The sequence below is a fragment of the Acinetobacter sp. YH12251 genome, from assembly GCF_013417465.1.
In the GTDB taxonomy this organism is placed as follows: Bacteria; Pseudomonadota; Gammaproteobacteria; order Pseudomonadales; family Moraxellaceae; genus Acinetobacter; species Acinetobacter amyesii.
The window spans coordinates 1-115,343 of the sequence record NZ_VPDZ01000001.1; the positions used below are offsets into that span (position 1 = coordinate 1).

Sequence of the window (115,343 nt, forward strand, 5' to 3'; positions counted from 1 at the left end):
TTGTTCCATTTTAGAGATTTGTTTAAGATAAGATATAACTCATTGAGATGTGTCATAGTATTCGTCGTTAGAAAACAATTATTGTGACATTATTTCAATGAGTTATCTATTTTTGTCGTGTACAGAGAAATATTTCAGTCTATTTTCAGTGATGGATTCAGCGTTTTTGCTTTTTGCTTTCAAGTATTTCGTTTTTGGGGGCTACAAGTTGGGGCTTTAATGCGACTAAAGCACGGATATGCAGCTTTAAATTTGTCCGCTCAAATAGCTGAATAACAAAGCACCCGGATTTAGGGTATACAACAATGACAGGACAATAGAGAGCTTAGGATGAAAACTCAAACTGTATTCCACCCAATGAAAACCCTTGTTGTTGCCATGAGTTTGGCAACGGTATCAATGGCTCATGCAGGCAGCAATACTTCTGAAATTGAACAATTACGTGCAGAAGTTGCAGAACTGAAAAGTTTGATTAAAGCGCAGCAGCAAGTTCAACAACAGCAACAAACAGAGATTCAGCAAGTTAAAGCGCGTCCTGTTGCACCACCGCCACCAGCTACTCCAGCGGCAAGCTTGAAATCTAAAGCAGGTGCAGATGTAAATCTTTACGGTTTTGTTCGTGGTGATGCGAACTACATCATTGAAGGTGCGGATAATGACTTCAACAGCGTACATACATCAACTGGTGCGACAAAAGACAAATTGCGCGCGACTGCTAAAACAACGCGTTTTGGTTTAGATTTTACCGCACCAGTGGGTGGCGATAATAAAGTCGGCGGTAAAATTGAAGTCGACTTTGCAGATACAAATGGTTCAAATGATGGACTTCGCTTACGTCACGGTTATTTAACCTTTAATAACTGGTTATTTGGTCAAACGACATCAAACTTCTTGTCTAGTCATGCGCCAGAAATGATTGACTTTAATACAAACGTCGGTGGTGGTACTACACGTATTCCTCAAGTTCGTTATAACTACAAGTTAGCTCCAGATACTCAATTATTTGTTTCTGCGGAAGAAGGGGATAGTAAAGGGACTGTTGCTGCAGATCCGACGTATCGCCTTCCAAACTTAACTGCCAAAGTGACTCAAGGTTTTGCTGCAGGCAAAGGTACCGCTTCAGCTCGTGCATTGGTTGAAAACTACAAATCTAAAACTGCGGATGATACAGAAACAGCTTGGGGTGTAGCAGCGGGTGCATCTTATGCAGTGACTGATCAATTGAAATTGAATGGTGATGTCTCGTATACAGAAGGCAACAGCAACTATTTATATGGTTCTAACTCGGCTTACTCTGTGGTAGATGGCAACATCGAGCAAAACAAATTCACTGCTGTACAAGTGGGTGCAACTTATAAGTTTAATGAAAAACTACGTTCGACTTTAGCTTACGGCGCGCTATTTGCGGATGATGGCAGCGCGTATGCGAAAGATGCATCTAACTCAAATGCGAATGAAGAAGCACAGCAAGCTTGGATTAACTTTATTTACGCACCTGTAAAACCAGTTGAACTTGGCTTGGAATATGTAAACGGTAAACGCAAAAACTTTGCGGGTGAATCTTATAACGATGACCGCGTGGGCTTAATGGCTAAATATAGCTTCTAAGCACAAACTACTGATCTAATCGATCAAAAAAGCCTGACTCAGTTCAGGCTTTTTTTGTTGAAACAGGAGATTTTTCAACGCAAATTAACCCATAGCACTAAGCAGATGGAACCACTAAATCGCCTGAGTCATGATGTCGTACTGGTTAAAGCATTCATTTAACCACGTCCTACATGGGCAGCATGTTCAAATCTTTAATATTTTATATAGATAAAAAATGCGAATACATTTTAGTAAAAACAAACAGATATAACTTTAAATTATAGCAAATAAAACTTTTTGTAATTAAAATTAATGAAATTTCTCTGTTCTCCACGCATAATGTGCGACTTTTCTAATCAGCATTTGATTTTATGTATTTCATCTATGATGTGAATATTGTAGTAAGTGTTGGTTTAGTAAGCATGAACTGCTTTTATGGATTTGTTTTGTCGAATTGAGTTTTCACTTCTTTTAACTCAGGCATACATATTTGAATCAGATGATGAATATTTATGATTGGCAATGAATAGCTGGTAGCCTGATTTATTAGTTAAATTTACAAATTGGAATTGTATTTTAATTAATAAACGCTACTAATTTCTATTAATTGGACTAATAAATATTCTAACCATTTTGGACAAATTATTATGGAATTTAGCTTTAACGCATTTTATACCTTAATTGCGGCGGTGATCGTTCTTTTATTAGGACGTTTTCTGGTAAATAAAATCAGTTTTTTGAGGCGTTACAATATTCCTGAGCCCGTAGCTGGTGGTTTGGTTGCTGCAATAATTTCATTGGTTGTACATAGCATTTGGGGTTATAGCATTACTACGAGTAGTGAATTACAAACCAGTTTTATGCTAATTTTCTTCGCATCCATTGGTTTAAGCGCAAACTTTGCCAAATTGAAAGAAGGAGGAATTGGTCTTGTTATTTTTCTGGTAGCCGTTGCTTCTTTCATTGTTGTGCAGGATGTCGTTGGTATCAGTCTTGCCACTTTATTGGGTATTGATCCACTGATTGGTTTGATTGCAGGTTCAATTACGTTGACAGGTGGTCATGGTACAGCTGGTGCATGGGGTGAAATTCTTGAAGTTGAACACGGTATACAAGGTGCATTAGCTTTAGGTATGGCAAGTGCAACTTTTGGTTTAATCATTGGTGGTATTATTGGTGGACCATTAGCTAAGTTGCTAATTAATCGTTATCACCTAGCAACTCCGCGCACGAATGAGCAAATTGAGCGTAGTGATAACACACCACTAGCTGATATTAATTCAACAGAATATGTACCTTTTGAATATCCACATCGTGTTCGTTTAATTACCGCAGATAATGCAATTACGACTTTGGGCTTATTTGCTGGCTGTTTAGCATTTGCTGATTTTATGACGGCTTTCAGTAAAGGTACGATGTTTGAATTACCGACATTTGTATGGGCTTTAGCTGGTGGTGTCATTTTACGTAATGTATTAGAAGGTATTTTCCGCGTACAAATATTTGATCGTGCAATTGATGTATTTGGTAATGCTTCATTATCACTGTACTTAGCAATGGCACTATTATCGTTGAAACTATGGCAGCTATCAGATCTTGCAGGACCATTAGTTGTGATTTTGGGAGCCCAAACATTAACAATGGCACTATATGCTGCGTTTATCACTTTCCGTGTAATGGGCAAAAATTATGATGCTGCGGTTTTAGCGGCGGGTCATTGTGGTTTTGGTATGGGGGCAACACCTACCGCAGTCGCAAATATGCAAGCCATTACCAATATGTATGGTCCATCTCATAAGGCTTTCTTAATCGTTCCTTTATGTGGCGCATTTTTTGTTGATTTGATTAACGCAACAGTTATTCAATTAATTCTTAAATTCTTTGCTTAATTTAGAAAGGCTCTTCAAAAAAGAGCCTTTTATACTTTTGACCATTTAAAACTAGGGTTGAATATGAATGAACAATTAAACGAAACCCTGATGAGCTGGGTCAAAGTTTTTAATGATCCGCTTTGGGATTTCTTAGTCGTATTTTTAGTGGCGGTTGGTATTTTTTATACCTTAATCACTGGTGCAGTTCAGATTCGTCTATTTTTTCATAGTATTAAAGTGATGAAATCTAGCCGTAAAGAAGGCGATGATGAGCATGGGATTACACCATTCCAAGCCTTTGTGACTGGACTGGCAAGTCGTGTCGGTGTGGGTAATGTCGCAGGTGTTGCAATTGCGATTGCAATTGGTGGGCCGGGTGCAGTGTTCTGGATGTGGTTTACCGCATTTTTAGGCATGAGTTCTGCATTTGTGGAGTCTTCACTTGCACAGCTCTTTAAAGTGCGTGATACGCAAAATCAGCAATTCCGTGGTGGTCCAGCGTATTACATCACGCAAGGCTTAAAGCAAAAGTGGTTGGGCGTGGTTTTTGCCATCGCGCTGATTTCAACCTACGGTTTTGTCTTTAATGCGGTGCAAGCCAATGCGATTACAGGTGCGACCTCACATGCGTGGGGCTGGGATAAAGCCAATATCATTTTAGACTTAGGTGGTTTTGGTTTCGAAATCTCTTGGGTAGGTTTGTTCTTGGTGTTCATTACCGCGCTGATTATTTTTGGTGGTATTAAGCGTATTGCAAAAGTGGCAGAACGTTTTGTTCCATTTATGGCATTACTTTATTTGGCAGTCGCGCTCTATATCGCTTTTGCTAACTTTGCAATCTTGCCTGATATCTTCCAGTTAATATTCAGCAAAGCATTTGAGTTTGATGCTGCGGCTGGTGGTTTCTTCGGTGCTATGGTTTCTATGGCGATGATGCAAGGCATTAAGCGTGGATTATTCTCAAACGAAGCGGGTATGGGTTCTGCTCCGAATGCTGCGGCAGCATCAGATGTTAAACACCCGGTCAATCAAGGCCTGGTTCAGATGCTCGGTGTCTTTGTTGATACATTTGTGGTGTGTACCTGTACGGCGATCATTATTTTGGCATCTGGCTTGTATGAAAATGCAGGCTTTGAGGGTGTTGCTTTGACGCAAATGGCGCTTGAAAGCCAGATTGGCGCATGGGGAGATGACTTCCTTGCCATAATCTTGTTCTTATTCGCTTATTCTTCAGTAATCGGTAACTATGCTTATGCTGAAGGTAATGTGCAGTTTATCAATAACAATCCTAAGGTCATGTTTATATTCCGCGTAGTCGTCCTCATGATGGTGTACTTTGGCTCAATCATGAGTGTGCCACTGATTTGGAACTTAGCGGATCTCTTCATGGGCGTGATGGCGAGTATTAACCTCTTTGCGATTTTATTGCTGACGCCATTCTTATTGATGCTGATGAAAGACTACACCTCACAGTTAAAACGGGGTGTAAAAGAGCCAGTATTTAAAATGGATGAACATCCAAAATATAAGGATCGCGTTAATTCCGATATTTGGTAAAGTCAAAAATTAACTTTAAAAAGCTCCGTTATCGGGGCTTTTTTTGCTAGTAAAGGGCTTGAATCCTGATGTGGAAATTCTGCTAGACATTGAAACTTTGACAGCCAATGACTTTCTAGGTTGTATGTCAATATAATGTGCATCGATCAGAGGCATTAACGAATAATAACAGTGACGTGAATGTGGACTGATTAGACTACTTTTTCTCTTCAAATCTCGAGTTGCATTTGGAATATCTCTCAATGAAAAGCATAACTGTTTTGATGACTGCATTCGCAATCAGCCTTGTAGGTTGTCAAAGTGTGGGCTCAAAAAAGGTCAGCGCTGAAACAACATCACAAATTCGAACTTATACAGCAGCACCTGCTCAAGTGGCGAATAACCGCATTGACTTTAAAAAAGTGAAAAAGCAGGAAAAGCGTCCGATTGTTGCTTTGGTTTTAGGGAGTGGTGGGGCACGTGGTTATGCACACATTGGCGCCATTCAGATACTTGAACAGCAGGGAATACACCCAGATTTTATTGTTGGAACCAGTGCGGGTAGCATTGTGGGTTCAATCTATGCTTCAGGTAAAAGTGCCAATGAGTTAAGAGATATCGCCTTAAATATGAAAGCCAATGATGTTCGAGAAATACGTTTGGACAAAAAAGGCTTTTTTGACGGTAAAAAAGTTGAAGATTATATCAATGAGCAAGTTGATGATGTGCCTTTAGAGTTGCTAAAAACCCCAATGTATGTGGTGGCAACCGAGTTAAAAGATGGCAAAAAAGTCGTGTTCAATTATGGCAATACGGGGCAGGCTGTTCGTGCTTCGGTGTCAATTCCGAGTATGTTTATTCCAACGATTATTGAAGATACAGAATATGTCGATGGTGGCTTGGTCAGTCCTGTTCCTGTGGACGTTGCACGCGATTTAGGGGCAGATATTATTATTGCGGTGGATATTTTGGCACGACCGATTCATACCGAAACGTCGAATGTTTGGGGCTTGTTTAACCAAAATATCAATATTATGCAAAATCGTTTAGCTCAAGAAGAGCTCAAGCGAGCAGACATTGTGATTCAACCTGATTTACGTGAAAAAGCACATATATTTGATGTGAAAGGGCGTGAAGCGACGATGCTTGCAGGTGAAGAGGCAACCTTGGAAAAACTTGGAGAGATTTCTCGGGTTTATGCTGAACACCAATATAGCAAGGGACATCATATTCCTTATTTGGCAGCCAAAGACTAGGCTGATACGATTCGCAAATTTAAACGCATCCTGTTCACCTCTCAGGGTGCATTTTTATTTCAGCAAAGCATTTTAATTTTTGCTCTCAGCTTTTCCCATGCTCAATAGTATCTAGTAATCATTAATATCTTGGATGTTGATTGGTTTTAGGTCTTAATCAAAAGATTTGCCAAATATAAAAATCTTAATAATACGAAAATATACAGTTAATTATTTGAAATTAATTAAAAAAATCATATTAATTGGTTTTACGTAGATTTTAAGAGTATATACCTATATTAGCGTTTTTATTCATGTGCTTACATTTACCAATACTGTTGAAGTGTTTAGAATATCATCAGGTTATTAATACTTAAAACCAATAAATATTTTAAAGGTAGCTGTAGATGAAAACGCTTGATGTAGGACAAAAAGTAAAGCTTGCGATGATGGAAGAGAGGGTATTTATTGTCACTCATGTACATGTAGATAATTCTTACACGCTAGAAAGTACCAATGATTTTGGGCAAAAAACCAGCTATGACAATGTATCTTTCGAGATGTTAAAAGTCTTAGAAGATTAAGTTTAATGCCGTGCTATGTTGAATCGATGAACAACGCGTTTTAATGAATATGTTTTAAATATAAAACACAGCATAGCTTTGATCAAAAAACTGATAGATAGCGTGATAAATACTTGTTTATCGGGTGTATATCGTTATCGATATATATTTTACTGAATGATGGTGTGATCACTATAAATAATAATGATGGTTTTTTTGCCGATTTGAACATTTAATTTTGATTAAAATCTATATAATAATCACATTAATCATTGTTATATCACGAGTCTAGAGAAACAAGATGTCCCCATTAGATCAAATTGCGAATGCACTAGACGACCAGTCAGAATTATCGATGTCAGTTTTAATGACTCCTGACATGGCGAATTTTTCGGGTAATGTGCATGGTGGAACGATTCTAAAATTGTTAGACCAAGTCGCGTATGCTTGTGCAAGTCGCTATTCTGGTAGCTACGTGGTGACACTATCAGTCGATAAAGTGAATTTTAAAGAACCAATTCACGTGGGTGAGTTAGTGACTTTCCTTGCAAGTGTGAACCATGTTGGTCGTACTTCAATGGAAATTGGTATTCGTGTTGAAGCGCAGAACATTCAAAAACGTACAGTACGTCATACCAATAGTTGCTATTTCACAATGGTCGCTGTTGATGATCAAGGTAAGCCGAAACAAATTCCAGCATTGAATCTAGATAATGACTGGAAACGTTGTCGTTTCGAAGCTGCGGAACAACGTAAAGTGGCACGTTTACAGGAAAATCATCATCCTTCTTGCAGTATTTATAAAAAGTCGACACAAAGCTAATCACTTTGGTGGCTGAATATTTGAAAAGATCGCTTAGGCGATCTTTTTTTGTATTCTGAAATTCGTCTGGAGAGTGCAGTTGAGATTTGAGTTCCGAGTGTGCGACTAAAGTTTATTCTTCGAAGCTCAGTTAAAGATAGTCATTCAGTCCAATACTGTTTAATATAAAACGATACGTAGCGTTTCGTTTTTAAATTATGAGTGAAACTGAAAAAACTTCTCGGCGTAAGCAATGTATCTTACAGGCAGTCACAGATGCTTTAGCGGAAAGTGATTATCGAAGCATGACCATTGAAGATATTGCGGCTCGTGCAGGCGTGGGAAAATCGACGATTTACCGTTGGTGGAAGCATAAGTCCGATCTGGTTTTCGATGCTTTTAAAGCGCACACCGCGTCGGTGTTTGAACTCGATTTATCACAAAGTTTAGAGTTCAATCTAAATCAACAATTGCTCAAACTATCACGGGCTTTAAATCAGCACGTGGGTCGAGCATTGCTGGTTGTATTGGCGGAGCATCGTGAAGCAGCGGGTGAGTTTTTTAAACAGTATTTATTACCTCGACGAGAAGCCACACGTGAGCTGATCCAATTGGCCATTCAACGAGGCGAAATTCGCGCGAATTATCCTTTCGAACTCATGTTGGATATGTTGTACGGCCCGATTCATTATCAGATCATTTTCTTTAACACTCAGCCAGATGAAGACTATATCAAGCGACTGGTGCAGTTGGCGCTAAACCCGATTTTTACGCAGTCCCAAGCCACGCCTAGCAGCGAGGAAATGACCTCATGACTACTCAACATCAGGCATCGTTATGGAACAAGTCTTTTGTTTTTTGTCTGTGTAATAACTTGTTTTTATTTAGCTATTACTTTGCGCTGCTGACCATATTGCCCATTTATATTATGAAAGAATTGGGTGGTTCGATTCAGCAAGCGGGTATGGCTTTGACGCTATTTTTGGTTTCATCCATTGCGATTCGTCCCTTTTCCGGCATGATCATTGAGCGTTTTGGTAAAGCCAATTCTGTACGTATTTCAGGCTTTATTTTTGTCGTTTTTGCGCTGAGTTATTTGTGGATTGACAGCATGTGGTCGTTGCTAGTCATTCGTTTTTTACATGGTTTTTGGTTCAGTATATTAACCACGGTCAATGTTCCCATCGTAAATGATTACATCCCAGATCATCGAAAGGGCGAAGGCATGGGCTACTTTGTCATGTCGACCAACTTAGGCGTGGTGATCGGGCCATTTTTAGCGCTGAGTATGATTCAATTCAGCAGTTTTAGTACCTTATTTGCAGTATTAGCCTTATTGGTTGCAGTGGGCTATATTTTTACGTGGTTAGTTCAAATACAAGAACACGTACAGCATAAATCAAGTGATCAAGCGAGCCAATCCGCAGCCATCCAATGGCGTGATGTGATAGAAACACGGGTACTTGCCATCAGTTTTGTGGCATTGCTGACCGCATTTGCATATTCGAGTGTGATGAGTTTTATCACCGCTTATGCAGAGTTGAAGCATTTACTCGCTTATACCAGTATCTTTTTTATTGTCTTTGCTGTGTCGATGTTGCTCGTCCGTCCTTGGGTTGGCAAAGTCTATGATCGTAAAGGCCCGAGTGCAGTCATCTATCCATCATTTATTTGCTTTGCCATTGGTTTGGTGGTTGTGAGTTTTCTCACGAATCAATGGGTGCTTTGGATATCGGCAGTTTTTATGGGCATCGGCTACGGTTCAGTGTTCCCATGCCTGCAAACGGTCGCGATTCAAACGGTAGAAAAAGCCCGAATGGGACATGCGATATCCACCTTTTTTGCCTTGTTTGATATTGGCCTTGCTGTCGGTTCGGTCATTATGGGTGTGCTGATTGCATACTTTGGATTTCAGGCAACCTATTTATTTTGTGCGGTGATGGTACTGTTCACTACGTGGATGTATCGTCTATTCGTGGCAAACCAATTCAAACGCAGTGCTTTAGGAGCTGAATAATGGAATTACGACATCTACGATATTTTGTTGCGGTTGCCGAAGAGCTAAATTTTACCAAGGCTGCGCAGCGAATGTGTACTGTGCAACCTTCTTTAAGTCAGCAAATTAAAGACCTAGAACAGGAAGTTGGGGTGCAATTATTGATGCGAACCAACCGAAAAGTTGAACTGACTGCAGAAGGTCAGGCCTTTTTAAAAGAAGCGCGTTTGAGTTTAGAGCATGCTGAAAAAGCCATGATAGATGCGCGTCAAATTGCGAAGCTCAGTAAAGAACAACTGAATATCGGCTTTGTTCCTGTGGCTGAAATGAAGGTCTTTCCTTATATCATGCCAAATATTCGAGCTCAGTTTCCTGAGTTAAAAATTCATTTTCATAGTTTAATGGATGTCGATCAAATCAGTGCAGTGCGTAAAGGAGAGATTGATATTGCCTTTACCCGTTATGTCGAAGAAAGCCCTGATATAGAATCTGTTCAGATTTTTACTGAGCCTTTGGCGCTGATTGTACCGAAAAATTCGCCTGTTGCAGAACAGCGGTATATCAGCATTAAAAACATGAATAATCAGGATTTTATTATTAGCGATGAACACTCATCACCTGAGCTATACCGAATTATTCAAGATTTCTTTAAGCAAAATAAACTGAATGTGAACTTGGTACAGCACTCGACCAATATTTTGTTAAATGTCAATTTGGTCGGTATGGGCGTGGGATGGAGTTTGGTGCCGTCTTATGTCATTCCATTGCTCGGTGATAAAATATTGGTTAAAAGTACAGTTGAACCCTTGCCGACCATTGGTCTGTATGCGAGCTATCGAAAAGATCGTAAAAATGATGCGATCGAGTTGATTTTAAAAGTATTAAAAGAGCAGTTCTATATGGGCTTTTTCTAAGCCTTTAAATATTGCCCTAAGATTTAAATGAAAAAATCCCGAATTAAGCGCTTCGGGATTTTTTTATTTATCGTATTTTTAATCATAGATTAAATGAAGAATGGAGCTTGTTCAGCTCATTCATTTAAACCATTTTTGTAAATAGGGTTTCATCACACGGTAGGCAATCAAACCGATAATAATAATCAGATAGAGTGGCCAAATCGTAATGAGAATAACCAGCAGGCTCAACACAAATTGCCAACCTTTTTGAATACCGTACCACGCTCTTTGCCAGAAACTATCGCCATTTAACTGCGCAATAGCATCAAGGTTAATATCGATATGTTCACGGACAGTGGCAGGTTGAGTAAAGCCAATCAAAATCGTGCTATAGCGGACACGATCTTGAACTTCTAAGCGAGTCAGGCGTGAGATTTCATTGATTTGTGCTGCTGCAACATGGTCGGGCACGACCTGTGTTTGCGACATTTTTTCTTCGAGTAGTTTTAGCTCATAGCGTTTTGCCGAATATTGCTGACGGTTCAAAAAATGCATAAGGGGCAACAGTTGATTAACGAAATGTGCAGCTTTTTCACTTGGCACACGAATGATCATTTCCGCTTGCGGATTTACTTTTTCAAAGATTTTAATTTTGCCGTCAGCAATCGGGTAGGATTGACTCTCTTGCACCACAAAGTCGATATTTTTCTGTTCAATAAAGCCACCTAAACTTAGCGTGAGTTTTTCAATTTCTAAGGCCGTTTTAACCACATCTTTCGACTCAAAACTGACATTGGCTTCTCGAACCATTTTACGAGAGGCTTCGGCTGGGTTGACCTGCTCATTTAAAATAGTTTCAGGTTTTTGTGTTGTTGCAGGCGTGGTAGACGGCTCATTGGATGTGCTTTCCGCTGCTTGATCTTGCTGTGTACTGACTTGAGCAGGTTGTGCATCTGCGCTGGCTTCAGTTGCCATTTCTTCGGTTTTCTTGGAACAGCCTGAAATTAAAATCACCGTAAACATGGCAATTAAATATTTATTTTTCATCGATGTAGAGCTCAATTATTTGATTATCAGAAAGTCGGAGTAAATACTTTTTGCTTTAAATATAAATTCAAATTTAGCGTAATTATTAGTCGGGCGTATTGTATCGGAAAGTGTTTAAAGCACGGATGAACGCAACATAATTCTACATAAAACCGCGTATAGTCATAGATAGAACAATAAGGATGAAAATAAGGATATCTACAATGAACCCAGCAATGAAACTCTACAGCAATCCACGCTCACGCAGTAATACTATTCTGCCTTTATTGAAAGAATTAGACATCGAGTCAGAAGTTGAGATTATTGAAGTGCCATATGAAGAGATGCACCAAGCGGCATATCTCAAGATTAATCCCATGGGCAAAGTTCCCTGCTTGGTCGATGGTATTGTCGTGATTAGTGAGACCGCAGCCATCTTTAGTTATTTAGCCGATAAATTCAGTGACAAAGGTTTGGCACCCGCATTGGATGATCCCAAACGTGGTGAATATTTGAAATGGATGTTTTTCTGTCATGGTCCGCTGACTGAATACATGGACATGAAAAATGTCGGCATTAGCACAGAGTTGATGGATGAGAAACGTGGCAGTTTGAGTTTTGGTAATGAAAAAATACTTTTAGATTTTATTAAAACAGGGCTTGCGCAGGCCCAGCCATATCTGTTGGGGGATAAAATTAGCGCAGCAGATTTGTATTTAGCTTATTGGATGGTGTATGCCATTTCATTCAAAATATTGCCATATTTAGAGGAATTTAAACCTTTTATTCAGCAGATTCAGCAACGTGAATCGGTAAAAGATGTGCATTGGTTTCAGTCGGTTTAACTTGGATACTTATTTGATTAATGACTGAACGTAGTGTTGCTATATGTCTATTCATATAACTCTTTCTTTGAGAACTAAAAAGAAAGAGTTTTAAAAATCAATCACGAAGATGCTAAAGCGATTTTAATTATTGCCTAGATAATGTATGGCATATATTGCGCTAAATTAAATAGACTCAATCGTTGTTGGTTCTATTTAAAAAATCATGGGCTTCATCATCAGATAGAGGTGGGCCTAAATCTCTTTCAAGTTTGGCATATATTTCAAGCAGTCTTTTTTGTTGTGGATCCATATCTAAGGCACGATGCTGCTGATATGTTAATTGATCATTAATCCAATAATAATGCTGAACCGCAGCCCCTGCGAAACTGGTTTTCAAATGGAGTTTGTAATAACCAGAAAATTTATGTTTCTTGGTATCTAGACAGAGATACGCGAAGGTAGACCAACCACTTTCGGGAAATTTAAGGCGAGCTCGGCAGGGCTTCTTTTCTAGTGTAAATGTAGGTGAATAGACGTGGCCTTTTAGAATGATATTTTTATCTTGACCAAAATATTGAGTTTGTAATGCAAATAAAGCAAGAATCACTGTGGTGAGAAAAAAGCTGGCAATGACTGAATAAAAAAATGAAATGTATAAATGGAAGGACAAAAAATTAGATTCTTCGTTTTTGTTCACATCTTTTTCTAAGCGTAATAAATAGCAATTCAAAGAAATAAGAAAACAGAGGCAAAAAACGAAAATAGGTAACCAACTATTGGCATGAAAATGATGTATCTCTACGAAAATGAGTGAACAGATAAAAATAAAACCTAACAAACTATAAATGAATAATTTCTGAAATCTTTTTTGCATTTTGCGAAGCTTATAATTATGTATTGAACGATTATAGCATCTGATGTTTATAGTGATTATAGAAAAAAATCACCATGCTTTATGCATGGTAATTTTTAATTCTTGCAGATCTATTTGGATTATTAAGCATGCAATTTTGCAAACAATTGTTGGCTCACGCTGTCTAAAGTTTGTGGAATTGCAATCGCTGCAACAAAACGGTCTGGTCGAAGAATCGTAATAGATTCAGTGGTTTTACCAAACCAACCACGAATATCGGTACCAATATCACCAATCGTGATCACATTGTCGTACTTGGTGCGATTTTCATTGCTAAGCTGAACAGCAGGCAATACTTGGATAAATTTAACGCCCAATTTTTGCCATTTTTTCATGGTCGCATCTGACAGACCCCATTTTGGATCGACGCCCCAAGCAATGATTGCAAAGTCGTTACCGATGACTTCATCAAGTAGGACTTTTTCACCAGATTCAAGTTGAACATATGGTTGAATGAACATTTTACCCACAGGTGAATCTTTAACACCGTTATTGATCAATGCACCATCGTTGTACTTCGGCATTGGCTTGAAGCGCATTTCCAATAGATATTGTTTGATCGGTTTGATGTAATTGAGCGCATACGCGATACCATCACGCACGAAACCTTGCCATTTTTTTGGTGGCGCAAGGACATGACCCGCCATTACAGAAAGATCAATCATCGCTTTGGCATGATCTTTACGTTCAACTTGGTACGTATCTAAAAGCGCAGGGCCAGCTTTGCCTTGTACAACCATTGCAACTTTCCACGCAAGGTTGAACGCATCGCGCATACCACTGTTATAGCCTTGACCTTGCCAAACTGGCATGATGTGCGCAGCATCGCCTGCAAGTAAAATACGGTCTACACGGAATTTATCTGCAATACGGGCATTGTGGGTATAAACACGCTGACGAATCACTTCAATACCATCGGTCGTTGGAAGCACTTTCGACAATAATTTGGCAATGTTTTCAGGTTTGCTTAATTCTTCTTGAGTCTCCCCAGGCATCACCATAAATTCGAAACGACGAATACCGTGTGGAAGAGCAGCAGATACATAAGGACGCACAGGGTCACAGCATAGGTAAATGTGTGGCGTTGCAAGTGGGTCATTATTGATGTCGATCACGATCCATTGGTTCGGTGCAGTTTTACCATCGAAGCCGATGTTGAGGGTACGACGTACCACTGAGTTACCACCATCACAAGCAATCAAATACTGCGCTTGAATTTTTTCAGCTTCACCGTCTTTATTTTGAATATTGAGCGTTACACCATTGGCATCTTGGCTAAAATCAGACAATTGACGAGAGAATAAAACATTTGTGGTTTCGTACTGTTTTAAACCTTGTAGCAGTACATTATCGACTTGCGGTTGAATAAAGGCATTACGACGTGAGAAACCAAATTCACGAGTGAGCGGTTGAATGTCTGCGAAACAACGGCCTTTAGGGGTTAAGAAACGCATCGCGTGGTTCGGTGTCGTATGCGGTAACACTTGATCCACTAAACCTAATGATTGGATGGTACGTAATGATTCATCATCAATACCAATCGCACGTGGGTAGTCAATCAGGCTGTCCAGTTGTTCAATCACAGTGACTTTGACACCTTGCTTACTTAAGTAGTTTGCAATGGTTAAGCCGACAGGACCTGCGCCCAGAATGGCAACTTCCGTTGTGTAATTTGCTTTATTGCTCATGCGTAAACATCCAATCACTTCACATATGCCACTATTAAGTTCTAAAGCTAGGCTTTCAACAAGCTAGGCATAAGTCGAAACGATGAATCGAATTATCGTGTTTTTTGCAGGGTTTTATTTTAAGTGAATGATATATATTTATTTATATGAAAATCATCAATCATTTTGAATGATTTATCGATCATTAAAATCTATCAATCAGTGGCTTTGAGCATAAAAAAGCCGAACCATTTTTCAATGATCCGGCGACTTTAATTCATTTAGCACAACATTTTATTAGTGAGGGATAAATGTTGAGCAGCAGACTAAATGAATTTAGCGTGTGGAGTACGCTATTCGTCTATTACTGAGCAGGTTGGGCTGGTGCAGAACCTTCAGCATTTGCTTCTGAAGCAGGTTGAGCAGCAGTACCTTCAGCAGCAGTTGTTTCAGTCGCTGGCTGTTCTTGAGTGCTAACCACTACTTTTTCTTGTTCAGGCGCTTCTTGTTTATCTTTGCTCGCAGCAAAACTTGTTGCAGCTGCAGCAGCTAGAGTAGAAGCAAGTAAAATTTGAGTTAATTTCATTTTGAGCATCCTTATATATTTTAGTAAGTCCTGAAAAGATCATCACGTCCATCAGGAGAGAACTCATGCTAAATCGAGAAAACCGAGTGATCAATGCGAGCAACAAAGTGAAACAGACTGGTTAACTGGATGAATACATAACCGTCCATCCTGTGTTTTAAATGTAAAAAAATATCGGAATCTTCATTTAACTTTGCAAGAAAAAATGACCAAATCGACTTCATGATTCATTCATTGTTTACATGATGATTACATCGATGTCTTAAATAAGCAGAATCCAAAAATTTCGCTAAAATCCAAATGTAAGGATTCTTTTCGATATGACCATTTTTTTAAATATAAGAGTTAACTATGCCAATAAAGTGTGACCAGATATGTCATGCATTCATGCAAATGGAATAAACAGGCTGTTTAACAGCCAGATCATCATTCAATGCCTCGGATACTAGGCTGATCTATGCTTTAGAAAAATGAAGACAGAGAAATGAACACTAAGCTTGCAGCATTTTTTTGAAATCATTATGGTAAAGGCCATCAATCATTGGCTATTTATTTGAGTGACTCACTTTTGAAATTAGTTTCTACCCACGGTGCGATTCCGGTTCATATTATTTCTGGCTTTTTAGGTGCGGGTAAAACTACAGTTTTACAGCAGTTATTAAAGCAAAAGCCAGCGGGCGAAACTTGGGCCGTACTGATGAATGAGTTTGGGCAAATCGGGGTCGATCAACAGATGTTGCCGCAAGATCAGGGCTTTGCGGTGAAGGAATTATTGGGTGGATGTCTATGTTGTAGCAGCCAACTGCCGATGCAAATTGCGTTGTCACGGTTATTGTCAGAGGTGAAACCCGACCGACTGTTTATCGAGCCGACAGGTTTGGGGCATCCGGGACAGCTTTTGGAGCAATTGACTGAGCCACATTGGCATCCGCATTTAGCCATGCGAGCATTGGTGACCGTGGTCGATGGCTCACGCTTACACGATCAAGATTGGACGTCGCAAAACCTGTATGCCGATCAACTCAAAGTGGCACAAATCGTTGTGGTGTCGCATGTTGATTGTATGAGTGATGCCGATCAAGCTGGTTTGGAACGACTCAAACAAACGTATTTACCGTATCAGCAGCAATGGATCAATGTCGTCAAAGGTGATTTAAAACTGACAAATATTGATCTCGCCTATGTGGGAAGTCCGCGTAAAATTCAGCCTTTATTGGCCATACAAAAGCAAACGTTGGTCGATGTACCCACAGAAATTAAACAGTTGCCTTATCATTATGTTGAATCCGCTCAGGGCTATAGTGTCGCAGGTTGGAAACTCCCAAAACGATGGACCTTTGATTTTTTTGAGTTGTTAGATTTACTCTGTGAGCAGCAAGATTGGCTACGGATCAAAGGTATTTTTCAGACAGACCAAGGGTGGAAAACCTTTAACTTTAATCCCGATCAGTTTAATTATCAGTCGAGCGAGGAAAGTATCGATAATCGTGTCGAAATTATTTACCAGACTGAACGTGAATGGCTCGAATTTGAAGATCGTTTAATGCAGTGCCGTATCGATGCCGATAAAGCTGAGAAATAAGTAAATCAACGCAGCAAAAGCTTGCTAAATCTTATATGCTAAGCGCCAAATTTGAGGACTTTACCATGGCGCTAAAAGCTACAATTTATAAAGCAGATTTGAACATTGCCAATATGGATGTACACCAATATGGTGATTATCAATTGACGATGGCTTTGCATCCTTCTGAAACGATTGAACGTTTGATGGTGCGTGTCTTGGCATATGCACGCTATGCAGATGAAGCCTTAGAATTTACCAAAGATCTTTTCGAAACTGACGAACCAGCGCTGTGGGAAAAAGATTTAACAGGTCAATTGGTGAAATGGATTGAAGTCGGTTGCCCTGACGAAGATAAAGTCAAAAAAGCCAGCGCACGTTGCCCACACGTTGCTGTGATTACCTATGGTTCTTCAGTAGACGAATGGTATAAACGCAACAGCAAACTGAAAACCCTGAAGAATGTTGAAATTTGGCAATTATCTGAAGCGAGTACAGCTGCCATTCAAGAGTTATGCGAACGAACCATGTCTTTACAATTAAACGTAATGGATGGCGAATGGACTTTGATTGGTGATAAAGCTCAAGCGGTGATTGAATGGACACAATTGCAATAAGCGCATGATTTGATTTAATTCATCACGATGGATGTGAGTTCAGGCTTGCATCCTTGTTGCTATAACTATTTTTCAGCTAATACAATTCTGTTAATTTAAAAGTTGATTTGAAACTCAGTCAATCTAAAACCAAAATAAAAATTTAATTCGGGAAAATTTCTAGCCCTCAATTTATGTAATGCCTATGGATGAATCCTCTTTATTAGCTATGTAAATAGCGTTGTTCTTACCGCATAAACGTCTTCATTCAATGAACGTTCAAACTTTTAGAGCGCTTTAAATTTTTTATTCGTTTCTTCCCAATGCATCTTAGTGATAACGGAATACTCCTAAATGTTTCAAGACATGTGAGCTTTACTAGTAAATGTTTATTTGCATGCTGATCTAAATCATTGTGTTCTCAACTTTGAGTCGGTAAGTTCTAGCGCATTCAAGGGCATCATGTTCAGACTGATTCTGTTTATAATAGGGCTTTATTTAGATTGCGGCATTTGAGGTTGAGAGCATGAGCACGGAATTAGAAATTATTGACTTAGTGGTAGGTGAAGGTAAAGAAGCGGTTAAAGGCGCTTTGATTACAACTCACTATACAGGCTGGTTAGAAGACGGTACAAAATTTGATTCATCACTGGATCGTGGTAATTATTTTGAAACAGTGATTGGTACTGGCCGTGTGATTAAAGGTTGGGATCAGGGCATCATGGGTATGAAAGTCGGTGGTAAACGTAAGTTAATCGTGCCATCACATTTGGCTTATGGTGAACGTAAAATGGGTAATGTAATTCCTGCCAATTCAAATCTTATTTTTGAGATTGAATTGTATGATGTAAAAACTCGCGATTAATACAGCGACTGTTTTAGATCAGTGACATGGAAGTTATTGATCAATTTGATAAAATAGTAGTTGTTATTTTTGTCTTTTACCGTAGATTAGAATAATTGCTCGAGTATAAACGCAGGAATCAAAGCCGTTGTCTTTACAGTTGCCTTGCACCAGATTGTTCTGGGTTCTTACCTTTATTATTTTTACATTGGCACTCACTGTATCGACTGCTCAAGCACAGTATGAAACTGCTCCTAAATCGTTTTATTTAAAACATCAAAACGAAGTTAACCAAATCTACTTCACGGAAGACACCAGTAGCCTCTTACAAGGCAAATGGTTGTTTTATCCAAATCAATTTTTAACGTCTCCGAGTTCAGTTCTAGTCGGTCAAACGGTCTATCTGCCTGCTTCATTTAAAGATATTACAGGGGACAATAAAGGTTTTGGGACATACACTGGGCATTTCCAAATTCCCAAACAATTTATTGGCCGACGTATCGCGGTATTGATTCCAAATCAGTACGGTGCATATAGGGTATTTTTAAATGGTGATGTGATCGTTCGTTTGGGAGAAGTTGGGCGTACTGAAGCAGAACAAAAAACGGAGAATGCGCCGCGAATTGCCTATTTTGTGGCACAAGATGAATATTTCACTTTAACCATTCAGGCTTCAAGTTTTAACAGTATGCATGGCGGGTTTGAAAACCCAATGCGTATTGGTATCGCCAAGACAGTAAACCGCCAATTCCAACAACAAATGATGAGTATTGGAATGGTGTCTGGCGCCGTCTTGGGTGTGGGACTATTTACGATCCTATTTTCTGTTTTCCGAGGTTTACGCGGTCGCAATAGCCGAAGTAATTTGGTGTTTGGCTTATTTATTGTCTTTTTAGCACTCCATAATTTATTTTCAGCACCTTATGCCTATACAACTTTTACCGATATTAATTGGTTGTGGGGTACGCGATTAGAATACTTATTTACCTATTTGGCATCGATTTTCTTTTTAAGTTATATCCACTTGCTCAGTCGTCGCTATTTATTTACCTTAAATTATCAGATCGCGATGTTGCTGTTGTCGTTGAATATTTCAGTGACTTTTGTTTCGACGCCTGAAATTTTTCAGCCTTTGGCAACCTACAGCTTTGCCTATGTGATCGTTGTTCTAAGTAATTTTGCTTATGGTTTTTACCTAACACTGAAAAAGAAAGAGCCGTATTCAAAATTAAATTTAATCGCGGTTATTTTCCTGTGCATTACTTTTTTAAACGACTTTTTGCTGATGATGAATTTGATTGATTCAGTCAATTTATCGTTCATTTCAACCAGTTTGTATGCCTTGTTGATCATGTTTCAGCAATCGCACCATTATGCACAGCAGTCGATGCATACCGAGCAGTTAAATAATAGTCTGCTTGAGCTAAACAGTTCACTCGATCAGAAAGTTAAAGAACGCACCTTACAGCTTCACGAGCTGAATACAAAATTAGAGCTACAAATTCGTATTGATGCCTTAACGGGGGCATTTAACCGTCGTGCATTGAATGCTGAAATTCAACGTTTATATTCAGAAGTCCGTTTTCATAGCCATCGAACACTGGTCTTTGCCATGTTAGATGTTGATTATTTTAAAAATTATAATGACCACTATGGGCATCTCAAAGGCGATGAGGTGTTACAGCAGATCGTGAAAACCATGCAAAATACCCTGCCAAGTTCAGCCTATGTGGCTCGCTATGGGGGAGAAGAGTTTGCCATATTGATGCATGATGTTCCGTATGCGATTGCCCAAGAGCAATTACAATTGGTACTCGAAGCCATGCGTAATGAACAACTTGAACATGTTAATCGGGGTGATGAAAAAAATTATGTCACACTGAGTTTGGGCATGGCATGGATGGATAAGCAGAATGACTTCGACAGTATCGAAGCCTTAATGAAGCATGCAGACCATTATTTATATATGGCTAAACAGGCAGGACGCGATCAACTTAAGCCTTGATACCTAGTTATAAACGGTGAAAACTTTGCGGTGCTATCGCTAGTATCCTTTGCCAATACTTATTTAGATTAATCTCTTTTTAAATTCACCTATCATAATCATCCTATTTGAAAATCTATCTTTTTATGAGGTTTGCCTCTCTACTAACAGAGCTGTTTGACCAATTTGAGCGGAACTTCGGCAGGCTCAAAATCCTGATGTGCGACAAAGCCATATTTTTGGTAAAAGGCGAGTGCCGTATGAGTACTTTCTAGACTGATCTCGGTAATATTCTTTTTCCTGACACAGTGAATCATGTTTAACAATAATGCCTTACCAATGCCTTGGTACTGACGTTCTGGGCAGATATAGTTCAGTAAAATTTGTCCTTGATCACTGACTAAAATAAAGCCGACCACTCGATTATCACTGACGTAGACCCAACTGTCGTTGTAAAGCATCCACATTAGAATATTTGATTGATTTGCCTCCTCAAGCCAAGTTTGAATCACACTTTCATTACGTTGATGGTCCTGGATACATGAACGAATGCTGTTGTGAATCACGTGAATAATTTCGGGTATATCCTGAATTTGTGCTTCGCGTATCATAATTTTTTCTTTTTATAGAAAACTCCAACAGCCTGTCATTTCAGAAGATATCGCCTTGTGCTTAAAGAGGCTTCTTGTTGCGTTTTATGTTTTTTTGCAGCCATTGCGCCGTTGGGTTGGGTTTTTATTTCAAAATTGTTGCAAAATTTACAAATGTATATTTATAAATTAATCGTTAAATACGGATAAATAACGACATAAATGCATCTAACTATACTGTTTTTAAAGTAATAATAGATTTTTTAGAAATGTATATATACTCAATGATTTCAACAGGTGTAATAGTTTGAAATAAATTAGCAAAGAAAATTGGCCAAATTTCAGCTTTAAAATAATTTTGTATGAATTTTAAACGTTATTGTGCGTTATATTAGTGCATAAAAATATTCGATGATTCAAGATGTGCATGCGCGTCATCGGCAGTAGGTTGTTATTATGGTTATTTTTCTCATTGTGATGTGTATTCTGATTGCGTTGTCTGCAGCAGGAATCGTGGTCAAAAAAATAATAAAAACAGAAAAATATCGTCAAAAATATAAGCGTTACCAAGCACCAAAAAAATCGAACAGTATCTCTTTAGCATCGAATGATGATGCTATTCGTGACGTCGATCAAGTCATTGAAGTAGATGAATATGAACAGCAACTTTTTGATGATATTGCGGAAATTTTCTTTCAACAACAATACAAATTAGATTCGCTACAGGCAGCCGAACAGTTACAAGAAGTTTTTTTACGTCGCATGCCAGTCAATTGTAAAACTCAAATTCGCCAATTAGATCTGAATGAATGGTCGATTTATTGGAGTTTTTACAATCAATCGCTCGAGTATTATTTAGGCCGATATGGTGAGTTTTATACACATGTCGACCGTTTTGGCGAAGAACATAAAATTGAATATCGCTATCAAGACTCCGCAAGTTGAAGCAAAATGCGATCTTGGACTAAATCGAGATAACTCAAATCATCGGTTATTCGGGCCATTAAAATCGCGCCTTCATAATCCGCCAAGCTGACTTTGGCAAGTTGAGCGGCATGTTCGATGCTCATGCATCGCTGAAAAAACACTTCAAAGGCCAGTTGCCACTCCTGAAAGATGGACTGTAATTTTGCAAAAATCTCGGTAGGCAAATGTTGACGTTCCATACTTAATATCCCGACTAAACAACCTAATCCACCTTGGCTAAAAAACTGGATGGCCAGTTGATGGATGTGCGGGTAAGTCTGTTGAGGTGATGCAGTGGATCGCTGTAATTGCTGAAAAATACTGTGCTTTAACTTCACGTGTGTCAGGTTTAAAATTTCCATCAGCAAAGCGTCTTTATTTGGATAGTCATAATAAAACGCAGCTTTTGAAAGTCCACAGGCTTCAGCCAATTTCCCCATGCTGCAGCCCATATAGCCATAGCGTTTAAAGGCGTGTGCTGACTGTAACAATAGATGTTCAGAGGTGTTTTTCCGTGGACGCATGTATCTCTCTATCCGAATAATTCAATGTGCTATGTATGAAGTAAATTGGTCTAGGCGACTAATAGTTCATCAAACCTTCCAATCACTTCCTGCCATAAGAGTTCAGCACCTTTGCGGAAATATCCCATATGACCAATCTGTTTTAGGCCATAATCTTGCGCTTCAATATTGATATAGTGCATTGATGCTTGCGCATAATGTTGCATAAAAGCATGTCGTGAATTGGGTAATGCCCAGTCATCATCGAGCGCAGCGACCGCATAAATCGGCGTTTGAACTGCAGCATATTGTTGAGATAACTCACTCAGCTCAGGGTCGGCAAAGAAATAGGTTGGGTTTTTACACCAACGACGCCATTGTTTATAGACATCGACAGGAAGGTCAGCGCCCATATTGAGTTTGCTCCAAGGCAAATACCCTTTGACAGCAACCATCGGTGGAAAAACGATATTCCACATCACGTGCACTTTCATTTTTTCCTTAAATGGCATATAGCCATGCCAACCTGCGCCAGTGCCAAAACAATACATGGCACGTATCTGATCATGATTTGAGGTGAGGCCTAGTGCTTGACCGCCATAGGAGTGTCCCACTAGAAAAGTTTCCTGACCGTGTTGTTGCATATAAGCTATGGCACCAGAAAGGTCATAACGTCCCCAGTCAAGATAAGACATCTTAAAGCCTTTAAGTTTTGACGGTGCAGAACGTCCTATACCACGATAATCAAAAGTCAGTACTTGATAACCGAGTCCTGCGGCATACTCGGCAAAACGACGGTAAAATTGTTGAGGTACACCTGTCGCACTTGAAATAATAATATTGGCCTTAGCGGCAGTATTAGGCCGATATTCAACGCCTGAAAGCGTATAACCATCGGTTGCAGGGAAACTCACGGGTGTACTATGTATCTTTTGCGTTGCTGGTTTTAAATCCGTTGACATAATTTTTCTCTGAATAGGCAGGACGTAAAGGGTTTACTCAGTTTAAATAAATGGTTATTTGCCCTGAAAATTGGCTGAGCGACGTTGTAGCATGGCCATCACACCTTCTTGTACATCTTGTGTTTTTAGTAGTGGTTGTAAGTGCTGATCCAATTGAGCAAAGGCAGCATCGGCTCCCAAATGCACCCCTTGCTGTGCTGCAGCGAGTGTTGCCTGAACTGCCAGTGGTGCAGCCTGTGCAATCTTTTCTGCAAGTTCAATGGCACGAGATAAGGGCGCTTGCTCAGTGATTTCAGTCACCAAGTTCATGTCATATGCTGTTTGCGCATTGAAACGTTCACCCGTGAGTAAGTAACGCATGGCTTTATTCCAACCCGCTGCTTGCACAAAGCGAACAGTTGCGCCACCAAAGGGAAGAATGCCACGTTGCACTTCCATTTGAGCAAACTCCGTCTGACGCTGTGCGATCACAACATCGGCATTCAGCATGAGTTCAATACCCGCTGTAAAACAGAACCCTTGTACCGCGACCACAACTGGTTTTTTTCGTTGTCGTGAGTTGGTTCCCCACGGATTAATCTGCTGATCAGGAAAATTAAACAGCCCGCTGCCAAGTTTGGGTTGTAGTTCGACCAGATCTAGACCCGCAGTAAAATGATCGCCATGAGCAAAAATCACGGCACAGCGTAAATTTGGATCATCTTCATATTCAGTGAGCGCCAGTGAAAGGTCATGAATTAAATGACTGTCAAACGCATTTCGTTTATCTGCACGGTCCAAACCGATCAAATAAAGATGACCACGAATTTCTCGACTTACACGACCTTGTAGTTCTGACATTTTGATGATTCCTTCTGATTATTCTTTAGGTATAGCTAAGTTTTTAAACGATTGTTAGAAAACTGTCAAAACTGATGCGTTCAAAACATCAAAATCATCGTCTGGTGGATGAGTGTTTTGATTTAAAATTTACAGAGTTGATATGAAATAGTGCAGGATATAGCTTGCCTTTGGGCTGATTTTTTCCATAATAGCTGCAGCTTTTTTAAGGCCCAATCAACCATGTCGAACTTAGAAATATTTGCAGTTATTATTAGCTTAATCGGGGTGAGTTTAACCATTAAGCGAAATATGTGGTGTTGGTGGTTTAACTTTGCAGCTTTTTTGCTGTATGCCTACTTGTTTTATACCTACAAACTTTATGGCGAAACCATTTTGCAGTTTTTCTTTGTAGTGGTGAACTTCTACGGTTTTTATCATTGGTTGAAGGGCAAACAACAAGACCACGACATTCGTATTGAACCGATTGCGACCAAACTCGTGATCTTTCAAATGCTCTTAGCAGCGGTGGGTGGTTTGATTTTTGGTTTAAGTTTGCACTATTTTACCGATGCAGCCGTGCCAATTTTGGATGCACAATTGGCCGCGTTTAGCTTACTCGCAACGTATTGGACCAGTCGGAAACATATTGCTACTTGGGTGCTTTGGGTATTTGTCGATATTATCTATGTGGGTATGTTTATATACAAAGACCTGTATCTCACTGCGGCGTTGTATGCAGGTTTTGTGGGCTTGGCGGCATTTGGTTGGTGGCAATGGACACAAGTCAAAAATAAACAGCAGCAACAGGCGATGAAAGCTTTATCCATTTAGCCCACAGATGTTTTTTTCATTCCCAATTTGACAATTTATAAAAATATATTTACTTTGTAACCATAAAGGGCATTTCATAATCGGGCTTCACCCCGATGAGAAGTGCCTTTTTTATGCCTTAAGAAATGTGGCTGTGTTCATTTGAGTCTAAGACATGTCATAAAATCCTCTGTGAATTTATAAGCAAAATTGGGTGTCTGCGAAGCTTGATTTTAATAGCCGATGATCCGATCCCGATGAATAAGTAAAGAGCGTGCAGAGTCATGATTATCGACTTTCAACTTGAGCAGCAACTGCGTTTTGACCGACAAGCTACGGTTCTACTGCAGCAAAAGGCGAGCTTTTTTCAGTTTGAGCAAATAGCAGATGTGTATAACGCTGAATGGCTCAAGGCATTTCCACAAGGGACGCAATGTAGCATCAGCGGTTTGGATGATGGTGCAGATGAATACGGCATCCAAATCAGTTATAAACACCAAAGCATCTTGATCGATTATTCACAACCGATCAAATTGGTACACCGTGATCGGGATGGGGTGGTGCATAGCATGCTGTTAAATTAACTAAAATTTTTAAAAAAAGTATCACAAAGACTTGTTTTAAAAAAGAAAAAAATAAGCGTAAGAAGAAATGAAAAGATATGGAACGTTATTAAAGCAATGACGCAACTTGACCCAAAAGATTCAACATTTAAAATTTTTAATCAGCTATGTTTCGAACTTTTTCATGATTATGGCTCGCACTGCACGTCTTTTGAACCAAGCGCTTTGATACATGCAAAACCAATGCAACAGCTTCCTGAACAAGCCCGCTTTGATATTGTAAGCCTCGACTTTGGTCATTGGTACGCAAAGTTGTCCTATGCAGGGATGTATTTAAAAATTGATGCGGGCTGGGAATTTCAGCTCGAGTTGAAAAATCAGCATGGGCAAATATTTCAAAAAAGCCTTTAAGGCAGAGTCCCTCTGAGTTGCAGTATGGCAATTCTGTTTTTCTAGCTTGGTTTCAGGTCAATGACAGCCATAACGCTTTTCGATTTAATTCAAAGCACAGTTTTAGCAACTGTAAACTGGGCGAAATAAAACAATAAAACCAATATTGACCTTAAGGATTACGAGAATGGCACATCAATTTACCGTCAATGCCACAATTCATGGCGTTTCACTTGAAGATTTTAAACGACTAGCCGCAGATATCAGCTTGCATGAAGCGGTGTGCAAACGCATACCGGGTGAAAATCTAGAAATTTTAGAATCAAAAAAAACAGGTGATATGTATACCTTAAAACGTGCCTATAACTTGGATGTAAATATTCCAGATATTGCCAAGAAGTTTTTAAAAGATGCGTTTCGTCTGAAACGTACGGATATTAGTAATTTGGCGGCATTAACCTCTGACGTCAAACTAGATCCGAACCTACCGCTCGAAGCCAGTTGTAAACGAAGTGTCAGTGGTGATGCAACACAAGTGAGTTTCAATTTGGACTGGACGGTGAAAGTCAAAGTTCCACTGATTGGTGGATTACTTGAAAAACATGCAGAAGGTGAAATTCGTCGTTTTAGTCAGCTTGAGATTGAAATTGTAGAAGATGAATTGCGTAAAAATTTAAAAGCCTGAATTGATTTGAAAGTGATTTAAAAAAAGCGGTCATTGACCGCTTTTTTTATTATTTTAATGAGATGTTTTTTCAAAACGTTGACGATAAAGCATCGCAGTAAAGAAGGTCACCAAACAGACAGTCCATATATAATACATAGCGCCAATGTTGCTGTATAAACTCAACCATTGAACCAATGGCAAAGTGATACTACCCGCGATGGCATAGGCCAAATTGTATGAAAATGAAATGCCCGAGAAACGAATCTGTGCAGGGAACATTTTCACCATACTATAAGACACCATACCAACTGTACCTGATGCCAAACCGAGCAACATATAGAGCGCAAACACGGTCGATGCTGCCACATGGCCCAAGCTGTTATAGAACACGCCCGCAATTATCGCGACAAGGAGGGAACCGAACAGCATCACTTTGCCCGCACTGAAGCGATCTGCCAAAAGACCTGCCAAGATACAACCGACCATTTGCATCACAATAGCGGCACTTTGCATTTTAAAGGCATCGGCCCGTTCAAAACCAAAGGCGCCCGTGAGTAAATTTGGCATCGCTAAAATCAGCACAACCACACAGCCGGTTAAGAACCATGTAAACAGCATACCAATCACAACGCCTGTTTTGTGCTGTTGCAGTACTTGTTTCACAGGAAGCTCTTTAGCCAATTGTTTCTTTTCTTGCATAGCTTTAAATACAGGCGTTTCTTTTAAATAACTGCGGAGATAGAGCGCTACAAAACCAAAGATTCCGCCTAGAATAAATGGAATCCGCCATGCCCAATCATGGATTTCTGCCTCTGTAAATTGTAATGAAATAAACAAAGACATCAGTGCGCCCAATAGGATACCTAAAGATAAGCCAGCAGTGAGTAAGCCATTGGCGATACCAATTTTTTGCTCAGGCACATGCTCTGAAACAAAAGTCCATGCAGCAGGGATTTCACCACCAATCGCGATGCCTTGAATCACACGCATCAGTAGGAGCAAAAGTGGTGCTGCATAGCCAATACTTTCAAAAGTTGGCATCACACCAATCATCAGTGTAGGCAGAGCCATGAGTAAAATAGACAAACTAAATAAACGCTTACGACCAATCAAATCGCCAAAATGCGCCATTACGACACCACCCAATGGGCGGAAAAAATATCCTGCTGCAAAAATACCGTAGGTATTCAACATCGCCCAAAATGGACTGAGGCCAGTGGGGAAAAACAGTTCCGAAATAATTTTGGCGTAAAACACATAAATGACAAAGTCATAAAACTCAAGTGCGCCACCGAGGGATGACAGTCCGAGGGTGCGTTTATCTTGACGAGTCAGGCGTGGCTGAGCTTCCATGCAAATATTTTCCAGCAGCAAATAGCATTTGAGGATTTTAGTGATTCAAATTTTTATTGAATAATCAAACTTTTTTGCCTTATTAAAAACTTATAGTTATGAAAATATTATTAATTAAGAACAAAATAATATAGATAAAGTCGCATTAACTTAAAGAATGATTGGTAATAGATAATGGCGTACTTTGATGTATAAATGATAAATATCAATAGCATAGGGTGGTGTGATCTGTCATTTTACTTTGTGCTCTATATAAACCACAAAAGATTCAAAGCCATAGCATGCTGTTGTTTTATACTCAGAACCGATAATAATGCATATTGCATGGTTGTTTTTTTTTAAATAACTGATATTACGCAGTAACATCAGAAGCGTTATTTGATTCAAATGAAAGAATGATACGCGGTAACGTCATCAGCAAGTGTTTGATACAGGACTCCTTCTAATCAAAAATGTTTTTGCGATACTTTGAATAATTTGATACTAGTGAACGAGTTTTGCGGTGAGGAGCATTGCTCCGCAAGATAGTTTCCTTGCGAAGCTTCGCTTCTCATTTTGCCGAAACAAAAGTACCTCCAGCCGAAGGCTAATCCCTTTATTTAAATCCTAGATGTAAGACTCCGTCGAATAAACTTAAATATCATTTTAAAAATGCGTAATTACTTTTACGTGCGTAACATCAGTTAAATAATTTAAGCTTGCTAGACTTAAAAAAAGGATAAATACATGAGTTATGTTGCTGCTGTTGCACAGCGTGGTGAAGCAATTTTGACGCTAACTGCCGCAGAGGTACAAGCATCTGAAATAGGTTCTGCATGGTTAACTGCACTAAGTGAAACACTGCATGCCACTATGCTTGAGTGTCAAGGCGTAGGCATTGCCGCGCCGCAAATTTATGTTTCAAAGCGGGTGATTATCGTGGCTTCACGTGCAAATTTACGCTATCCCGATGCGCCTGAAATGGAGGCGATCGTGATGGTCAATCCAGTGATTACATCACGATCGACAAAGACTGTATTGGGTGAAGAAAGCTGCTTAAGTGTGCCGAATGCACGAGGACAAGTCCCGAGAGCCGAGCAAATTCACGTGCGATATTTGACCCTTCAAGGTGAAGTCAAAGAGAAAACCCTGAATGGCTTTCCTGCACGGATCGTACAACATGAGGTCGATCATCTGAACGGGATCTTATTCACCGAGCGTTTAGAATAATAAACTGTACTATTTCAAAAAGATAAAAGTGACCAATTGAGCTAAAAAAAATAGCGGAAAAGTAATTTGAATAGTGGTGTAAGTGAAGTTTAAAGGCTTCAAAGGTTGCACTTTTAACTGTGAAAATAGGCTTTCTTTTTGAAGTTAAAACCTTGTATAACTAGCGAAATAATAAAATAAAAAAGAAGATTAATGGGGAAAAATTGGGGCAATGCTGTCTGTACGAAATGGGGCGTACAATGGCGTAAATTGAAGCATCTTTTGTTTGAGTCAGACTATCTCATCATCAATTGGTCTGACTACGATAAAGGGCGTTTACTTCTCATCTTTGGCATGCTGAGTCAAGTTAGCGTGTTGAAGTGGTGCATCATGAATTTTTATTATTCGACCAATCGGATTTGGTTTAATCCGAGTGAACTCAAGTTCAGGATCATGGTCGCTTGTATAGTCCTACTCAGTTATGGCGTATTGGCAGTACTCAGTCTTTATTTCAAAAAATATTTAAATTTTAGACTGTTTTTTAGCTATTTTGCGCCCGTCCTGTTTGGGATCGGCATGATCTATGGTGGCTATATGATCGGGATCTATAGTCCTGCCACTATGGCGGGGACGGTCAATCTGCTGATGGTCGGTTTGGTTTTTTATCGTCCTGCAATTATGCTCAGTATTACATTTCCGATCACACTGTTTATTGGCTACATTTGCTATCAAACTTCGATTGACCATCTAGAATATGCACCGATTTTCAGCCCAGCTTTAAAACAGAGTGAGTTTTACGACAATGCCTTTTGGCTGATGAGTATGGCGGAGTTGTATTTACCTATATTGATCGTCAGTGCAGTATTTTTTCAGATTTTGCTTTTACAGTGGCGACACCGTGAACAAAAGATGGAAGTCCTCAGCCGTGTCGATGGGCTGACCAATGTGTTTAACCGACGTTATGTTAGTCATGAACTTGATACACTCAGCAAACAGACACAGCCTGAATTTGCAGTGGTTTTACTTGATCTCGACCATTTTAAACTGATCAATGACCAATATGGACATGATGCAGGAGATGCCGTTTTACAACGTGTTGCTCAAATTTTAAATGATAATACCCGTGTACAAGATGTGGTTGGACGTTATGGCGGTGAAGAATTTATTTTAATTTTAAAAAATCAGAGTTTAGAGCAGGCGATAGAGGTCGCTGAACGCTGTCGATTGGCCATTTCTGAAGCTGAAACTATGATAGCCAACCATCAAATGTTGAAGATTAGTGCAAGTTTCGGTGTAGCAACTGCGATTGAGGGGACACCGTCTGCTGTGGTCACGCGTATGGCCGATCAAGCGCTGTATATGGCAAAGCAACAAGGTCGTAACCAAGTGCGTAGCTTTCGTGAGTTAAACTTTGCAGAAGATTAAATAATTTAAACGATAGTTATGCAGCAATTACAATTTCAGCTCGGATTAGCGCAGCTCGACTTTCAGACCGAGCAAAAGAATATTCATTTTGATCATGGCTTAGCGGCTTTGGTGCAAAAATGTGTCCGACATCAGCGCTTCGATGCTTTAGCGATTGAATATTTGATCTATGAAATTGAAGAAATTTTAGAACGATTACAGCTTGATTATCAGACGCAGCGCTATGCTCAGTCGAATGACACGATGCTACATATATTGGCGCAGACCTTTTTTGAACATGCGTCCTGCATTGACCGACAAAGCTTAGAACATGGCTTTAATGAAATGATTGAACATACCGAATATTATCAAAATCTATTTGGTGAGCAGGCAATCATTCAACTCAGTTATTTCGTTTTTATTCGAGAAATGATGCACCATTTGAATATACAGCACATACAGGTTTTAGCTCAGAACACGGCTTCACCATAAGGACTTATACAGAGGCAGCTCAATTTGTTATAAATAGAAAAGCACACAACAAAAAATAGCCCTTATGAAAACGCCTGTTCCAGATTATTTACAGCATGTCCTCAATGCCTGCGATGCCAATCAGCACGGAGCTTTGGCAGATTATATTCCTGAGTTAGCTAACGCCAATCCAAATAGACTGGCTTTGGCACTGTCTACCGTAGATGGCACGATTTATTCCACGGGTGATGACGAAGTCGAGTTCACCATACAGTCGATGTCTAAACCTTTTGCTTATGCCTTAGCGATTCGTCATCTTGGCTTAGACAGCGTTTTACAAAAAGTTGGTGTCGAGCCATCGGGAGAGGCATTCAATCAAATTGCGCTCGATCCACAAAGCAATACCCCGAAAAACCCGATGATCAATTCGGGGGCAATCACCACACATTCACTATTACCGCATGACGAACACAGCACTCGAGCTGAAATGCTCCGTGAATTTTTAAGTGAACTGGCAGGGCGTGAGCTGAGTTTTGATGAAGCGGTTTACCAGTCTGAAGTGAAGACAGCTTTTCGAAATTTGTCGATCGGTTACATGCTGCGGACAGTCGGTGTCCTTGAAGAAGACCCTGAAAATGTGGTGAATGGTTACATTCGTCAGTGTGCAATATTAGTGATGGTTAAAGATTTGGCAAAAATGGCCAGTGTGCTTGCCAATGGTGGCGTGCAAGCAGCCACAGGTAAACGGTTGCTATCACGTTCGGTGGTGCGCCAAGTGTTGAGTGTGATGATGACTTGTGGCATGTATGATGCTGCGGGTGATTGGCTGACAACGGTCGGTATTCCTGCCAAAAGCGGTGTGGCCGGTGGCATCATGGGGGCTTTGCCAGGGCAGGTTGGGCTAGCGGTCTTTAGTCCGAAACTCGATACACATGGGAATAGTGTTCGAGGCGTCGAAATATTTGAACGACTGTCTAAGGACATGGGACTACATGTGATGGAGGGAACACCTTCAGCGCAAACGATCGTCCAAAGTCGCTATAGCTGCGGCCGTGATCATTCGGTGATGGTGTATGAACTGCGCGGCGTATTGCAATTTACAGAGTCGGAAATGTTGCTGCGAATATTAGAGGATGAACCTGTTGAGAATAACCATATCGTTTTAGATCTGACCAATATTTCTTTGATACACGATGTTGGTGTCCGAATGCTCTTTGAAGGTGTAGATCGTTTATTTGCGGATGGTCGTCGCGTGGCAGTGATCGACTCTGAGCATCTCTTGGAACAAAGTCGAAGTCATGCAGGACATGAGGTGGTGGTTCGGGAAGAGTTGAGTCAATATTTACAACGGTTTGATGGTTAATTGATAAAAATCCATTGTTGATTCATACAAGGTGCTCATAAGTTTAGTGCTTAGATCGGCTATAATTTTCTTTTTGCGTTAAATTTGCTTATGTCTTTTGAGTTAAAAGTCAGTTTACTCCCGAGTGCTGAAGCTTTATCCCCACAGCATAAAAAGCTGAACAAACTGATTGAGCAAATCGAACAGCAAAAACAAGACTTACAGCTTTGGCAAAACGCCAAAAGTGAAATTCAAAGTTATATCCAACTGAAACTTGTGCCGATTTATCGTGATTTGCATGCGGTGTACTACCGTCAGCTTGCACAACTTTGGCAGCATCTACAGCAAGAAGACTTTGCAAAAGCAGATTTAGCACAGCTTGATGTGAAGCTTGCGAAACTGTCTAAGCAGCTGAAAAAATCCAACTATTTAAATACGGCCGAACTGGAAAAAGTTGCAGAGGTGGATGCTTTTTATCAGCAGCATCATGCGCATAATCAAAAGCCAAATAAAAAAGCTAAGTTAGCGCAAGCTGAACAGAGCAAAGTAGAAGGTCAAGTTGATATAGAACAAGAAACGACAGAAGAATATGAGTCTTATGAAGCGTGGGACAGCGAACAATATCAACGTAAGAAAGAAGATCATCAGCGTAAACGACTTGCGCAAAAACGTGAGCAAGCTGAAAAGTTAGTGAACCAATCACTAAAAACTGTGTATTTAAAAATCACTGCCATGATTCACCCAGACCGTGAGCCTGATGAATCAAAAAAAGCAGAAAAAACCGAGTTGCTGCAAGTGGTGAACCAAGCCCATGAAGCACTGGATTTGTTTTATTTACTGAAACTGCAATTACAGCTAGAAACCAATAAAGGCAAAAGCCCTAAAGCTTTAACGGATGAACATTTAAAGTTTTATAAAATGGCGCTTGAGGCACAAAGCCAACGCCTTGCAAGTCAGATAGATGACATCACGGATAGCTTTCACTGGAGTGAAAAGCCGAAGCCGAAAAATATGCAGGTAAAAGATGTTTATAAGGTGATTGATGGCGATGTTTCAGTGTTGAAAGAACAAGTGAAGTGGGAAAAAGAACGGCTGAAATATATGGAGAAGGTGAAGGGGGTGGAAGTGTTGTTGGGGAATGGGGTGCTTTAGATTTTGCTTTTCTACCTCTCCCATTGGGATGAGAAGCACTGCTTCGCAAGGGGGTGAGGGTTGAAGTTATAATCAAAAATATTTAAAAGCACCTCTCCCTAGCCCTCTCCTAAAAGGAGAGGTAACGTTATCTATCGAATAGTTTTTGAAATTCACAATGGAAATTCTCTTTCCCTTATGGGAGAGGGCTGAGGTGAGGGTTTTAAGCAACAGCTTAAAGCTGAAATATGGGAAAAGAGAGTGGGTTGGGGGTGTTGTTGGAGAATAGAGCTTTGTAATTGAATAACGTTATATTAATATGGCTAAAAATTAGTAAAATTTTAAATGGTATTTTCTTTTGAAATTTTGGGGTAGAAAAGGAGTTCAATGGTTAGTTTACAAAAGGTAGCTTTTGAAAAAGTTCTTCAATTAGCATTCAAATACCCTTGGTTACAGCCAAAAACTGAAGCATTGAGTACATTATTGTTTGAAGATTGTGAAACTGAAGCTCAAACACAAGTAGTGATTGATATTTTAGCTGAACTAAAATATATAACGATGCACGAATATAATGAATGTGTTTGTAATTTAGCTCTAGATATTGCTACATCTCATCTAGATCCGGAAAAATCTTTTATCGTGGCAATGTCAGCAGATTCCACTGCTGACAGTGGTCAAAGTGTAATCTACGATTTAAAACTAGAATTGTCCAAACTAGAATGGACAGGTTATAGATCAGTAAATAGATATGATCAAGCACATAAAGTATATAAAGAATTTAAAAAAAGCAAAGGTGAACAAATAGTTGATTTAGTATTAATTGATAATTTTGTAGGAAGTGGCAGAACTGTAATTAATCGTGTTAAAAGAATTAAACAAATATTTGAAGACTCAGGTTTTCCTCTTCCTAATATATACGTGAAAGTCCTAATATCGACAGTTGGTGGAAGCCAGAGAATCATTAGTGAAAAGATCAATTTTGAATATTACTACTCGGTAAATGATAAAATTTTAGAAAAAATTTATGAGCCTCATCAAGTCGAAATGAAAAAAGAATTAATGAGGAGCTTAGAATCAAAGCTAGCTCCATTTTATAATGATAGACCATTACCTAGTCTAGGTTATGATGAGTCACAAGTTGCAATTTCAATCGAAAATAAAAACACACCAAATAATGTATTTCCAATCTTTTGGTGGAAATATTATTCAGATCAACGAATTAGAAACGTTATATTACATCGGGCTATGGATGATGCATGATGAAAAAAAATATATATTTAAAAAATGAGTTATTAAAAATTTTATTAGCTTCATCAAATCATACCTTACAAGCATTTACTCTGAATAAAAGATTGGGACTAGCATCTAATGTTTTTTTTGATTTGATATTTGAACTGGAGAAGGAAGGATTAATACATATTGATGGGGTGTTTATCAAATTACTTGAACAAGGCATTGTATATATATTGTCAATAATGAATGTTGAGAAAAAAAATAAAAGTAAGATACCAAATAGATTTTTATCTGATAGTACATTGAAAATTAATGAATTTTATATTCCAAAGAGGAGTTTACTTTAGTGTATAGTCGGTTATACTTATTGAGCCTGTAAGGATTAGTATTTTGAAGCGAGTCGCTTCTAATGTTAACGGGTCTTTGACCTATACTCTCTATTAAATCAAAGATTTAATAGAGAGGGGGCGAACAGCTGCTGCTGATTCGCGTAAGAAAATAAGATTTCTTTTGATTGCTATCAAAATAAACTTCTTTTCTTACATAGCAAGTAATTTAAGGTAATCCTTACAGGTCTATTATGACAAAACATATTGCTAAAAATTGGACTAAATATTTTGAAGATATTGGTCTTAAAGATGAATATATAGAAGAATATTCAGAAGTAATAAAAAAACTGGTAGGGAATAATGTACCTGTTATTTTTGAAATAGAACATTTATCTAAATTGGTTGGGATAAATGTTTCTACTCTGTATTCAATGATTTTTTCAACTGAAAAATTTTATAGATCATTTGATATTCTTCAAAAAAATGGAGAAAATCGTCGTATTACCACACCTTTTAAATCATTAAAGAAAGTCCAAAAATGGATATACCAAAGTATATTGAAGCAAGGTTATATTCATAAGTCTGCTCATGGTTTCGTTGAAAAAAAATCCATTATTACTAATGCTAGTGTTCATAAAAGTTCCAAGGTGTTTTTACAGTTAGATATTCGAAAATTCTTTCCCTCTATTCCTTTAAGTTGGGTAATTAATTATTTTCATAAATTGGGATATTCAAAAAAATTATCTTTTTATTTGGCTAAGTTGTGTTGCTATAAGGAGAGTTTGGCACAGGGAGCTCCTACAAGCCCAGCATTATCAAACTTAATTTTCTTTGGTCTTGATAAAAAATTAAACAATTACGCCATTAAAAATAATATTCTCTATACTAGATATGCAGATGATATGGTTTTTTCAGGTACGGAAATTTCTTTAAATTTTAAGAACTTCTGTATTTTTTTAATAAAAAAATATGGTTTTAAAGTTAATTCAGAAAAGACAAGGTTAAAAATTAATGTTAATCAGAATATTATAACTGGAGTACAAATTAAAAATAATAATATTTTTGCACCTAAAAAATATAAAAGAGAGTTAATTCAAGACTTATATTATATTAAAAAATTTGGACTAATTTCTCATGTTTCAAAAAAAAGAATCAAAGACCCTAATTACGTATATTCTTTATTGGGAAAAATAAATTTTGTACTTAGTATTGAACCTGAAAATTTAGAATTTATAAACTATAAGAATATATTAAAAAATATCATCGAATAAAAAATCCCCTCACGAAGAGGGGATTTTTTTGAACCAAACTAACAACACATTAAAGCGCTGCAATTTGCTCCATATTCGCTTTAATCTTCGCTAACTGATCAGCAAATTCAGCAAGTTTTACTTTCTCGCCTTCAACCACAGCCGCAGGCGCTTTCGCGACAAAACCTTCATTGCCAAGTTTAGTCGCAATTTGGTCATGCTGTTTTTGAACCTTGTCTAAGTCTTTCTGTAAACGACCTAATTCCGCTTTAGGGTCAATTAAACCCTTCATTGGAACGTAAACAGATACGTGACCTACAACAGAAGAAGAAGACAATGGCGGTTGTTCACCGTCAGCAAGGAAAGTAATGCTTTCAACTTTAGCCAATGCTTTGAACAACGGTTCAATACGTGCGATTTGTGCTTTTTCAGCATCAGTGGTGTTTTGAAGAAGTACAGGCAACAAACGCGCATTACCTAGACCCATTTCACCACGGATGTTACGTACCGCACCAATCAAACCTTGCAGCCATTGCATATCTGCTTCAGCTTGTTCGTTGATTTTCGCTTCATCTGCAACAGGGTACTGAGCCAACATGATTGTTTCGCCAGAAATGTTCAGTTTCGGCGCAAGCGTTTGCCAAATTTCTTCTGTAAGGTACGGCATCAATGGATGAGCCAAACGTAAAGACGCTTCCATTACTGCAAGCAATACACGACGAACTTCAGCTTTACGCTCAACTGATACGTTTTCATCATTTAGAACAGGCTTAGTCAGCTCTACATACCAGTCACAGTATTCATTCCAAATGAACTCGTAAATCGCTTGCGCAGCCAAGTCTAAACGGTAAGTCGCGAATGCTGTTTGCACCGCTTGTTCCGCTTTTTGCAGACGGCTCACGATCCATTGTTCAGGCAATTCCCAAAGGTCTTGACGAACTTCTTGACCAATCACTTGCTCTTCGCAGTTCATCATCACGAAACGGGTAGCGTTCCAGATTTTGTTGGCAAAGTTACGGTAACCTTCAACACGTTTCATGTCGAACTTAATGTCACGGCCAGTGTTCGCAAGCGCACAGAATGTGAAACGAACCGCATCAGTACCGTAAGACTGAATACCTTCAGGGAACTCTTTACGTGTTGATTTTTCAATCTTCGCTGCTTGTTTCGGGTTCATCAAACCTGTAGTACGTTTTTGTACTAAAGTTTCAAGATCCACACCGTCAATCAAATCTAATGGGTCAAGCACGTTACCCTTAGATTTAGACATTTTCTGACCTTCGCCATCACGAACCAAACCGTGAACGTACACAGTTTTGAACGGAACTTGCGGTGTGCCATCTTCATTTTTCATGAAGTGCATGGTCATCATGATCATGCGGGCAACCCAGAAGAAGATAATGTCAAAACCTGTTACCAGTACATCAGTCGGGTGGAACGTATTTAAGAAATAGTTTTCTTTATCTTTCGCAGCGTCGCCAGTCCAACCTAAAGTTGAGAATGTCCAAAGACCTGAAGAGAACCATGTATCCAATACGTCTTCGTCTTGATCTAAACGTACATCCGCAGGGATGTTGTTTTTCGCACGAACTTCTTCTTCAGAACGACCAACGTATACGTTGCCTTCAGCATCGTACCAAGCAGGGATACGGTGACCCCACCACAATTGACGAGAGATACACCAGTCTTGAATGTTGTTCATCCAAGCCATGTACATGTTGCTGTATTGCTCAGGTACAAATTTGATGTCGCCATCTTTAACCGCTTTAATTGCAGGCTCAGCAAGTGGTGCAATTTTTACGTACCATTGGTCTGTTAGAAGTGGCTCAACGATCACGCCTGAACGGTCACCACGAGGTGGCTTCAAGGTATATGGTTGAATTTGGTCTAACCAGCCTTCAGCTTCCGCTTGAGCAACCAATTTTTTACGTGCTTCAAAACGTTCTAAACCAATGTAGTCCGCAGGTGCAGGAATGGTTTTAGAAATTTGCTCGCCCGCTTTTGCGATGTATTCAAACTCAGCAAGAACTTCAGCATTTTTGTTGAAGATGTTGATGATTGGAAGTTCACAGCGTTTGCCCACTTCATAGTCATTGAAGTCGTGTGCAGGGGTGATTTTCACACAGCCTGTACCAAATTCTTTGTCTACATATTCGTCTTTTACGATAGGAACAGCACGGCCTGTAATTGGCAGGATAATGTTTTTACCTACAAGCGCCGCATAGCGTTCATCATCAAGCGCAACCGCAACTGCTGTATCGCCAAGCAATGTTTCAGGACGTGTTGTCGCCACAACAATGTGATCTTTACCATCGTGGGTGCGGATTGATTTGTCTTCAAAGAAATATTTGAAGTGCCAAAGTGAACCTGCTTCTTCTTTATCAGACTCAACTTCTAAGTCAGAAAGGGCAGTTTGTAGTTTAGGGTCCCAGTTGACTAGGCGTTTACCACGGTAAATTAAGCCTTCTTCATGCAGTTTTACAAACACTTCTTTTACCGCATTTGATAAACCTTCATCCATGGTGAAGCGTTCACGTGACCAGTCTACAGAAGAACCGAGGCGACGGATTTGACGGGTAATATTACCGCCAGATTGTTCTTTCCATTCCCACACTTTTTCGATGAACTTTTCACGGCCAAGGTCGTGACGGCTAATGCCTTCTGCGCCCAATTGACGTTCAACAACCATTTGCGTTGCGATACCTGCATGGTCGGTACCTGGCTGCCAAAGGGTGTTTTTGCCAGACATACGGTTATAACGAGTCAACGCATCCATAATGGCATTGTTGAAACCATGACCCATGTGCAAGCTACCAGTGACGTTTGGTGGCGGAATCATAATACAGAATGAATCACCTTTTTGAGATGGCTTGAAGTAGCCTCTCTCTTCCCAAGTCTTGTACCATTTTTTTTCGATCTCGGTCGGATCGTAGGTCGTAGCAATATTTTGCGCTGAATCAGTCATAGTCTAAACAGATCAAAAGTGGATAAAAAATTAGATCTATTGTAGCAAAAAAAATGGTGAATTAGGGATGTTGGGCGAATGTTAACTTTTAGGATTTGGCAGTAAATAAAAGAGTCCGTATGATAGGACCTAAGATAAGAAGTATCCATTGATCCCAAAACTAAGATAAAAGGAGCAATATCAAATGACTTATTCTATTTCTTTAAAGATTCAACCTACGACATATCAACGTTTTGAGACGATTCATCAAAAACTCAATGCAGCTGAAACAGAAAGTCAGTCCAAAGCCTTAGGGGATAATCTAGCGGATATTGCATGTGAAATTTTAGATCAAGTTTTTGGCCAAATGGCGCGCATGAATAAGTCTGGAGACAATGAATCCGAAAAAATTATTCAGCAAATACGTGAAACGACCCGTAAATATATGCCGTGGTCGGTGTCTTTTTTCAGCAATGACCGCCTTGTACCGATGGTAAATTATTTATATGGACGTTTTTACAGCGAAGATGGTCAGCATTATATGCATTATCCGATCGATGCCTCTTTAGCCACCGACTTGCTTGCCTATGTCAATCAAATGAAAGAAGGGCAGAATCAATATGTCCCACTCGCATTGAAGGCATTTACACAAGTGGTCGATGCCGGGGTGACGCATTTGGTGCGAGAACCAAAAAAAATGCTGAAATTTAATATGGTGGTGGATAAAACTTTAACCGGTGTCATCAATCTCACCACGCAACTCGGTTATAAACGTTTTGATAAACTCGGCAAAATTTATGATGCACAATCGATGAGTCAGTATTTTGACCATTTTATGGTGTTTTTGAACAATGAGCCTGTACTACGTAAAGCATAAAATACATATAAATGAATAAATTAGTTATTTAAAAGGATGTCAAAATGGCAAAACGAGATGATTTGAATGGAAAAGTGGTGTGGATTACTGGGGCATCTTCAGGTTTGGGAGAAGCTTTAGCAAAAGAATGTGCTTTGCAAGGGGCGCAGGTCATTTTGACCGCACGTCGTTTTGAAGAGTTGGAAAAAGTCCGGGTATCATTATTACATCCAGATAAGCATCTTTCAGTGTGTGCAGATATTACCAATGAAGAACAAGTTCGCCATGCTTATGAACAAGTCCTTGCGCATAAAGGTCGAATTGATTGGCTAATCAATAATGCGGGATTGAGTCAGCGTGCATTGATTACGGATACGACTATGCAAACTGAACGTGCCATCATGGAAGTAGATTATTTTTCGCAAGTCTATTTGACTAAAACCGTTTTACCGACTTTTTTAGCGCAAAAGTCGGGTCGAATTGCTTTTGTTTCAAGTGTTGCAGGCTTATTAGGGACACAGTACCGCGCGACCTATTCTGCTGCAAAAGCTGCCATTCATATGTGGGCAAACAGTCTACGTGCAGAAGTTGCGGATCAAGGGGTGGGCGTATCGGTGATATTCCCCGGATTTGTCAAAACCAATGTTTCATTTAATGCACTCAATGGTGCCGGCAAGCCACAAGGGCATCAGGATGAAGCCATTGAAAATGGTCTAGAAGCCAATGAGTTTGCCGAAACGGTGGTTCAATCTTTGCAACGTGGGGAAGAATACATCGTGGTGGGTGGTTCTAAAGAAAAGCTCGGTGTTTGGGTATCTCGATTATCACCGACAACGTTATATAAAATGATTCGTAAAACCAAAGTGAAGTAAATTTTATCAAGTTTAAATAGTTTAAAAGTCACTCTTAACAGTGACTTTTTTAATGAGTAACGAGATTATAAGAAATGAAAAAGAATAATTTTAACAAATGGGGAATAGCCATCATTTTGTGCGCAATCATTGGTGCAATCGGTACAGTGGCATATTTTTATTTTAAACAGAAAACTCAAAAAATTGAGCAGAAGTCAACGCTCGAAAAGCCTGAAAAAGAAATAGGAACTGTATCAGAACCCGTTATTGAATCTGTTGAGATTGAACCTAAAGTTGAAGCGGCGAGTGCAGAAGTTGTTATGCGAGGACCAAATGAGGGGTGGTTACCGATCGAAGCACTGTTTGATGAAAAAGGATTATTGAAGTCTGAGTATTACAGTCAAAATCCTCAAGATTCAGATGTTGATAAATTACCTTATAGCTCGAATAAAATTGGTGATTTTAAATGGCGAGCTGAATTTCATCCTGTTGATGATTTTAAAGGCGATCAGGCTAGATTTAAAGATCAATGTTTTGGATATTGTGTTTTAGTGAAAGGTAAGTTGCTGACCAGTGTTGAATCGACTGTATTTACGGGAGCATTTATTGCGAAAGATCATTTGATCGAAGTGATTGCACATAAGGGGAGTGGCGCATATATGCCTGTCAACTATAGCTTTATCAAAATCGACAAAGCTGGTAATGCAGAGTTAATCTCAGATGATCATAATTCTTACAAAGATCAATTGGCTCGTATCAATCATTCGGGACTCGAGATTGACTTAAAACCATTTAGAAAACTTCAATATTTTCTTCTAATGAATGAAAATGGTTTAAATGTGTCGATGCAAAAACCCAATAAGGTGGATGTCGAACCGACTCAGTGTAAAGAGTATTACGATGGAACATTAGAGGCATGTCCAACTTTATATGGATGTAAAGCTGACATTGTGGTGCAAGATCTGGCACGTGCTTATGCTGGAGATGTTGCATTTAGTTATCATGATCCAAATATTGATGAAAAGAAATTTAATGAAGTTTGTTTTAAAGTTTGTCGCAATGAAAATGTGAGTTATGAAGAGTTTGAAAACACATTGTGTAAAGTAAATTAAATAGTAAAAATGAATTGGGGAGAAGTAGAGAGATCAGATGTCTCTCTTTTGAATTGCTGTTCCATACGCAAAGACTTCGACCATGCCACCTTGCATACCCAACTCAGTGGTGCTTAAACGTAAGCCCATAATTTGGTTTGCGCCCATCTTTTCAGCTTCTTGCTTTAAACGCACCACGGCTTCACGACGTGCCCGATCGACGATGCTTTCATAACTGGTTAAACGTCCGCCAAAGAAGTTCTGAATATTGGCAATCACATATTTAAAATAATCATGTGAAATCACTACATTACTCGAAATAAGTTGTCCGAAATGTTCAGTAGTTTTAAAGCGGTTGTTGTCTATGCGAATATGTGCCAATCGCTTTTCTTGAGCTTCGAGTTCTTTGAGATGTTTTTGTTCGATATGGCGACCGAAGCCCCAACCAATACAAAAGAGCACCACAAAGATCAGGACTTTAAAAATAAAGGCATCCATGACTTAGTCCTGAGTTGGAAATGGGTCTGGGAGTTTTGCTGAGTTGGCTTCTACGCGAACAGCCGTGCCATACACAAATAATTCAGAGGCGCCTTGAGCAATATTTGAGGTTGAAAAACGGATACCGACGACCGCATTCGCGCCTAAGGCACGTGCTTTATCAATCATACGGCTCATAGCTTCTTGACGGGATTCTTCGAGTAGTTCTGTATAACCTTTGAGTTCACCACCCACGATATTTTTTAGGCCAGCCATAAAGTCACGACCAACATGTTTACTGCGGACAGTACTGCCATAAACGACATCAAGTTGTTGTGTAATGGTATGACCCGGAACAGATTCAAGATTACTTAAAAGCATTTTTAGTTATCAATATAAAAAGGTGAATTGAAGATAGAAAACTCTTTAGCAAAAAGCAATAAATTCATTTTTATTTTAAAGCTTCGATCTAAAAATGAAAAAGCCCACCGAAGTGAGCTTTTCAAATATTACTGGCTAGGCTAAATCAAATTATTGTTTTGATGCAGCTTTACGCTCAGCAGTAGAAGGTTGGTATTGCACAGCATCAGAAGTGTTGGCTTTGATACCACCACCAAGTGTTTTATACAATTCAACTTGATTGTTGAGATTTGCTTGTTCAAGCAACAACAAACCTTGCTCAGCTGCATAAGATGCACGCTGCGCATCCAGTACAGTTAAGTAGCTATCAATACCAGCACGGAAGCGAGCATTTGATAGTTTGTACGTTGTGTTGGTTGCATCAACTAAACGGCGCTGTGCTGCAATACGGTCACCAATGTTTTGGCGAACTGCAAGCGCATCATTCACTTCACGGAAAGCTGACTGAACTGATTTTTCATAATCAGACAATGCAATTTTCTGGTCAGTTTCAGAAACTTTAATATTTGCCTGACGTGTACCCCAGTCGAAAATTGGAATATCTAGGCTAGGGCCAGCAGACCATACAAAGTTGCCTGATTTAAATAGATCACCTAAGTCCGTTGAAGCATAACCCGCTGAACCTGTCAGACTAATCGTAGGGAACAGACGTGCTTTAGCTGCACCAATGTTCGCACCAGCAGCAGACAGTTTATATTCAGCTGCACGTACATCTGGACGGTTGTTCAACAAGTCACTTGGAATACCTGAACCAATGGTATTGGTCGAAGTAATTCGACTGACACGTTGATTTGGCAGCAAGTTCGCAGGTACTTGTTGACCCACTAATAGGTTCAATAAGTTTTGCGCTTGAGCAATTTGAGTCTTGTAATTCGCAACATCATTACGTGCAGTTTCTACAGAAATTTGAGCCTGACGAACAGGAACTTCACTGTCAATACCGACATCAAAACGCTTTTTGTTGAGGTTGTAAGATTCAAGCTGAGCCTTTAAGGTTTGATCCGCAAGCTTCAAGTTTGAGTTAGCGTATGCATAGTTTAACCATGCTTGAGCCACTTGACCGATCAACGCAATTTGTGTCGCATCACGGGCACTTGCAGTTGCAAGGTAACTGTCTAAAGCATTGTCTTTTAAGCTACGTACACGACCCCAAAAATCAAGTTCATAGGCAGTGACACCTAAACCGACATTGTAAGAGGTGATAGGCTTTTGTGTATTCAACGTGTCTTGACGAAGTACGCTACCACTTGCACCAATGGTTGGTAATTGACCATTGGCAGTGATTTGATACTGTTGCTGTGCACGTTCAATATTTAAAGCAGCCGTACGTAGGTCACGGTTATTGGCTAAAGCTAAGTCAAGAACTTGTACCAGACGTTGGTCAGCAAAGAAATCTTTATATCCTTGTTCAGCAACAGAAGTACCAGAAGCACTTGCTGTGTAGCTTTCGGGGATATTGGTCTGAACAACCGGCTCTGGACCACGCATGCTTTGGCAGGCAGCCAAAGCAAGCGCAAGTGAAGAAACCGCAATGCTACGACCTGCAATAGACCATACATTTTGCATCACGATAAATGCTCCTGATTATTTTGTTGTTTTGGTTTGTACTTAAAGATACTTCGGATCCATACATAGAACACAGGAATAAAGAAGATACCAAGTAGGGTAGAACTGATTACGCCACCCAATACACCATAACCTACGGAGTGCTGGCTACCTGCACCTGCACCCGAAGAAAGCGCAAGCGGAAGTACACCAAAACCGAAGGCTAAAGTAGTCATGATAATTGGACGTAGACGCATTTTAGCGGCATGCAATGTTGCGTCAAACAGATCTTCACCTTTTTCTTGAAGTTCTTTGGCGAATTCTACGATCAAGATCGCATTCTTCGCGGACAAACCAATGACGGCAATAATAGCCACCTGGAAGTAAATGTTATTCGCCAAGTTTGGATTTTTGAAGAACACCATTCCAAGGAAAGTCAGTAATAACGCACCCAATACACCTAATGGTACAACCAGTAATACTGAGAACGGAATAGACCAGCTTTCATACAAGGCAGCAAGACATAGGAAGACGATTAACAATGAAAGTGCGTATAAGAATGGTGCTTGTGCGCCAGACTCACGTTCTTCTAGAGATAAACCAGTCCATTCATAGTCAAAGCCTTGAACGCCCATCGAAGGAAGTTTTTGTACAATTTCTTCCATCGCTTTCATCGCATCGCCCGAACTTACACCCACACCCGGTGAACCTTGAATGTTCACAGATGCGATACCGTTATAACGTTCAAGACGCGGTGAACCATAAGTCCATTCACCAGTAGCGAAGGTCGAGAATGGAACCATTGTGCCTTGGTTGTTACGGACATACCACTGGCTCAGGTCTTCAGGCATCATACGTGCCGCAGCTTCACCTTGTACATAGACTTTCTTCACACGACCACGGTCAACGAAGTCATTGATGTAAGAACCACCCCATGCCATACCCATTGTGGTGTTAATCTCAGAAATACTCACACCCATTGCACCAGCTTGAGCTTGATCAATCGTGATTTTGTACTGTGGTGTATCTTCTTGACCGTTAGGACGAACACCCATGAGGCGTTTATCTTGAGCAGCCATACCGAGCACCATATTACGGGCATCGATAAGTTGTTGATGAGTTTGACCTGCAGAAGCTTTTAACTGCAAGTTGAAGCCGGCAGTTACACCCAATTCAGGCATTGCTGGTAATTGGATTGGCATGATGTATGAAGCATCCTTCACGATCATGTTCAATGCCATACCACGTTGAATAATCGCACCCACTTGAGATTCAGGTGATGTACGGTCTTCCCAATCTTTTAACTTGATGAATGCAAGACCTGCGTTTTGACCTACACCTGTGAACGAGAAACCGGCAACACTGAATACAGAATCGACATATTTTTCTTCGTTTTTCAGGAAGTAATCGGTCATTGCAGTGACAGTTTTATCCGTACGCTCAAGTGAGGCATTCGGTGGTAACTGTACCAGTGTCATTACAACACCTTGGTCTTCTTCAGGTAAGAATGATGATGGTAACTTTTGGAATAAAAGCACTAATAAGCCGATTACAACTGCATAAATCACACCAGAGAAAATCTTGTGGTGTGTCATGAAGTTCACGCCGCCTTGGTATTTATGCGCAACTTTATCAAAAGAGCTGTTAAACCAACGGAAGAAACGGGCAAAGATATTGTTGCTTTCAGGTTTGTTTGGATCATGTTGTTTCAACATGGTCGCACATAGGGCAGGGGTAAAGGTCAATGCTACAATCAATGACAGAATCATTGCTGTTACCAGCGTGATTGAGAACTGACGATAAATTACACCTGTCGTACCACCGAAAAATGCCATCGGCACGAATACAGCGGTTAACACAGAGGTAATACCGATTAAGGCACCCGAGATCTGTTTCATTGAGATTTCAGTTGCAGTCACGGGGTCAAGATGATCTTCAACCATGACACGTTCAACGTTCTCTACGACAACAATAGCATCATCCACGAGGAGACCAATCGCCAGTACCATCGCGAACATGGTGAGTGTGTTGATCGAGAAACCAAACATGTTAATGACAGCAAAAGTACCCAATACCACTACAGGTACAGCCAATGTCGGAATAATCGTTGCGCGCCAGTTCTGTAAGAACAAGAACATCACAAAGAATACGAGAATCACGGCTTCTACAAGGGTATGTACAACACTTTCAATCGATAACTTAATGAATGGAGTCGTATCAAATGCAAGCGTGTCTTCTAAACCTTCAGGGTAGTTTGGACGTAGTTCTTTTAAACGTGCTTCAACAGCTTCGGCTGTATCTAATGCGTTTGCACCAGTTGCTAGTTTGATCGCTACACCACCAGCAGGTTTGTTGTTGAACTTAGAGTCGAACTGATAGTTGTCAGCACCTAATTCAACACGTGCAACATCACCTAAACGTACCTGAGCACCATCACTACTGTTACGCAGGAAAATGTTTTTAAACTGCTCTGGTGTTTGCAACAAACTTTGTGCTGTAACTGTCGCGTTCAGTACTTGACCTTCAGTTGCAGGCGCACCACCTAACTGACCAACAGCAACCTGAGCATTCTGTGTACGGATAGCCGCAGCCACATCACTCGGTGTAACTTTCAGGTTTGCCATTTTGGCTGGATCTAGCCAAATACGCATCGCATAAGAACCACCGAATACTTGGACTTCACCTACACCTGCCACACGGCTGAGAGGTTCAGAAATATTCGAGTTTACATAGTCCTTAATGTCGTCCGCAGTCAACTTACCCGACGGTGAGTGGAATGCTACAACTTGTAGGAAGCTTGCGCCAGATTTGGTGACTTTTACACCTTGACGCTGTACATCTTCAGGTAATAGCGCTGTCGCAGACTGGAGTTTGTTTTGGACTTGAACTTGGGCGATATCTGGATCGATCCCTTGTTCAAAGTTCAATGTAATAGATGCCTGACCGTTACCCGCACTGTTTGACGAAATATAACGTAAGCCATCCAAACCATTCATTTGTTGTTCAATGATTTGGGTTACGGTGTTTTCAACTGTTTCTGCAGATGCACCAGGGTAAGTCGCAGAGATTGAAACCGTTGGCGGTGCAATGGTCGGATACTGTGCAATTGGCATATTAGATAGCGTGAGTACACCCGCCAACATAATCACCAATGCAATCACCCACGCAAAAATGGGGCGATGAATAAAGAATTGAGCCATTCAGTCTACTCCCTATGCGTTTGAAGTAGCTTTTTGTTCAGATTTAGGTGCTGCTTGTTCTGCAACTTTAGCATCTGGCTTTGCTGCAGCAGGTTGTTGCGCACCTTGAGGTGCAGCAGCCTGAGGTTGATACGGTTTGGCTACAACTTGTTGTTCTGGCTTAACTTTCGCAATACCGTCAACAATCACTTTATCGCCAGTGTTTAAGCCTTGAGTAACGATCCAATTCGAACCTTGTGTACCAACAGTGGTTACAGGACGAGATTCAACAGCACCTTTTGCATTCACAATCATTGCAATCGCTTGACCTGTAGGAGTACGTGTAATAGCAGCTTGTGGAATCAGGTAAGCGTTTGGAATCACACCTTGAACGATGCGAGCATTGGCAAACATACCCGGAAGCAATAAATGGTTCGGGTTAGAAAAAACAGCACGAAGTGTAACCGTACCTGTATCGGGGTTCACACTTGCATCAGAAAATGCAAGACGACCTTCAATTGGGTATTCGCTACCATCTTCAAGACGTAATTTCACTTTGGTGTTATTACTGCTGTCTAAGTTGCCTTGGCTTAATTGTTGACGTAAGCGAAGAAGTTCAGCACTTGATTGGTTAATGTCAACGTACATTGGATCAAGACGTTGAATTGTGACTAATGGATCAGCCTGAGATGCAGTAACTAAAGCACCCGCTGTCACTGTAGAACGGTTGGTTTGACCTGAAATTGGCGCACGTACAGTTGAGTAACCTAAGTTAATTTCTGCATTTTTAAGTTCTGCCTGAGATGCAGCAACGTCTGCTTCAGCCAGTTTTACTTGCGCAACAATATCGTCATATTCTTGTTTAGAAATCGCATTTGATCCCACAAGCTGACGGTAGCGACCTTCTTTAACACGTAACACGCCTAAATTTGCTTGTTGACGTCTTAAAGCAGCACGAGCACTGTCAGCTGAAGCACGGTTTGTACGCGAGTCGATCTCGTACAAGGCTTGTCCTTCGCGAACATAGCTACCTTCTGCAAATAGACGTTTCAGTACTACACCACTGGTTTGTGGACGTACTTCTGAAATTTCATAGGCAGATGTACGGCCTGAAAGTTCAACAGATTGTTCAACGCTTTGCGGTTGGGCAACAATGACACCGACTTCAGTTGGTGGCATTTGCTGTGCAGCAGCAGCTTGCTGTGCATCTTTAGGATCTTTGCTACAACCAACAAGTGCAATACTTGTTGCCAATGCGCAAGCAGTCAGGGCAGGAGCCCAAAGCTTTGCAGACATCATTGTTCCACCTCAATTAGATATTTATCTAAATTATTCATTTGTTTACGCTTTACTGATTTTGATGTAACTCAAATAAAGTAGCGCGATCCAAATAAAACTTATGCTCCAACCGGATAAGACATCTGTCGGAAAATGAACCCCAACATATACTCGCGAAACACCCATACACAGCATCCATAACAATGCCAAAATGGTGATCAAACGATGTTGAGCATGTTGTCGGCAAATCAAGATCATCAGACACGCAAGCGATGCAGCATAACAACTGTGTGCGCTTGGGAATGAACTCCCGTAAGACGCTACAAGATGGTACATTTCTGGGGGACGCGGTCTGGTAAACGTAAATTTAAGCAACCATGCAAGGCCGATACTTCCAAAGATCCCTATACTGATAAAAACAATCTCTGTGTATTTTTTATACCACGCAAAGTGTAAACACCATAGCGTGGTGAAAAATAATACAAAAGGCATGCCCCCTAGCGCGGAAAGTCCGATGGCAATTTGATTAAAAACAGCAATACGGTGCTGACTCATCCATTCTACGATATTTAAATCTAATAGATTTAAATAGCTAGAATAAAGCGACAACACACTGATAATTAATGCAAAAAAACCAACAAACAGTAGCGTTCGTGGCATATTTTATTCCTTGTCATTTTAACCGGTTTGAGCTCGGTTAATTAATGGACTAAAGTGTACTCATCAGTACACTTTATTTCAAGTATGTGTAAATCATACTGATTTTATTTTTTGTGTTCATTTACATCTTACTAAAATAAAACACAAATCTGCTAATGATTGTTCTTACTGGCTTGTGTGCCATCTTCAACTTCAAGTGGGGTTTTCGGTGGCCAGAAAAAATCACTTGGTCGCGTTAGAAAATGAGTCATCACCAGTTTAGCCAGTGGTTTCCATTGTTCAAATCTTACGCGACGTGCCCGTAGTGCCACAATAATGGTTAACGTGAAACTGACGAATAAGTTAGTCAGACCGATCAGAATAACCCCTAAGAATGACACAATGATTAAGCCAATGTCTGGTGAACCATTAATATTGATGAGGCCTTGAATGAAGTTGGCCGAGGCGAAGGCGATATGGCGAATATCTAAAGGTAAACCAAAAATAAATCCAATCGTTCCCATACTGCCCAGCATGATCCCGAATAAGAAGTTACCTGCTAAAGCACCTAAGTTTCGCTCAATGTAAGCGGCAAGCTTATCCAGTCTCTCTTGACCCATGATGCGTTTTAACTTTGGATGTGCTTGAATCCGTGGTCCAACTTTGCGATAGATCGCCATGTTGTCAAAGTATCCAGCAAGCAAACCTGATAAAAACAAACATACCCCAGCAATCGCAGCATGTGGCACAGCCAATGAGGTAAATGGATTGAGGTCGTGTAAGGTTTTAGCTGCTTTTGCATGATTCATTAATGGCTCATGTAAAGCCATGTCCCAACTTAATGCGATCAATGCTGCAACAGGAATCGCAATACTGATGTTGCCTAAGATTGCAATAAACTGGGTTCGAATGATGTTAATAATCAGCGCGGCAAGCTCGGCAATCTGCGCCATTTTCGAGCCTTTACGATGCTGAACCGTCGAGGCAAGGGCAGCAGCTGTCATCGCAGGCTGTTTAGTGGCAACAGTAAAATGTAAGACATGAATCAGCATAAAGCCGAAAGAGTAGTTCAGACTATATGAAATGGCTTGCATGAGCGGTGCCATGCTGACACGGGCCATCAGTACTTTTAAAGTTGCCATACAGGCAATGATCACACCGGCACCTGCCGCAGATCGGTACATGCTCATAAAGCCTTGTTTGTCCGTACTTACATAGTGTTCGCCGGTTTTACTTGCGTTTTCGGTGACTTGTAGGGCAACCAATTCACTATTGGTGGCGAGCAAATCGCGCACACTGCGCTCGCTATAAATCGCTGACGTCACATCACTGAGTAAACTACCCATAGACACATAGCGGACATCATCTTCTTCAACAATCAGGTTGAGTAAGATTTCTAAGCGATCTAAACACTGTTCTAAAAGCGACAATAAGTAAGTCAGGCTGACACTTACACCAATTCGTTTGGTCGCACGCCGAATCTTCAGCACCACATCACGACATTGTTCCAGCATTACCAACGCTTGAGAAGCATCTGGCGGTAGCACAGCACTCATTTCTTCAGCACTTTGATGGAGCTTTTTATACTGCTGAATAAAATCATTTATTTCACGGTTTTGCACCAAAAAAGGTGATTCATATTCGGTCAGTTCAGGCTGTGCATTAATAAATTCAGGATATAAGCCAATACCACTTACCCGATAGGACAAAACGGTAATAGCTTTAATTAACTCACGGCGAATTTTCTTTTTTTCTTCCTGATTGCTATGACCTTGGTTAAACAATCGAAAGAGCTGCATCCATTGCTGATCATCAATACTGTCCAGCCAATATTTGTCGCTATGACGATAAAAAACTCGACGGACTAAATCTTGTAATTGAGTTTCGTCATTGATCAGAGGAAGAAAATGTGCGCCAAGCCGTTGGAACAGTTGTCCCCAGAAACCATCGAGAGACAAAATACCCGTGTCCGCATATAAACTGGTTTGTTTATATCGGCTAATGAGTTTTAGGACAAAACTTTGCAGGGTAGAGGCTGCATCTGGCGTGATGAGTAAAGCTTGGATGAAAGCCTGAAATTTTTTCTTAATTTCGTCGGTATTTTTTGTATCTTCTGGTCGAATTCGGTTGACCAATTCGATCAGCAAGTTTTCATCCAGCACAGCCCGAGGGGTATCGAGCTGTTGCTGCATGGTCAAAAAGATATCATTGAGTTTTATATGCATAGGCAAGGGGAATTACGATGAATATTGTTAATTATTGAATTCGGTGTAATGCCAAGTTTGCGAGGTTGATTAAAGCTTGACGATATTCAGTATCTGGTAGCGCTGCTAAAGCGGCTAGTGCTGCCTCAGTTTCTTCAGTCGCTCGTTGGCTACAATAATCAAGTGCCCCAGAGCTTTGTACAATCTGAATAACACGCTCTAAATCTGCCGTACCACCTGTGGCAATACTGCGGCGAATAATGTCATGTTCTTCGCCAGTGGTATTCTTTAAGGCAGAGATTAAAGGTAAAGTTGGTTTACCTTCCATCAAATCATCGCCAATATTTTTACCTAATGTTTCAGCATCTGAGGTGTAATCTAAAATATCGTCAATAATTTGAAAGGCATTTCCAAAGTGTCCCGCAAATTTTCTAAGCGGTTCACGGTACTCTGGTGTACCAGTCAGAATCGCTGCACCTTCGGTAGCGAGCTCAAATAAACGCGAAGTTTTACCGTGAATAATATCTAAATAGGTTTGTTCAGTAGTTTCGGGTTGGTGCTGTGATTGAAGTTGTAAAACTTCACCTTCAGCAATTTCACAGGTACCCGTTGAAAAGTCTTTGAGTAATACTTTGCTGTCTAGATCCACCAATAAATCAAAAGCTCGTGAAATTAGAAAATCCCCCACTAGTACGGCAGTTTGATTATTCCATGTCGCATTTGCGGTTGGGCGACCACGGCGTAATCCCGATTCATCGACTACGTCGTCATGAACCAAGGTTGCGGTATGTAGCATTTCAATAATTGCTGCAAGTTTACGGTGTTTTTCTAAATCTTCTGCGCCACAAGCCTTTGCTGCAAGTAAGCACATAATGGGACGCATGCGTTTACCGCCTGCTTCAACCACATGTTTACTGACTGCCATGACCAAGGCAACTTTAGACGTGATTCCTTCATTAATAAATTTGTCCATCGCAGCAAAGTCAGTAGCAACAGGCGCGAGAATATCTTGCTTAAAGTCGATGGTCATATGAAGAGAAACCTCAATAATTTTTGAATTACAGACGTAGTGTAGCAATTTGTTATATGAATAACAGATAAGAACTTACTCAATTGACTTAATCTTAAGTGATTTTTTTCATCAAGCGGAAGTATTGTACTTATTTTTTAACAGACTTTTATCTTTAGCATGTTGTTTGAACAGCATGTTGTTGATGTCAGTCCAGTGTATATTAGCGAATTGTTGCTAAAAATCTATGTCAAACCTTGCCAAAAGCATGATAAGTGAAATAGAGCACTCATTTTAATGGTTTTAATGACACTGTTTATATAATAAACGCATACTCATCTAATATTTTACGGAAATGACTTGTTGTTTTTCGGGTTATCCCTTAAAATCTTTGCCTTTGCGAAACCCCAGTGACGATCGTTTTAAGATCGGTATATCCCTTTACCGGCACGACAACACGGGCATGTTTGGAGTACTTAAATGTACGCAGTAATCCAAAGCGGTGGTAAACAACACCGTGTAGTTGAGGGTGAAACCCTTAAAGTAGAATTATTGAAAGCTGAAACTGGCTCAACTGTTACTTTTGATGACGTGTTGATGCTTGTTAACGGTGACAGCATTCAAATTGGTGCACCAGTAGTAGCTGGCGCTAAAGTAACTGCTGAAGTAGTTAGTCATGGTCGTCACGACAAAATCCGCATCATCAAAATGCGTCGTCGTAAACACTATCGTAAACAACAAGGTCACCGTCAATGGTTCACTGAGTTGAAAATTACAGCTATTTCAGGCTAATTACGAGGAGTAAGTAGACATGGCAACTAAAAAAGCCGGTGGTTCGACTAAAAACGGTCGTGACTCGAACCCAAAAATGTTGGGTGTTAAAATCTACGGCGGTCAATCTGTGACTGCTGGTAACATCATCGTTCGTCAACGTGGTACTGAATTCCACGCTGGTGTAAATGTAGGTATGGGCCGTGACCATACTTTATTTGCAACTGCTGACGGCGTTGTAAAATTCGAAGTGAAAGGCCAATTCGGTCGTCGCTACGTATCTGTTGAAGCGTAAGCTTTAATAGAAAAAAGACCCGCATTTTTTTGCGGGTTTTTTTTCGTCTGAAGAAAATGTGAGGTATTATTTTAGATTGTTACAAACGATGTATATATCAATAAATCACCATAAATAGTGATTTAAATCACAAAAAATAAAGAACGTAATAGAGGAGTACAAATACAAAAAAAGGATAGGGACATGAATAAAATATTGAATACAGTTTTTATCAATGCTGACTATCAGAAAAGGAATTGTCCTGATAAAAGCCAACAAATTGCATTTGAAAAGACACTAGGACTTGGTGAAATAACTTCAATCGCTATTAAAGCTGTACCAAAATTACTTGCTGTGAGTATTTTACTTTCTCTAGGCTCAATTGCATGGGCTGGTGGGAGTGGCTCGTCATATCCTGAGCATACTTGTAATCGTTGCAATAGTGGTATTCCTGGGCCAGTAGGGCCAATGGGACCTCAAGGTCCTGCTGGTGAGACAGGAGCAACAGGTGCACAGGGTGAGACTGGAGCTAAAGGTGACAAAGGCGATACTGGAGCAACAGGCGCTACAGGTGCTACTGGTAAAGATGGATTAAATGGCCGAGACGGCATCGATGGTAAGGATGGGTTGAACGGTCTGAATGGTAGCAATGGTTTAGATGGTGCAAGTGCTTATCAAGTTGCGGTGAACAATGGTTATGAAGGCAATGAAGACCAATGGCTAGAAAGTCTACATGGTGCAGTTGGCGCACAAGGGCTAACAGGTGAAAATGGTTTCAGTGCATATGAACTTGCGATAAAAAATGGATTTGTCGGTACTGAAGTTGAATGGTTGTTGAGCTTAAAAGGAACAGATCCGTACATTAAAATACAATCAAACGTTGCCAATACAGCACCTAAACCAACTGCGAATGGACAAGATGCGATTGCAGTCGGTGCAGGTAATAAAGCTGATGGTAATCAGTCTATTGCCCTCGGTGTAAACAATACCGTCAGTGGTGATGGATCTGGTGCTGTAGGTTCAAATAACACAGTTACAGGTAATAATACCTATGTGGTTGGTAACAATATCAACACCTCTGCAAATAATGCTGTTGTACTTGGTAATGGTTCAAGCTCTGACCGCAATAATACGGTTTCCGTTGGCTCGGCTGGTGCAGAGCGGCAAATTATTCATGTGGCAGCAGGTACGGCAGACACCGATGCGGTAAACGTGAAACAAATGCGTCAAGTAGATCTAGAAGTGTTAAATAGTTCAAAAGCATATACAGATCAGCATGGGGCAAATGTACTTAATCAAGCCAATAGTTATACCAATCAACGTGTGAATGAATTGAACCATAATTTCAATAAATTTAAAGATAATGTTTACGGTGCTGTTGCTTCAAGTATTGCAATCGCCTCCTTACCGCAACCCACAGATGCCGGATACAACATGTTTAGCGTAGGTATGGGGGCTTGGGAAGGTTCACAAGGCTATGCAGTTGGTTTCAGTGGAGTGACTGAAACCAATAAATATGTGTATAAATTGGCTGCAACAGGGAATTCTGAAGGTGACTTTGGCGCTGGTGCATCGATCGGTTGGCAATGGAAATAACTCAATATTGGATTATTAAAATTGCTAAATCATGGTTTAATTATTTGAAAGGCATTTGAGTCAAATTAAGTGCCTTTTTATTTTATATTTCTCCATCATGATGAATAAAAAACAGCAATTTGCATTAATAACCATACAAAACTTCTTATTTTCTCTAAATTTAGTCAATGAAAGTGGTTTAAGATGGAGCCATCTAACAAATTGCGTTGATGCAAATATAAAAGGTGAATCTATGAAAATGCTTCGTAAAACCATCTGTGCTATGGCATTAGGTGCAGCGACACTGGCACCGGTTATGAGTACGACAGTATTCGCGGCACCAGTTGCAGCGTCGGAGCAGCAGGCAACTGCCAATTTGGTGAAACAATTATCGGGTATTAAAAGTTTTACAGCTAACTTTCAGCAAACTACAAAAGTGACTAACCCCAAAGCTACTCAAAAGAAAGGTTTAAGTGCGCAGCATATGAACCAAACTTTTACTGGGGTCATGAAAGTTCAGCGTCCGGGTAAATTCTATTGGGAAACAACCAGCCCATCTAAGCAAACTATTGCGACCACAGGTAAAACAGTTTGGATCTATGACCCAGACCTACAACAAGCAGTACGCCAAAGCTTAGATGACCAAGTTGCGAATACGCCTGCATTATTATTGTCAGGTAATACTGCTCAAATCATGAAGTCTTATCGTATTACACAGCCGAATAAGACCAAAACTTATTACACTTTATATCCAAAAAGTGATGATGGTGTGTTTCAAAGCTTAACCATTAGTTTTGGTGCGAAAAATGCGCCGACTTTAATGATTCTCCAAGACTCATTAGGTCAAACAACCCATGTACGTTTCAATAATGTGAAGGTGAATGCGTCTATTCCAGCGTCAACCTTTAATTTTGTACCTCCAAAAGGTACGGACATTATTGATCAATAATTCTCATAATCGAAAAAAAGCAGACATCGGTCTGCTTTTTTTATGGAGAAATGTAAAGCCAGCAAGCTGAATATAAGAGAAATTTAGTAGTATGCTGATATTCACAGTTTGCTTAAATGAAGTGACTTGTGGTTTTGACTGTTGCTATAGGGAATTTTGGGATGAAAAAAAATCATATGAATAATATAGCTTGGGCTGTTTCAGCTGTGGTTTTAATCGGGTCATTAACGGCCTGCCATCCTCGAAATGAACCTGTTGAAGGTGAAACAACGGAACAGAAGCCAGCGGTCGTCGCTGATGCGATTCCACTTATTCAATCTAAATCTGTCGAGATGCAATTACCAAAAGCTCAAGCTTGCGATGCGGAAGGTTGTACCCAATATAGGATTCAAACAGTTGAAACCAATGTTGATTGGATTAATCAATATTTTATTGATCGGATTAAAAAAGCAGACCCGATTGCATTTTCAACTGAGCCGAATCAAAAAATCGATTTATCAGACAAGACGGATGCAGGCTTAAGTCAAAGTACCACTTCTGTTCGATATATTAGTCAGTGGGGACATATCGCAACTTTTGCAATCGAAAGCTATACCTACGCAGCGCATGCGGCTCATGGTATGTCCCATGTTGAATATGTCAATTTTGATTTAAAAGCCAAAAAACGTTTGGCTTTACAAGATGTCTTGGTCAAAGGTGCAGATGCGAAAGTGATTAGCGCACTTTTTGATGCCAACTATATGTGGTTAGATAGTCATAATATTGAACGTTCAAAACTACAGTTAAGTGATAATTTTTATTATGGGGCGAACGGGATTGTATTTGCTTATCCACTGTATGAATTGGCGAGTTATGCAGAGGGCATGCCTGAGCTAAAACTTCCATATTTTACAGTTAAAGGACTATTTAAACCTGAATATTTACCAAGTTTGCCAAATTACGACACCAAATAAGACAATTTGAAGCAAGATTATTGGTTTAATAAGGGGCAGCTGTAAGCTCGGTCACTGTATTTTTGAGTGTTAAGAGCTTACACTATAGCCAGTTTTTTTCTTTACTTAAGATTGGCTATGATCGACCCGAAATTACTCAGAAATAATATTGAGGCTGTAAACTTAGCCTTAGCAAAACGTGGTGTTCAACTTAACGTAGCAGAGTGGGCAGACCTTGAAGCTCGCCGTAAGGAAATTCAGTCTAAAACTGAGTCGTTACAAGCTGAACGTAATGCTGGTGCAAAACAAGTTGGTCAAATTAAAAAAGCTGGCGGTGATGCATCTGAAATCATGGCACGTATGTCTGCTATTGGTGATGAAATTAAAGCCGCAGAAGTTGCACTTTCTGAGCTTCAGGCTGAACTTGAAGCCAAATCTTTATCGATTCCAAATTTACCTCATGAGTCTGTGCCAGAAGGCAAAGACGAAAATGACAATGTTGAAGTTCTAAAGTGGGGTACACCACGTCAGTTTGATTTTGAGATCAAAGACCATACTGACTTGGGTGAAATGATGGGCGGTTTAGAATTTGAAACCGCAACCAAATTGACAGGTACTCGTTTTAGCGTACTCAAAGGCCCATTGGCGCGTTTACAGCGTGCAATTACCCAATTTATGTTAAATACACATACCTTGGAAAATGGCTATACAGAAGCGTATGTACCTTATTTAGTTAATGCAGATTCTTTACGTGGTACAGGCCAATTGCCTAAATTTGAAGAGGATTTATTCAAACTTCAAGGCGAAAAAGAATACTACCTGATCCCGACTGCAGAAGTGCCTGTAACCAACTTCGTGCGTGATGAAATCATTGATCCAGAACGTTTGCCATTAAAATATGCAGCGCATACGCCATGTTTCCGTAGTGAAGCGGGTTCGTATGGCCGTGATACACGTGGTTTGATCCGTCAACACCAATTTGACAAAGTAGAAATGGTTCAGATTGTAAAACCTGAAACTTCGATGGATGCGTTGGAAGAATTAACGGGTCATGCCGAAGGTATTCTTCAAGCATTAGGCTTACCATACCGTAAAGTCGTTCTGTGTGGCGGAGACATGGGCTTTGGTGCAATCAAAACTTATGATTTAGAAGTTTGGGTGCCAAGTCAAAATACCTACCGTGAAATTTCATCTTGCTCATGCATGGGTGACTTCCAAGCACGTCGCATGAAAGCACGTTACCGTACTGACCAAAAGAAAACTGAGTTTGTACACACGCTAAATGGTTCAGGTTTGGCAGTTGGGCGTACTTTACTTGCCGTGATGGAAAACTATCAACGTGCAGACGGTTCAATTGAAATTCCAGCAGTACTTCGTCCATATATGGGCGGTGCTGAATTTATCGATTAATAGTCGATAAAGTGCATACATTTGTGCACAAAAATTGCTTAAGACAATCAGATTTAAACTATTGAGGTCGTGTGTGGATATCTTTCCAATCTCTTTGAAGTTGCAGCAGCAACCTTGTCTGATTGTTGGTGGTGGTCGAATTGCATATCGAAAGGCTGTGCTGCTTGCAAAAGCGGGCGCTCAGCTGACAGTTTGCTCACCCGAAATTGAAGATGATTTATTGACCTTGGTTAATAAAACCCAAGGTCAATATCTCAACTCGATTTATCACGAATCGGTTTATCAAGAAAATGCCATTGCGCTGCGTCAGTTTCGTTTAGTGATTGCAGCAACCAATGACAAAGCGGTCAATCAGGCGGTTTTTGAAGCCTGCGAAGCTGAAAATGTCTTGGTTAATAGTGTTGATGATCCGCCGCATTGCCGTTTTATGGTTCCTGCAATTATTGACCGCTCTCCACTGGTCATCTCCGTTGCATCCAATGGCACATCGCCAGTGCTTTCACGCCAAATCCGCACCCAGTTAGAAAGCTCAATTCCACATGGCATTGGCAAACTGGCTGAGTTCTCAGGCCAATGGCGCGCAGCTGTTAAAGCCAAAATCGTCAATCCAGATGAACGCCGTATTTTTTGGGAAGATTTGTATGCAAGTCCGCTCAAAGAGCAAGTATTCAATGACAATTTGACTGAAGCCAATCGTTTGATTGAACAGGCCTTATTGGAATGGAAACAGCCGAAAGGTGAGGTGTATTTGGTTGGGGCAGGGCCGGGTGATCCTGAACTGTTGACCTTAAAAGCTCTGCGTTTAATGCAGCAAGCGGATGTGGTGATCTATGACCGTTTGGTTTCTCAGCCGATTATGGACCTCTGCCGCCGCGATGCCGAAAAAATCTATGTAGGTAAAGCAAGATCCAATCATGCTGTTCCGCAAGAAGGCATCAATGCCTTACTGGTGAAATATGCCATTGAGGGAAAACGCGTCTGCCGCTTAAAAGGTGGAGATCCGTTCATCTTTGGCCGCGGCGGTGAAGAAATTCAGGAACTCTTTGCGGCAGGCGTTGCCTTCCAAGTCGTTCCGGGAATTACTGCTGCCTCTGGATGTTCGGCTTATGCAGGGATTCCTTTAACGCATCGAGATTATGCGCAAAGTGTACGCTTCTTGACAGGACATCTCAAAGAAGGTTCACCGGAGCTACCTTGGAATGAGTTGGTTTATCAAAATCAAACGCTCGTGCTGTATATGGGCTTGGTCGGTCTAGAAAAAATTTGTGAGAAACTCATCGCGCACGGGCAGCGTCCAGATATGCCTGTCGCATTGGTTTCTAAAGGGACGACACCTGAACAAAAAGTCGTGGTTGGGACATTGGCAGATATTGCATCTAAAGTCAGTGAATACCAAATTCAGGCGCCTACATTGACCATTATTGGTGATGTGGTGAGTCTGCGTGAACAACTTCAATGGCATGAGCGAGGATAAGCAACGCAACGCGTTGCCCGAGCGCAAGGTGAAGGCTATGCCTGAGCAAAGAGGATAAGCAAGCTGCTGAATTGTCCACGTGCAAGGCGAAGGCTATGCCTGAGCAAAGAGAATAAGCAAGTTATTGTATTGTCCAATTGCAATGCGAAAGCTAAGCAATGTAGATAAGCAAGCGCTTGTTGTACCATCTAAACTTATGCTACAGCTATAGAAACTATAGCCTGAGCTTTAAGCCATTATTTAACTAAAGAGTAGAGAAAAAAACTGTGATCCATGTTGTTTTATACGAGCCAGAAATTCCTGCAAATACAGGGAATATCATTCGTTTATGTGCCAATACTGGAGCGCAGTTGCATTTGGTCAAGCCATTAGGTTTTGAGCTGGATGATAAAAAACTCCGCCGCGCCGGTTTGGATTATCATGAATGGGCACACATGAAAGTGTGGGAAAACTTTGAAGAATGCCTTGCGGGCTTAAAAGCGCAAGGTATTGACATGGATGCCATTTATCCATTAACCACCAAAGGTTTTGAAACACCGCATACCTCTAATTTAAATCGTCCTGTGGCACTGTTGATGGGGCCTGAAACACGTGGTTTGCCGGAAGATGTCCGTATGATGTTCCCAAAAGAACATTGGATTCGCCTGCCGATGGCACCAAATTCGCGTAGTTTAAACTTGTCTAATGCTACTGCTGTGATTTTATATGAAGCTTGGCGTCAGCAAGACTTTAAAGAATTGGTCTAAGTGTGATCTGTTCAAAAAGCCGCTCTATCGAGCGGTTTTTTATTGGGAGTGAACACAGTGAACCGTTTACAGCAATGAAGTTTTGTAAAATAAGGGCTTAAAAACTTCAGCATCAATATAAAAATGTGTATAAGAACACTGTGAAGAAATAAAACGGGTACTTAAAACTTGAAATCTATAAATTTAAAAGCTTTTGGTGTCGTGATTGCGACCGGATTCATTTCATCAATGAGTTGGGCTAATCCAACCGTATCGAACACAACAGAACAGACACCAGTGACCGTCACTGCAACTACAGAAAATGTTCCAGTTGTACCGAAGGTTGAGGTGATTAAGCCTTTTACTAAAGCTGAAGTACAGCAGGGTATGCTGGAAATGCAGCAAAGGCAAAATCAGCGTATTGAGGAATGGGGAAAAACACTAAAAGCCGACGATTTTGAGAGGTCTTGGTATGGTGGTCGCCAATTGAAAAAAGCAAAGCGTCAGGAAGTATGTGGGCTATATCAAGACTTAGTCAATGAAACATACAGCTTGGCTCAAAAAAATAAAGCGCGTCTTAGCCCTGCCGATCAGCAGTTAGTAGCAGATCGAAATCAATTTATTCAAAGCTTAGGTTATGAAAATAATATCGTTGATACCAAGATGGGTTTTAATTGCCGCTTAAAATAAGTGATTTTTATCACTGCTTTGATTTATGTGAATGATCCATGTCCTTGATGTAAAAAATAAAGGACATGGAAAAGCTCGAGATACCTCATGAATTAATCAATTAAATTAAAGTCACTCAGTTCTGTTTGTAGATGTTTTGGATTATTTGCAAATAGAAGTTGACCACTGGTGTATAACCAACCCAATTGACCTTGCTGCTGAAGACGTTTCAGTAAGACGTCGTTAAATGTCGACGTTGCAAAGACAGTTTCACTAAAGACTTTAAACTCACCGACATTAGTGTTTTCACTGTCTTTCATAAACAGCATGCCGTTTTTGGTGGTTGAACTCATATCTAAAGCACGGCTGACTAAGCGGTAACCGTCTTTAGCTTGCTCATCGATCATCTCCTGTAATTTTATGCTGCGCTCTACACTATTGCTGCCGGTTGGGTAAGTTTTATAGCGATAGCTGTAAGTGCCATGGTGTGCGCTGCTATTTATACAGGTTGCAACTTTAGGACTATTTTGTTTGCCGTTCAGAATTTCAGGACGAAAACCTGTGTAATAGCTTTTGAATTGAATAATACGGCAGCCTTGGGCACCCAGTGTATTGAGCATAGTTTCCAGTTGCACTGGGTCTACGAGCGGGGAAACATAGCCGCTGTCGTAAGTATATGTCGCGGTATCATTTTCCTTCTTAATAAAATAATCTTTGAAATTCAGGGCATTGGTTGGTCTGACGCTATGCAGGTATTGATAGCCTGATTTGCCTTTTTCATTTAACTGATTACGCCATGTAAAATATATGTCAGCGATAGAGGGTGCTGTACGGTCTGCAACAATATGATTGAAACGCGTATTTTCATTGGCAAGTTTCATGTAGCTATTAACATTACCATTGTCCAAAGTTTTAGAATCATAGCCAATTAACTTATAACCACTTTGTCCCATTGTATTGAGCTGAGTTAAGAAGTTTACTGTGTCGGTGGTATTAATAAAATTCTCAGACTTAAAGTCCGCAGCTGTGATTTTGGTTTTCGGTTTTAAATTGGTGAAGAATTCATTGGAATTTTTTGTATAGCAGCGGCTGTCCTTGAGTGGGTCAGTAATTAGTCCGCGTTGCATGATGATATAGCTTGGATTTGAAATCGTCGCGTTAATTACACAGAAAGAATTATTATTTAAAAAAGTTAAGACACGGTTGCTCGTCGCGCCACCTCTGACTGGTTGAAACTTAATCGAATGATATTCAAAGTTATTTAGTGTTACAGCCGGCTGTATTTCACTTATAACCATGTCATGAAGTAATTGATAGCGTTTGGAAATAAATTCACCGCTGCAAGTTTTACTTGAACTATTGTGTACCGCATATTTTAGTTCTTCGTTCACTGCACTGACTGAGTTTTCACTGGTTTTATGAATTGAAATTTGTGGTAAATCGCAATTATTGTTACCGAGGGCAGAATTCCCTTGAATCCATTCTCCTGTGAATTTATCCGCTACAGTTGTTGGTGTTGGTGTTGGTGTTGGTGTTGGTGTTGGTGTTGGTGTTGGTGTAGGTGTAGGTGTAGGTGTAGGTGTAGGTGTAGGTGTAGGTGTAGGTGTCGCGCCATCATCATTGGAGCTTGATCCACCACAGCCCACCAATGTCGTAAATACAGCAGCGATAATGCTGATTTTGTGATTATTATTCATGACTAGTGCTCAATAGAGTAAAGTTGTTATGTACGGCTGATGCGGTTGTATAAACATTTAAAATCAAGATTTATTGAACAAGGTGTGATTCAATCCAGCCATTGCCATGTTCTGTAGTGACTTCTATCAAACCTGTTTTAGTCATGTTTCCCGCAAAAATAATATCTGCATTTTTTGACAGTTTATTAATGACTTGGCTCGATTTATCGGCAGTTTTATAAAGCGGTAGATTATTAATTTTAGGTCTAAGTTGCTGTCCCATACTGAAACCATTTGCAGCATAATTTGAATTAGTCGTGGCCTGACTGCCTGTCCATTCTTTTGCGGTATTCGATACTTCTTTGGATGTTTCATTAAATTGATTCAGCGTATTTCTTAAATCACGCATGGTATCGGCAAAACCTGCATATACTGATATTGAAGCTAAAGACAGACTGCTAACGATGACTAAATGACGAATTTTCATGAACTTTCTCCTTTACTTTGTTATGTCATTCCGCGTGATAATATCTGACGGATTCATAACATTCGCGGTGTTTAAATAATTATAAAATGCGAAAATTTAGCATTTTTAAAATAGATCATTTATACTTCACTTGTAAAGAGGGTGGAGTGGTGAAAATGAATGTAGAAAGCCAGAGTGAACATCTAAAGCAAAGTAAAAATTGGTATCAGTCCTTACCGACGGAATGGCAAAATTGGTTGAATGAAAATATTGAAAATGGTTGCGATGTACAGAAAATAAGTCTAATTTTACAATCACATGGATTAAGCCCAAGGGCGGATCAATACTTATTTTCTGATGCAGACCAACTTTCAGAACAGCTGCAAAATGAACTTTTGGAATACAGTCTTGAGGGCTTAGAGACAGATGAAATTTTAGAAAAAATTAAGCAAAAAAATATTTCAAATCATTTGATCATTCAGTTTCTAAAGCGTGTAAACAATAACGTAATTTTTAAAAAACTGAAGCAAGTACAGCAACAGCAGAATAAACAGCGTTGGCTATTACAGGTGATGGGTCAATTGAATCAATTGAACGACCACATTCCATCCACAATCGATTGCATAGAAACACCTGATTTTGAAACATTTATAGAGCGGTATTATAGCCAGATGCGACCAGTCATTTTAAAAGGTGGGATACAACATTGGCCTGCACTGCATAAATGGAGTCCTGATTATTTTGCACAGCATTTTGAAAATGAGTTGGTTGAAGTCCAGATGCATCGTGAGCAGCATCAAGATTTTGAAAAAAAATCGGTACAATTGAAACGTATTATTTTGATGCAAGATTTTGTTGCACAAATTAAAGCCACTAAGCACAGCAATGACATTTATTTAACTGCGAATAACGCCGCTCAAAATAAGCAATTCATGCAAAAGATTAGTGAAGATTTAGGTGACTTCGCCAAAGCTTATTGTCAAAAAGAGATCAAAGATCGACATTTTTTATGGTTTGGTCCTGCAGGCACATTTACGCCACTGCATTATGACTTGACCAATAACATGTTGGCACAAATCTATGGACGTAAGAAAGTGACTTTGATTCCTGCATGGCAAATGCCGTATATGTATAACGATCAGTGGGTATTTAGTGAAGTTACAGATTTAAAAAAGGCTAATTTTTCTCAATATCCATCGTTGAAAAAGGTCAGACCTATTGAGTGTACATTGAATCCGGGAGAAACATTATTTATACCGATTGGGTGGTGGCATAGCGTTGAAAGTTTGGATATATCGATCAGCGTGTCGTTTACGCACTTTAATGTAAAGAATGATTTTTTTACTGAATACCCTCAAGATCTCATCAGATAAAAATTGTGTAGTAGAAAGAATAATGCGAAAATTTCACTTATGCAGTCTAATTTTCATGGCAATTTAATGAGCAAACTTCTCACCAATGAGGCAGATCAAAATTTACAGCAAGTATTGGTGCTGATGAATGAGTTGAGCCAATGGTTGATACGATCAGGTGTTGGATATACTGAGTTTACTGCTGCATTGAAGCCTATATTTTTTCAACAAGCTTTACGTGAGTTAGAGCGTATCGATCAAAAACCCACGATTTCTGCGATCAGTTTACTTTCAGGCCTACACCGTAAAGACGTGACAGCTTATAAAGAAGTGATTTCTGAAGGTAAGGATTTGACCGAAGCGACTGTTTCAGAGCCGATTAGTGTGCCATCACGTGTGATTGGTTTATGGTTAGCAGAAGGTTGGGGGGATTCTTTACCATTTAGCAGTGAGTCAGAAAATAGCTTTGAAATGCTGGTGAAAAGAATTTCAACAGAACGTCATCCGCGTTCAGTACTCAACGAGCTTATAAGGCTTGAAATTGCGACAGAAAAAGATGGGCAGGTATATTTACAACAGCGTCGTTTTATTCCAGATCCTTCACAATTAGAAGCACGCAAAATTTTAACTCGAAACGTTCAAGCGCATTTAGAAGCAGGTTTGCATAATTTATTGAATCCTGATGAAATGCCATACTTAGAACAAGCCATTTGTGCTGACGAATTAACAGAAGACTCGATTAATAAATTACATGAAATGAGTTTAGAGCTTTGGCAAAAATACTCACTACAACTTTTAAAACTTGCCGCGGAGCGTTGCGAAATGGATGAGGGAAATCCTGAAGCAAATCGTGTATTTCGCTTTGGAGTTTATCAACATGATACGAAAATTAAACTTTAAGACTTTAACCCTTTGTGGCTTGATCAGCGTTTTAGCGGGTTGTGACATAGAGTTTTTTCGAAGTGGTGGGGTTACAATTGAAGGTACAGGTGATCCAATCATTGATATCGGTCATGCAGGGGATGGCCGCGGAACAATTATCTTGGGGACACGATATTTAGAGTTTTCAGCTTCCGTGCAGGATTCTTGTTATGGCGTGGAACGTAAATTAGCCTTCCTCAATCCATTTGATCGTCAGTCGATTGACACAAAAACGTATGTAGAAATACCTGCTGCCCAAGCGGATCTTAATTCGCAAAATGTTCAATTGATCTTAAAAAATACCAATAGCGTACCAGTCACCATTCATTTGCAATGTGATATGCCATTAACCATGCAATTATTCGAGCAGGTTAGACCATATTTTCCAAAACAAGTATGTGATACACCTATAGATATCAAACTCTATCCACAACAACAGCATATATTTGAAGCAGCTGTAAATTTAGAGACTGTTGAAGATGGTATATGGTCACACGGTGATGGAGCATCGGTTGAATTAAAAGGCAATACACCAGACAAGTGTGAAGAAATTTCAATTCAATTTCAGCAATCTAGAAAAGCCATACAACCTTAATTGGTATATTTAGAATAACAAAAAAGGCGCTTTAAGCGCCTTTTTTGTTTAGAGATAAACTTGATTAGAATTTATCATCAAATTCGTTATGTTGCGGTGCAGGGTGTTTAAAACCTTTAGTTTTATAACCAAGGTATAAAATACCGAACATTGCCCACCACAAACCATATTTCAATGCAGTTTCTTCAATTTCTAACCACATCGCAAAGATACTGATAAAGCCAAGCATTGGAATAACCACGAAGCTAAAAATATCTTTGGCTGTTTTTGTGCGGCCATCACGAAGTGCATAACGTGAAATCACAGATAAGTTCACGAAAGTAAAGGCTGTCAATGCACCAAAACTAATCATCGAAATGACAATATCAAGATTCATAAAGCCCGCAGTTAATGCAACCGCACCTACGATCATGATGTTGTACGATGGTGTGAAGTTTTTCGGACTAATATGACCAAAAATCTTTTTGTTAATGACGCCATCACGACCCATTACATACATCAGACGTGATACGCCAGCATGTGCAGAAATACCTGATGCCATTACTGTCACAATCGCAAAAGTTAACACATAGGATTGGAACAGTGAGCCGCCGACGAGCAAGAGTATCTCTGGCTGTGTTTCAGCAATATTCTTGAAATAGTTACCCGGCTCAGCAGGGAAGAACAGCTGCATGAAGTAGGTACTAATAATGAAGATAATCCCTGCGATTAAAGCAGTTAAGAAAATCGCTTTCGGCAGTGTTTTCTCAGTATCTTTGGTTTCTTCTGCCAATGAACTTAATGAGTCAAAACCAGTGAACGAGAAGCACAGTAATGTTGCACCTGTAATCAGCGCACCCACAGACGTCAGCTCATTCCAAAATGGCTCAAGGCTCCATAATTGATAGCGTTCTGCCGCAGAAATCGGGCCATCAGCATTGAAGCCCATTTGAAGCTTGCTGTAGACCATCCACGTGAAAATACCAATTACTAATAACTGCACAAGTACAATCAGGCTGTTGAAGTTAGCAACAAAACGCGCGCCGCGTAAGTTAATTCCAGTCATGAATGCCGTTAGCACAATGACCCATACCCAGTGGTTTACTGTTGGAAATAGTGCTTCAAGGTAAATCACTGCAAGAATAATATTCACCATTGGAGATAATAGGTAGTCTAACCAAGAAGACCAACCCACCATGAAACCAACGTTCGGGTGAATAGATTTTTGGGCATAGGTATACGCAGAACCCGAAGAAGGGTAGCGACGGATCATATGACCATAACTAATCGAGGTAAACAGAATTGCAATAAGGGCAATAATGTAAGAAGTCGGCACGTGTCTATGACTTTCTTCAGATACTAAACCAAAAGTATCAAATAGAGTCATTGGTTGGATGTAAGCCAAACCAATAATAATAATGTGCCAGAGTCCAAGCGTTTTTTGCAGTTTAGCTGCCGATTGAGTCCCAGAGATATTTGTCAACGGCGTTATCCTCTTATCGTTGATCAAGGATCAGTCATGTTCTAAGGATCGTTTGAGACGAACGATCCCCCCTACGTTTTAAAACAAAAGTGCGCCAATCTACTCCAAATTGGTACATTTTGTCAGTAACTTTGAAATTATTTTTAGCAGAAATTATGCCAGTTTGATTAAAAAATAACTGATATTGCGTTCTGCAAGTGAAAAGCCCGATGTTTAAAAAAACATCAGGCTTAATTTTTCGCTATATTCGCTTATTTTTCAGCAATTACCAAGCTTTTTTTAGAATAGTTTTGAGGTCTTCTAAGCTGGATTCTTTAGGATTATAAATAATAGATCCATCATTAAGTGCTTTCTCTGCCACTTCATCTAATTGAGCTTCAGTCACTTTACCTGTTTCACTCAAAGTACGTGGTAATTTGGTCAAGCTATACAAGCGATCACGCATAGTTAAAATCGTTGAAATTGCTTTATCTGCACGAAGATGTGCTGGTGTTTGTGCATAAATATCAGGACCAGCCAGTGGTAATAGTAATTCAGCAATCTTATCGCCATTCACTTCTTTGTTGTATTCCAACACATACGGCAAGAATAAATTCATGCATAATCCATGGGGCAGGTGAGCAACAGCACCTAAAGCATGACCCAATGAGTGGACTAATCCAACCATCGAATTCGAAAATGCAATTCCTGCCATTGTAGACGCTTGTGCAAGTTCTAAGCGCCCATGTGCATCGCTAGTATTATCTAATACACCAAATAAGCTATTGCTAATTTTCTTGATTGCGGCAGTTGCATAGGCATCTGAAATCGGGTTCGCCGCCATGCACGTATAGGCTTCAATGGCATGCGTCATCGCATCCATCGCTGTCATAGCCGTAAGATGAGGTGGCAAAGTTTGCGTCATGCGTGGGTCAAGAATTGCTGCATGTGGCATCAAATAATTCGATGCAAAAGCCATTTTGACATTCTTTTCAGGGTCAGAAACCACAGCGACCATAGTCACTTCTGAACCTGTCCCTGAGGTTGTTGGAATCACAAAAAATGGTTTTAAAGGTTTTGGTAAGTTGTGCGCACCTGAGTATTTCAGTAAGTCATCACCACCTTCAGATACCAAGATGTTGGTTGCTTTAGAGGTATCAATCACTGAACCGCCACCGACGGCAATAATGGCATCACATTGGTTGTCGCGGTAAAGTTGAGCCGCTTTACGTACGGTTTCTAAACTTGAGTCTGGCGGAACATCATCAAAAATATAGCCAATCACCGTCTCGGTACTTTCAAATGCCGCTTCAATTGGTGCAAGTAATTGATTACTGCGAACACCTTTGTCGGTAATGATCATGGGGCGTTTAGCACCCAAAGTAGACAGTTCGAATGGGATGTGTTCTAAAGCAGCATGGCCAGCAATCACTTTTACAGGACAGAAAAATTCGTAATATGGTTTAGCCATGTGTTATGCGCTCCGTTTTAAATAAGACTGGGCTACTTTTAAATAAATATTTGCAGCACCGCTCAGTTTTTCTTTTAGGCTTAAATGTGTTGGATATTCTTTGACAGCCAATTCAGCCACCAATTTAGGTAAAATTAACGCTTCCATTTTGTTGAGACAACGCACCAGTCGGATGGCATAAGACAAATCACCATCGGCGATCATGCGGTCATTGGCAAAGGCTTGTGCGGTACTTTCTTGAAATGAGAAGACCAAAAAGGCATGATTCAAATGTTTAAACGTAATGGTTAAGTCAGGCTTTTGAGTGCCGGGTGTGAGGAGTTTGAGTTGATGGTCTTCCGTGACTTGCGCGACAAATGCAGCACCATTAGGAAAAACATTCATAGATAAAATAAAATTAACTGGAAATTTAGCAACTTCTTGTTTAATTTCTTCATCGACCTGGCTCGCCATGACCAGACCTCTGCCAATCACATCCATCATGAGTTTGACATAGGCCTGCTGGAGCGCGGGTTTAACGGATTTAGTTGCAATCACGTGTACATCCCTTATCTATAATTATTAATTTAGAGCTTTTACTCTAAATTATTTTATTTGAGAAAGCAAAGTCTTTTATAGTTGTTTGACTGTTACGTCTTTAAAGTAACCACTGTTTTTCAAAGTATCAATGATATCGACGCATAAGTTTTCAAATTTAGGGTAATCTTGCACCAAATCTTGTATACGAACCATTTCTAATCCAGCATAGCCACATGGATTAATGGTATGAAAACCAAATAGATCACAATCGATATTCAGTGCCAAACCGTGATAACTGCGGCCTTTACGAATTTTAAAACCGAGAGAACCAATTTTGCGTTCTGCAACATAAACACCGGGTGCATCAGGCTTGGCATAAGCGTCGATGCCGTACTTTTTCAGCAGTTCGATCATCAAGTTTTCTGCATAGGAAACCAGCGTACGCACGTTCCAACCTAAGCGATTTAAGTCAAACATGAAATAAGCGACCAACTGACCCGGTCCATGCCAAGTGACTTGTCCACCACGGTCTGTTTGTACCACAGGGATGTTACTTTGCACCAAAATATGTTCAGGTTTGCCAGCTTGCCCCTGAGTTAATACATCGGGATGTTGCAATATCCACAGCTCATCGGGTGAGTATTCATCTCGCTGTTCGGTGAGAGTTTTCATCTCTAAAAAGCGGTCTGCATAAGGGGTAAGGTGGTTATATTGACGAATGATTAATTCGGGTTTTTGAACAGTTTCAGTCACGTATTTCGTGTCCTTTTCTATCAAAGTCATGTATGGATTATAATGAATTAGACGTACAAAAGGGGGGTTAAATACTGAATTACTTGAGGGTATTACTATTATACTTAGACATAAAAAAACACGCCCTAGAGCGTGCTTTTTTATTTAAATCAACAGAATTACAGCGCGGTACGAATGTGTTTACAAGCTGCTAAATCCGCATAGACCGCATGTACTTGTTCTAACTCTTCGAAACGTAATTGAGCAGTAATTGAATGATATTTACCTGTACGAGATGGAGTCACAGTCATTTTACTGCCATCAAAATCAGGAAAATGTTTAACAAAAATTTCATTCACTGCAAGGCGAAGTTCTTCACCTGCATTACCAATCAATTTAATAGGGTAGTCCATAGGGAAGACCCAAAGATGCTCTTGCAATTCACGTGAAGGAGCGCGATTAGTCATATCAGTCATGGGACACCTCATTATTTAAAAATACCTGCAATGAGCAGGTATTTGGAATTATTTGCTACATGCTCATAATATGGGGCGGAAAACCCCATATTCAAGCCTGCATTGTCCTAGTTATAGGTTAATCATTCTCAAGGAATGAACGCAGATGTTCTGAGCGTGAAGGATGACGTAATTTACGCAATGCTTTCGCTTCAATCTGACGAATACGTTCACGTGTTACGTCAAACTGTTTACCCACTTCTTCCAAGGTATGGTCGGTTGGCATATCGATACCGAAACGCATTTTCAAGACTTTCGCTTCACGTTCAGTCAAGTTTTCAAGAACTTCACGTGTTGCTTCTTTTAAGCCTTCTGACGTTGCAGCGTCAATAGGAGAGGTGATATTACCGTCTTCAATGAAGTCACCAAGATGCGAATCTTCATCATCACCAATTGGTGTTTCCATTGAAATTGGTTCTTTCGCGATTTTAAGCACTTTACGAACTTTCACTTCGTCCATTTCTAGACGTTCACCTAATTCTTCTGGTGTCGGTTCACGACCCATTTCTTGAAGAAGTTGGCGAGATACACGGTTGATCTTGTTAATGGTTTCGATCATGTGTACTGGAATACGAATAGTACGTGCTTGGTCAGCAATCGAACGCGTAATCGCCTGACGAATCCACCAAGTTGCATAAGTAGAGAATTTATAACCACGACGATACTCGAATTTATCCACCGCTTTCATCAAGCCAATGTTACCTTCTTGGATCAAGTCGAGGAATTGCAAACCACGGTTGGTGTATTTTTTCGCAATCGAAATTACCAAACGTAAGTTAGCTTCAACCATTTCCTTTTTCGCACGGCGAGCTTTCGCTTCACCAATCGACATACGTTTAGAAATGTCTTTGATGCCTTTAACATCTAAACCAAGTTCTTTCTCGATGTCAGCGATTTTTTGTTGGAATGCCAGAACGTCAGGGCGGACTTTTTCAAGATAGCCTTTCATTTCTGCAGGTGCTTTAGCAATTTGTTCATCTAACCAAGCAAAGTTAGATTCTTGACCTGGGAAAGACGTACGGAATTGAGTACGGTCCATACGACCACGACGTACTGCATAACGCATAACTTCACGTTCAGAAGTACGGATTTGGTCATGGGTATTACGAATCAAATCAGAGATGATGTCGAATAAACGTGGTGTGAATTTGAACATCATAAACACAGTTGCAAGTGCTTCAAGTGCAGCAGCAGCTTCTTTACTGTTACGCCCATGTTTTTCAATTGCAGCTTTAGTGACTAACCATGCTTGTTCAAGCTCAGTGAAACGTGCTTTAGCAATTTCAGGATCTGGACCAGATTCGCCTTCAGAATCATCATCACCTTCAGACTCTTCTTCTTCATCGTCATCATCAAGTTTGACATCTTTAGTTGGCTTGTTGGTTGACGCTTCATCTTCATCGATCTCAGAATCATCTTCATCGATCACTTCTGGGATGGCTTCGTCAGATTCTGGATCTAAATAACCAGAAAGAATATCAGCTAAACGGCGTTCACCCGCTTCATAATCTTTATATTCTTGCAATACAACTTCGACTGCATTTGGCCAATAAGCAATAGAATGTAAAACGTCACGAATACCTTCTTCGATGCGTTTTGCAATGCTAATTTCGCCTTCACGTGTCAAAAGCTCAACTGTACCCATTTCGCGCATATACATACGCACAGGGTCAGTGGTACGACCGGGTTCATTTTCAACAGATGCAAGTACAGCAGCGGCTTCTTCTTCAGCAACTTCGTCAGTCGCTTCGCTGCCACCTTCAAACATTGTATCGTCAGTTTCTGGTGCACGATCATGTACCGGAATACCCACGTCATTCAACATCTGAATGATGTCTTCAATCTGTTCACTTTCAGTGATTGAGTCCGGGAGATGATCGTTAACCTCGGCGAAAGTTAGGTAACCTTGCTCTTTGCCTCGGCTAATCAGAGCCGCTACTTGAGAAGTAGGGGAAGTCATATCGCTCATCTTTGCTTACTCTTCGTTGAATCTGTGGCAGTAAAAAACCGTGCATTTTAGCACGATCGTCTCATTAAATCTTGTTAATAGCTGGCTTATCCCATTAGGACGATACAGCATCAAGCTGTCCAATGAGATATTAAAAATTTAAATTCAGTAATTTAGGTGGGGCTGAAATTGTTGTTTTCAAGTTCATCCCATGCATCGATTATTTTACGAGTCATCTTTGACTGTCATAAAAATGAAGGACGCAGGGTGGATTATATCATGCCACAGGTTTTGGTAAGAAAAAAAGACCTATTTTTAAAGTTTAGTTGTTAAAAAAACAAATAAAACTTGACAATATTTTATATCCCATATAAATAGCGGCTAGACCCCTTCAATTTTTTTCATTATGAGGTAGTTTTGGTGTCTTCTACAGATTTTGAACTAGATGATAACTACGGTGATGATGATGTGAATTTCGATGAGGCCAGTGCAAAAACTAGCGCGAAAGAATCGTTAGAAAAGCGCCGACTTATTGATGACCTTCTGGCTCAGCGCCGTCTTGAACGTGAGCTTAAAGATTTTGATTACGACATCGACGATGACGATGATTTTGATGACGAAGAAGACTAAATAGCGATTTAGCATAGCGCTTGAAAATGCTATGCTTACGCATTAAGTTTCTAACTCTGGATTTGAAATGAGTGCTTTAGATTTAGACCTTTTGAGTGACTATCTAGACGGCGATGACAACGAGCATGGTCTAGATTTTGCAGCGACTCATGGTTTTTTATGTGCAATTGCAGTAGGCCCAGCTTTTGATAAATGGCTAGACGAACTTTTTGATAACAATCAGAAAAAAGTACCTGCTGAAATTATTGCACAAGTAAAAGCATGGCTCGAATCGATTCGTCAGAATCTTGCCAATGAAGATGGTATTGAATTTCCATTTGAAATTGAAGAAGCCGATGTTGAATCAAGTCTTGGTGACTGGAGTGTTGGCTTCGTTGATGCCATGTTCCTAAACGAAGATGCATGGTTCACCGACGAGTTTGAAGAACAATTGGTAGATTTAACTTTGCCAATCATGGTGTTCAGCGGCATTGATGAAGAAGATCCACAAATGGAATCTTTCCGTCGTAATGGTCAGTTGATGGATGAACTTGCAGAAGAAATCCCAACCAATTTGAACGAATTATATTTGATGTATCACACACCAAATTAATTTCGACGAAATTTAAAAAAAGCACCTTGGGGTGCTTTTTTTAGCGCTATACCTTTTCAATTCAAAGTTAGTCTAAAGGCTTAACTACGTTTGGCTTTTAAGAAGCTCTTTGCCATCCATCCAAAAGATAAAGCCAACATGAGATAATGGATGAATAAGCTAAAGCTGATAGCAAGCAGCCAGACCCAAGCGGGTAATTCCGTTAGCGCCATTTGAATAAAGGCTTGGGTTTCAGGGAAGATCAAGAGACAAATGACAGTCGCGACGACACTAATCAGTACGGAAGCTAAAATACAGCTCCAAATCAAAGTTCGCTTTTCTAACTTATTTGGCACTCGCTGATGGTCTTTAACAAAGCTAGATGCTGCAGCAAGACCGCCCACGATGAGACAGGTAATAGATGAACCACCAGGTAAATCAAAGAAAGATTCGATGGCTGCGACAGCAACCATGGCGAGTGCATAAGCAATGCTAAATGTGATGATGTATTTTTTCATTATTTAATGTTCATGTTTTCATTATATAAAGTGCGAGTATAACTTACCTGAAGTGTCTTCACTGAATTTTAACTTTCATTGAAGTGGTGATGATTTAAATTTTAACGCAATACATTGAAAAAATTTATAATTTTTTAGCGCAATAGTCTGCATACCAACCGTAGGCAATATGAAATATCGTGCCATGAATGGCGACCATGCAGAGCATAACTACAGCAGTTAGCCCAATGCCTGCATTATCCACAGACTTCATAATGCTTTCGGCATTGGGATTCATCAGCACCAAGAACAGCACAAAAAAGCTACCAATGATGATTGCAACGGCACTGGAGCCCCAAACCAGTTGGATCTTTTCATGGTTGCTAGGCACACGTTGTTCTTTCTTTACAAAATGCCCAACGCTGATTAATGCACATGCCACCAATGTAGGAATTAATGTAATACCACCAAGATTTAATCCAAAAATTAATACGGTAATCAAAAGCACCAAGGCGATGCTATAAACAGCAGCAAAGTGTAGGAGATAGTGTTTCATTTAAGCCCCAAAAACAAAAAATTAACGAGGTCGACGTTGATGTCGACGGTACAAAATCCAAGCAATAATGATGACTGTGATCAGAATAATCACATGGCCAACTTTACTAAATATTTGCTGCATTAACTGCTGATTTTCACCTAAATAAAAACCCATACAAGCTAAAAAAGTGGTCCAAATAATCGTACCTAAACCACTATAAAACATAAACTTCCAAAATGGCATGCGGCTCATTCCAGCAGGAATACTAATGAGAGAACGCACAGCTGGAATCATTCGTCCGAAAAATACAATGCGGTGACCGTATTGCTCAAACCATGCTAGAGATTTTTTTACATCTGCCGATTTGATAAATAAATACTTTCCATAGCGATCGACGAAGTGAAAGATGGATTCATGCTTAAATTTATACCCAATCCAATATAGCAATGCAGCCGCCAGTAAAGAGCCGACACAACCTGAAATAATGACACCAATGAGGAGTAGTTGACCTTGGGAGGCAGAATAGCCAGCCGAGGGCATAATGATTTCAGAGGGGATTGGGGGGAAGACATTGTCAAGAAACATGAGTAGGGCAATACCGAGATAACCCAATTGTTCCATGATTGAAATGATCCATTCAGTTAAAGTCATGGTAGCTAAGGCAGAGAAAAGGTGTATTTATCCTATGTTGAAAAGCGCAGTGGGTAAAGTTCCGTTTTAAATATTCCTGAAACCACCTAAGCAAAAACAACAAATATTGAGTTCATCTTGTATTAAGTAGCATGTAGGCTTAATGAGAAGGAAAATGTATCAATGCGTGATGGCATTAAGATATGCTGAATGATATAAGGCTGAATAATTGAAAGGCTTGGATCATAGTTTTTATAGTATTGAGTGTACGCTGTTCAGTTTGGATTTTATTTAGATTTCGGAGCTTTAGCAGCTTTAAAAATCGTTTTATATACTGAACAGCGTAGGACTAGGTTGCAATAAGTGACGTTGTAAGGTGCGTAAATTAATCATCATGTTCCATATTTAACAGTGTGTGAATATAGACTTGGCGTAAGCTTAGAGATAAAGCAAATGGAATCACACAAAGTCCAAGAATATTGAGCATAGTAGGTTGTAAGTGCAATGTATAAGCAATAAATACGGCAAAAATTGCACCAATGCATGTAGCAATACTGACTATCAAAATATGCGACTGTTGGTTAAGGAGGTGTTTTAATTCTCCTACACTTTCTTTTACACGGGGAGCGGGTAAAGCAAGGCGCCTTGAGGTTGCAATTGGAGAGTTGATTAATTTTGGCATAATGCTTTCCTTTTCAATTATCTATAATGATTTTCTCGGATCAATTGATCAGAATAAGCATAAATGCGCGAACTGATTCTCGTAAATAACCAGATATAGTTATTTTGTCAAAAAAATTAAGTCACTGTTGAGAATGCGTAAAAAAAGCCCTAAAAATAGGGCTTTTATTTATATATCGTTACAACAAATTTTCCTTAGAGACGCTTACGTTTTGCTGCCACAATTTGTGATTGACGCATACGGAAGCCTGCTTTTTGCTGTTCAGTAGTTTTGTCGATACAGTATTTGCATGATACGCCGTGTTCGTAACTCGGAAGTTCAACTTCAGCAGGAGCCAGTGGCCAACCGCATGCGTGACATTTGATATTTTCGCCTTCTTCCATACCGTGAGTGACAGCAGTACGACCGTCAAATACGAAACATTCACCTTCCCACATGCTTTCTTCAACAGGGGTTTCTTCTAAATATTTTAAGATACCGCCTTTAAGGTGATAAACCTCATTAAAGCCTTCTTGAAGTAAAAGTGAGGTTGATTTTTCACAGCGAATACCGCCTGTACAGAACATGGCAATTTTCTTATCTTTATGCTGCTCAAGCTCTTTTTTCACGTATTCAGGGAATTCACGGAAAGTCTCAGTTTTCGGGTCAATCGCACCCTTAAATGTACCTGCTTTGTACTCATAGTCGTTACGTGTATCAATTAGGATTACGTCATCACGTGTAATTAGTTCATTCCATTCTTTAGGATCAAGGTAGTGACCGACTAAATCACGTGGTTTCACTTCCACACCTAAAGTCACGATTTCTTTTTTCAGTTTGATCTTCATTTTACGGAATGGTTTATCCGTACTATGCGATTCTTTGTATTCCATCGCATTAAAGCCTTCATTGAGAAGGAATTGATGGATGATATCTACAGATTTACGGTCACCGGCAACAGTACCGTTAATACCTTCACCTGCCACAATTAGAGTACCGCAAAGGTTGATGGTTTTTACCAAGTCTAAAAGACGTTGTTGAAGATCGGCAGGATCTTGAACTTCTTTGAATTGATAAAGTGCGGCAACAACCCAACCAGAGGTCGCTTGCTGTTCTACAGGTGCAAGCTGTTCTACAGTAGCGTTCATGGAGTACTCCAAATGAATAAACAGGATAAAAATTAAGGCGCACATTCTACCGTGATTTGGATGAATAAGCGAGTAAAGCGATGGCTTTTAACCACACATTTGATCATAGCTTCATTTCAGTAGTTTTAGCGTGTATAGTCATGCCGAGTTGTTTTTATCCCATAAATATTGATTGAATGGAGCCAGTTTTGAGTACTGATCGTCGAATTGCCTCGTTAACCCCATGTGCAGGGCGTTGTTCTACGGTATTTGGTGATTCAGTCTGTCGTGGTTGCCGCCGCTTTAACCATGAAGTCATAAAATGGAATACCTATACAGCAGAGCAACACACGGCCATTTGGTGTCGTTTAGATGCACAATTAGATCAAATTTTAATACCGATGTTGCCGCAAGCAGATATCATCCATGTCGAAGGCTTTGTCTTGTCTAAGCGAGTTCGCTTACGTCCAGATGCAAGCAAAGGCCGTAAACTGTATCACGCACTCAAGCTCTGCGAAAAAAACCGTCATTTCACAGATGAAAGTGGACTCGGGATACATTACAAACAGGTGCGACCGTTGTGGGATGAATTTGAGCGTCGTGTTTTAGCACTCGCCACAGCCAGCTATGATTTGGCATTTTTAAGAGCAGATGCCATTCGCTTGCATTTATTGCAAAACATGGATGAAGAGGACTAAGTCCTCTTTTTTTATTTATGAAATTTATCGTGATGTAAAAAAAATAAGTGAAAGAATCTCAGCGTGAATTATTCGGAGTACTTTTTATATTGTGTGGCAGTCATCGTAATGATTGCAACGCCTGGACCTGTCATGCTGTTGGTCGCAACTTCAGGTTTACAAGGCGGATATAAAAAGGCATTTCAAACCATTGTGGGGACAAATTGTGCGTCACTGATTTTGATTGTGCTTTCAGTGTGTATTTTAAAAGGCATTTTAAATGTTAATGCGCATTGGCTCGATGGCATCAAAATACTGGGTTGTTTATATATTGCTTATATTGGTTTTGATATTTTAAAAGAAGTAACTATACAGCCCACTGCACAATCTCTGCAGTTAAAAGCAGCACAAGGGGGTTTTAAGCAAGGACTAATTGTGGGGATTTCAAATCCTAAGGATATTATTTTCTTCGCGTCATTTTTTCCGCAGTTTGTAGGAATTACTCCTCATCTTAATCTGAGTTTAATTGTGTTGACCCTGAGTTGGATTGTTTTAGATTTCGCAACCTTGTCTTTGGTGTATTTGTCTTTTCATCGATTGTCGAAATCACGCTGGTATAAAAAATTGTTGGCACTGTGTGGGTTGATTTTAGTGGTAGTTGCCATCTACGGGATCTATAGCATATTCACGGTTTAATTCTTAACTTGAAATGTGCAGTAAAAAATAAAAAAGGCTGATTCAATCAGCCTTTTTTATGAACGTGTAGAGCTTTAATTAATTCGCACTAGAGATTGTGCTGTAAACGATATTGCACAATTTCTTCAATGGTGAGTACAGTCAAATGATGGGTTTGTGCATACGCTAAAACTTGTACGCCATTCGCCATTGTGCCGTCTGGGTTGGTTAATTCACACAAAACACCTGCGGGTTTTAAACCGGCCAGACGTGCCAAATCAATAGTCCCTTCAGTATGTCCACGACGGGTCAATACGCCGCCTTCACGCGCACGTAAAGGAAAAACATGACCCGGACGGTTTAAGTCACTAGCCACAGCACCATCTTTAATTGCGGCTTTGACTGTAGTTGTTCGGTCTTTTGCTGAAACGCCAGTAGTAACACCTTCCGCAGCTTCAATGGTGACAGTAAAGGCAGTTTTAAAATGGCTAGAGTTATTAGACACCATGGGTGGAAGTTCTAAATGATTGGCTTGAGCATCGGTTAAACACAGGCAGACAATCCCTGAACCGTCACGAATCATACGTGCCATGGTTTCTACAGTCAGTGTTTCTGCAGCAACAATCAGGTCGGCTTCATTTTCACGGTCAAAATCGTCCATGACTAAAACAGGCTTGCCATGACGAATGTCTTCTAAGGCTTGCAGCATGCGCTGTTCTGCAGGTGGAAGGGCAGAAAAGAAAATTTCGGGTTGAATTAAACTAGACATTGAAACGCTCGCGTAAATTTTAGATACGGTTGAACATTTCAGGACATGTGAAATAGTGGCGTTACGATATATATTGAAAATGATCAATGATATAGAGATGTGACGTCGTCTTCTTTCATCCGGACTATACCGTCGGCTCAGGTATTGCACCTGATCTGCGAATCGCGTTTAAACGATTGGCTCGTGGGCTTTTTGTAGGGCTTTCAACCCAGCAAATTTACCACCGGTGGGGAATTTCACCCCGCCCTGAAGCGATGTGTCTTGAGTATAGACCTGTTTGAGTGATGATGGGGGATTATTGCTTAAAATCATTTGCAAAATTTTAGATAAGTAAATTTATAAGATTGGATTTGTAAGCATTTATATAAAGTGTGTCAAAGCATGCTATCGTGCCGATAAATCAACCATGATTGCATAATGATAAAAAATGACCGCTCCTCAGCCTTCTCAGCAGCAGAATATAAAGCTGCATTGTTCACAGTTAGATCAAGAGTTTTCAACAGATCTGTTCCAAGATGTACAGGTCATTCGGTATCTGCAAGTGATCGGTGTTGCACTGATAGCAGCCAGTTTCGTGTATTTGATCGCGGCAAACTGGTTGATGTTGCCAAAATTTATTCAATTGGCAATTCCAAAGTTGCTGTTGCTACTGAGTGCTGTGACGAGTGTATATTTTGCCAGGCATGCTTGGATTCAGCAAAGTTTAGATACTTTAAGCGGTTTGTTGCTTGGATTGAGTTTGGCTGTGATTGGGCAGGTCTATCAAACAGGTGCAGACAGTTATCTGTTATTTTTAGTCTGGGCTTTGCTGCTTTTACCTTGGTTATATCGACCGAATATCGGAGTCTTTGCGTTACTGTGTTTGATCAGTCAATTGGCATTATTTTTATATTTTAAACAAAGCTATTTAATCGTTGATCATTCATGGTGGTATTTACTTTGCATGAATATATTGACCGCAATATGTGTGACCTTGTGTTTGAAATATTATGCTGCACTGCGCTTTGTATTTGTTGCATTTATTACACTAATGTCGATGTATTGCATGTTTTTATACTGCGGAAATGGGGTAGATCAGTATCAATGGCAATATTTAATTTTTGCCTTGTTGCTTCCAATTTATCTGATTATCTATTTTTATCGACAACAGCGTGCATTAGAAACCAGTTTACAAACTGCGGGTCTTGCCGCGAGTTTCAGTATTTTGATTTTCCAATGGGCAGAACATATTTTATCTGACTCGAGTGCAGGATTGTTGGTTTTTGCATTGCTGATATTTGCTTGGTTTGCGGTGATCAGTTGGGCACTGATGAAATTTCTGCCACAGACTAAATTTGCGGTTATTCCTTTAGCTATTGGGGCATGGTTGGCAGGCATTATTTTATCGAGCTTATTGCTGACCTATTGGAAGGCGTTTTCGATCGTCATGGGCTTAGTTTTTGTAGCTGTGGCTTGGTGGTTGATTCGACGAGCTAAAAGTATCTTTAGTCGCCAATTTGCTTACTGCTTATGGGTATGTGGCCAATCTGCGGTTTTCATTCATACAGAGAGCTTAACCAATAGCATTTCGTTTATTTTAGTGTTGCAAATTGGCGTTATATTGCTCTGTTTGTTTAGTCGAATGCATTGGTTTATTGTTTTTATTCAACTCATTGCAGGATACGGCCTTGCAGTGGCCACACTATTTGATGCCGATCTTTTTATGAGCAATGAACATGTCATCTTAGCTGTGATTGGATTGAATTATATTCTACTGATTTTCTTGCTCGGGAGTGCAACAGCTTGGTTGCACTCTATGTATCGAAAAAGCATTGTGTTGTGGATGTTATGCATCGTATTGGCGGGTGTGGTGTTGCAGACGTTGTCAAATAACATTCTACAGTTTGAACAGACCCAAAATGGTGTTCTTGACCTGTTTGTCGGTTACCTGCTGCCTGTGGTTTGGCTTGGCCTTTACATCGCAAATCAGAAAAAACAGGCGGGGAGCGAAAAATGGCCGTTACTGCTATTGGGCCTTGTGCTGATTGCGATGGGCTATTTTGGAATTTTCTTGTTATTGGTTTTATTGGCATGGGCGCAGGTCTATCAGCAATCTTTGGTTAAAGCCCTGAGCATCGTGTTGATCATTTTTAGCTTATGGATGCTGTATTACAATTTGGGTCTGAGTTTTTTATTGAAAAGTTTAACGATTTTGATTTCTGGCCTTTTGCTACTTGGCATTACCAAGATGTTATCTACGATACAGTATAAACAAGGGGGAGATGTGTGATGACCATACTCAATAAAAAAATGCTTCCTATTGGTTTGGCTGTACTCAGTATTCTTTTATTTGTACTGATGATTGCACGTCATGAATGGCATTTGGCAAACAGTCAGAGTATTTATGTAAAGTTGCAACCTGTTGATCCGCGCTCTTTGATTCAAGGGGATTATATGGCCTTGAATTATCAGCTCTATTTGGGTGGTCAGCCTTCTGAAGAGCAATCTGCCAATAGGCAGACAGCCAAAGTGAACGATGCTGAAAATTTACACCGTGACTATTTTGTCGATCAAAAAAGTATTGTGAGTTATGTGCAGCTTGATGCACAGCGTAGAGTGATTCGAACCAGTTTCAACCCAGAGTTGTTAGCGCAGTATCGAAGCTCATCTACAAAACTGGTGCTCAAAAATCCTGACAATAGATTTGAGGGTTTATATCCCGCTGCGAGAAGCTTTTTATTTGCTGAAGGCTTGGAGTCGTGCTATCGCGATGCGCAATATGCAGAGCTAAAGGTGCAAGAAAATGGTCAGCCTTTGTTGGTGGGTTTGGTCGGAGAGCATTTACAGCCCTTTGATTGTAAACAAAACCAAGCATGGTGGAAGGGCCCGAGAGCAGGGTAGATAAATTGAGCTGTTGAGTTGTATGTAGTGATTTGCGTCTAATACTGAATTTTTGCAGTCAATAATGCATAGTTCAGCCATAAAAAAGCCCGCAAATTTTGCGGGCTTTTTAGAATCTTTAAATGCTTGAATTAAGCAACTTGAACTGGAATACAGTTCGCTGTGTGGTTCACAGTGTTGTTTGGGTTCGCATAGACTAAACGTGGCTTATGTGCATTTGCTTCAGCTTCTGTGAAATCGCCAAAAGTTGCGATAATCATCAAGTCGCCAATATCTGCTTGGTGAGCAGCACCGCCATTTACAGAGATAATGCCAGAACCTTCTTCACCACGAATGGCATAAGTGGTAAAACGCTTACCATTAGTCACGTTCCACATATGAATTTCTTCATATTCACGGATACCGGCTAAATCTAGAAGAATACCGTCAATTGCACAAGAACCTTCATAATGTAATTCTGCTTGTGTAACGACGCAACGGTGGATTTTAGCTTTTAATAAACGAGATAGCATGGCTAGCGTCTCCTTGGTAGACCTAAGATCGTATCTTATGGTGGAACAATCTCTTGAATGCTGGGTCAGCAGTCAAATGCAAGCGCATTTTGCTCTGAAATCATTCAGATGGCAATAAGTATTGTTCAACAATTTGTGGAATTGTCAGTTCTATTTGTAAGCGTTGATCTGGTTCATGGCTTGCTGAATCTCACCACTTACCAACAATTTAGTACGTGATAAGGCATGTGCAATAGCATCATCCATTAAGCCTTGTTCACTACTTGGTGCTTTACCTAAGACATGGCCTGAGACACGTTCTTTAGAACCAGGATGACCAATACCAATACGTAAACGATGGAAATTTGGACCAATATGCGGGACGATATCGCGTAAACCATTATGACCACCATGACCACCGCCAGTTTTCAGGCGAATGACACCAGGGTTCATATCAAGTTCATCGTGTGCGATAAGCATTGCTTCAGGAGCAATTTGATAGAATTTAGCGAAGGGAACAACACTTTGACCAGAGAGGTTCATAAAGGTTGTAGGTAACAGCAGACGAACGTCTTGACCTTCGATATTACCACGACCACTGATGCCTTTATATTTAGGATCAGCTTTGAGTTGGATGCCATATTGTTCTGCAAGGCGTTCTACGAACCAGAAGCCTGCATTATGGCGGGTTTGGGCATACTCAGAACCTGGGTTACCCAAACCAACAATCAGTGAAAGTTTACTCACTCATTTACACCATTTAACACTTATGCGCGTTTGAAGTCAGCGTGCATAGGAGTGTTTTTAGCTGGGTGACGTTGTAAAGCTTGGATTTTAACGCTTTCAGTTTTACCGTCGATGTTGATTTCAACAACTTCTTCAAAGAATGCGTTGTTTTCTAAAGCTTTAACAAGTTCGCGAAGTTCCAAAGTAACTGCTACAGGTTCAGCTGCACCACCGTAGATGATTGCTGGTACTTTATTTTGAAGACGAAGGCGGCGGCTCGAACCTTTCCCTTGTACTGCTTCTTCACGTGCTACTGCATTTAATACGAAGTTTGCCATGATAGACATTCCTATTTAAGTTTAATTGACTAGACCTTCGACCAGTCTAGTGATAGAAAGCCCCACCAAAAGGCAGGGCTTTTAAATTTAGCGCTATATTATAGATAAGAATCAAACATTGCGCTAATAGATTCTTCGTTGTTAATACGACGAATTGTTTCAGCAACCATACTTGCAACTGAAACTTGGCGAATCTTACCAAGAGCTTGAGCTTCTTCTGAAAGCGGAATAGTGTCTGTTACAACCAATTCGTCAATCACAGAGTTTTTCAAGTTTTCTAAAGCTTTACCAGAAAGTACAGGGTGAGTTGCGTAAGCAACAACTTTGCGAGCACCAAAAGTTTTTAGTGCGTCAGCAGCTTTACACAATGTACCTGCTGTATCCACCATATCATCAACGATGACACAGTCACGGCCTTTAACGTCACCGATCAAGTGCATTACTTGAGATTCATTCGCTTTTTGACGGCGTTTGTCGATGATCGCAAGATCGATATCACCCATTTGCTTAGCTACAGCACGCGCACGTACTACACCACCAACGTCAGGAGAAACAACCATTAAGTTGTCGTGTGACTGTTGACGAAGATCTGCTAAAAGTGCAGGAGTACCGTAGATGTTGTCTACAGGAATATCGAAGAAACCTTGGATTTGGTCAGCATGAAGGTCGATCATGACAACGCGGTCAATACCAACAGTTGTGAGCATATCTGCAACAACTTTTGCTGTAATTGGCACACGGCTTGAACGTGGACGACGGTCTTGACGAGCATAACCAAAATAAGGAATGACAGCAGTGATACGACCAGCACTTGCTCGACGCAAAGCATCAGCCATAACTAAGATTTCCATAAGGTTATCGTTAGTTGGAGCACAAGTTGGTTGTACGATGAATACGTCTTTACCACGAACATTTTCAGTAATTTCGACAGCGATTTCACCGTCAGAAAATTGACCTACAGATGCAGCACCTAGAGGGATGTGAAGGTGGCTAACGACTTTTTGGGCGAATTGTGGATGTGCAGATCCACTAAAAACGACAAGATTGGGCATGAAGCACCCTTGGCGGTTGGCAAATTGGAGAATTAGATGGCAGGGGCGGCTGGATTCGAACCAACGGATGCCGAGATCAAAACCCGGTGCCTTACCACTTGGCGACGCCCCTAATGCGGCAGAACTTTAATATTTTTACAGTATTTTGTCAAGTTGAAACAACAAAGATACTGCAAATTATGCTCTGTCTTTTTTGAAGTAAATGGCAGGGGCGGCTGGATTCGAACCAACGGATGCCGAGATCAAAACCCGGTGCCTTACCACTTGGCGACGCCCCTAAATTGATGAAATAGCAAATAAAGTAAATGGCAGGGGCGGCTGGATTCGAACCAACGGATGCCGAGATCAAAACCCGGTGCCTTACCACTTGGCGACGCCCCTAATACTTTACAGCAATTACATCTACAGGTGAAAAATGATGGCAGGGGCGGCTGGATTCGAACCAACGGATGCCGAGATCAAAACCCGGTGCCTTACCACTTGGCGACGCCCCTATATCAAACTTCAAAATGACGTAATGGTGATTCTTGCAAACTGCGAACCAAGTAAGATTTACATGGTGCATTTTTCAATATGTCATCAATATTCATATTTTCAGTCACTTCAGTAAATACACAAGCACCTGTACCTGTAAGCTTTGCTGTACCGAACTGATCTAAGTACCGCATTGCTTCATCGACTTCGGAATATAAGCTTCGTGCCACAGGCTCAAAGTTATTTCCAAAATCAGATGGCGTTTCCTGATAGCCGCAAAATTTAGTGGGCTTTGAGTCTCTTGTCAACGTTTTTTGTGAAAAAAGCAGTTGAGTGCTGATAAAACAGTCAGGTTTTAACACAATGTACTGTTTTTGAGCTAAATCTATGAATGTTAAGTGTTCACCGATACCTTCTGCCCATGCATTTAGACCATGTACAAACACGGGAACATCTGCCCCAAGTTGTAAGCCTAGTTCTGCAAGTTGTTCGGTATTTAGACCGCATTTCCATAGTTGATTAAGCACGATTAGGGTGGTGGCTGCATTGGATGAACCACCGCCGAGCCCTGCACCCATCGGAATATTTTTTTCAATGTGGATTTTTTGTGCAGTCAGTGCTTTAGCAAACGGTTTGAGTATTTGAGCAGCACGATAAATTAAATTTTGCTCTAGATTAACGCTGTTTAAGCCCTCAATTTGAATAAAATTTTCATCAGCAGAATTTGCAAGTGGGTGAAATTCCATCCAATCTGATAAATCGATGAGCTGAAAAATCGTTTGTAATTCGTGATATCCATTCGGACGTCGGCCAGTAATGTGCAAAAACAAATTGAGTTTTGCAGGAGAAGGTACACGAATCACAGAAGTCATAGCTCAGCTTTTAGGCAAATTAACGATTTTGAATCACCATTGTAATACGGTTTTCCTGACCGGATTCAAGTGCTTGTTTTAAAATTAACTTGTTCGGTACCGTTGCAGTTTCATTATAACTCAGGTCAACCGTCCAACCATCTTCAATAATCTGTTGTGGACGCTGCGCAGTATCGCGTTGAATTTTTGCTTGTGTGGTTGCAGGGCGCGCCTGTACCCAGTCGATGAGGTGGGTAATGGGAGCTTGCCAACCGGTAGCACGTTCGAGTAATTCTTCTGGTGTTGCTGCTTCAATCAAACCGGTTTTTGCACTATTGAGTTGAACTTGACCGGGTTTACCGCTGATTTGAGTTTTTCCAACACCTAATATGCCACTCAGTTCGATATCATATTCATTGCGGTCTTGAACCCAAGTAAAAAAAGCACTTCCTGACTGTTGTGGCGTGCGCACACCAATCTTACCTTGTAAGTTGAATTGATTTGCAGCGACTTCTTCAGGGCTGGGTTGATCGGGTGTTTTAACATATTGCTGACAACCGGTAAAAAATAAAGCGCAGCAGGTCAGGGCAGATACCCCAAATTTTGAAGATATTTGCATAAAGTCTTTCTAACTCTTTTTCATGGGTTGGGGTAACAATAACGAATGTAGTTGCTCTAATTGCGGATCATTCGGATGTTTTTGTTGGAGTTGTTGTAACAACGCGTCAAATTTATTCATATCACCTTGCATGAAGACTGATCGTGCATAGCGAATGCCAATTTTTAAACTATTACTCAGTTCATACGCTTTGGCCAAAACAGATGCAGATGTACTAAAATCATTTTGCAAATAACAAATATAACCGAACGTATCTAAAATTGAGGCTTGCTCAGGAGCATATTCTAAGGCATGTTCGACGTATTTTCGGGCTTCATCTAAGCGTCTATTTTGTACCGCCAAGGTATAGGCATATGCATTTAAATAGGTCGGGCTATTGGGTTCAATTTCAAGTAATTGTTTTAGTAATTGGTCGAGTCTATCTTTATCTTGATGGGCGTCGAGCAGTAGAACTTCGGCATAAATGAGCTCAGGATCTTCGGGCAAGTTTCTTACCGCTTCATCAAGCAAACGGACTGCTGCTTTTTTATTGTTCATGCGTTTTAAAATATCTGCCTGAGCAAGATATAAGAAACTGGCATGTTGAGGATAATTAACCCGCTCTTGGGTTAAAAAGCGCAGTGCATCATGCAGCTTATTTTGCTGGCTAAAAATGCTGATCATATTGCGCCGTGAAACTGTATAAAGACTGCCATCAACAAGGCGATAATAGGCTTTTGCCGTTTCATAATGCTGTTTGCGTTCAGCATTTACTGCGAGATAGTAATACGCTTCATTTTGGTATTTGCTCGAATAACGTAACTCCACCAAATACTTTTCGGCTTTTTCATAAAGCTCTAAGTCAATACTGGTCAAACCTGCCATAAATAGCGGTTCTTCAGCAGATGGCCACTTTTTAAGAATATCTTCGAGTTTTTCTAGACCTAATTCTGACTGATTGATTTTAATTAAATATTTTGCTTCTGCTAAGCGAACTTCCATATTGTTGCGGTGTTTACGGCTGGATTTTTCGAACCATTTTAAGGTTTCTTCTTCATCACCTAACGACATAAGTAAATTGGCTTTCATTAAGATATAACCAGTCACTTTCGGGCGTTTTTTCAGTGCTAAATTAATGGTGTCTAAGGCATCAGCAAAGGCACCATTTTGAGCTTGTAAACCTGCGACTAAGACCAAAATAGAAGGGTTGGTTTTTTCCTTGCTAGCGGTCAGTGCTTGAATCAGATAAGCGCGATCTTCCTCTGATTCAGGGGAAATACCCGCCAAAATTTGTTCTAAATCTGCATTTGGGTCAATGGTTAAAATTTTATCAAGTGTTTCGGCGGCAAGCTCATATTCATGGGCTTTCAAAGCAATATGTGATAAATAAAATAATGCTGGTACATCTTCAGGTTCTTGCACAACCCAATGTGTAGCAATATCTAAGGCTGCTTGTAAATCATTTTGCTCAATAGCAACGTTTAAAGCACGCTGTTTGACCATGGTGGATTTGCTTTTGATTGCAAGCACGGTGTAATTATGAAGCGCGGTTGGGATGTCGTTATAAGCTAAGGCAAATTCTGCAATCATACTTTGTTTAATTGCATCATATCCTGAATTTGCATGGTAAACTTCTCCCACGGCCCGAATTGGGGCAGTAGAAGCCATGCTACCAACAAGTAAGAATGTGGTAGAATACTGCTTTATTGTCTGGCCGTTCAGTCGGCTATTTGTTAGACGCAATTTTTCTTGATCCAAGTAATGCTTTTTATGACGCCGATAATGCACAATAGCATAAATTTAGCGAAATGATGATCTGATATGTCTTTCTTTGCATTGGGTGTCAACCATCAAACCGCCTCTGTAGAACTGCGCGAACAGATTGCATTTAACCCTGAAAAGTTAACAGCGCTGCTTGAACAGCAAAGCCATGCACCTGAACTCAATGACATGGTGGTGGTATCTACATGTAATCGTACTGAAGTCTATGCGATGTCTGAAAATGCAGACATGGTATTGAATTGGCTTGCCCAATCAAATGGTATTGATGTAAAGCAATTGTCAAATCATGTGTATCGTTATGAAAATGCACAGGCGGTGACACACCTCATGCGTGTGGCTAGCGGCTTGGATTCGCTCATGCTTGGTGAGCCTCAAATCTTAGGTCAAGTTAAAACGGCTTTGTCCTTAGCCAAAGATGCCGAAACTGTCTCCCCAAATTTAAACCGTATTTTTGAATATGCCTTTTATGCGGCAAAACGTGTGCGTTCTGAAACAGCCGTTGGAAGTCATGCGGTGTCGATGGGCTATGCTGTTGCTCAGCTCGCTTTACAGGTCTTTAGTCAGCCTGAAAAATTGACGGTGATGATTGTTGCTGCTGGTGAAATGAATAGCTTGGTTGCAAAGCATTTGGCCGAAATGGGTGTGGGCAGAATTATTATCTGTAACCGTACACGTGCCCGTGCCGAAGCTTTATCGCAAGAGATTGCTCATCGTGTAGAAGTTGAAATTATTGATTTTGCAGATTTGGCAGACAATTTACATCGTGCAGATGTAATTTCAAGTTGTACCGGAAGCTTGCATCAAGTGATTTATTTTGCGGATGTCAAAGCAGCACTGAAAAAACGTCGTTATAAACAAATGCTATTGGTTGATTTGGCTGTACCACGAGATATTGAAGCCAAAGTTGAAAGTCTAGATGGCGTTTATTTATATGGTGTCGATGACCTGCAAACTGTCATTGAAGAAAATTTGGCTCAGCGTCGTCAGGCGGCAGTTGAAGCCGAAGTGATGGTCAATCAGCTTGCGACAGATTTAATCACACAGCAAAAAGTGAATTTGGCTGGTTCGACGATTCATGCATACCGTGAACATGGTGAGTCATTACGTCAAGAAGAACTGACTTTGGCGCTGAATCGTCTACAAAAGGGTGAAGATGCTGCGAAGATTATGCAAGAAATGTCGCATCGTTTAACCCAAAAGCTGCTGCATCCAACCTCTATTGTGCTGCGTAATGCGGCGATGGCGGAAGACCCTGCTTATTTTGAAATGTTAGAACAAGATTTAGTTAATGTGGCTGAAAATCGCCGTAAACCAAAGAAATAAATAAGCTGATTCATTGAATAGTATATTGTTCACAGCTTGAACTTGAAGTTAAAACTTAATCTTCAAGGAGTGTGAGCGATCTTTTTTTATCAATATCATAAATACGTTGTTTTAAATTACGCATTTCAGCAAGGCTAGAAAACTTATTCGACTTGATCTTGAGTTGTAAGAATTGATATTGCAATTTTGTCGATAAATCTGCTGCAAGTTTATCTGCCTGTTCAGGTGATGACGTATAGTCACTGATATTGGCATGCTCTAAAATATGTTGTAATTCATGATGATGAGCTGCACATGCACCGAGTACATAATAGGTCGATAACTCTGGGTCATCAGGCAATTCATCAAAAATCACATTGAAAATATTTAACACATGATAAAGCAAGAGATCTTGTGACACTAAGGCACGTAAAGGCTCAAAATGAATGTAAAGATAAGGATGATTGATTAAAATCGCAATCACATATTCTTCAGCATCAATTTTTGTACTAAAGCTCAATGATGCATCATTATTGACTTGAGGCTGCCACTTTCGGCTAAACCCTAATTTTTCACGGAAATATTGTTGTAGCAAATAACGATATGAACCACCTTTCGGCAACAGTTCAGTGAGCTGTCTGAGTTCACCCATCACCTGACTTTTACCTTCAGGTGAACTGACATCATGATTTTGCGTTAAATGTGCAAAAACAAATTCAGAAAGAAGCGGTGAGGTGTGCAGTAACCGTCGAAAATTTTCAATACCTTCACGACGGATCAGTGAATCTGGGTCATGGTCATTCGGCAATACAAAGAATTTAAGTTCACGTCCATCATTCAGTAATGGCAGTGCAATTTCGAGCGTACGTCGAGCTGCTTTTTGACCTGCGGCATCTCCATCAAATGCAATGGTAATACGGCTATTTTGCTTAAATAAAATGTTTAAATGTTCAGTATTACTGGCTGTCCCTAAAGTCGCTACAGCGCCATGAATGCCATATTGCTGTAGGGCAATCACATCCATATAACCTTCGACCATTAACCAATCTTGGGCTTTTTGTTTACGGCCTTCATATAAACCATAAAGTAACTGGTTTTTATGGAAAACTTCAGAGTCTGGGGAGTTGATGTACTTCGGTTTGATTTCATCATTTAGGGCGCGACCACCAAAACCGACCACACGACCTTTCGCATCTCGAATCGGGAAAATCACCCGCTCACGCAGTAGGTCAAAGTCACGACCACTATCACTGGTGCGAATCAAACCGAGAAGTTTGAGTCCTTCGATATCTTGTGGAAAGGCTTTTTCTAAATGTTGCCAATCTTCAGGGGCATAGCCTAAGCGCCAATAGGCGATGGTGTCTGCACTAAGACCCCGTTGTTTAAAATAAGCTTGCCCAATTGGACTGAGCGGAAGTTGTTGCTCATAAAACTGTGCGACATTTTCCAGCAAGTCATATAAGTTTCCGTCTTGCGGCACATCTTCAAATCCACTTGTAACTTGGTCAAAGTGAGCAAAGGGATCGTTCCCATAAAAGGCATCTTCGTTATTTTGAAACTCAGCAAATGGGTCGTGTTCGAAATTTACTGCAGCAGGATTTGTATCGGTTTCGCCTGTTTTGGGCGGCAGAGCTTTTGCTTCGATTGCAGGTTTTTGTACAGGTTTTGGTTTAGATTCGCGTTTATATTTGAGTTTATTGGAATCGTTATTGTCTTTCGGTAGCTCAATACCCGTTTGGCTTGATAAATCCTTCATCACTTCGATGAAGTTACGGCTACCAATATCCATTAAAAAACGGATGGCATTACCATTGGCCTGACAACCAAAGCAGTGAAAATATTGTTTATCACGATAGACATGGAAAGATGGCGATTTTTCCTGATGGAATGGGCAGCATCCTGAGTAGGTGCGTCCAGTCTTTTTCAATTTCACAAATTGACCAATCACATCGACAATATCGGTGCGATCTAAAATTTGATCAATTGTATGTTGAGGAATGGCCATGCTGTTTTATCTGTCTATCTATTGAATTTGGGCAGTTCGTGAAATATGTTGAAATCAGCAATGCTGTAAGTTCAGTGGGGATGCAGTACAGCATCGTCCATCGAACTATTGTATACCTTTTAATCTAACCGAATCTGTAGATCCTGAAAAGATAAAAGGGCAAGTATTCTAACTTGCCCTTTGTGAAAAATCGACCTTCGTTGCGACTATATTATTCAGCTGATTCTGACGACTCAGTTTTTTTCGCTATGAGGACGATCCAATAAGCCAAAGCTTAAACGATTGGTTAAACTGCGTTTTTCTTCATCAGTTTCAACCGCGTCTGTAGAGGTTTGCTCAGACATCGTCTGTGCTTCTTTACCGAAAATACCCAAAGTTGCACGGTTAAGGAAGCTGCCTTCACTACGTGCAGCACGCATATTGACCGTACCGTCTGACTTCACAAGTTTTGGATAGTTCAGTTTAAGTACTTCAATGTATTGCTGAGACGTGGTTTTATCACCAAGTTTGTCGTAACCATAGGCTACAGTCGCTAGAGCTTCTGGAACTTGCGGTGCTTGCGGATAATGTTCGATCACCCAAAGTGAACGTTCAACAGCAGCTAACCATGCTTTACGCTTCACATTAAAACGCGCCGCATTCATTTCGCTTTCAGCCAATTCTTGACTGATGAACTTCATACGTTGTGCGGCATCGACTGCATATTCGCTCGATGGATAGCGACGGATAAAGTCGACAAAGTTTTGATAAGCCACTTTGAGATAGCTCACATCACGATGCGATTGCTTTAAAGAAGTATAGCGAAGCAAACCATTGTAGTTTTGCTCCATGTTTGAAACACCACGCACGTAATACGCATAATCAACTTGCGGATGTTGTGGGTTCATACGAATAAAACGGTCTGCAAGTGCAATCGCACCTTCATAGTCTTTTTGCTGAAACTTTACATACAATAGTTCAAGTTGTGCTTGCTGCGCATAGTTACCTGTAGGGTAGTAGGTCTCTAGAGCTTCAAGGTGTTTTGCTGCATCTGTATATTGGTTACGTTCAAGCGCTTTTTGTGCTTTTTCGATATAAATCTGTTCGCTTGATTGTGGACCTGTGTCGACCACTTCTTTCTTTGGATTACTGCTACAGCCTACCATTGCCGATGCAATGCCTATTGTTAGAGCAAGCATTGTTATTTTATATTTTGGTAGCGACATAAAAATTCCTCTGTTAATACGGGCAATGAGCTACAATTGAACTATTAAACCACTTTTGTCTGAATGAGCAAATGAGTCAAGCACAATCTTCCAATTCTAATTTCCCTGAAACTGATTTCAATTTACTTGAAGATTCTGAGGATGCAGATAACCATACTTCAGACTCAACTGCAACACGTTTATCGTTGCAATTTCAATTGGATGAAAGCTATTTAGGACAACGTATTGATCAGGTTTCAGCACTGGTTTGGACTGATTTTTCTCGTGAAAAGCTAAAACAGTGGCTCAAAGAGGGCCATTTGTTGGTCAATGGTAACACTGTGAAACCAAAGTACAAATGCGAAGGCACAGAGTTACTGACTTTAGACGTCGAGTTAGAAGCACAAACCCGTAGCTTACCTGAAGATATTCCACTCAATATTGTCTATGAAGATGACGATATTATGGTGATTAATAAACCTGTCGGTATGGTTGTTCATCCGGGCGCTGGAAATAGCACAGGCACATTGGTGAATGCAATTTTGCATCACTACCCAAAATCTTCAGAGTTGACCCGTGCAGGTTTGGTGCATCGTATTGATAAAGACACTTCAGGTCTGTTGGTTGTGGCGAAAAACCTCGAATCCCAATTTTCTTTAAGTAAGCAATTGGCGAAGAAATCGGTTTACCGTATTTACGATTTGATCGTATATGGCAACATTATTGCTGGCGGTACAGTCGATGAACCAATTAAACGTCATCCTGTCGATCGCATTAAAATGGCAGTCTTGCCGGGCGGTAAAGATGCGGTGACTCACTACAATGTGAAAGAACGTTTCCAAAACTTTACCCGCGTTCAAGCACGTTTAGAAACGGGTCGTACCCATCAAATTCGTGTGCATTTTACTTATATCGGTCATGGTCTTGTAGGCGATCAAGTGTATGTACCACGTGTACGTATGCCTGCAGGCGCGTCGGTGTTATTAGATGACACTTTACGTGGCTTTAAACGTCAGGCTTTACATGCGGTTAAATTGGGTCTCGTTCATCCACGTACAGGTGAAGACATGATGTTTGAAGCACCATGGCCTGAAGACTTTAATCAATTGGTTGAAGTATTACGTAGCGAAAACAAAGCGTATTAAGTTTTAACCTGATTTACACGCCATAGATAGAAAAGGACGGCAACATGCAATTTGTTCAGGGACTTCCACAGGGTGTTTTTGTGGGACAATCTCGAGTTCATCATGATCAGACGCAACCCGCTGAACAACCTGAGCTGGCAGGATTTAATCTGGCATTGCATGTAGGTGATGATGCAGCACGTGTGCAAAAGCACCGAATGCAGTTGTTGAACGACTTTGCTGAATATGGCGTGAATAAAATCAGCTGGATGAACCAAACGCACAGTACGCTATGCCATCGCATTGATGAACAGATCAACTTTGTTGCACCCCAAGGCGATGGTATGGTCACGCAGTCTAAACATCATGCCCTGATGATGATGACCGCAGACTGCTTACCCGTGGTTTTGGGTAATGCTGATGGGACTGAAGTTGCCAATCTGCATGCAGGTTGGAAGGGCTTGGCCAACGGTATTGTGGAAAACACCATTGCAGCCATGCACACTCAGCCAACATGGGCGTGGTTGGGGGCAGCCATTTGCCAAGAGAGTTTTGAAATTGGCGCAGAAGTCAAAGCTGCCTTTTGTTCTAAATACCCAGAACTTGAAAGTGCATTTAAAGCTGGTGTAAGGGAAGGCAAATATTATGCTGATCTTTATGCGATAGCGCGTTATATTCTTGCATTACATGGGGTTAAAGCTGTAACCGGTGGCGACCAATGTACCTTTTTACAAGCTGATGAATATTTTTCTTATCGCCGAGAAGCGAAAACAGGACGTATGGCAACATTCGTCTTTATGCTTTGAAAATGCTAAACTTGACTGAATCTATCGACTTTTAAATGTTATGTCTTTGACTGCTAAATCTCTTGCTGTTGTTTACCACAGCCCCTATGGGCACACTGCCAAAGTGGCGAATTTCATTGTACAAGGTGCAGAAAAAGCCGGTGTAAAAGTCCATCTCATCAATGTAGAGCATGTGGATTGGGATGAATTGGACAGTGCAGATGCCATCGTTTTTGGATGCCCAACCTATATGGGCAGTATGAGTGCGGCAATGAAATTATTCATGGAGCAATCATCTAAACGTTGGTTAGCACGGACATGGCAAGGCAAGTTAGCCGCTGGTTTTACCAATGGTGGCGGCTTAAGTGGAGATAAATTAGCAGTATTGCAGCAAATCAATTTATTCGCCATGCAGCACGGCATGCTGTGGAGCGGTCTTCCATTGATGCCAACTGGACGAAGCACAACAGATTTAAATCGGATGTCGAGCTTTTTAGGTTTAATGACACAATCGGATAATGCGCCTGTTGAAGTCACGCCACCTGCGGGTGATTTAGAAACTGCTATTTGGTTTGGTGAATATCTGGGACTGTTGTTAAATAAAGTTAATTAATTTGTAAATAAATCGTTTGAACTATCATTTATAAATCTTTGAAAACCCTAGTGATGGAAATGTTACTGGGGTTTTTATTGGCCTAAAATTCGTGAAAATTGGCATTTTGTATAATTGAGTTGTGATGCGTGTCACAAATTGCCATTCATTTACGCCAACGCTATTGATTTAATCTTCTCATAAATTTCACTCGGGATGAGTGACGAATATTAAAAAGGATTAAATAATCGTGAAAAAAACAATAGTCGCAATGGCATTGACCTTATGTGTTTCTGACGTTGTTTTTGCAGCAGAAGGATTGGTGGGATTAGCAGATGAAGAATTGTCTGCCATCAATGGTGCTGCATTGATGAATATGTCCTATACCGATCCTATTTTGGTCAACCAACAAATGGTCGATGAAAATATTGGTTTCTACAAACTCAGTTTAGATGCCGTGATGGATCTGAACGTCAATGTCAAAAGTTTGCAACTCGGCTGTGGTGGGGTAAATGGGTCAAATGGCTGTGATATTGATATTCGTCATCTGGCGTTGAGTGGTAATGCTACTTCAACTGATGCCAACGGTAATCCCGTCTTTAATGGTGATCGAGCGTCAACAAGTGCCGAACTGAAAAATCCGTTTATTGAATTTGCAATTAAAAACCCAAAACAAGCCGCTTTACGCGAAGTTAAAGGCTTCCGTGTCAGTGCTGAATCAATTACAGGTTTATTGACCACTGGTATTCAAAACACGGGTGCGCCGACAGATGGGATTAAGTCACTGAGCGGTTATATGAAAATTGCACCGACTACAGGGACAGCAAAGACCCAAGCCGCGATCTTTGGGGATAGCAGCAGTGAGACTTTATCGGGGAACTTGGTGATTAATACGATTTGGAACAATGATCGTAGCTTTGTAAGTCAACCTGAAAATAGTAAGGGTTTAAAAATTCCTTCAATGAATGTGCCATTTACCGTCCCTGAAATTACCATCAACGGAAAACGACAAACTCAAGCCGTTGCCAAAAATATCAGTGCGACAGTGCCATCGATTCAACTCAACCGTGATAGTGGTAGTTTACAGGTCAAACTTGACCGTAATTTGTTATGGGTAGAAGGGGCGCAGTTCTTTATGGATTCTGGCTCATCAATTGATGGTTTGAAAATGAACATTACCTTTGAGCAAGCCTTAAATATGATTCATAACATTCCATTAAATGGCACAGCCGGTTATTTATCGCTTCAATCTCAAGATATTAGTTGGCCAGATGCCAATGCAGATGATATTGCACGTACAGGTTGGTGGATGTCATTTAAAGACCCGATCAATATTGGCAAATTAAATCCAACATCTGAAGTGGATATTTCAGGCGTCTTGCCTCAAGTTGCACAAAAAGTATCGCAAATTTTAACCAATGAACCGATTTATATTCCCTTAGGTTCTGCTGTCGGTGCAGCATTTGGTTTACCGATTTATAAAAATGTCGGTTCAATTAACCTCAGTAATGCAGGTGCGGCCAATTTAACTTTAAAAAATCAGGTCTTGGGAAATCAGGAAGTTCGGACCAACTGTTTTGGTGGGTTGAAATTCTGCTAAATCTGCAATTTAAAAATAAAAAAACCTCCAAGATGGAGGTTTTTTTATTGAACTTATTTATGAAAAATACGGGCTTTATCGCGCTGCCAATCACGGTCTTTTTCCGTTGCACGCTTGTCGTGAAGCTGTTTACCTTTTACTAGGGCAATTTCAAGTTTGGCATGAGGACCTTTCCAGTAACATGCCAAAGGCACACATGAATAGCCTTTTTGGTTAATTGCACCTTGTAGTTTTTCAATTTCACGGCGGTTCAGCAATAATTTACGAGTACGTGTTGCTTCAGGCACTACATGTGTCGAAGCACTCAGTAAAGGTTGCACTTGAGCGCCGAATAAAAATGCTTCACCATTTTTAAACGTAATATAGCTCTCTACGATAGTCATACGACCCGCACGCATTGATTTGACTTCCCAGCCTTGTAATGAAAGACCCGCTTCAAATTTTTCTTCAATGAAATAATCGTGACGCGCACGCTTATTTAGGGCAATCGTACTGCTACTATTTTTTTTAACTACTGCTTTCGTCATAATCAAAAACTTCCAAACTTAGCACTATTGTACCCGAACTTTGAATAAGATGAAGTTTTTAAATTTACAAGCTGACTTCACCTATAAATCAAGATTTTGTTAAAATACCCATCTACAAAATAACAGAGTACAACTGGATGTCTAAAACTCGTGTAATTTATCCGGGCACATTCGATCCAATTACTAATGGTCATATCGACTTAGTGACACGTGCATCACGCATGTTTGACGAAGTTGTCGTGGCAATTGCAATTGGACATCACAAAAACCCTGTGTTTAGTCTGGAAGAACGTGTTGCACTAGCGCAAGAGTCTTTAAGTCATTTGTCAAATGTTGAGTTTGTAGGTTTTGATGGGCTGTTGGTCAATTTCTTTAACGAGCAAAAAGCAACAGCCGTATTACGTGGTTTACGTGCAGTTTCAGATTTTGAATATGAATTTCAATTGGCAAATATGAATCGCCGTTTGGACAGTAAATTTGAAGCCGTGTTCTTAACCCCATCAGAGCAATATTCGTTTATTTCATCTACGCTCGTGCGTGAAATTGCACGTTTAAATGGTGATGTCACTCAGTTTGTACCACAAGCTGTTGTGGAAGCCTTTAAGCGTAAACAACAGCAAGGTTGGTAGAGTGTCTTTATATATCACTGATGAATGCATCAACTGCGATGTTTGTGAACCTGTATGCCCCAATGAGGCGATTTTCATGGGGGAGCTCATTTATGAGATTAACCCTGATTTGTGTACGGAATGCGTTGGGCATCACGATAAACCGCAGTGTCAGTTGTTCTGTCCGGTGGATTGTATTCCATTGGATCCGGCTCATCCTGAAACTCAGGAACAGCTTCAACAGAAGTACGAAAAACTAATTGCTCAAAAAACATCAAGCAATTAGTTGTCAGATTTGTTAGAATGCGCCCCGAAGTGAACCAGACGATCGCTGCTGTGTATAGGTCTCCGTGACTAAAGCAGGGGAGGAAAGTCCGGGCTTCATAGGGCAAGGTGCCAGGTAACGCCTGGGCGGTGTGAGCCGACGGAAAGTGCAGCAGAGAGCAGACCGCCTTCATTATGGTATCGAGCAATCGAAATCGGAGGTAAGGGTGAAAGGGTGCGGTAAGAGCGCACCGCATGACTGGTAACAGTTCATGGCATGGTAAACCCCACCGGAAGCAAGACCAAATAGGGATCCTTTAGGCATGGCCCATGCTGGATCCGGGTAGGTCGCTTGAGCGTATGAGTGATTGTACGCCTAGAGGAATGATCGTCCTCGACAGAACCCGGCTTATCGGTTCACTTCAACAAATTTTGATCAAATACGCGCATTATGGGCTTGACGATATTTAAATATCCCTCCATAATGCGCGCACAGTTTAAGGCTATGTAGCTCAGTTGGTTAGAGCACCGCACTCATAATGCGGGGGTCACAAGTTCAAGTCTCGTCATAGCCACCATATTCAAAAAAAGACCACTCCAATTGAGTGGTCTTTTTTTTGTCTCTACATTTTAAAGTCTAAAGTTTTTTTCTTAAATATTATCGATAGACAAAACGACGCATACCCGCACGTATAGCAAATGCGCCATGCATATATACGCCGCCGAGCCAATACGGCACATTGTAAATATCTTCATGGCGATATTTGACTAATGTAAACTCAGCCAATAGCCCTTCAAAGAACATGCCACCAAAAGCAAGCATGATGGCCAATATCAGTAGCCATGTACGCTCATAGCTAAATAACCAGCGAATAAAAAAGCTAATGTAAAAAATCCAACAAAGTGCTTCGGGATGAAAATTGCCAAATCCGCTGAGTATATAGACTATGGCAAATACAATTAAGCTCTCGACGAGGGGCGCAGTGCCGTCATGATGGCAACTGAGCTGGGTCATCACATAGTGTTTAAATAGTTGTGTAAGTTGAATATAGCTATATGCCATGAAAGCAAAGGCAATAAAAAAGCCAGGGAATACCCACCAAGCCTGATGGAAAAATAATGGGTGGGGATAACTAAGCGTTTGGGTATAGACATGAATCGCATCGCAAAAAGTTGCGACGACTGCTGCCAGCAGGGCAAGTATAAATATGCCTGAGAATTGAGTGGTTCTCGTCATCATTCATCCTGAAAAGTGGTTTTTTTTATTTTGTGAGTTCTTTATAGTCTTTATTTGGGGAAAAGGCTATGACAAGTTACGAGATGCTCATGGGTTAAATGTTAATTTATAGCGCTACTGCTATACTCGATACATAGTTAACTTGATGAATATAAATAGAAATGATGAATAACCAATTAAACTTGTCTAAAGATAGTTTTGAGAATATTGAAACTGCATGGGAGGGTGATCTTTGGCATCGCCGCCGTTTAGGTGAACAACTCACCAATTATGTTGACCGCTTAAATTGTGGAGCTGTTCTTGCTTTGGATGCGCGTTGGGGTGAAGGTAAAACATGGTTTGTTCGCCATTGGGCAAAGCATTTGACGGATACTGAACATAATGTTGTTTATTTGGATGCGTTTGCAAATGATTATTTGGAAGATCCTTTTTTAACGATTGCCGCTGAAATAAGTCAAACTTTTAAAGAATCAAAAGAAATTGATGATAATGAAATTAAAGATTTTAATGCTAAGACTGCTTCAGTTTTAATATCGTTGGCAGCTGTTATACCAATGATTGCAGCTAAAGCTGGGATGCATTTGATTGGCTTGGGTGGAGCTGGAGAAGCATTTAAAGAGGTATATGAAGAAGGAAAAGAGTTGTATGACACAGCAAGTGAGGAAATAGCTGCAAAAGTTAAGGAGAAAATCGAAAAGAAAATTGAGAATCATCAGGTTGAGAAACAAACAATTCATGACTTTAAGAAAGAACTTGCTGTATTAGCTGGAAAATTAGATAAACCTTTAGTTTTTATTATTGATGAATTGGATCGATGTCGTCCTGATTTTGCAATTCGTCTAATTGAAAGAATTAAGCACTTTTTTGATATTCCAAAAATTTTTTTTGTTTTGGTAATGAATAAGCCTCAACTATTACAATCAGTCAAATCATACTATGGCTATGATTCAGAGATGAATGGAGATTATCTTGAGAAGTTTTTGGATTTCACAATTAAATTTCCAAATTTAGATAATTCTGTATCACATAAAAAAATAATAAAAGATCAACTATTTAGAGTTGGTGAAATTTCAACGAAGGAAGGTGATTCCGAGTTGTATTTTTGGATTATGAATTTTCAAATTACTAAACAATATAATTCTAGGGAGTTGATAAAAAAAATTAACCAATACGCACTTTTAAGGACTGATAATCCAAAGTTAAATTTAATTTTATGTGGATTTATTTTTGATGATTTATTTGAATTGACCTATCCATATCTTACAAAGCAAATTCATAATTTATATAATTGTTTTGAAGGTACGGATAATATGTATATGACAAAAAGCTATTTTATTAATCAAAAGATTGTGGAACACACAAATATCAAAAATTCTTTAATCTGTGAAATATATGATGCAATTGAATCTTTAGAAAATAATTATAAAACTCAAGGTCAACAAGGACAAAAAGAGAGTGCTATGAGTCGGATTTTAAATCAATATTGTGTTGGTACAAAAATAAATATAAAGAATTTCAAAGATATTTGGAAACAATACATTAAAACAGGGTTATTTGAAGTACAGGAATAATTTTTCAATATCATCCGTCTGCAACTGTTCCCGCATCTTTAAAAACTGCTTTTCATCTAAGTCATAGAGCTTAAGGGAAAGCAGTTTTTTGATATCTTCCAGAGGGAAACGATATTTAATAATTTGAGCAGGCACGCCGCCGACAACTGCATAAGGTGGCACATCTTTAGTCACCACCGCGCCTGTAGCCACCACAGCACCTTCACCAAGAGTCACACCTTGCATAATCATCGCACGTGAGCCGATCCAGCAGCCATCACCAATGATTGTGTCACCCGCAGGGACAAAACTCCGTGTATCAAACGGAAAGGCTGAAATCCAATCCGTGCGGTGGAGTTGGTTACCGCCCATCATAATCACGCATTCTGCGCCAAAGCAGACAAAATTACCGATATGTAGCTGGTCTATCGGCTTCTCTGGGGTCGCAGGTTTGTCGTGCAAATAACGCACCACACAGCGCTCAAAACCCTGATCCCAATATGCAGAATAATATGAATAATTACCTTTGATGTGAATATTAGGGTTCTTCACTGTTTTAGAAATGAACTCAAACTCACACCAATGATTGACAGGTGAATTAATCAATTTTTCAGACATAAGGTTTAATAGCAATAATGATTCGCGTGACTATTCTAGCTGACTCACTATAAATGTCGACCACAGATAAATGCTTAAGCTCGTTTTAAATGCAGCAAATGCGTGGCTTGAGTATGCCGTATTCGATCTTTACGATTTGCAAAATAACGCTGTGTAATGTCATGTGCAGATAAATCTTCTAAGACTACATAACCCAGATTTGTCACGGCACGGTGTAACTCATTACTGTGAAATGTCCCAATAATGGCTTCACTTAAAAAATAGGTAAATTTGGAAACAGCAAATGATCCTACACGCTCTATACCAGTTAAATCTTGATAGGGAATGGAATAGTCTAAAACCAATTCGCTACCTGAGGCTGCAAATTCAGCAATGGTTTGCAAGGTGCTAAAAGTTGTTTCTGGTTTTAAATAATGCGTCGTACCAAGCCAAGAAAAGAAAGCAGTTTGCTTTGTATCATAAGAACTCCGTTTTAAGGCATGCGCTAAATTTTCTTTTTCAAAATCAATAGAAACAAACTCAACATGGTCTGGAATATGTCCGAGTTTCTGTAAACTTCGTATTTTTAATGTTTGAGTATCTGGGTGATCAACCTCAAAAATTTTAATATCTGAGTATTTCTGCGCTAATCGGAGGACAAAAGAATCTAAACCTGCACCAATCAGCACATATTGTTTAATTCCTTGTTGTACTGCCTTTTCTAATTGATCTTCGGCATAGCGTGAACGTGCCACCACCTGTGCAGTGAGTAATCCAAATGTTTGGTTGGGTATTTTGCTATTTAACGCTTTTATAAACGTACGATTTGAAAGCAGTTGACGCCAAATTGGACTGGTGAAATGAAAGGCGTAAGGGTCGGAAAAAACAGGTTGGTTCGCATATAAATAATGATTTGCGCGAATAGCAGCGGCAGCTTGTGCCGTTCGGCTTGCATGTCCAAATTTCATCGTGTGTTATGACTCTTTTTGTTTTAGATAACACTTTAATGAAATAAGCCATTTGAACAATGACGTATTCAGTCGACTATTGTTGCTGAACGTACATTTTGGTCACTCGATAGCATGCATTACCTAAGCGAAAAACATAGAACAATAAAAAACCCCTCAAAAGAGGGGCTTAAAATTGCTTATCTTAATGAATTAAAGATATTCAACTTTAGAAATTTCATACTCAACTTCACCTTGTGGGGTGTTGATTTTTACATCGTCGCCTTCGTTTTTACCCAAAAGACCACGCGCAATTGGAGAGTTCACAGAGATTTTGTTGATTTTAAAATCTGCTTCGTCATCACCAACGATTTTATAAGTCTTTTGTTCTTCAGTATCTAAGTTTTCAATGGTCACTGTCACACCGAAAACCACACGGCCATTTTGCTCAAGTGATTTAACATCAATCACTTGGCAAGCACCCAATTTACCTTCGATATCTTGGATACGGCCTTCACAGAAACCTTGTTGCTCGCGAGCAGCGTGGTATTCAGCGTTTTCTTTCAAATCCCCATGTTCACGCGCTTCAGCAATTGCTGCAGTAATACGTGGACGATCAACACTTTTAAGTTGCTGTAATTCTTTCTCTAGGGCAATTTTGCCTTCGGGAGTCATAGGATAACGTTGCATTGTTGTCCCTCATGTTTGTAAAAAGAAAAAATCAGTAAAATTTTTACTGACCTAGAAATGAAAAAAAGCCCGCCACCGAGAGGTGGCGGGACTTCTCGGTAACTTAATTAACCTTTAGTAAGGTCTTGTAAGCGGTATACATCCATTGGCAATTTGATTGCTAAAGCTTGGCATACTGCATCAGCACCGTTAAGGGTAGTTGTGTAATACACTTTACCTTGTAATGCAGAGCGACGGATCGAGAATGAATCTTCTTGAGCCTGTTTGCCTTCAGTTGTATTGATAATGAGGTGAACTTCGCCATTTTTCAAGCGGTCTACGATATTAGGACGGCCTTCAGTCACTTTGTTCACACGTTCACATTCAATACCAGCATCTTTAATCACATCATAAGTACCGCCAGTAGCGATGACTTTGAAGCCAAGATCTGTTAGCTGTTTCGCAATACCAACAGCACGAGGCTTGTCAGAATGACGAACAGATAAGAATGCATGTTTAACTTCGCCTTCTGTTGGTAGGCCAGGTAAACGGTCATTAGAGCCTAACACAGCTTTATAGAACGCTTCACCAAATGTTTTGCCTACACCCATCACTTCGCCTGTAGATTTCATCTCAGGGCCAAGAATTGGGTCAACACCAGGGAATTTGTTGAATGGGAACACTGCTTCTTTTACAGAGAAGTGTTCAGGAATAATCTCTGTAGTGAATCCTTGAGATTCTAAAGATTGACCAGCCATACAACGCGCAGCAACTTTCGCTAAAGATTCACCAATGCACTTAGATACGAATGGAACAGTACGTGATGCACGTGGGTTCACTTCTAGAATGTATACGTCAGTGCCTTTAACAGCAAACTGTACGTTCATTAAACCAATTACGCCAAGCTCTTTCGCCATAGCGATGGTTTGACGGCGCATTTCGTCCTGAACTTCTTTAGATAAAGAGTAAGGAGGAATAGAACATGCTGAGTCACCTGAGTGAATACCAGCTTGTTCGATGTGCTGCATGATACCGCCGATCACAACGTCTTTACCGTCAGATACGCAGTCCACGTCAACTTCAATCGCATCATCTAGGAAGTGGTCAAGAAGTACAGGCGCTTCGTTAGATGCTTGAACCGCATCACGTAAGTAACGTTTCAATTCTTCGTCGTTGTACACGATTTCCATCGCACGGCCACCAAGTACATAAGATGGACGTACCACAAGTGGGTAGCCAACTTTTGCTGCTTCAGCCATACCTTCTTCAGCAGATTTTACGATGCTGTTGTTTGGTTGACGAAGTTGTAGACGTTGAATCATTTGTTGGAAACGTTCACGGTCTTCTGCACGGTCAATCGCGTCAGGTGATGTACCAATAATTGGCGCACCAGCTTCTTCTAAAGCACGAGCCAATTTAAGCGGAGTTTGACCGCCGTACTGAACGATAATGCCTTTAGGCTTCTCGATACGTACGATTTCAAGTACATCTTCCAAAGTAATTGGTTCGAAGTACAAACGATCTGATGTGTCGTAATCTGTAGAAACCGTTTCAGGGTTACAGTTCACCATGATGGTTTCATAGCCGTCATCACGCATTGCAAGGGCAGCGTGTACACAGCAGTAATCGAACTCGATACCTTGACCAATACGGTTAGGACCACCACCGATGACCATGATCTTGTCGCGAGTAGACGGATTCGCTTCACATTCTTCATCGTAAGTTGAGTACATGTAAGCTGTATCAGATTCGAATTCAGCCGCACATGTATCTACACGTTTGTAAACTGGAGTTACGCCCAAGTTCCAGCGGTGTTTACGGAATTGTTTTTGTGAAATGCCCATCAAGTCCGCAATACGAAGGTCAGATAAACCTTTGCGTTTGAACGAACGGATGTTGTCAGCGTTTAAGTCACCAAAACCTAAAGATTTGATTTTTTCTTCAGTTTTGATGATGTCTTCGATTTGGATCAAGAACCAACGGTCAATATTCGTCGCAGCGAACACTTCATCTAACGTGAAACCATGACGGAATGCATCGCCAACGTACCAAATACGCTCAGGACCAGGCACTTTAAGTTCTTGAAGGATTTTCTCTTTCGCACCTTCAGTACCCACTTCGATTTTTTCATCAAAGCCAGCAGCACCCACTTCAAGACCACGAAGCGCTTTTTGTACTGACTCTTGGAAGTTACGGCCAATTGCCATGACTTCACCCACAGATTTCATCTGTGTAGTTAAAGTTGCATCAGCTTGTGGGAATTTCTCGAAGTTGAAACGAGGAATCTTAGTCACAACATAGTCAATCGCAGGTTCGAATGATGCAGGAGTTGTACCGCCAGTGATGTCATTTTTCAATTCATCAAGGGTATAACCGACTGCCAATTTCGCTGCAATTTTTGCAATTGGGAAACCGGTTGCTTTAGATGCCAAAGCAGATGAACGAGAAACACGAGGGTTCATCTCGATCACAACCATACGGCCATCTTTCGGGTTAATACCGAACTGAACGTTCGAACCACCCGTTTCTACACCAATTTCACGAAGTACTGCTAAAGAGGCATTACGTAAAAGTTGGAATTCTTTGTCTGTTAATGTTTGTGCAGGGGCAACAGTGATTGAGTCACCTGTGTGCACGCCCATTGGGTCAAAGTTTTCAATGGTACATACAATGATACAGTTGTCGTTTTTGTCACGAACAACTTCCATTTCGTACTCTTTCCAACCAATCAATGATTCATCAATTAAAAGTTGGTGAGTAGGAGAAAGGTCGAAACCGCGTTCACAGATCTCGATAAATTCTTCTTTGTTGTATGCGATACCACCGCCTGAACCACCCATCGTAAATGATGGACGGATAATCACAGGGAAACCGAAGCGTGCTTGAATTTCTAACGCTTCTTCCATTGATTCAGCGATGTCAGCTTTTGGACATTCAAGACCAATTTTACGCATTGCTTGGTCGAAGAGTTTACGGTCTTCGGCTTTTTCAATTGCTTCTTTAGTCGCACCGATCAATTCAACATTGTATTTTTCTAAAATGCCGTGCTCATCAAGGGCAAGGGCACAGTTCAATGCAGTTTGACCACCCATTGTTGGAAGAACTGCATCTGGGCGTTCTTTCTCAATGATCGCTGCAACAGTTTGCCACGTAATCGGTTCGATATACGTTGCATCTGCCATTGCAGGGTCAGTCATAATCGTTGCAGGGTTAGAGTTAACAAGAATAACTCGGTAACCTTCTTCACGAAGGGCTTTACATGCTTGCGCACCTGAGTAGTCAAACTCACATGCTTGACCGATCACAATCGGACCAGCACCAATAATTAAGATGCTTTTAATGTCTGTACGTTTAGCCATGATGCTTCCTTAATTACTTCTTAGATGCTTCGATAAGTTCGATGAAATGATCGAACAGTGGTGCGCAGTCATGTGGACCAGGGCTTGCTTCTGGGTGACCTTGGAAACTGAACGCAGGTTTGTCTGTACGATGAATCCCTTGAAGGGTTTGGTCGAACAGCGATTTGTGCGTAGCTTTCAAGTTTGCAGGAAGAGTTTCTGCATCCACTGCGAAGCCGTGGTTTTGAGAAGTAATCATCACTGTACCATTTTCTAAGTTTTGTACAGGATGGTTAGCACCGTGGTGACCGTGAGGCATTTTCACAGTTTTTGCACCTGATGCAAGTGCAAGAATTTGGTGACCTAAGCAAATACCGAATACAGGTACATTACGTGCGTCTTCTACAATTGTTTTTACAGCTTCAATTGCATAATCACATGCTGCTGGATCGCCGGGGCCGTTCGATAAGAACACGCCATCTGGATTCAGCGCAAGTACATCAGCAGCAGGAGTTTGCGCAGGCACGACAGTCAATTTACAACCGCGGTCTGCGAGCATACGTAAGATGTTGGTTTTGACACCGTAGTCGTATGCTACAACATGGAATTTAAGTTCTGGTTGAGCGAAACCTTTACCAAGCGCCCAAGAGCCTTCAGTCCACTCGAAACCGGTCGGATCACAGCATTCTTTTGCAAGGTCTAAACCATTAAGACCACCAAAAGCACGTGCTTTAGCTAACGCTTCTTCTTCAGTCGCGTTTTCACCAGCAAGGATACAACCGTTTTGCGCACCTTTTGATCGCAGAATACGCGTTAATTTACGAGTATCAATATCTGCGATAGCAACAACATTGTGTTGTTTAAGGTAATCACTTAGTGATTGCTCAGCACGGAAGTTGCTATGCAATAAAGGTAGGTCACGAATGATCAATCCGTTGGCCCATACTTTATGAATTCGACCTGACTCAGCGTCTTCATCATTACAACCTGTGTTACCGATATGTGGGTAAGTTAGGGTCACAAGTTGTTGTGCATAACTTGGGTCAGTCAAAATTTCTTGATAGCCAGTCATGGCAGTGTTGAAAACGACTTCACCAGTCGTACTACCCGATGCGCCAATTGAAGTACCTTTAAAAATAGTACCATCGGCAAGGGCTAAAATTGCTGGGGTGCTCAAACCAAAGCTCCTGAAATTTAGGCTGTAAAAAAGCGAGAAGACGAAAAAAAAGGAAGGCTGCTTAAAAACCTACCCTCCTTACATCTGCTCGCTTGAACTTAACACGGCATTATACGCAGAAAGCCACTGAAAGTCCATTGTAAATATTAGGAATAAAGCAGATAAAGCGCTTGCATTTTAGAATAAAGTTTGGTTTTGCAAAATCGTAGAAAAATGTAAGCAATTAATTATTGTCAGACAAATCATAAATTAAAATTTATCAATAAGCGCTATTGTGGTTCGGTCAGCAAAAACTATAGGTACAAAGTCATGGCAACTCAACAAAAACAAACAGCGGCTAAATCCTCCCTGAAAGAAGTCGTTATCGAAGGTGCTGAAAAGCTTGAACAAGTTGCAAAAGAAGCGAGTGTCCAAGCCACAGAAGCGGTCACTGAAAGCAAAGAAAAGATCGGAGCAGAGGCAAAGCAGTTGAATGCCAGTGTGCAAGATCAATTGCGTCAGTTGAAGCAAGATGTGTTGAATAAACTTGATCAGCTAAAAGTTCAATTTGGTTCATCGCAAAAAGATTTTAGTGAACTCAAAGAATTTGTGAAAACTGAGTTTAATACGGTTATTGATGATCTTTCAAAACTTGGAAAAGAGCTGAAAGAAGATGTGACCCAAATTTCAGGAAAACACAAAGATCATCTAACAGAAACATTTAAGCGTTCTAAGGAACATACTTTGGAAGCGTGGAAAAAAATTTCACCAGTAAAAGCTGAAGTTACGGATCAAACCACAGATCTTAAAAGTTAATTGTGAATGACATGAATTTTAAAGCGCTTAAGCTAAGTCTAGTCATTCCAGGGAGCTGGATTGGGTGAGAGCGAATTAAACTTAAAGTTAACGCTATATATGCATAAGGGAGCCATTAATGGCTCCCTTATTGTGAATAGTACATTTAAGTACAAAGCACTTATTTAAAAATAAGCAGGCAATAAAAAAGCAAAAGATCGTACTTTTGCTTTTTATCGAAGATCAAAACATTAAAAAGTTTAGAACTGATGTAGCCAATCACGTTTGTTGTGAAAGTCAGCATTTGGACTACTATGCTGCATGGCATAGTACTGTTTACCTTGAGGGGTTTTCAGTACAGCAGTTAGACCAATATAGAGATCTTCCCATTTAAGTTTGTACTTCAGCATAAATTCTGTCAGATCAAGACTGACATTTAAGCCATAGTGCGTCCGTTTCAACTGATTCAGTTCGATATCGTAAGCAGCTTGTGGCGGCATATCTTCTGGATAGCGATATTCTTCAAACTGGTAAACCTGCCAAGCTTGTGAAGGGGAGAGGTTGATTTCACGATAAAAGTCTTCGTTGCGTACACCAATAAAAACTTCTAAGCAGGTATGTTCCCACAAAAAATCGATTCGTGGGTGAGATGATACCAATTCTGGCCATTGAATCAGTTGGTTTGGGTCTCGAATCCAATAACCCACATTTAAAGTATATGGGCTTTGTTGTTCGATAGCACCAACGACTGATACAGCCTGAAAGCGACGATCAAAAGCGCTGAGTTCGAAACTTGCCATAAATGCTTAGTTAGACAGGTGTGCGTAGCGAACAAGGTTAGACAGTTTTGCATTTTGTTTTGCCGCTTTGCGGTAAATCAAAGCAATCTTACCAATCGTTTGAACAACTTCAGAACCTGAAACAGTCGCAATTTCAGTAATCATTGCAGCACGAGCTTCACGGTCTTCTGCCACAACTTTCACTTTAATTAACTCATGGTCGTTTAACGCACGGTTTAATTCTTCAACAACGCTTTCTGATAAGCCTTTGTCCGCAACCATTACAACTGGGTTTAGGGTGTGACCAATTTGACGTAAGCGTTTACGTTCTTGAATAGATAAAGCCGCCATAAATATAACCTAATTTTAAAAACGACCTAGTATAGCAAAATCAAAGTTGAAGCGCTGTATTTAATCGGCATTTTCTCGATGAAGATTATTGAAAAAAACATGATTTAAGATGCTTTTTAGATACACATGTCTACTGCAAAAGTGCTGAATTTCACGTACAATCAAGACTGAGAAGTTTTTTTTATTTAGAGAGTTATGGCTACCCGCATTACTAACCAGAAATTATCCAAAAGTAGTCGTGACTGGATGCGTGAGCATCTTGATGACCCCTTTGTGAAAAAAGCACAAAAGGAAGGATATCGTGCGCGTGCCGCTTATAAATTGCTTGAAATTCAAGAAAAATACAAATTGATCAAGCCAGGCATGACCGTTGTCGACTTAGGTGCTGCACCAGGTAGTTGGTCGCAAATTGCCGGTAAACTTGTTGGCGACAAAGGTTTGGTAATTGCTTCTGATATTTTACCCATGGATGCTTTACCCGATGTGACCTTCTTGCAAGGTGACTTTCGTGAACAAGAAGTGTTCGATGAATTGTTAAAAATTTTAGATGGACGTACTGTAGACGTTGTAATTTCAGATATGGCCCCCAATACATCAGGTAATAAGGCTGTAGATCAACCGCGTCAGATCTATCTTTGTGAATTAGCAATCGACTTTGCTCAAAAGGTTCTTGGACCAAATGGACAATTTGTTGTTAAAGTGTTCCAAGGTGTTGGATTTGATGAATACCGTAAGCAAGTTGTAGACACATTTGATGTGCTGAAAACAGCAAAACCGGCGGCTTCACGTGCTCGATCTAAAGAAGTGTTTTTAATCGGGCAGGGACGTAAGAAAGCTTTCAAGTAAAGTTTACTTGCCAACTCGTTAAAAATTGTGCATTTTGTACGTTTTTAAATTATTGCGAAGCTACTCTGCAGCGTAAGTATTAGAGTCACCCATGTAAATGGGATTGAACGAATTAGATAGAAATGGGAATAAAGCTTTGAGCGATCTTTTTAAGAATGCCGTGTTGTGGCTGGTTATCCTAGGCGTGCTGGTTTTAATCTTCAGCAACGTCAGTGACCGCAATCAACCGACCGCGATGAACTATTCTGAGTTCGTGGCAGCCGTAAATGCGGGTCAGATTAAACAAGTCACCATTGATGGCGAAAGAATTCGTGGCGAAAAATCAAACGGTTCTGAGTTTGAAAGTATCCGTCCTGCGGTTCAAGATCCTGAACTTATGCCGAACCTAATCAAGAACAATGTTGTTGTTGAAGGTACAGCGCCACAGCGTCAAAGTATTTTGATGCAACTTCTGATTGCAAGTTTCCCTGTTCTTTTAATCATTCTGTTATTCATGTTCTTTATGCGCAACATGGGTGGTGGAGCTGGTGGTAAGAATGGCCCAATGAGTTTTGGTAAGTCAAAAGCAAAAATGCTTTCTGAAGACCAAATCAAAGTGACATTTACTGATGTTGCGGGCTGTGATGAAGCTAAACAAGAAGTTGTTGAAATCGTTGACTTCCTAAAAGATCCATCTAAGTTCAAACGACTTGGTGCAAGCATTCCGAAAGGTGTGCTTATGGTTGGTCCTCCGGGTACAGGTAAAACTTTACTTGCTAAAGCGATTGCGGGTGAAGCGAAAGTACCGTTCTTTAGTATTTCGGGTTCTGACTTTGTTGAAATGTTCGTGGGTGTGGGTGCGTCTCGTGTCCGTGACATGTTTGAACAAGCAAAGCGTCATGCACCATGTATCATTTTCATCGATGAGATCGATGCCGTTGGTCGTCACCGTGGTTCAGGTACAGGTGGTGGTAATGATGAGCGTGAGCAAACATTAAACCAAATGTTGGTTGAAATGGATGGTTTTGAAGGCAACGAAGGTATTATCGTCATTGCTGCAACAAACCGTGCTGACGTATTGGATAAAGCTTTACTTCGTCCAGGTCGTTTTGACCGTCAAGTGATGGTGTCTCTACCTGATATTAAAGGTCGTGAGCAAATCCTGAATGTACATTTGAAAAAATTACCTTCTGTGACTGGTGTAGATGTCAAAGTCTTAGCACGTGGTACACCGGGCTTCTCGGGTGCACAGTTGGCTAACCTTGTAAACGAAGCGGCACTGTTTGCTGCACGTCGTAACAAGAATACGGTCGATATGCATGACTTTGAAGATGCAAAAGATAAGCTTTACATGGGTCCTGAACGTAAATCGATGGTGATTCGCGAAGAAGAACGTCGTGCGACGGCTTATCATGAAGCAGGTCATGCAATTGTTGCTGAAATATTGCCGGGTACAGACCCTGTGCATAAAGTGACAATTATGCCGCGTGGTTGGGCACTGGGTGTGACTTGGCAGTTGCCTGAACATGACCAAACCAGCCATTACAAAGACAAAATGTTGAATGAACTTTCAATTTTGTTTGGTGGTCGTATTGCAGAAGAAGTCTTCATTAACCAAATGTCGACTGGTGCTTCAAATGACTTTGAACGTGCAACGAAAATGGCACGAGCAATGGTTACTAAATACGGTATGTCCGATAAAATGGGCGTCATGGTTTACGAAGATGATTCACAGCAGTCATTCATGGGTGGTTTAGGAAGTCGTGTGATTTCTGAAGCAACGCAGCTTGAAGTTGACCGTGAAGTTCGCCGCATTTTAGATGAACAATATAAAGTTGCACGCGATATTCTTGAAAATAACAAAGATATCGCACATGCCATGGTGAAAGCATTGCTTGAATGGGAAACCATTGATCGTGATCAAATCCGTGACATTATGGAAGGTCGTGAACCTCAACCACCAAAAGTGTACATCGCTGAAAATCCAGTGATTGATGTTACACCAACGGATGGTCCAGATGTTCCACCACCATTACCGTCATTGCCAAAAGCATAAAATTTTAAAACCACCTTCGGGTGGTTTTTTTATATGAAAATAAATGCATGTGAGCGCAATGCTGAGCAAACTTAGCGTTAAAATAAGCGCAGCAAAATCTGGGATGTGTACTATGAAGTTGGTGTCTTTGCCTAATAAAATTTTAAACTGTGGTAATTTGCAATTAGATTTGTCAGAGCCACATGTGATGGGGATTTTAAATGTCACACCGGACTCTTTTAGTGATGGTGGCAAACATAATGGTAAAGACCAAGCTATAGCACATGCCTTACAAATGATAGTGGATGGCGCGACAGTGATTGATGTCGGTGGTGAGTCAACACGTCCGGGTGCATCTGTTGTTGAGGTTGAAGAAGAAATTCGACGGGTCGTACCCGTCGTTGAAGCATTATCCAAACACAATGTGGTGATTTCTATCGATACCTCGCAACCTGAGGTGATTGAGGCAGCGGTTCAAGCAGGTGCGCATATCTGGAATGATGTACGTGCATTAACTCGGCCGAATGCCTTAGAAACCGCTGCAAAACTGGATATTCCAGTGATCATTATGCATATGCGTGGAGAACCCACCACGATGAATAATCTAGATCAGTATCAAGATGTCGTTGCTGACGTCATCGATGAATTAAAGCAACGTGTGCAAGATGCATTGGACGCAGGCGTCCGTGCAGAAAATATTATGATTGATCCGGGTTTTGGTTTTGCTAAAAATGCGCAGCAAAACTTAAAGCTTTTACAGCAATTCTATCAATTGAATAACATGGGCTATCCGATCCTGTCTGCATTATCACGTAAGCGTTTTATCGGTGAAGCACTTGGCGGTGCAGATGCACAAAATCGCGCTGTAGGCTCGGTTGCAGCGCATTTACTCAGCATTCAACAAGGTGCATGTATGGTTCGCGCACATGATGTCAAAGCGACGGTAAATGCGATTCGTGTTTGGCAAGCCATGCAGAATGCAGTGTGATTTGAAAATACTGAATCCCAATAAATTTGGTGAATTGTAGTATTTGTGTTATATAAGCGCCCTGAATGTTTTGTGATAGAGTTTCGTATGTTTGCAGATTTACTGCTACCCATGTTTGATGATGAATATTACCCAGATGTGTTGGTTGCAGAGGTGAAGTTATTGGTTGTTCAATTTGCGAAGAAAATCGCAAAAGCAGATTTAAGTTCAACTGATATCTACCATTTTGCCAATGAAACGGTTGCACAGCTCAATAAGATGAAACCTCAATTTGAAGAGTTAGATTCGTCTTTGGATGATACGGCTGCAGATTATATTGCAGAAGCCATGATGATGGTGCTGCAAGACGAAGGCCATATGGATATTGAAATGGAAGAGTTAGTTGCTAACCGAGAATGGTAATTGAACTTTAAAAAAAGCCCTGTAGTGACAGGGCTTTTTTGTGTCTAGGGATTTAAAAAATTATTTAGCTTTGTCTATAAAATCTTTAAACGATGATTTGATCGATGCTGATAGTTTCTGTTCTTCTTGCATGGCTTGTAAGTGTAGGGCGTAGAAATACGTTTGATGCTCTTTTTGTTTTAAGGATTGTTGATAAGACCAAAATGCCAGTTGGCGAAGCTTTTGTAGTTTTACTCGTTCAATGGCACTGCTATCACGTTTATAAAACAATTCAGTAAATACACATAAAAAAAGACTGAAAAAAAGTCCACAGAGACTGATGAGGTTTAATACATCTGTTT

112 protein-coding genes, 5 tRNA genes, 1 other RNA gene and 1 riboswitch (1 of these 119 running past the window's edge) are annotated in these 115,343 nt (G+C 40.3%); of the genes, 63 read left to right on the forward strand and 55 right to left on the reverse strand.

Annotated elements, in window-relative coordinates; translation table 11 throughout:
* Positions 1-330: 330 nt before the first annotated feature.
* From FTV27_RS00005 to FTV27_RS00045, 9 genes are all read left to right on the forward strand, one after another.
* Positions 331-1,608, forward strand: a complete 1,278-nt coding sequence (locus FTV27_RS00005) for a DcaP family trimeric outer membrane transporter (RefSeq protein WP_180076703.1) — start codon at positions 331-333, stop codon at positions 1,606-1,608.
* A gap of 629 nt (positions 1,609-2,237) precedes the next feature.
* Complete coding sequence (gltS, locus tag FTV27_RS00010; protein ID WP_078192244.1) at positions 2,238-3,479, forward strand: sodium/glutamate symporter; 1,242 nt, start codon at positions 2,238-2,240, stop codon at positions 3,477-3,479.
* Positions 3,480-3,542: 63 nt separating this feature from the next.
* Positions 3,543-5,018 (forward strand): sodium:alanine symporter family protein, encoded by a 1,476-nt coding sequence (locus FTV27_RS00015; protein WP_180076704.1) that lies wholly within the window; start codon positions 3,543-3,545, stop codon positions 5,016-5,018.
* 242 nt (positions 5,019-5,260) lie between these two features.
* Positions 5,261-6,253, forward strand: a complete 993-nt coding sequence (locus FTV27_RS00020; protein WP_180009823.1) for a patatin-like phospholipase family protein — start codon at positions 5,261-5,263, stop codon at positions 6,251-6,253.
* A 386-nt stretch (positions 6,254-6,639) separates the two neighbouring features.
* Entirely contained in the window at positions 6,640-6,816 is a 177-nt protein-coding gene (locus tag FTV27_RS00025; protein WP_171319286.1) for a hypothetical protein, read from the forward strand.
* Positions 6,817-7,096: 280 nt separating this feature from the next.
* Complete coding sequence (locus tag FTV27_RS00030) at positions 7,097-7,618, forward strand: acyl-CoA thioesterase (RefSeq protein ID WP_078192241.1); 522 nt, start codon at positions 7,097-7,099, stop codon at positions 7,616-7,618.
* 197 nt (positions 7,619-7,815) lie between these two features.
* A complete protein-coding gene (locus FTV27_RS00035) occupies positions 7,816-8,412 on the forward strand; it encodes a TetR/AcrR family transcriptional regulator (protein ID WP_180023181.1) in 597 nt (198 codons plus the stop codon).
* Positions 8,409-9,614 (forward strand): MFS transporter, encoded by a 1,206-nt coding sequence (locus tag FTV27_RS00040; protein WP_078192239.1) that lies wholly within the window; start codon positions 8,409-8,411, stop codon positions 9,612-9,614. Before FTV27_RS00035 ends, FTV27_RS00040 begins: the two co-directional genes overlap by 4 nt.
* Entirely contained in the window at positions 9,614-10,507 is an 894-nt protein-coding gene (locus tag FTV27_RS00045; protein WP_180023182.1) for a LysR substrate-binding domain-containing protein, read from the forward strand. Before FTV27_RS00040 ends, FTV27_RS00045 begins: the two co-directional genes overlap by 1 nt.
* 120 nt (positions 10,508-10,627) lie before the next feature.
* On the opposite strand, the gene FTV27_RS00050 is transcribed toward FTV27_RS00045, so the two are convergent.
* The gene (locus tag FTV27_RS00050) at positions 10,628-11,536 is read right to left on the reverse strand and encodes a DUF4349 domain-containing protein (RefSeq protein ID WP_180023183.1); all 909 of its coding nucleotides are present in this window, start codon (positions 11,534-11,536) and stop codon (positions 10,628-10,630) included.
* A 215-nt stretch (positions 11,537-11,751) separates the two neighbouring features.
* Here FTV27_RS00050 and FTV27_RS00055 point away from each other — a divergent pair, with 215 nt between their 5' ends.
* Positions 11,752-12,360 carry a glutathione S-transferase family protein gene (locus FTV27_RS00055; protein ID WP_180055598.1) on the forward strand — a complete coding sequence of 203 codons (609 nt, stop codon included), beginning with the start codon at positions 11,752-11,754 and terminating at the stop codon, positions 12,358-12,360.
* 175 nt (positions 12,361-12,535) lie between these two features.
* On the opposite strand, the gene FTV27_RS00060 is transcribed toward FTV27_RS00055, so the two are convergent.
* From FTV27_RS00060 to FTV27_RS00070, 3 genes are all read right to left on the reverse strand, one after another.
* Complete coding sequence (locus FTV27_RS00060) at positions 12,536-13,039, reverse strand: hypothetical protein (protein ID WP_180076705.1); 504 nt, start codon at positions 13,037-13,039, stop codon at positions 12,536-12,538.
* A 299-nt stretch (positions 13,040-13,338) separates the two neighbouring features.
* The gene (locus FTV27_RS00065) at positions 13,339-14,943 is read right to left on the reverse strand and encodes a bifunctional 3-(3-hydroxy-phenyl)propionate/3-hydroxycinnamic acid hydroxylase (RefSeq protein WP_180076706.1); all 1,605 of its coding nucleotides are present in this window, start codon (positions 14,941-14,943) and stop codon (positions 13,339-13,341) included.
* 343 nt (positions 14,944-15,286) lie between these two features.
* Positions 15,287-15,508 (reverse strand): hypothetical protein, encoded by a 222-nt coding sequence (locus tag FTV27_RS00070; RefSeq protein WP_078191424.1) that lies wholly within the window; start codon positions 15,506-15,508, stop codon positions 15,287-15,289.
* Between the two features lie 568 nt (positions 15,509-16,076).
* On the opposite strand from FTV27_RS00070, the gene FTV27_RS00075 reads away from it, so the two are divergent.
* The 4 genes from FTV27_RS00075 to FTV27_RS00090 all read left to right on the forward strand — a co-directional run bounded on the left by FTV27_RS00075 (position 16,077) and on the right by FTV27_RS00090 (position 20,514).
* Positions 16,077-17,090: a GTP-binding protein gene (locus FTV27_RS00075; RefSeq protein ID WP_180076707.1), complete on the forward strand. Its 1,014-nt coding sequence runs from the start codon at positions 16,077-16,079 to the stop codon at positions 17,088-17,090.
* 65 nt (positions 17,091-17,155) lie between these two features.
* Positions 17,156-17,686 (forward strand): YaeQ family protein, encoded by a 531-nt coding sequence (locus tag FTV27_RS00080; protein WP_078191423.1) that lies wholly within the window; start codon positions 17,156-17,158, stop codon positions 17,684-17,686.
* Positions 17,687-18,191: 505 nt separating this feature from the next.
* The gene (locus FTV27_RS00085; RefSeq protein WP_078191421.1) at positions 18,192-18,530 is read left to right on the forward strand and encodes an FKBP-type peptidyl-prolyl cis-trans isomerase; all 339 of its coding nucleotides are present in this window, start codon (positions 18,192-18,194) and stop codon (positions 18,528-18,530) included.
* Between the two features lie 187 nt (positions 18,531-18,717).
* Positions 18,718-20,514, forward strand: coding sequence for a diguanylate cyclase (locus FTV27_RS00090; RefSeq protein ID WP_180076758.1), 1,797 nt, complete (start codon positions 18,718-18,720; stop codon positions 20,512-20,514).
* Positions 20,515-20,657: 143 nt separating this feature from the next.
* On the opposite strand, the gene FTV27_RS00095 is transcribed toward FTV27_RS00090, so the two are convergent.
* Positions 20,658-21,104: a GNAT family N-acetyltransferase gene (locus tag FTV27_RS00095; RefSeq protein WP_180034489.1), complete on the reverse strand. Its 447-nt coding sequence runs from the start codon at positions 21,102-21,104 to the stop codon at positions 20,658-20,660.
* Between the two features lie 435 nt (positions 21,105-21,539).
* Here FTV27_RS00095 and FTV27_RS00100 point away from each other — a divergent pair, with 435 nt between their 5' ends.
* A complete protein-coding gene (locus tag FTV27_RS00100) occupies positions 21,540-22,028 on the forward strand; it encodes a hypothetical protein (protein WP_180076708.1) in 489 nt (162 codons plus the stop codon).
* Here the strand turns inward: FTV27_RS00100 and FTV27_RS00105 are convergent.
* The 3 genes from FTV27_RS00105 to FTV27_RS00115 are packed head-to-tail and all read right to left on the reverse strand — an operon-like array spanning position 22,010 to position 24,354.
* Positions 22,010-22,573, reverse strand: coding sequence for a TetR/AcrR family transcriptional regulator (locus FTV27_RS00105; RefSeq protein WP_180076709.1), 564 nt, complete (start codon positions 22,571-22,573; stop codon positions 22,010-22,012). The two genes, FTV27_RS00100 and FTV27_RS00105, sit on opposite strands and share 19 nt — an antisense overlap.
* Positions 22,574-22,623: 50 nt before the next feature.
* A complete protein-coding gene (locus FTV27_RS00110; RefSeq protein WP_180076710.1) occupies positions 22,624-23,514 on the reverse strand; it encodes an alpha/beta fold hydrolase in 891 nt (296 codons plus the stop codon).
* Positions 23,515-23,568: 54 nt separating this feature from the next.
* Positions 23,569-24,354 (reverse strand): crotonase/enoyl-CoA hydratase family protein, encoded by a 786-nt coding sequence (locus tag FTV27_RS00115; protein WP_180076711.1) that lies wholly within the window; start codon positions 24,352-24,354, stop codon positions 23,569-23,571.
* Between the two features lie 222 nt (positions 24,355-24,576).
* On the opposite strand from FTV27_RS00115, the gene pnuC reads away from it, so the two are divergent.
* From pnuC to FTV27_RS00135, 4 genes are all read left to right on the forward strand, one after another.
* Entirely contained in the window at positions 24,577-25,167 is a 591-nt protein-coding gene (pnuC, locus tag FTV27_RS00120) for a nicotinamide riboside transporter PnuC (RefSeq protein ID WP_078192228.1), read from the forward strand.
* 263 nt (positions 25,168-25,430) lie between these two features.
* Complete coding sequence (locus FTV27_RS00125) at positions 25,431-25,730, forward strand: hypothetical protein (protein ID WP_180023193.1); 300 nt, start codon at positions 25,431-25,433, stop codon at positions 25,728-25,730.
* Between the two features lie 222 nt (positions 25,731-25,952).
* Positions 25,953-26,120 carry a hypothetical protein gene (locus tag FTV27_RS00130; RefSeq protein WP_180076712.1) on the forward strand — a complete coding sequence of 56 codons (168 nt, stop codon included), beginning with the start codon at positions 25,953-25,955 and terminating at the stop codon, positions 26,118-26,120.
* Positions 26,121-26,286: 166 nt separating this feature from the next.
* Positions 26,287-26,784: a DUF2505 family protein gene (locus FTV27_RS00135; protein WP_078192225.1), complete on the forward strand. Its 498-nt coding sequence runs from the start codon at positions 26,287-26,289 to the stop codon at positions 26,782-26,784.
* A gap of 54 nt (positions 26,785-26,838) precedes the next feature.
* On the opposite strand, the gene FTV27_RS00140 is transcribed toward FTV27_RS00135, so the two are convergent.
* Entirely contained in the window at positions 26,839-28,119 is a 1,281-nt protein-coding gene (locus FTV27_RS00140) for an MFS transporter (protein WP_180076713.1), read from the reverse strand.
* Between the two features lie 726 nt (positions 28,120-28,845).
* On the opposite strand from FTV27_RS00140, the gene def reads away from it, so the two are divergent.
* The 8 genes from def to FTV27_RS00180 all read left to right on the forward strand — a co-directional run bounded on the left by def (position 28,846) and on the right by FTV27_RS00180 (position 36,488).
* A complete protein-coding gene (gene def / locus FTV27_RS00145; protein ID WP_180076714.1) occupies positions 28,846-29,328 on the forward strand; it encodes a peptide deformylase in 483 nt (160 codons plus the stop codon).
* Positions 29,329-29,520: 192 nt separating this feature from the next.
* Entirely contained in the window at positions 29,521-30,732 is a 1,212-nt protein-coding gene (locus tag FTV27_RS00150; protein WP_180076715.1) for a GGDEF domain-containing protein, read from the forward strand.
* Positions 30,733-30,750: 18 nt separating this feature from the next.
* Positions 30,751-31,203: a hypothetical protein gene (locus FTV27_RS00155; RefSeq protein WP_180076716.1), complete on the forward strand. Its 453-nt coding sequence runs from the start codon at positions 30,751-30,753 to the stop codon at positions 31,201-31,203.
* Positions 31,204-31,267: 64 nt separating this feature from the next.
* Positions 31,268-32,545 carry a glutaminase gene (locus FTV27_RS00160; protein ID WP_180076717.1) on the forward strand — a complete coding sequence of 426 codons (1,278 nt, stop codon included), beginning with the start codon at positions 31,268-31,270 and terminating at the stop codon, positions 32,543-32,545.
* A 90-nt stretch (positions 32,546-32,635) separates the two neighbouring features.
* Positions 32,636-33,676: a molecular chaperone DnaJ gene (locus FTV27_RS00165; RefSeq protein ID WP_180076718.1), complete on the forward strand. Its 1,041-nt coding sequence runs from the start codon at positions 32,636-32,638 to the stop codon at positions 33,674-33,676.
* A 366-nt stretch (positions 33,677-34,042) separates the two neighbouring features.
* Entirely contained in the window at positions 34,043-34,915 is an 873-nt protein-coding gene (locus FTV27_RS00170) for a hypothetical protein (RefSeq protein ID WP_180076719.1), read from the forward strand.
* The gene (locus FTV27_RS00175) at positions 34,912-35,235 is read left to right on the forward strand and encodes a hypothetical protein (protein WP_257227358.1); all 324 of its coding nucleotides are present in this window, start codon (positions 34,912-34,914) and stop codon (positions 35,233-35,235) included. The genes FTV27_RS00170 and FTV27_RS00175 overlap by 4 nt, the downstream gene beginning before the upstream one ends.
* A 233-nt stretch (positions 35,236-35,468) precedes the next feature.
* A complete protein-coding gene (locus FTV27_RS00180) occupies positions 35,469-36,488 on the forward strand; it encodes a reverse transcriptase domain-containing protein (protein ID WP_180076720.1) in 1,020 nt (339 codons plus the stop codon).
* A 49-nt stretch (positions 36,489-36,537) separates the two neighbouring features.
* On the opposite strand, the gene FTV27_RS00185 is transcribed toward FTV27_RS00180, so the two are convergent.
* On the reverse strand, positions 36,538-39,432 hold the full coding sequence (locus FTV27_RS00185) for a valine--tRNA ligase (protein ID WP_180076721.1): 2,895 nt from the start codon (positions 39,430-39,432) through the stop codon (positions 36,538-36,540).
* A gap of 184 nt (positions 39,433-39,616) precedes the next feature.
* Here FTV27_RS00185 and FTV27_RS00190 point away from each other — a divergent pair, with 184 nt between their 5' ends.
* The 3 genes from FTV27_RS00190 to FTV27_RS00200 all read left to right on the forward strand — a co-directional run bounded on the left by FTV27_RS00190 (position 39,617) and on the right by FTV27_RS00200 (position 42,230).
* Positions 39,617-40,288 carry a hypothetical protein gene (locus tag FTV27_RS00190; RefSeq protein ID WP_180076722.1) on the forward strand — a complete coding sequence of 224 codons (672 nt, stop codon included), beginning with the start codon at positions 39,617-39,619 and terminating at the stop codon, positions 40,286-40,288.
* 44 nt (positions 40,289-40,332) lie between these two features.
* On the forward strand, positions 40,333-41,139 hold the full coding sequence (locus FTV27_RS00195) for an SDR family oxidoreductase (RefSeq protein ID WP_180076723.1): 807 nt from the start codon (positions 40,333-40,335) through the stop codon (positions 41,137-41,139).
* Positions 41,140-41,213: 74 nt separating this feature from the next.
* Positions 41,214-42,230, forward strand: coding sequence for a hypothetical protein (locus FTV27_RS00200; RefSeq protein WP_180076724.1), 1,017 nt, complete (start codon positions 41,214-41,216; stop codon positions 42,228-42,230).
* A gap of 33 nt (positions 42,231-42,263) precedes the next feature.
* Here FTV27_RS00200 and FTV27_RS00205 read toward each other — a convergent pair whose 3' ends face one another.
* The 8 genes from FTV27_RS00205 to sdsA form a co-directional block, all read right to left on the reverse strand.
* Positions 42,264-42,707: a YbjQ family protein gene (locus FTV27_RS00205; RefSeq protein ID WP_078192213.1), complete on the reverse strand. Its 444-nt coding sequence runs from the start codon at positions 42,705-42,707 to the stop codon at positions 42,264-42,266.
* Positions 42,708-42,710: 3 nt separating this feature from the next.
* A complete protein-coding gene (locus tag FTV27_RS00210; RefSeq protein WP_078192212.1) occupies positions 42,711-43,067 on the reverse strand; it encodes a YbjQ family protein in 357 nt (118 codons plus the stop codon).
* 150 nt (positions 43,068-43,217) lie between these two features.
* Positions 43,218-44,672 carry a multidrug efflux RND transporter AdeIJK outer membrane channel subunit AdeK gene (gene adeK / locus FTV27_RS00215; protein ID WP_180034600.1) on the reverse strand — a complete coding sequence of 485 codons (1,455 nt, stop codon included), beginning with the start codon at positions 44,670-44,672 and terminating at the stop codon, positions 43,218-43,220.
* Entirely contained in the window at positions 44,672-47,851 is a 3,180-nt protein-coding gene (locus FTV27_RS00220) for an efflux RND transporter permease subunit (RefSeq protein ID WP_111885287.1), read from the reverse strand. The genes adeK and FTV27_RS00220 overlap by 1 nt, the downstream gene beginning before the upstream one ends.
* A 12-nt stretch (positions 47,852-47,863) precedes the next feature.
* Entirely contained in the window at positions 47,864-49,129 is a 1,266-nt protein-coding gene (locus tag FTV27_RS00225) for an efflux RND transporter periplasmic adaptor subunit (protein WP_180076725.1), read from the reverse strand.
* A gap of 42 nt (positions 49,130-49,171) precedes the next feature.
* A complete protein-coding gene (locus FTV27_RS00230) occupies positions 49,172-49,768 on the reverse strand; it encodes a phosphatase PAP2 family protein (RefSeq protein ID WP_078192208.1) in 597 nt (198 codons plus the stop codon).
* A 152-nt stretch (positions 49,769-49,920) separates the two neighbouring features.
* Complete coding sequence (locus FTV27_RS00235; protein ID WP_078192207.1) at positions 49,921-51,972, reverse strand: site-specific recombinase; 2,052 nt, start codon at positions 51,970-51,972, stop codon at positions 49,921-49,923.
* A gap of 31 nt (positions 51,973-52,003) precedes the next feature.
* On the reverse strand, positions 52,004-52,981 hold the full coding sequence (gene sdsA / locus FTV27_RS00240; protein ID WP_078191391.1) for an All-trans-nonaprenyl-diphosphate synthase: 978 nt from the start codon (positions 52,979-52,981) through the stop codon (positions 52,004-52,006).
* 459 nt (positions 52,982-53,440) lie between these two features.
* Here sdsA and rplU point away from each other — a divergent pair, with 459 nt between their 5' ends.
* The 9 genes from rplU to FTV27_RS00285 all read left to right on the forward strand — a co-directional run bounded on the left by rplU (position 53,441) and on the right by FTV27_RS00285 (position 61,760).
* Positions 53,441-53,752, forward strand: coding sequence for a 50S ribosomal protein L21 (rplU, locus tag FTV27_RS00245; RefSeq protein WP_078191390.1), 312 nt, complete (start codon positions 53,441-53,443; stop codon positions 53,750-53,752).
* Between the two features lie 19 nt (positions 53,753-53,771).
* Complete coding sequence (rpmA, locus tag FTV27_RS00250; protein ID WP_067764378.1) at positions 53,772-54,026, forward strand: 50S ribosomal protein L27; 255 nt, start codon at positions 53,772-53,774, stop codon at positions 54,024-54,026.
* A 183-nt stretch (positions 54,027-54,209) separates the two neighbouring features.
* Complete coding sequence (locus FTV27_RS00255; protein ID WP_257229947.1) at positions 54,210-55,601, forward strand: YadA family autotransporter adhesin; 1,392 nt, start codon at positions 54,210-54,212, stop codon at positions 55,599-55,601.
* A 232-nt stretch (positions 55,602-55,833) separates the two neighbouring features.
* A complete protein-coding gene (lolA, locus tag FTV27_RS00260) occupies positions 55,834-56,529 on the forward strand; it encodes an outer membrane lipoprotein chaperone LolA (RefSeq protein ID WP_111885313.1) in 696 nt (231 codons plus the stop codon).
* 161 nt (positions 56,530-56,690) lie between these two features.
* Positions 56,691-57,482, forward strand: coding sequence for an RsiV family protein (locus FTV27_RS00265; RefSeq protein WP_180076727.1), 792 nt, complete (start codon positions 56,691-56,693; stop codon positions 57,480-57,482).
* 117 nt (positions 57,483-57,599) lie between these two features.
* Positions 57,600-58,871 carry a serine--tRNA ligase gene (serS, locus tag FTV27_RS00270; protein WP_078192204.1) on the forward strand — a complete coding sequence of 424 codons (1,272 nt, stop codon included), beginning with the start codon at positions 57,600-57,602 and terminating at the stop codon, positions 58,869-58,871.
* Positions 58,872-58,944: 73 nt separating this feature from the next.
* The gene (gene cysG, locus FTV27_RS00275; RefSeq protein ID WP_180076728.1) at positions 58,945-60,345 is read left to right on the forward strand and encodes a siroheme synthase CysG; all 1,401 of its coding nucleotides are present in this window, start codon (positions 58,945-58,947) and stop codon (positions 60,343-60,345) included.
* A gap of 266 nt (positions 60,346-60,611) precedes the next feature.
* On the forward strand, positions 60,612-61,091 hold the full coding sequence (locus FTV27_RS00280; RefSeq protein WP_180025806.1) for a tRNA (cytidine(34)-2'-O)-methyltransferase: 480 nt from the start codon (positions 60,612-60,614) through the stop codon (positions 61,089-61,091).
* Positions 61,092-61,259: 168 nt separating this feature from the next.
* Entirely contained in the window at positions 61,260-61,760 is a 501-nt protein-coding gene (locus FTV27_RS00285; RefSeq protein WP_218949468.1) for a hypothetical protein, read from the forward strand.
* A gap of 92 nt (positions 61,761-61,852) precedes the next feature.
* Here the strand turns inward: FTV27_RS00285 and FTV27_RS00290 are convergent, their stop codons facing one another.
* Both FTV27_RS00290 and FTV27_RS00295 read right to left on the reverse strand, forming a co-directional pair.
* Complete coding sequence (locus tag FTV27_RS00290) at positions 61,853-63,436, reverse strand: PT dipeptide repeat lipoprotein (RefSeq protein WP_180076729.1); 1,584 nt, start codon at positions 63,434-63,436, stop codon at positions 61,853-61,855.
* Between the two features lie 70 nt (positions 63,437-63,506).
* Entirely contained in the window at positions 63,507-63,902 is a 396-nt protein-coding gene (locus FTV27_RS00295) for a hypothetical protein (protein WP_180055768.1), read from the reverse strand.
* Between the two features lie 155 nt (positions 63,903-64,057).
* Here FTV27_RS00295 and FTV27_RS00300 point away from each other — a divergent pair, with 155 nt between their 5' ends.
* From FTV27_RS00300 to FTV27_RS00310, 3 genes are all read left to right on the forward strand, one after another.
* Entirely contained in the window at positions 64,058-65,254 is a 1,197-nt protein-coding gene (locus FTV27_RS00300) for a cupin-like domain-containing protein (RefSeq protein ID WP_180076730.1), read from the forward strand.
* 66 nt (positions 65,255-65,320) lie between these two features.
* Entirely contained in the window at positions 65,321-66,133 is an 813-nt protein-coding gene (locus tag FTV27_RS00305) for a DUF6502 family protein (protein ID WP_180076731.1), read from the forward strand.
* Positions 66,111-66,749: a hypothetical protein gene (locus tag FTV27_RS00310; protein WP_078192196.1), complete on the forward strand. Its 639-nt coding sequence runs from the start codon at positions 66,111-66,113 to the stop codon at positions 66,747-66,749. Before FTV27_RS00305 ends, FTV27_RS00310 begins: the two co-directional genes overlap by 23 nt.
* 64 nt (positions 66,750-66,813) lie before the next feature.
* Here FTV27_RS00310 and FTV27_RS00315 read toward each other — a convergent pair whose 3' ends face one another.
* From FTV27_RS00315 to rpoD, 6 genes are all read right to left on the reverse strand, one after another.
* Entirely contained in the window at positions 66,814-68,211 is a 1,398-nt protein-coding gene (locus tag FTV27_RS00315) for an APC family permease (RefSeq protein ID WP_111885298.1), read from the reverse strand.
* 265 nt (positions 68,212-68,476) lie between these two features.
* On the reverse strand, positions 68,477-69,661 hold the full coding sequence (locus tag FTV27_RS00320; protein ID WP_180076732.1) for an iron-containing alcohol dehydrogenase: 1,185 nt from the start codon (positions 69,659-69,661) through the stop codon (positions 68,477-68,479).
* A 3-nt stretch (positions 69,662-69,664) separates the two neighbouring features.
* Complete coding sequence (locus FTV27_RS00325; protein ID WP_180011534.1) at positions 69,665-70,198, reverse strand: hypothetical protein; 534 nt, start codon at positions 70,196-70,198, stop codon at positions 69,665-69,667.
* 75 nt (positions 70,199-70,273) lie between these two features.
* Positions 70,274-70,933: a lipoyl(octanoyl) transferase LipB gene (gene lipB / locus FTV27_RS00330; RefSeq protein WP_180023222.1), complete on the reverse strand. Its 660-nt coding sequence runs from the start codon at positions 70,931-70,933 to the stop codon at positions 70,274-70,276.
* A gap of 158 nt (positions 70,934-71,091) precedes the next feature.
* Positions 71,092-71,379, reverse strand: coding sequence for a YbeD family protein (locus FTV27_RS00335; protein WP_078191448.1), 288 nt, complete (start codon positions 71,377-71,379; stop codon positions 71,092-71,094).
* Positions 71,380-71,506: 127 nt separating this feature from the next.
* Positions 71,507-73,396: an RNA polymerase sigma factor RpoD gene (rpoD, locus tag FTV27_RS00340; RefSeq protein ID WP_078192191.1), complete on the reverse strand. Its 1,890-nt coding sequence runs from the start codon at positions 73,394-73,396 to the stop codon at positions 71,507-71,509.
* A gap of 399 nt (positions 73,397-73,795) precedes the next feature.
* On the opposite strand from rpoD, the gene FTV27_RS00345 reads away from it, so the two are divergent.
* Positions 73,796-74,005 (forward strand): PA3496 family putative envelope integrity protein, encoded by a 210-nt coding sequence (locus tag FTV27_RS00345; RefSeq protein WP_078191373.1) that lies wholly within the window; start codon positions 73,796-73,798, stop codon positions 74,003-74,005.
* Between the two features lie 67 nt (positions 74,006-74,072).
* Positions 74,073-74,597, forward strand: a complete 525-nt coding sequence (locus FTV27_RS00350) for a YecA family protein (RefSeq protein WP_078191372.1) — start codon at positions 74,073-74,075, stop codon at positions 74,595-74,597.
* 80 nt (positions 74,598-74,677) lie between these two features.
* On the opposite strand, the gene FTV27_RS00355 is transcribed toward FTV27_RS00350, so the two are convergent.
* The 5 genes from FTV27_RS00355 to FTV27_RS00375 all read right to left on the reverse strand — a co-directional run bounded on the left by FTV27_RS00355 (position 74,678) and on the right by FTV27_RS00375 (position 78,050).
* Positions 74,678-75,094 carry an ABZJ_00895 family protein gene (locus FTV27_RS00355; RefSeq protein ID WP_180076734.1) on the reverse strand — a complete coding sequence of 139 codons (417 nt, stop codon included), beginning with the start codon at positions 75,092-75,094 and terminating at the stop codon, positions 74,678-74,680.
* 124 nt (positions 75,095-75,218) lie between these two features.
* The gene (locus FTV27_RS00360; protein ID WP_078192189.1) at positions 75,219-75,629 is read right to left on the reverse strand and encodes an ABZJ_00895 family protein; all 411 of its coding nucleotides are present in this window, start codon (positions 75,627-75,629) and stop codon (positions 75,219-75,221) included.
* Between the two features lie 21 nt (positions 75,630-75,650).
* Positions 75,651-76,262, reverse strand: a complete 612-nt coding sequence (locus FTV27_RS00365) for a DedA family protein (protein WP_111885305.1) — start codon at positions 76,260-76,262, stop codon at positions 75,651-75,653.
* 364 nt (positions 76,263-76,626) lie between these two features.
* Entirely contained in the window at positions 76,627-76,923 is a 297-nt protein-coding gene (locus tag FTV27_RS00370; RefSeq protein ID WP_180076735.1) for a hypothetical protein, read from the reverse strand.
* A 194-nt stretch (positions 76,924-77,117) separates the two neighbouring features.
* Positions 77,118-78,050, reverse strand: a complete 933-nt coding sequence (locus tag FTV27_RS00375; protein WP_111885306.1) for a rhodanese-related sulfurtransferase — start codon at positions 78,048-78,050, stop codon at positions 77,118-77,120.
* A gap of 188 nt (positions 78,051-78,238) precedes the next feature.
* Here FTV27_RS00375 and FTV27_RS00380 point away from each other — a divergent pair, with 188 nt between their 5' ends.
* A complete protein-coding gene (locus FTV27_RS00380) occupies positions 78,239-78,727 on the forward strand; it encodes a DUF1289 domain-containing protein (RefSeq protein ID WP_168378110.1) in 489 nt (162 codons plus the stop codon).
* A gap of 63 nt (positions 78,728-78,790) precedes the next feature.
* On the forward strand, positions 78,791-79,402 hold the full coding sequence (locus tag FTV27_RS00385) for a LysE family translocator (protein WP_180076736.1): 612 nt from the start codon (positions 78,791-78,793) through the stop codon (positions 79,400-79,402).
* Between the two features lie 88 nt (positions 79,403-79,490).
* Here FTV27_RS00385 and ribB read toward each other — a convergent pair whose 3' ends face one another.
* Complete coding sequence (gene ribB / locus FTV27_RS00390; protein ID WP_180076737.1) at positions 79,491-80,150, reverse strand: 3,4-dihydroxy-2-butanone-4-phosphate synthase; 660 nt, start codon at positions 80,148-80,150, stop codon at positions 79,491-79,493.
* Between the two features lie 103 nt (positions 80,151-80,253).
* Positions 80,254-80,407, reverse strand: a riboswitch (FMN riboswitch).
* 170 nt (positions 80,408-80,577) lie between these two features.
* Here ribB and FTV27_RS00395 point away from each other — a divergent pair.
* Entirely contained in the window at positions 80,578-82,419 is a 1,842-nt protein-coding gene (locus FTV27_RS00395) for a DUF2157 domain-containing protein (RefSeq protein WP_180076738.1), read from the forward strand.
* On the forward strand, positions 82,419-83,030 hold the full coding sequence (locus FTV27_RS00400; protein WP_180076739.1) for a GDYXXLXY domain-containing protein: 612 nt from the start codon (positions 82,419-82,421) through the stop codon (positions 83,028-83,030). Before FTV27_RS00395 ends, FTV27_RS00400 begins: the two co-directional genes overlap by 1 nt.
* 131 nt (positions 83,031-83,161) lie before the next feature.
* Here the strand turns inward: FTV27_RS00400 and panD are convergent, their stop codons facing one another.
* The 11 genes from panD to FTV27_RS00455 form a co-directional block, all read right to left on the reverse strand.
* Positions 83,162-83,542, reverse strand: coding sequence for an aspartate 1-decarboxylase (gene panD, locus FTV27_RS00405; protein ID WP_078192181.1), 381 nt, complete (start codon positions 83,540-83,542; stop codon positions 83,162-83,164).
* Positions 83,543-83,692: 150 nt separating this feature from the next.
* Entirely contained in the window at positions 83,693-84,268 is a 576-nt protein-coding gene (pth, locus tag FTV27_RS00410; RefSeq protein WP_168378106.1) for an aminoacyl-tRNA hydrolase, read from the reverse strand.
* Positions 84,269-84,288: 20 nt separating this feature from the next.
* Positions 84,289-84,585, reverse strand: coding sequence for a 50S ribosomal protein L25 (gene rplY / locus FTV27_RS00415; RefSeq protein WP_180007589.1), 297 nt, complete (start codon positions 84,583-84,585; stop codon positions 84,289-84,291).
* Positions 84,586-84,683: 98 nt separating this feature from the next.
* The gene (locus FTV27_RS00420; protein ID WP_078191360.1) at positions 84,684-85,637 is read right to left on the reverse strand and encodes a ribose-phosphate pyrophosphokinase; all 954 of its coding nucleotides are present in this window, start codon (positions 85,635-85,637) and stop codon (positions 84,684-84,686) included.
* Positions 85,638-85,674: 37 nt separating this feature from the next.
* Positions 85,675-85,749, reverse strand: a tRNA-Gln gene (locus FTV27_RS00425).
* A gap of 91 nt (positions 85,750-85,840) precedes the next feature.
* Positions 85,841-85,915 (reverse strand) — tRNA-Gln (locus tag FTV27_RS00430).
* A gap of 28 nt (positions 85,916-85,943) precedes the next feature.
* Positions 85,944-86,018 (reverse strand) — tRNA-Gln (locus FTV27_RS00435).
* 38 nt (positions 86,019-86,056) lie between these two features.
* Positions 86,057-86,131 (reverse strand) — tRNA-Gln (locus FTV27_RS00440).
* 3 nt (positions 86,132-86,134) lie between these two features.
* A complete protein-coding gene (gene ispE, locus FTV27_RS00445) occupies positions 86,135-86,974 on the reverse strand; it encodes a 4-(cytidine 5'-diphospho)-2-C-methyl-D-erythritol kinase (protein ID WP_180076761.1) in 840 nt (279 codons plus the stop codon).
* A gap of 28 nt (positions 86,975-87,002) precedes the next feature.
* On the reverse strand, positions 87,003-87,581 hold the full coding sequence (gene lolB / locus FTV27_RS00450; RefSeq protein WP_180021952.1) for a lipoprotein insertase outer membrane protein LolB: 579 nt from the start codon (positions 87,579-87,581) through the stop codon (positions 87,003-87,005).
* A gap of 9 nt (positions 87,582-87,590) precedes the next feature.
* Positions 87,591-89,303, reverse strand: coding sequence for a hypothetical protein (locus FTV27_RS00455; protein ID WP_180023231.1), 1,713 nt, complete (start codon positions 89,301-89,303; stop codon positions 87,591-87,593).
* A 78-nt stretch (positions 89,304-89,381) separates the two neighbouring features.
* Between FTV27_RS00455 and hemA the strand changes: the two genes are divergently transcribed.
* Complete coding sequence (gene hemA / locus FTV27_RS00460; protein ID WP_180076740.1) at positions 89,382-90,665, forward strand: glutamyl-tRNA reductase; 1,284 nt, start codon at positions 89,382-89,384, stop codon at positions 90,663-90,665.
* 55 nt (positions 90,666-90,720) lie between these two features.
* On the opposite strand, the gene FTV27_RS00465 is transcribed toward hemA, so the two are convergent.
* The gene (locus FTV27_RS00465) at positions 90,721-92,649 is read right to left on the reverse strand and encodes a DNA primase (protein ID WP_180076741.1); all 1,929 of its coding nucleotides are present in this window, start codon (positions 92,647-92,649) and stop codon (positions 90,721-90,723) included.
* Between the two features lie 233 nt (positions 92,650-92,882).
* Positions 92,883-93,854, reverse strand: coding sequence for an outer membrane protein assembly factor BamD (locus tag FTV27_RS00470; RefSeq protein ID WP_180076742.1), 972 nt, complete (start codon positions 93,852-93,854; stop codon positions 92,883-92,885).
* Between the two features lie 71 nt (positions 93,855-93,925).
* Between FTV27_RS00470 and rluD the strand changes: the two genes are divergently transcribed.
* The 4 genes from rluD (at position 93,926) to FTV27_RS00490 (ending at position 97,934) form a co-directional block, all read left to right on the forward strand.
* Entirely contained in the window at positions 93,926-94,978 is a 1,053-nt protein-coding gene (gene rluD / locus FTV27_RS00475) for a 23S rRNA pseudouridine(1911/1915/1917) synthase RluD (protein ID WP_078192173.1), read from the forward strand.
* Between the two features lie 44 nt (positions 94,979-95,022).
* Positions 95,023-95,763: a peptidoglycan editing factor PgeF gene (pgeF, locus tag FTV27_RS00480; RefSeq protein ID WP_180076743.1), complete on the forward strand. Its 741-nt coding sequence runs from the start codon at positions 95,023-95,025 to the stop codon at positions 95,761-95,763.
* A 40-nt stretch (positions 95,764-95,803) separates the two neighbouring features.
* A complete protein-coding gene (locus tag FTV27_RS00485; RefSeq protein WP_180076744.1) occupies positions 95,804-96,355 on the forward strand; it encodes a flavodoxin family protein in 552 nt (183 codons plus the stop codon).
* Between the two features lie 229 nt (positions 96,356-96,584).
* A complete protein-coding gene (locus tag FTV27_RS00490; RefSeq protein ID WP_078192170.1) occupies positions 96,585-97,934 on the forward strand; it encodes a hypothetical protein in 1,350 nt (449 codons plus the stop codon).
* A 53-nt stretch (positions 97,935-97,987) separates the two neighbouring features.
* On the opposite strand, the gene smpB is transcribed toward FTV27_RS00490, so the two are convergent.
* Positions 97,988-98,461, reverse strand: coding sequence for an SsrA-binding protein SmpB (smpB, locus tag FTV27_RS00495; protein ID WP_078191351.1), 474 nt, complete (start codon positions 98,459-98,461; stop codon positions 97,988-97,990).
* Between the two features lie 137 nt (positions 98,462-98,598).
* Here smpB and coaD point away from each other — a divergent pair, with 137 nt between their 5' ends.
* The 4 genes from coaD (at position 98,599) to FTV27_RS00515 (ending at position 99,911) form a co-directional block, all read left to right on the forward strand.
* Positions 98,599-99,090 carry a pantetheine-phosphate adenylyltransferase gene (gene coaD / locus FTV27_RS00500; RefSeq protein ID WP_078191350.1) on the forward strand — a complete coding sequence of 164 codons (492 nt, stop codon included), beginning with the start codon at positions 98,599-98,601 and terminating at the stop codon, positions 99,088-99,090.
* 1 nt (position 99,091) lies between these two features.
* Positions 99,092-99,355, forward strand: a complete 264-nt coding sequence (locus FTV27_RS00505) for a YfhL family 4Fe-4S dicluster ferredoxin (RefSeq protein WP_180076745.1) — start codon at positions 99,092-99,094, stop codon at positions 99,353-99,355.
* A 26-nt stretch (positions 99,356-99,381) separates the two neighbouring features.
* An RNA gene (gene rnpB, locus FTV27_RS00510) (RNase P RNA component class A) lies at positions 99,382-99,761 on the forward strand.
* Between the two features lie 73 nt (positions 99,762-99,834).
* A tRNA-Met gene (locus FTV27_RS00515) sits at positions 99,835-99,911 on the forward strand.
* A gap of 80 nt (positions 99,912-99,991) precedes the next feature.
* Here the strand turns inward: FTV27_RS00515 and FTV27_RS00520 are convergent.
* Positions 99,992-100,570 carry a hypothetical protein gene (locus FTV27_RS00520; protein ID WP_180076746.1) on the reverse strand — a complete coding sequence of 193 codons (579 nt, stop codon included), beginning with the start codon at positions 100,568-100,570 and terminating at the stop codon, positions 99,992-99,994.
* Positions 100,571-100,731: 161 nt separating this feature from the next.
* Here FTV27_RS00520 and FTV27_RS00525 point away from each other — a divergent pair, with 161 nt between their 5' ends.
* Positions 100,732-102,141 (forward strand): P-loop NTPase fold protein, encoded by a 1,410-nt coding sequence (locus tag FTV27_RS00525; protein ID WP_373687135.1) that lies wholly within the window; start codon positions 100,732-100,734, stop codon positions 102,139-102,141.
* On the opposite strand, the gene FTV27_RS00530 is transcribed toward FTV27_RS00525, so the two are convergent.
* From FTV27_RS00530 to carA, 5 genes are all read right to left on the reverse strand, one after another.
* The gene (locus FTV27_RS00530; RefSeq protein ID WP_180076748.1) at positions 102,121-102,738 is read right to left on the reverse strand and encodes a CatB-related O-acetyltransferase; all 618 of its coding nucleotides are present in this window, start codon (positions 102,736-102,738) and stop codon (positions 102,121-102,123) included. The genes FTV27_RS00525 and FTV27_RS00530 overlap by 21 nt on opposite strands.
* 74 nt (positions 102,739-102,812) lie before the next feature.
* Positions 102,813-103,685, reverse strand: coding sequence for a class I SAM-dependent methyltransferase (locus FTV27_RS00535; RefSeq protein ID WP_180076749.1), 873 nt, complete (start codon positions 103,683-103,685; stop codon positions 102,813-102,815).
* 192 nt (positions 103,686-103,877) lie between these two features.
* Positions 103,878-104,354 (reverse strand): transcription elongation factor GreA, encoded by a 477-nt coding sequence (gene greA / locus FTV27_RS00540; RefSeq protein WP_078192164.1) that lies wholly within the window; start codon positions 104,352-104,354, stop codon positions 103,878-103,880.
* 107 nt (positions 104,355-104,461) lie between these two features.
* Entirely contained in the window at positions 104,462-107,692 is a 3,231-nt protein-coding gene (carB, locus tag FTV27_RS00545; protein ID WP_180076750.1) for a carbamoyl-phosphate synthase large subunit, read from the reverse strand.
* 13 nt (positions 107,693-107,705) lie between these two features.
* The gene (gene carA, locus FTV27_RS00550) at positions 107,706-108,848 is read right to left on the reverse strand and encodes a glutamine-hydrolyzing carbamoyl-phosphate synthase small subunit (RefSeq protein WP_078192162.1); all 1,143 of its coding nucleotides are present in this window, start codon (positions 108,846-108,848) and stop codon (positions 107,706-107,708) included.
* 309 nt (positions 108,849-109,157) lie between these two features.
* On the opposite strand from carA, the gene FTV27_RS00555 reads away from it, so the two are divergent.
* Positions 109,158-109,643: a hypothetical protein gene (locus FTV27_RS00555; protein ID WP_078192161.1), complete on the forward strand. Its 486-nt coding sequence runs from the start codon at positions 109,158-109,160 to the stop codon at positions 109,641-109,643.
* Between the two features lie 239 nt (positions 109,644-109,882).
* On the opposite strand, the gene FTV27_RS00560 is transcribed toward FTV27_RS00555, so the two are convergent.
* Positions 109,883-110,422: a DOMON-like domain-containing protein gene (locus tag FTV27_RS00560; RefSeq protein WP_180076751.1), complete on the reverse strand. Its 540-nt coding sequence runs from the start codon at positions 110,420-110,422 to the stop codon at positions 109,883-109,885.
* A gap of 6 nt (positions 110,423-110,428) precedes the next feature.
* Positions 110,429-110,752 carry a YhbY family RNA-binding protein gene (locus tag FTV27_RS00565; protein ID WP_078191340.1) on the reverse strand — a complete coding sequence of 108 codons (324 nt, stop codon included), beginning with the start codon at positions 110,750-110,752 and terminating at the stop codon, positions 110,429-110,431.
* Positions 110,753-110,947: 195 nt separating this feature from the next.
* Between FTV27_RS00565 and rlmE the strand changes: the two genes are divergently transcribed.
* The 4 genes from rlmE to FTV27_RS00585 all read left to right on the forward strand — a co-directional run bounded on the left by rlmE (position 110,948) and on the right by FTV27_RS00585 (position 115,002).
* Complete coding sequence (gene rlmE, locus FTV27_RS00570) at positions 110,948-111,598, forward strand: 23S rRNA (uridine(2552)-2'-O)-methyltransferase RlmE (protein ID WP_078192159.1); 651 nt, start codon at positions 110,948-110,950, stop codon at positions 111,596-111,598.
* A 136-nt stretch (positions 111,599-111,734) separates the two neighbouring features.
* Positions 111,735-113,633 (forward strand): ATP-dependent zinc metalloprotease FtsH, encoded by a 1,899-nt coding sequence (gene ftsH, locus FTV27_RS00575; RefSeq protein ID WP_078191443.1) that lies wholly within the window; start codon positions 111,735-111,737, stop codon positions 113,631-113,633.
* A 112-nt stretch (positions 113,634-113,745) separates the two neighbouring features.
* Positions 113,746-114,600, forward strand: a complete 855-nt coding sequence (gene folP / locus FTV27_RS00580) for a dihydropteroate synthase (protein ID WP_078192158.1) — start codon at positions 113,746-113,748, stop codon at positions 114,598-114,600.
* Between the two features lie 87 nt (positions 114,601-114,687).
* Positions 114,688-115,002, forward strand: a complete 315-nt coding sequence (locus tag FTV27_RS00585) for a DUF5713 family protein (protein ID WP_180076752.1) — start codon at positions 114,688-114,690, stop codon at positions 115,000-115,002.
* A gap of 60 nt (positions 115,003-115,062) precedes the next feature.
* Here the strand turns inward: FTV27_RS00585 and FTV27_RS00590 are convergent, their stop codons facing one another.
* Positions 115,063-115,343, reverse strand: the 3' portion of a protein-coding gene (locus FTV27_RS00590; protein WP_180076753.1) for a hypothetical protein. The gene runs 172 nt beyond the window's last position; the window shows 281 of its 453 coding nt (coding positions 173-453); its start codon lies beyond the right edge, outside the window; its stop codon occupies positions 115,063-115,065.

Coding starts and splice junctions, on each gene's coding strand:
- FTV27_RS00005 (WP_180076703.1), top strand. CDS start 331: ATGAAAACTCAAACTGTATTCCACCCAATGAAAACCCTTGTTGTTGCC.
- FTV27_RS00050 (WP_180023183.1), bottom strand. CDS start 11,536: ATGAAAAATAAATATTTAATTGCCATGTTTACGGTGATTTTAATTTCA.
- FTV27_RS00350 (WP_078191372.1), top strand. CDS start 74,073: ATGAGTGCTTTAGATTTAGACCTTTTGAGTGACTATCTAGACGGCGAT.
- pnuC (WP_078192228.1), top strand. CDS start 24,577: ATGTCGAACTTAGAAATATTTGCAGTTATTATTAGCTTAATCGGGGTG.
- FTV27_RS00070 (WP_078191424.1), bottom strand. CDS start 15,508: ATGAAATTAACTCAAATTTTACTTGCTTCTACTCTAGCTGCTGCAGCT.
- FTV27_RS00180 (WP_180076720.1), top strand. CDS start 35,469: ATGACAAAACATATTGCTAAAAATTGGACTAAATATTTTGAAGATATT.
- folP (WP_078192158.1), top strand. CDS start 113,746: ATGAAGTTGGTGTCTTTGCCTAATAAAATTTTAAACTGTGGTAATTTG.
- pgeF (WP_180076743.1), top strand. CDS start 95,023: ATGCAATTTGTTCAGGGACTTCCACAGGGTGTTTTTGTGGGACAATCT.
- rpoD (WP_078192191.1), bottom strand. CDS start 73,396: ATGAGCGATATGACTTCCCCTACTTCTCAAGTAGCGGCTCTGATTAGC.
- FTV27_RS00310 (WP_078192196.1), top strand. CDS start 66,111: ATGATACGAAAATTAAACTTTAAGACTTTAACCCTTTGTGGCTTGATC.
- carB (WP_180076750.1), bottom strand. CDS start 107,692: ATGGCTAAACGTACAGACATTAAAAGCATCTTAATTATTGGTGCTGGT.
- FTV27_RS00230 (WP_078192208.1), bottom strand. CDS start 49,768: ATGCCACGAACGCTACTGTTTGTTGGTTTTTTTGCATTAATTATCAGT.
- serS (WP_078192204.1), top strand. CDS start 57,600: ATGATCGACCCGAAATTACTCAGAAATAATATTGAGGCTGTAAACTTA.
- FTV27_RS00020 (WP_180009823.1), top strand. CDS start 5,261: ATGAAAAGCATAACTGTTTTGATGACTGCATTCGCAATCAGCCTTGTA.
- hemA (WP_180076740.1), top strand. CDS start 89,382: ATGTCTTTCTTTGCATTGGGTGTCAACCATCAAACCGCCTCTGTAGAA.
- adeK (WP_180034600.1), bottom strand. CDS start 44,672: ATGCAAAATGTATGGTCTATTGCAGGTCGTAGCATTGCGGTTTCTTCA.
- FTV27_RS00160 (WP_180076717.1), top strand. CDS start 31,268: ATGAAAACGCCTGTTCCAGATTATTTACAGCATGTCCTCAATGCCTGC.
- rluD (WP_078192173.1), top strand. CDS start 93,926: ATGAGTCAAGCACAATCTTCCAATTCTAATTTCCCTGAAACTGATTTC.
- FTV27_RS00095 (WP_180034489.1), bottom strand. CDS start 21,104: ATGATACGCGAAGCACAAATTCAGGATATACCCGAAATTATTCACGTG.
- rlmE (WP_078192159.1), top strand. CDS start 110,948: ATGGCTACCCGCATTACTAACCAGAAATTATCCAAAAGTAGTCGTGAC.
- FTV27_RS00555 (WP_078192161.1), top strand. CDS start 109,158: ATGGCAACTCAACAAAAACAAACAGCGGCTAAATCCTCCCTGAAAGAA.
- lolB (WP_180021952.1), bottom strand. CDS start 87,581: ATGCAAATATCTTCAAAATTTGGGGTATCTGCCCTGACCTGCTGCGCT.
- rplU (WP_078191390.1), top strand. CDS start 53,441: ATGTACGCAGTAATCCAAAGCGGTGGTAAACAACACCGTGTAGTTGAG.
- FTV27_RS00105 (WP_180076709.1), bottom strand. CDS start 22,573: ATGCGTCCACGGAAAAACACCTCTGAACATCTATTGTTACAGTCAGCA.
- smpB (WP_078191351.1), bottom strand. CDS start 98,461: ATGACGAAAGCAGTAGTTAAAAAAAATAGTAGCAGTACGATTGCCCTA.
- FTV27_RS00305 (WP_180076731.1), top strand. CDS start 65,321: ATGAGCAAACTTCTCACCAATGAGGCAGATCAAAATTTACAGCAAGTA.
- FTV27_RS00195 (WP_180076723.1), top strand. CDS start 40,333: ATGGCAAAACGAGATGATTTGAATGGAAAAGTGGTGTGGATTACTGGG.
- FTV27_RS00535 (WP_180076749.1), bottom strand. CDS start 103,685: ATGAAATTTGGACATGCAAGCCGAACGGCACAAGCTGCCGCTGCTATT.
- FTV27_RS00465 (WP_180076741.1), bottom strand. CDS start 92,649: ATGGCCATTCCTCAACATACAATTGATCAAATTTTAGATCGCACCGAT.
- FTV27_RS00225 (WP_180076725.1), bottom strand. CDS start 49,129: ATGATGTCTGCAAAGCTTTGGGCTCCTGCCCTGACTGCTTGCGCATTG.
- rpmA (WP_067764378.1), top strand. CDS start 53,772: ATGGCAACTAAAAAAGCCGGTGGTTCGACTAAAAACGGTCGTGACTCG.
- FTV27_RS00300 (WP_180076730.1), top strand. CDS start 64,058: ATGAATGTAGAAAGCCAGAGTGAACATCTAAAGCAAAGTAAAAATTGG.
- sdsA (WP_078191391.1), bottom strand. CDS start 52,981: ATGACCATCGACTTTAAGCAAGATATTCTCGCGCCTGTTGCTACTGAC.
- FTV27_RS00395 (WP_180076738.1), top strand. CDS start 80,578: ATGACCGCTCCTCAGCCTTCTCAGCAGCAGAATATAAAGCTGCATTGT.
- FTV27_RS00155 (WP_180076716.1), top strand. CDS start 30,751: ATGCAGCAATTACAATTTCAGCTCGGATTAGCGCAGCTCGACTTTCAG.
- FTV27_RS00400 (WP_180076739.1), top strand. CDS start 82,419: ATGACCATACTCAATAAAAAAATGCTTCCTATTGGTTTGGCTGTACTC.
- FTV27_RS00065 (WP_180076706.1), bottom strand. CDS start 14,943: ATGAGCAATAAAGCAAATTACACAACGGAAGTTGCCATTCTGGGCGCA.
- FTV27_RS00025 (WP_171319286.1), top strand. CDS start 6,640: ATGAAAACGCTTGATGTAGGACAAAAAGTAAAGCTTGCGATGATGGAA.
- FTV27_RS00255 (WP_257229947.1), top strand. CDS start 54,210: ATGAATAAAATATTGAATACAGTTTTTATCAATGCTGACTATCAGAAA.
- FTV27_RS00185 (WP_180076721.1), bottom strand. CDS start 39,432: ATGACTGATTCAGCGCAAAATATTGCTACGACCTACGATCCGACCGAG.
- FTV27_RS00565 (WP_078191340.1), bottom strand. CDS start 110,752: ATGGCGGCTTTATCTATTCAAGAACGTAAACGCTTACGTCAAATTGGT.
- FTV27_RS00290 (WP_180076729.1), bottom strand. CDS start 63,436: ATGAATAATAATCACAAAATCAGCATTATCGCTGCTGTATTTACGACA.
- FTV27_RS00150 (WP_180076715.1), top strand. CDS start 29,521: ATGGGGAAAAATTGGGGCAATGCTGTCTGTACGAAATGGGGCGTACAA.
- FTV27_RS00055 (WP_180055598.1), top strand. CDS start 11,752: ATGAAACTCTACAGCAATCCACGCTCACGCAGTAATACTATTCTGCCT.
- panD (WP_078192181.1), bottom strand. CDS start 83,542: ATGCTATCTCGTTTATTAAAAGCTAAAATCCACCGTTGCGTCGTTACA.
- FTV27_RS00210 (WP_078192212.1), bottom strand. CDS start 43,067: ATGCTTTTAAGTAATCTTGAATCTGTTCCGGGTCATACCATTACACAA.
- FTV27_RS00115 (WP_180076711.1), bottom strand. CDS start 24,354: ATGTCAGAACTACAAGGTCGTGTAAGTCGAGAAATTCGTGGTCATCTT.
- FTV27_RS00170 (WP_180076719.1), top strand. CDS start 34,043: ATGGTTAGTTTACAAAAGGTAGCTTTTGAAAAAGTTCTTCAATTAGCA.
- FTV27_RS00205 (WP_078192213.1), bottom strand. CDS start 42,707: ATGGATGCCTTTATTTTTAAAGTCCTGATCTTTGTGGTGCTCTTTTGT.
- FTV27_RS00080 (WP_078191423.1), top strand. CDS start 17,156: ATGGCGCTAAAAGCTACAATTTATAAAGCAGATTTGAACATTGCCAAT.
- FTV27_RS00200 (WP_180076724.1), top strand. CDS start 41,214: ATGAAAAAGAATAATTTTAACAAATGGGGAATAGCCATCATTTTGTGC.
- rplY (WP_180007589.1), bottom strand. CDS start 84,585: ATGGCAAACTTCGTATTAAATGCAGTAGCACGTGAAGAAGCAGTACAA.
- FTV27_RS00165 (WP_180076718.1), top strand. CDS start 32,636: ATGTCTTTTGAGTTAAAAGTCAGTTTACTCCCGAGTGCTGAAGCTTTA.
- FTV27_RS00320 (WP_180076732.1), bottom strand. CDS start 69,661: ATGGCTAAACCATATTACGAATTTTTCTGTCCTGTAAAAGTGATTGCT.
- greA (WP_078192164.1), bottom strand. CDS start 104,354: ATGCAACGTTATCCTATGACTCCCGAAGGCAAAATTGCCCTAGAGAAA.
- FTV27_RS00135 (WP_078192225.1), top strand. CDS start 26,287: ATGGCACATCAATTTACCGTCAATGCCACAATTCATGGCGTTTCACTT.
- FTV27_RS00190 (WP_180076722.1), top strand. CDS start 39,617: ATGACTTATTCTATTTCTTTAAAGATTCAACCTACGACATATCAACGT.
- FTV27_RS00295 (WP_180055768.1), bottom strand. CDS start 63,902: ATGAAAATTCGTCATTTAGTCATCGTTAGCAGTCTGTCTTTAGCTTCA.
- FTV27_RS00560 (WP_180076751.1), bottom strand. CDS start 110,422: ATGGCAAGTTTCGAACTCAGCGCTTTTGATCGTCGCTTTCAGGCTGTA.
- FTV27_RS00370 (WP_180076735.1), bottom strand. CDS start 76,923: ATGCCAAAATTAATCAACTCTCCAATTGCAACCTCAAGGCGCCTTGCT.
- FTV27_RS00125 (WP_180023193.1), top strand. CDS start 25,431: ATGATTATCGACTTTCAACTTGAGCAGCAACTGCGTTTTGACCGACAA.
- coaD (WP_078191350.1), top strand. CDS start 98,599: ATGTCTAAAACTCGTGTAATTTATCCGGGCACATTCGATCCAATTACT.
- FTV27_RS00130 (WP_180076712.1), top strand. CDS start 25,953: ATGCAACAGCTTCCTGAACAAGCCCGCTTTGATATTGTAAGCCTCGAC.
- FTV27_RS00220 (WP_111885287.1), bottom strand. CDS start 47,851: ATGGCTCAATTCTTTATTCATCGCCCCATTTTTGCGTGGGTGATTGCA.
- FTV27_RS00035 (WP_180023181.1), top strand. CDS start 7,816: ATGAGTGAAACTGAAAAAACTTCTCGGCGTAAGCAATGTATCTTACAG.
- FTV27_RS00140 (WP_180076713.1), bottom strand. CDS start 28,119: ATGGAAGCTCAGCCACGCCTGACTCGTCAAGATAAACGCACCCTCGGA.
- FTV27_RS00375 (WP_111885306.1), bottom strand. CDS start 78,050: ATGAACGCTACTGTAGAACAGCTTGCACCTGTAGAACAGCAAGCGACC.
- FTV27_RS00525 (WP_373687135.1), top strand. CDS start 100,732: ATGATGAATAACCAATTAAACTTGTCTAAAGATAGTTTTGAGAATATT.
- FTV27_RS00110 (WP_180076710.1), bottom strand. CDS start 23,514: ATGTCAACGGATTTAAAACCAGCAACGCAAAAGATACATAGTACACCC.
- lolA (WP_111885313.1), top strand. CDS start 55,834: ATGAAAATGCTTCGTAAAACCATCTGTGCTATGGCATTAGGTGCAGCG.
- FTV27_RS00520 (WP_180076746.1), bottom strand. CDS start 100,570: ATGACGAGAACCACTCAATTCTCAGGCATATTTATACTTGCCCTGCTG.
- def (WP_180076714.1), top strand. CDS start 28,846: ATGAGTTATGTTGCTGCTGTTGCACAGCGTGGTGAAGCAATTTTGACG.
- FTV27_RS00355 (WP_180076734.1), bottom strand. CDS start 75,094: ATGAAAAAATACATCATCACATTTAGCATTGCTTATGCACTCGCCATG.
- FTV27_RS00420 (WP_078191360.1), bottom strand. CDS start 85,637: ATGCCCAATCTTGTCGTTTTTAGTGGATCTGCACATCCACAATTCGCC.
- FTV27_RS00530 (WP_180076748.1), bottom strand. CDS start 102,738: ATGTCTGAAAAATTGATTAATTCACCTGTCAATCATTGGTGTGAGTTT.
- FTV27_RS00015 (WP_180076704.1), top strand. CDS start 3,543: ATGAATGAACAATTAAACGAAACCCTGATGAGCTGGGTCAAAGTTTTT.
- FTV27_RS00045 (WP_180023182.1), top strand. CDS start 9,614: ATGGAATTACGACATCTACGATATTTTGTTGCGGTTGCCGAAGAGCTA.
- FTV27_RS00365 (WP_111885305.1), bottom strand. CDS start 76,262: ATGACTTTAACTGAATGGATCATTTCAATCATGGAACAATTGGGTTAT.
- FTV27_RS00265 (WP_180076727.1), top strand. CDS start 56,691: ATGAAAAAAAATCATATGAATAATATAGCTTGGGCTGTTTCAGCTGTG.
- gltS (WP_078192244.1), top strand. CDS start 2,238: ATGGAATTTAGCTTTAACGCATTTTATACCTTAATTGCGGCGGTGATC.
- FTV27_RS00360 (WP_078192189.1), bottom strand. CDS start 75,629: ATGAAACACTATCTCCTACACTTTGCTGCTGTTTATAGCATCGCCTTG.
- FTV27_RS00040 (WP_078192239.1), top strand. CDS start 8,409: ATGACTACTCAACATCAGGCATCGTTATGGAACAAGTCTTTTGTTTTT.
- FTV27_RS00485 (WP_180076744.1), top strand. CDS start 95,804: ATGTCTTTGACTGCTAAATCTCTTGCTGTTGTTTACCACAGCCCCTAT.
- ribB (WP_180076737.1), bottom strand. CDS start 80,150: ATGTCTAGTTTAATTCAACCCGAAATTTTCTTTTCTGCCCTTCCACCT.
- FTV27_RS00085 (WP_078191421.1), top strand. CDS start 18,192: ATGAGCACGGAATTAGAAATTATTGACTTAGTGGTAGGTGAAGGTAAA.
- FTV27_RS00470 (WP_180076742.1), bottom strand. CDS start 93,854: ATGTCGCTACCAAAATATAAAATAACAATGCTTGCTCTAACAATAGGC.
- FTV27_RS00585 (WP_180076752.1), top strand. CDS start 114,688: ATGTTTGCAGATTTACTGCTACCCATGTTTGATGATGAATATTACCCA.
- FTV27_RS00175 (WP_257227358.1), top strand. CDS start 34,912: ATGATGAAAAAAAATATATATTTAAAAAATGAGTTATTAAAAATTTTA.
- FTV27_RS00235 (WP_078192207.1), bottom strand. CDS start 51,972: ATGCATATAAAACTCAATGATATCTTTTTGACCATGCAGCAACAGCTC.
- FTV27_RS00030 (WP_078192241.1), top strand. CDS start 7,097: ATGTCCCCATTAGATCAAATTGCGAATGCACTAGACGACCAGTCAGAA.
- FTV27_RS00100 (WP_180076708.1), top strand. CDS start 21,540: ATGGTTATTTTTCTCATTGTGATGTGTATTCTGATTGCGTTGTCTGCA.
- FTV27_RS00335 (WP_078191448.1), bottom strand. CDS start 71,379: ATGACTAATCGCGCTCCTTCACGTGAATTGCAAGAGCATCTTTGGGTC.